Source organism: Kitasatospora sp. NPDC002551, from assembly GCF_040296005.1.
In the GTDB taxonomy this organism is placed as follows: Bacteria; Actinomycetota; Actinomycetes; order Streptomycetales; family Streptomycetaceae; genus Kitasatospora.
The window spans coordinates 1-115343 of record NZ_JBEOWI010000012.1; the positions used below are offsets into that span (position 1 = coordinate 1).

Here is a 115343-nt window from a genome sequence, read left to right on the forward strand (position 1 = left end):
CTCGTTGTTTCGTCTGCCGCCCCGGCGGGGGGCCCGGCCGCGGAGCCGGGTGGGGGGGTGCTCGCCGGCGTGGCCGCCCCCCACCCCCCCCCCCACGCCACTCCCCGTGGCCCGGTCGGGGACCCCTGGAGGTGAATCACCCGTATCGGGATCCAAGCACATGAATCCCCTGAAATCCCCGACGCGCCGCCGACATGCGCGGCGCGTCCCGGCCCAGGCCCTAAACAGGAGTCCCGACCCGCTTTTCGACTCCTGGGAGACCGGATGACCATCGCCCCCGCCAAACTCTCCGACCCCACCGTGCGCGCCGCCGTCACCGCGATCAACGCGGGCAACCGGCAGGCCTTCGTCGACCTGCTCGCCCCGGACGCGACCATGGCCGACGACGGCTCCGAGCGCGACCTCCAGGACTGGATCGACCGGGAGATCTTCACCGTCCGCGGGCACATCGAGGTCCGCTCCGAGTCCGACGGCGGGCGGGCGCTGGTCGCCGACTACCGCAACGAGACCTGGGGCGAGATGCGCACCGCCTGGCGCTTCACCGTCGAGGACGGCCTGATCAGCCACTTCGAGACCGGCCAGGCCTGACCCGGGCCCCGCCCCTCAGGACACCCCGAGGCACTCCCGCACCGCCCGGATCAGCGTGCGGGAGCGGATGTCCCCGGTCACCCCGGGCTGCATGCCGTTGGTCACGTACCCGAACCCGATCCCCAGCTCCGGGTCGGCGAAGCCCAGCGAGCCGCCCCGGCCCGGGTGGCCGAAGCTCGCCGGCGAGGCCATCGGCGCGGTCGGGCTGTGCCGGAAGAAGCCCAGTCCGAACGTCGAGTTGACGATCAGCACCCGGTCCGGGCCGCTGACCGCCGGCCCGACCGCCCGGGCCAGCACCTCGGGCCCGAGCAGCGGCGGCAGCGTCCCGCCGCCGCTGCCGTGCCGGTCGGCCGCGCCGATCAGCGCCGCGTAGAACCGGGCCACCGAACGCGCCGTGCCGATCCCGCCCGCGCCGGGGATCTCGGCGGCCCGCACCGCCGGGTCGTTCAGGTCCACCCCGGGGCGCACCGAGGCGAACGCCCGGGCGGTCAGCGAGTCCGGGTTCTGGTAGGCGTCCCGCACCGACTGCTTGGCCCGCAGCCGCAGCCCGCTCGGGCCGGTCCGGGCGGCCACCGGGGCCGGCAGGTCGACCAGCCGGCCCACCCGGGGCGCGGCGCCGGCCGGCAGGCCGATCCACAGGTCCAGGCCGAGCGGCCGGGCGATCTCCTCGGCGAAGTACTGGCCCACGGTGCGCCCGCTCACCCGGCGCACCACCTCGCCGACCAGCCAGCCGAAGGTGTACGGGTGGTAGCCGTGCGCCGTGCCGGGCTCCCAGGCGGGCGCCTGCGCGGCCACCGCGGCCGCCGCCCGCTCCCAGGTGAGCACGTCCTCCAGCCGCAGCGGCACGTCCAGGGCGGGCACCCCGGCCTGGTGGGACAGCAGCCAGCGCACCGGCACCCCGCCCTTGCCGGCGGCCCCGAACTCCGGCCAGTAGGAGACCACCGGGGCGTCCAGGTCGAGCTGTCCGCGCTCGGCGAGCAGCAGCGCGGTGGTCGCGGTCAGGCCCTTGGTGACCGAGCGCAGCACCTGCGCGGTGTCCGCCGTCCAGGGCACGGCCGGCGCGGGCCGCCCGCCCACCTCGGGCCGGGCGTCACCGCCCCACAGGTCGACCACCTTGCGGCCGCGGACGTACAGCGCGAACGCCGCGCCGAGCTCCCCGTACTCCCGGAAGTTGCGCGCGAACGCCTCCCGCACCGGCTCGAAGCCCCCGGCCGTCTCGCCCCAGATCTCCGCCACCGCGTGCCGTCCTCGCCGTTCGCATGTCCATGAATCGCCCGGAAACCCTAACCTGTCGGTCATGACCGAGCCTGCGCAGACCGATCCCGCCGACGAACTGCTGGACGTCGTCGACGAGCACGACCGGGTGACCGGAACCGCCCCGCGCGGGGAGGTGTACCGGCGCGGGCTGCTGCACCGGTGCGTCTTCGTCCTGGTCCGCGACCCGGCCGGGCGGATCTTCGTCCACCGGCGCACCGACACCAAGCTCTTCGCCCCGGGCGCCCACGACATGTTCGTCGGCGGCGTGGTGGGCGCCGGCGAGACCTACGAGCAGGCCGCCGTCCGCGAGGCCGAGGAGGAACTGGGCGTCACCGGCATCACCCCCCGCCCGCTGTTCCGCTTCCTCTTCCGCGGCGACGGCCTCGCCTGGTGGTCCGACGTCCACGAGGCCGAGTGGGACGGCCCGGTGTCCCCCCAGAAGTCCGAGGTCGCCTGGCACGCCTGGCTCACCCCCGCCGAACTGGCCGAACGCCTCGACCACGACGAGTTCGTCCCCGACGGCCGCGAGGCCTACCGCCGCTACCTGGCCCACCACCCCGCCTGACCGGCGGATAGGGTGGCGCGCATGGCATCCCGCACGCCGTCGGCCCCCTCCTCCGCGTCCGCGCCGGTGCGCGGCGACCGTCCGGAGTCCGCCGGGCGGCAGCGCCGCCGGCTCAGTGTGGACGAGCGGCGCGAGCAGCTGATCGCCGTGGCGCTGGAGCTGTTCAGCCACCGGCCGCCGGAGGAGGTGTCGATCGACGACATCGCCGCCGCCGCGGGTGCCTCCCGGCCGCTGGTCTACCACTACTTCCCTGGCAAGCAGGCGATCTACGAGGAGTCGCTGCGCCGGGCCGGCCGGGAGCTGTCGGCCCGGTTCGAGGAACCGGCCGAGGGGCCGCTCTCCGAGCGCCTGTACCGGGTGATGGGCCGCTACCTGGACTTCGTGCAGAGCCACGGCCCCGGCTTCGCGGCGCTGCTGCGCGGCGGGTCGGTGACGGCCAGCACCAACACCTCGGCGGTGATCGACGAGGTCCGGCAGGCCGCGCACGACCAGATCCTCGGCCATCTGGCGCTGTCCTCGCCCAGCCCGGGGCTGCGGCTGGCCGTCCGGGCCTGGATCGCCAACGCCGAGATCACCTCGCTGGAGTGGCTGGCCGACCGCTCGGTGCCGCTGGCGGACCTGCAGCTGCACCTGGTGCAGGAGTTCGTGGCGGCGCTCACCCTGACCGCCGCCCGGGAGCCCGCGCTGGCCGCCGAGCTGGCCGGCTTCTTCGCCGACGAACGCCCGGACGGCCCGACCGGGCGGCTGGTGCGCGACCTCGCGGGCCTGCTGGCCGTCCCGGGCCTGGCCGGCGCGCTCACCACGCTGGCCGCCGGCCCCGGCCCCGCCGGGCAGGCCGCCGGCTGACGCCGGACGGCCGGTTCTGCCGCGTCGGCGGCCTCTGATAGGAATGTGCACGGATCCGACGGCCCGCCGGTCACCCCCGGGGCCGGGGTCCACGGACCACCGAACGCACAGCGAGCAGAGCGGGGGGCTCAACAGTTGACCCAGGACGGCCAGTTCAGCGCGGAGGCCAACCCCTTCGCGGCCGCGGAGCGGGTCTCCGCGACCCTCGGCAGCCTCACCGACGCCCTCCTCGGCGCCCGGACCTCGCGCCACCCCGCGGCCGCGCTGACCGGCCTGCGGGCCGCCGCGCACCCGGCCGCCGACGCCCTGTTCCACCTGCCGATGGCGCCCAACGGCCCGGTGCACACCGCCGTCGACCGGCTCGGCACCGTGGTCACCGCCGGCACCGCCCGCCCGGGCAGCGGCGCGGCGCTCGCGCCGCTGGTGACCGGTGCGCTGCTGTCCCGCTACGGCGCCGCCGGCCCGGTCCGCGGCGCGGCGGGCGGCTCCGCCGAGGCGCTCACCGCCGAGCGGTTCGAGCTGCCGGTGACCGGCGAGCCCGCCGACCCCAAGCTCCGCCCCGCGTTCGCCGCGCCGCTGGCCGCGCTGGCCGCCGGTCAGCAGACCCGTCAGCCGGTCGAACTGCCCACCGGCGCGGGCGCCGAGGTCCGCCTGGTCGTCCCGCCGGGCTTCCACACGCTCACCTCGCCGGACGGCCCGCCCGGCGTCTCCGCCCGGACGGTGCGCACCGGCCCGGTGGACGGCATCCCGGCCGGCCACGGGGCGGCCCCGGCCACCGTCGCGGCCGCCGCCGGACTGACCGCGCACCTGGCCGAGACCGCCGAGGAGCTGTTCAGCGGCGCCGGCCCGGCCGAGCGCCGCGACTTCGCGCTGATCGCCGCCGCCCTGGCGGACGCCGTCACCGCCTCCGGCACCGTCTACGCGGGCGTCGGCGCCTTCCACCTGGACGGCCGCCCGACCGAGGCGACCCTGGTCGTCTCGCTGGCCCGCCACCCGCTGCCGATCACCGGTCTCGCCACCGAACTGGCCACCGTGCGCCGGCACGCCGAGGTCTGGACGGTGCTGCTGCCCGCCGGACCGGCCGCCGTCCTGGTCGAGGGCCGCAGCGTCCCGGTGCCGGGCCCGCTGACCGCCGACGGGGCCCGCCGCTGGGCGGTCACCTCGGTGGTGCAGGCGTTCGTCCCGCTGCCGGACGGCGTCTCGGTGCTCTGCGTGCAGCTGAGCACCGCCCAGCCGCAGGACTGGGAGCTGTACACGGACGTCCTCGCCGAGCTGCTGAAGAGCGTGCAGTTCGGCTGGGACGGCGTGCTCGCCACCCCGGTCGCCCCGCCCGTGCCCGCCGCCGCGCCCGCCCCGCCCGCCCCGCCCACCGCTCCCCCGGCCCCGCCCGCGCCCGAGGCGGACGCCACGCCGGTGCGCGTCCCGCCGGCCGACTTCAACCCCTTCGCCCCGGTCGCCGACCCGACCCCGGCCCAGCCGATCCTGGTGCCGGACGACGCCGCGCAGGCGCCCACCCCGCCCAAGGGCACGCCGGTGACGGTCCCGCCGCCGGACTTCGACCCCTTCGGCATCATGGGCGGCGTCCCGGCCCCCGAACCGCAGACCCCCGAGAGCGACGAGCCGCCCAAGGGCACGCCCGTGATGGTGCCCCCGCCGGACTTCGACCCCTTCGGCATCATGGGCGGCGTCCCGGCCCCCGAACCCCTGCCCGCCGCCCCGCAGCCCGCGGCCGCCCCGGCCACCGACCCGTTCGGCACCGTGACCGCCGCGGACCGGGCCGGCGACCCGTTCGGCACCACCGTCCCGGCCCCCCGGCCCGCGGTCGTCCCCCCGCCGCCCAGCACCCCGCCGGCCGTCCCCGGGGACGCCCCCGCCGCGGCCCCCGGCCCCGGCAAGGGCACTCCGGTGATGGTCCCGCCGCCGGACTTCAACCCCTTCGCCCCGCAGCCCGACGCCGAACCGGCCGCCCCGGCCGAGGCCGCGCCCGAGGCGGCCCCGGCCCGGGACCCCTTCGCCTGAGCCGAAGCCCGCGCCACCACCCCGGCCACACCACCGCACCGCGAACGCCCTGACGGCCCCGCTCGTCAGGGCGTTCGCCGTCCCCCGGCCGCCATGTCCACGATCGGCAACTGGTACAGACCTATTGCCAGTTGACCGGTCCGCTCCCTACCCTCGGCACAGGATCCTCCGTGGCACCCCGACGGCCCGAGGATCCGTTCCGTGCCACCCCCATGGCCGGAGCACGCCGCTCCACGCACCTGACACCTCCCCACGGGTAACGGGGCGTCCGGTCCTGCCCGGGCCCCCAGGACAGGAGCCACATCCATGCGCAGACGTCGGATCAGCCTGCCGCTGCTCGCGGCCGGGACCCTGCTCGTCCCCCTGCTCGGCGCCGCCCTTCCGGCCACCCTGGCCCACGCCGCCGCGGGCGCCGCCGCCGAGGCCGCCGCGCAGGCCGCCGCCGGATCCGTGACCGCGACCCTGACCAAGGGCAGCGACTGGGGCAGCGGCTACGAGGGCAGCTACACCATCACCAACGGCTCCAGCGCCGCGGTCAACGGATGGACGCTGGAGTTCGACCTGCCCACCGGCAACACCGTCGCGGGCCTGTGGAACGCCTCCTACACCACCTCGGCCTCCCACGTCACGGTGAAGAACCCCGGCTGGGCCTCGACCCTGCCGGCCGGCGGCACCTACAACGTCGGCTTCAACATCGCCTACTCGGGCGCCTACCAGCCGCTGGCGAACTGCAAACTGAACGGCAAGCCGTGCGACGGCAGCGGCGACGACCTGACCCCGCCGAGCGTCCCGGGCGCCCTGAAGTCCGGCACCGTCACCCAGACCACGGCGGCCCTCTCCTGGACGGCCAGCACCGACAACGTCGGCGTCACCGGCTACGACGTGTTCCGGGACGGCACCAAGGTGGCCACCACCGACGGTGCCACCACCTCGGTCACCGTACAGGGCCTGACCGGCGGCACCACCTACCAGTTCACCGTCCAGGCCTTCGACGCGGCGGGCAACCGCTCGGCGGCGGCCGGCCCGGTGAGCGTCACCACCCCGCCGCCGATCGAGGACAAGGAGGCGCCGACCACGCCCGGCACCCCGGTCGTCACCGGCTCGGACTCCAGCTCGGTCTCGCTGAGCTGGGCGGCCAGCACCGACAACATCGGCGTCACCGCCTACGACATCACCGCGAGCAACGGCGTCGTGACCACGGTCACCAGCCCCTCCGGCACCGTCGGCGGCCTGGCCCCGGACACCGAGTACACCTTCACCGTCAAGGCCCGCGACGCGGCCGGCAACGTCTCCCCGGTCTCCGGCCCGGTGACCGGCCGCACCAAGAAGGGCGGCACCGGCGGCGCGCTGAAGATCGGCTACTTCACCCAGTGGAGCATCTACGCCCGCGGCTACAGCGTGAAGCAACTCGACACCTCCGGCTCGGCCGGCCGGCTCTCGGTGATCAACTACGCCTTCGCCAACATCCACCCGAGCACCAAGCAGTGCTTCATCACCAACAAGGCGGCCGGGCCGGACAACGACCCGAACGCGGGCGACGGCGCCGGTGACGCCTGGGCCGACTTCGGCCGGGGCTGGGACGCCGGTACCTCGGTGGCCGGCACCACCGACACCTGGGACCAGAAGCTGGCCGGCAACTTCAACCAGCTGAAGCAGCTCAAGGCCAAGTACCCCAACCTCAAGGTCCAGATCTCGCTGGGCGGCTGGTCGTACAGCAAGTGGTTCTCCGACGCGGCGGCCACCGACGCCTCCCGCAAGGCGCTGGTCAGCTCCTGCATCGACATGTACATCAAGGGCAACCTGCCGGTGATCGACGGCCGCGGCGGCGCGGGCAGCGCGGCCGGCATCTTCGACGGCATCGACCTCGACTGGGAGTGGCCGAACTCCGACGGGCACACCGGGAACATCTTCCGGCCCGCCGACAAGGCCAACTACACCCTGCTGGCCCAGGAGTTCCGCCGCCAGCTGGACGCCCTCGGCGCCACCACCGGCAAGCACTACACGCTGAGCGCCTTCCTCCCGGCCGACCCGGCCAAGGTCACCGCGGGCATCGACATCCCGGGCCTGTTCGGCGCCTTCGACTTCGCCACCATCCAGGGCTACGACTACCACGGCGGCTGGGAGATGGTCACCAACCAGCAGTCCGGCATCAAGGTCGCCGCCGGCGACCCGAACCCGCCGGCCCGCCAGTTCAGCTCCGAGGTCGCGATCGCCGCGTACGTGGACGGCGGCGCGCCGAAGAGCAAGCTCACCCTGGGCATCCCGTTCTACGGACGCGGCTGGACGGGCGTGCCGCGCGGCACCACCAACGGCCTCTTCCAGACCGCGACGGGCCCCGGCCCGGGCACCTACGAGGCGGGCTTCGAGGACTACAAGCGGCTCAAGGAGATGGCCACCAGCGGCGGTTACACCATCTACCGCGACCCGGTGGCCGGCCACTCCTACATCTACAACGGGAACGTCTTCTACACCTACGACGACCCGACCGAGATCGCCCGCAAGACCGCCTGGATCAAGTCCCAGGGGCTGGCCGGCGCGATGATCTGGGCCTTCGACGGCGACACGCCGAACGGTGAGCTGATGGCCGCGGTGGACAACGGCCTGAAGTAGCCCCGCCGGAAGGAACCCCCTCCACCACCTGGCCCGTCACGCGCTCACCGCGCGCGGCGGGCCAGGTGCACGGCGTCCGGCACGCCCCGGGCCACCGCGACCTCCCGCGTCGTCACATCCGTGAACCCGCCCGCCCGCAGCGCCTCCTCGAAGGCCGCGGAGGGCTGCGCGCTCCACACCGCCAGCACCCCGCCCGGCTCCAGCCGGTCCCGGAGCACCGCCAGCCCCTCCGGACCGTACAGCCCGGCGTTGCCGTCGGTGACCGTCCAGTCCGGGCCGTTGTCGATGTCCAGGCAGAGCGCGTGGTAGCGGGCGCCGTCGGCGCCGGCCAGGTACTCCAGCAGGTCGGTGTGCAGCACCTCGACGCGGGGGTCGTCCAGCGCGCCCGCCGAGAAGGCGGCCAGCGGGCCGCCGCGGTGCCAGTCGATGACCGCGCCCTCCCGCTCCACGACGGCGATCCGGCCCCAGCGCGGCTCGGCCGCCGCGTGCGCCAGCGAGAAGCCGACGCCGAGCCCGCCGATCAGCACCGAGGGGTGTGCCAGCGGCCCGGTCCGCTCCAGTTCGTCCAGCGCCGCCCCGACGAGCAGCCGTTCGGAGCGCCCGTCGGCGGTGTCCATCAGGAAGCAGCCGTTGGCGATGATCTCGTAGTGGCCCCCGCGCCGTCGCAGTGCCACCTCCCCGTAGGGGCCCTCGCGCCGGTCGAGCGTGACGACGGCCGCGGAGCCGTCCCGTCCGGGCAGTGCGGTGGACATGCGGTGGGTTCCTCTGCGGCACTCGGGGACACGGATGCGCAGGCCGGCCGAGGCGGCCGGCCCCACCGGCCGGCGGACCGGACCACCCGCCCGACAATAGCCCGAACCCGCGCAGGACGCCCGGTGTTTACGTGGTGGCCAACACCCCGGCGTAGGAGACCCCGGCGACCACCACCCAGGAGCCGAGCCCGAGCAGCGCGATCCGCCCGCCGGTGCGCACCATGGTGGGCAGGTGGACGGCGCTGCCGAGCCCGAACAGCGCGGCGGCGAGCAGCAGTTCCTGGGCGTCCCCGGCGAGGGTCAGGGCCCGCTCGGGCAGCACCCCGGTGGTGCGCAGCGCGATCATGGCCAGGAACCCGGCGACGAACAGCGGCACCAGCGGCGGCCGCTTGCCGCCCGCGGGCGCGGTGCCGGCGCGCCGGTGCGAGCGCCGGGCGGCCACCGCGACCCCGGCGACCAGCGGCGCGAGCAGGACCACCCGCATCAGCTTGACCAGCACCGCCTCGCGCAGCGCGCCCGCCCCGCCGCTCTGCGCGGTGGCGACCACCTGCCCGACGTCGTGCACGCCGGCGCCGACCCAGCGGCCGAAGCCGCTCGCGTCCAGGCCGAGCGGGTGCTGGAGCAGCGGCAGGACGGCGATGGCCAGGGTGCCGCAGAGGGTGACCAGGGCGACGGAGGCGGCGACGTCCTCCTCCTCGCTGCCGGCGGCCTGGCTGACCGCGCCGATCGCCGAGGCGCCGCAGATCGAGTAGCCGGTGGCGATCAGCAGCGGCTGGTCGCCGGGCAGGCCGAGCCGACGCCCGAGCCAGAGGGTGCCGGCGAAGGTGGCGGTGACCACCGCGAGCACCATGGCGACGGTGGCCCAGCCGAGGCCCAGCACGTCGTCGAGGCTCAGTTTGAGGCCGAGCAGCACGATGCCCAGGCGCATCAGCCGCTTGCCGGCGGTGGAGAGCCCGGGCCGGGCGACGCCGCGGACCACCGGCCGCAGACCGGGCAGGTGGGCGGCGGCGACGCCGAGCACCACGGCGGCGGTGAGCTCGGGCACGGCGGGGACGGCCTGGTGGACGGCGAGCGCGGCGGCGACGCCGAGCGCGGCGAGCAGCAGGCCGGGGGCGTCCCCGCCGAGCGGGGGCAGGGCGCGGGTGCGCGGACGGGCCGCGCGGTCCCGGAGGGTCAGTGCCATCCGGGGCTCACCGCTGGTCGCCGGCGGGCAGCCGGTAGACCCGCCGGATGCTGGTGCCGAGCCGGGAGACGTCGGCGCCGTAGACGTGGATGGAGATGGCGGTGGCGCCGCAGGCGTTGCGCACCAGGTGGATGTCGCCGGGCGGGGCGAAGGCGGCGACGGTGCCGGCCGGGCCGACCACGTGCTCGGTCTCGACCAGGCGTGCGGTGCGCCCGTCGGAGACCAGCCGGTAGCGGGTCTCGCTCTCCTGACCCTGGTGGACCCCGGCCACGCACCAGGAGACGTGGTCGTGGATCGGGGTGTGCTGGCCGGGCAGCCAGACCAGGGCGACGACGGAGAAGGAGCCGTCGCTCTCGGCGTGCAGGACGTGCTGGCGGTAGCGCTCGGGGTCGCCCTCGCGCTGGTCCGCGGTGAGCAGTTCGGCCTCGCCCAGGTGCGGGGCGAGCCGTTCGCCGACCAGGTAGGCGGTGAGCTCGGGGGGCAGGCCGCGGTCCACGACCGCGCGGATCTCGCCGACGAAGGCGGTCATGCGCTCGGTGAGCCGGCCGCTGCCGACCGTGGCTGACGTTGTCATGCCAGCAGGGTCGCCGTCGCCGACCCATCACGTCCAAGGAGGGTTCTTTCGCTCTCCCCCAACCACCGCTTATCGGTGTGCGGTGCTCAGCACCCCACCCGCGCCGCGGCGGCCTGCCGCAGGTGGTCCAGGACCAGCGCGGTCGCCGGGATCCGCCGGTGCTCGCGGAGCACGTACGCGCTGACCTGGCGGCGCAGGTGCGGCTCGACCGCCCGGCCGGTGACCTTGCGGTGGCACATGAAGGAGAGCACCAGGGCGGGCATCAGCGCGATCCCGACCCCGGCGGCGACCAGGCTCTGCACGGCGAGGTTGTCGTCGGTGGAGAACACGATGTCCGGGGCGAAGCCCTGCTCGGCGCAGACCTGCAGCAGGTTGGCCCGGCAGCGCGGGCAGCCGGCGATCCAGCGCTCGCCGTCGAGGTCGGCCAGCCGGACGGCGTGCCGGCGCCCGAGCGGGTGGCCGACCGGCAGCAGCACCGTCAGCAGGTCCTCCATCAGCGGGATCTCGTCGAGCCCGTCCGGCACCTCGGCGGGCGCACCCGGATAGCGGAAGGCCAGCGCGATGTCGCACTCCCCGCGCAGCAGGCGCTGCACCGAGTCCGGCGGCTCGGCCTCCAGGAGTTCGACCCGGACGCCGGGGTGCTCGGCGAGCAGCCGGGCCATCGCCTCCGGTATCAGGGTGGCGTTGGCGCTGGGGAAGGCGCAGACCCGCACGCGCCCGGCGCGCAGCCGGCCGAGGGCGGCGAGCTGCTGCTGGGCGGCGGAGAGGCTGCCGAGGATCTGCTCGGCGTGCCGGGCGAGCGCCTCGCCGGCCTCGGTGAGCCGCAGCCCGCGCCCGGCGCGGGTGAACAGCGGCAGGCCGACGGTGCGCTCCAGGGCCTTCATCTGCTGGGTGATGGCGGGCTGGGTGTAGCCGAGCTCGCGGGCGGCCGCCGAGTAGGAGCCCGCCCGGACGACCTCGTGGAAGGTCCTGATGTGCCGAGAGTCGAACACCGGCTCCACTGTCCCTCCGCCCGGCCGTCGTGCCACTGGTCCGGCAATCATAAGCAGAGTTTGGAGGTAACGATCCAGACCCCGGCCGCACCTATGGTTTACCCGGGAACCGTCCGTCCCTGCCGGGCGGGCCGGTCACTGCTGGGCGGACGGCGGCAGGCCCATCGACACCTCGGCCGGCGCCACCGGGGCCCCGCCGCGGGTGCTCGGACTGCGCCGGCTGCGCCGCTCCACCCAGTGGGCGAACCAGGAGAGCAGCAGACACATGCCGATGTAGATCGGCGCGATCACCATCACCACCGGGATGAACGGCAGGTCGTAGTCCAGGTTGGTGGCGATCAGCTTGCCGGCGTGCAGGAACTCCTCATAGGTGATCAGGAAGCCCAGCGAGGTGTCCTTGAGCGCCACCACCAGCTGGCTGATGATGGCCGGCAGCATCGCCCGGGCGGCCTGCGGCACCAGGACGTACGACATCACCTGGTACTTGCGCATGCCGAGCGCGAAGGCCGCCTCCCGCTGGCCCTTGGGCACCGCCAGCACGCCGGCCCGGAACACCTCGGCGAGCACCGAGCCGTTGTAGAGCACCAGTCCGGTCACCAGCGCCCAGAGCGGGGCCACCTTGAGGGCGACGAAGACGAAGAAGATCATCACCAGCACCGGCATGGCCCGGAAGAACTCCACCACCAGGGTGGACAGCCAGCGCACCACCCGGTGGTCGGAGAGCCGCCCCACGGCGAACAGCGCGCCGAACGGCACCGCGAAGAGCACCGTCCAGCCGAACGCCTTGAGGGTGTTGGCGAGCCCGCGCAGCAGCAGGTCCTGGACGCCCTCGTACTGGAAGGCCGTCCACTTGGCCGCCGTGAACTGCTCGGTGTGGAAGAGCATGTAGACGATCCAGCCGATCAGCCCGGCGATCGCCAGCAGCGCGATCCCGCCGTACAGCCGGTGCCGGGCGAGCGCCTTCGGGCCGGGGACGTCGTAGAGCGCCGAGGATTCCGCCGTCATCGCGACACCGCCGTCCGTCGTTCCAGCAGGTTGAACACGGCGCTGATGGCCAGGGTGATGATCAGATAGCCCACGGCGATCCAGACGAAGGTCCAGATGATGCTGTAGCCCAGCTCGTTGATGGTGCGGTAGGTGCCGAGCAGTTCGGTGACGCTGAACGACCCGGCGATCGCCGTGTTCTTCGCCAGGGCGATCATCACACTGCCGATCGGGGCGACCACCGAGCGGTACGCCTGCGGCAGCACCACCACACCCATCGTCTGGCCGAAGGTCATGCCCAGGCTGCGCGCCGCCTCGCCCTGGCCGACCGGCACGGTGTTGACGCCCGAGCGCATCGCCTCGCAGACGAACGCGGAGGTGTAGCAACCGAGCGCGAGCACCGCGAAGGTGAAGAACGGCAGGGTGATGTCGAACCGCGGCAGGCCCAGCACCACGATGAAGAACAGCAGGGTCAGCGGGGTGTTGCGCAGCAGGGTCACCCAGGCGGTGCCGAACACCCTCAGCGGCCGCACCGGCGAGACCCGGAAGCTCGCCATCAGCACCCCGATCACCAGCGACAGCACGGCGCTCACCGCGAACAGCGAGAGGGTGCCGAGGAAGCCTTCCCAGTAGGTCGACCAGTTGTCGGTCAGCGTCTTCACAGCCCGGCCTTCCTCAGTACCGGTCGATCGGCGGCGGAACGGGTGCGGGCTCCCCGGACAGGCCGAGGGTCGCTTCGAACGCCTTCTTCCAGTCGCCGTTCTCCTCGTGGTGTGCCAGCGCGTCGTTGAGCGCGCCGCGCAGCACGGTGTCGTTCTTCGGCGTGCCGATCCCGTACGGCTCCTGGGAGAACAGCGGCCCGACCACCTTGAGCTCGTCCGGCACCTTGGCCGCGTAGCCCAGCAGGATGGTGTTGTCCGTGGTGACGGCGTCCACCTGGGAGGTGATCAGGTTGTCCACGCAGGCCGAGTAGGTGTCGTAGCCGATCAGATGCGCCTTCGGGTACTGCTTCTGGATCCGCTGGTACGGGGTGGAGCCGGCCGCCGAGCAGACCTTCTTGCCGTCCAGGTCCTCCGGGCCGTTGATGTCCTTGTTGTTCTTGCGCACCAGCAGGGACTGCCCCGCCATGAAGTACGGCCCGGCGAAGCCGACCAGCTTCTTGCGGTTGTCGTTGATGGTGTAGGTGCCGACGTAGTAGTCGACCTGGCCGTTCTGCAGCGCGGTCTCGCGGTTGGCGGAGGCGATGGTCTTGAACTCGATCCGGTCCGGGCCGAACCCGAGATCGGCGGCGACCATCTTGGCGATCTCGATGTCGAACCCGGAGTACTCCCCGGTCGCCGGGTTCTTCTGGCCCAGGTAGGGCTGGTCCTCCTTGGCGCCGACCACCAGGTGCCCGCGGTCGCGGGCGGCGTCCAGGGTCGGCGATCCGCTCACCGGAGTGCCGGCCGCCACCTGGTAGCTGGGCAGCGCGCTGGGCTGCGGCCCCTTGGGCGGCGGGGTGCCGGGCTTGCCGCAGCCGGCCAGCAGCAGGGCCGCGGCCGCGAGGGCGAGGGTCTTCTTCACGGGCCCGGCCTCAGTGCTTCAGGATCTTGGAGAGGAAGTCCCGGGCGCGTTCGCTCTCCGGGGCGCTGAAGAACTCCTCCGGGGCGCGGTCCTCGACGATCCGCCCGTCGGCCATGAAGACCACCCGGTTGGCGGAGGCGCGGGCGAAGCCCATCTCGTGGGTCACCACCACCATCGTCATGCCCTCGTGCGCCAGCCGGCGCATCACGTCCAGCACCTCGTTGATCATCTCGGGGTCGAGCGCCGAGGTCGGCTCGTCGAACAGCAGCGCCTTGGGGTCCATCGCCAGCGCCCGGGCGATCGCCACCCGCTGCTGCTGGCCGCCGGAGAGCTGGGCCGGGTACTTGTCCGCCTGGTCGGCCAGCCCGACCCGCTCCAGCAGCGCCCGGGACTTGGCGTCGGCCTCCGACCTGGACCGCCCGCGCACCTTCACCTGCGCCAGCGAGACGTTCTGCAGCACGGTCTTGTGCGCGAACAGGTTGAAGGACTGGAACACCATCCCGACCTCGGCGCGCAGCCGGGCCAGCCCCTTGCCCTCCTCGGGAAGGGGCCGGCCGTCGATCACGATGGAGCCCGACTCGACCGGCTCCAGCCGGTTGATGGCCCGGCAGAGCGTGGACTTCCCGGAGCCGGAGGGGCCGATCACCACCACGACCTCGCCCCGGCCGACGGTCAGCTCGATGTCCTGGAGGACGTGCAGCGCTCCGAAGTGCTTGTTGACGCCACGCAGCTCGATCAGTGGGGTGAAGCCGCCGGGGCCCGGCGCCGACGGCGGCTCGGCGGCGCCGCTCACCTGCCGCGCCGCCCCTTCAGCAGCCACCCGAGCGCCATCCCGGCGATCAGGGTGGCCAGCAGGGCGATCCAGAGCGGAGCGGTCACGGTGAACACCCAGAACTGGATCTTCACCTTGTCGAGGTTGGCGAAGAGGAACCACACCGCGAGGACGACGATGACGCCGATCCCGATGTAGCGGGTGGGGATCCCGCCGATCTCGCCGCGCTTGGTACCGGAGGAGTCCGAAATCTTGGTCACCAGAGCATTCTGATGCTCATTGGGAGCTTTTGCCCGGTTACGCGCCGGGAGTAACCCGTGCGGGCTGAACTCGCACCCGCGCGGATCGCTCCCCGTCGCCCCAGGTCAGCGCCGGTCGGCGCCGCCCACCCCGGGCAGGCGGCGCCCGTCCCGGTGCGGCCCGGGTCAGCGCTCGTCGCGCCAGGAGCGCCAGAGCGCCGCGTACGGGCCGCCGGCCGCCACCAGCTCGGGGTGGCTGCCGTACTCGCTGATCCGGCCGTCCTCCACCACCGCGATCACGTCCGCGTCGTGCGCGGTGTGCAGCCGGTGCGCGATGGCGATCACCGTCCGGCCCTCCAGCACCCGGGAGAGCGAACGCTCCAGGTGCCGGGCCGCCCGCGGGTCCAGCAGCGAGGTGGCCTCGTCCAGCACCAGGGTGTGCGGATCGGCCAGCACCAGCCGGGCCAGCGCCAGCTGCTGGGCCTGCGGCGGCGTCAGCGCCGTGCCGCCGGAGCCGACCTCGGTGTCCAGCCCGGCCGGCAGCGCGTCCACCCACGGCCCGGCGTCCACCGCGTCCAGCGCCCGGCGCAGCTCGGCGTCGTCCGCGCCCGGCGCTGCCAGCCGCAGGTTGTCGCGCAGCGTCCCCACGAAGACGTGGTGCTCCTGGTTGACCAGCGCCACCTCGGCGCGGACCCGCTCGGCCGGCATCCGCGACAGCGCCGCCCCGCCGAGCGTCACACTGCCCCGCCCGGGCGCGTAGATCCCGGCGAGCAGCCGGCCCAGGGTGGACTTGCCGGCCCCGGACGGACCGACCAGCGCCACCCGGCTGCCGGGGGTGACGTCCAGGCTGATGCCGTGCAGCACGTCGGCGCCCTCCCGGTAGCCGAAGCGCACGTCCCGCGCCTCGACCCGCCGCCCGCTCGGCCGGACCTCGTCGTCCCCCGGCACCTGCGGCACCTCGTGGACGCCGACCAGCCGGGCCAGCGAGGTCTGGCCGATCTGCAGCTCGTCGTACCAGCGCAGGATCAGGTCGACCGGGCCCAGCAGCGCCTGGGCGTACAGCACCCCGGTGGTCAGCTCGCCCACGGTGATCCAGCCGCGCAGCGCGAACAGCCCGCCCAGCACCAGCGGACCGAGCACGGCCAGCGTGTACGTCGCGTCGATGGCCGGGAACCACGCCGAGCGCAGCCAGAGCGTGTACCGCTCCCAGGCGATCCACTCCGCCAGCTTGCGGTCGGTCAGCCGGACCCGCTGCTCGCCCAGCCGCAGCGCCTCGACCGTCCGTCCGGCGTCCACCGTCTCGGCGAGCACGGAGTTCGCCGCCGCGTACCCCGCCGACTCGTTGCGGTAGGACTGCGGGGCACGCCGGAAGTACCAGCGCGAGGCGGGCAGCAGCACCGGCAGGCCGATCAGCGTGGTGAGCGCGAGCAGCGGCGAGGTGACCACCAGCGCGCCGAGCACCACCAGCAGCGAGACGATCGCCACGGCCAGCTCCGGCACCGCCTGGCGCACCGACTTGTCCAGCCGGTCGATGTCGGTGGTGCCCCGGGAGACCAGGTCGCCCGTGCCGGCCCGCTCCAGCACGCCGGTCGGCAGCGCCACCGAACGGACCAGGAAGTCCTCCCGCAGGTCGGCCAGCACCCGCTCGCCGAGCACCGCGCCGCGCAGCCGCGACCACCAGGTGAACGCGGACTGCACCGCCAGCGCGAGCAGGTACCAGGCCACCGCGACCGTGAGGGTGGACTCCGTGGTGCCGGTGGCCAGTGACTCGACGAGCCTGCCGAGCACCCACGGGCCGACCAGCCCGGCCAGGGTGGCCACCGCGTGCAGCCCGACCACCGCCGAGAAGGCGCCCCGGTGACGCCGGGCCAGCAGCCGCAGGTAGTCGCGCACGGCGGCCGGGGAGCCGACCGGCAGGGTGGTGGCCGGCCGCTGCTCCTGTTGGACGGGGGGCTTCATGTCTCACTCCTCGACTCGCTCCGGTGGTGGCCCGTCCGGGCGGGGACGGCCCTCACGGCTGCTCCCCCGCCCGCACCGGCTCCCCCACCGGCGCCGGTTCCTGCGCCGGCACCGGCTGCTCCGCGCGGGTGACCACCGCCCGGTAGGCCGGCTCGCCGCGCATCAGCTCACGGTGGGTGCCGGCCGCCGCCACCGCGCCGTCACGGATCAGCACCACCCGGTCGGCCCGGTCGAGCAGCAGCGGACTGGTGGCGAAGACCACCGTGGTGCGCCCCTCGCGGTTGCCGCGCAACCCGGCGGCGATCCGGGACTCGGTGTGCGCGTCGACCGCGCTGGTCGGCTCGTCCAGCACGAGCACCGGCGGGTCGGCCAGCAGCGAACGGGCCAGCGCCAGCCGCTGGCGCTGACCGCCGGACAGCGACCGCCCCCGCTCGGTGATCTCCGCCGCCATCACCGCCGCCCCTCCCGCTCCGTCCGGCGCGCCCTGCGCGCCGTCCAGCAGCGCGTCCAGCACGTCCTGCGCGCGGGCCGCGGCGAGCGCCTCCCACGGATCGACCCGGCCGGAGGAGGGGACGTCGAACAGTGCCGCCAGGGTGCCGGAGAGCAGCACCGGCTCCTTGTCGTGCACCAGCACGGCGGCCCTGGCCTCGGCCAGCGGGACGGCGTCCAGCTCGATGCCGCCGAGCCGGGCGGACGGCTCCGGCCGCCCGTCCCCGCCCACCGGGACGTGCCCGCCGAGCCGTTCGGCGAGCGCGCCGGCGACGTCCGGGTCGCCGCAGACCACGGCGGTCAGCTCGCCGGCCCGGGCGGTCAGCCCGGTGGCCGGGTCGAACAGGTCGGAGCGCGCCGGGTCGCCGAGCACGGCGTCCCCGGTGCCCTCCGTGCGGGCCAGCGCGAGCACCCGCACGGCCCGCCCGGCGGAGACCCGGGCCACGCTCCAGGCGTGCGCCGCCTCGCCGAGGATGCGCAGCGGCGCGGCGAGGAACGCGATGGAGCCGTAGACCGCGACCAGGGCGCCCACCGAGATCCGCCCGTCGGCCGCCAGCCGGGCGCCGTACCAGGTGACGCCGACCACGAAGAGACCGGGCAGCAGCACCTGCTGAGCCTGCATCAGGGAGCGGATCCGGGCCGAGCGGACGGCCGCGGCGCGGACCTTCTGGGAGGCGGCCCGGTAGCGGTCGAGGAAGAGCTCCTCGCCGCCGATGCCGCGCAGCACCCGCAGCCCGGCCACCGTGTCGGCGGCCAGTTCGGTGGCCTTGCCGCCGAGGGCGCGCTGCTCGCTGTAGCGGCGCTCGATCGGGCCGAGCAGCGGCCAGACCGAGGCCGCGAGCACGGGCACCCCGAGCAGCACGGCCAGTCCGAGCACCGGCTCGACGGCCAGCACCCCGGCACTGACCGCCAGCCAGACGGCGATCGCCCCGCGCAGCCGGGCGACGAGTTCGACGTACCAGCCGATCTTCTCGACGTCCCCGCTGCCGACCGCGACGACCTCGCCGGTGGCGATCCGCCGGGACAATCCGGCGCCGAGGTCGGACGCCTGACGGGCCACCAGCTGGCGGACCTGGCACACGGCGTGGATCCAGTTCCAGACCGACTGGCGGTGCAGCAGCACCGTCCCGAGCCCGGTGAGCACGGCCAGCACCAGGGCGAGCGCGCCGGCCCGCCACAGCGCGCCGGAGTCCTCGTCGACGACGGCCTGGACGCCGAGGCCGACCGGCACCGGCAGGGCCGCCTGACAGCCCGTCTCCAGCAGCGACCAGCAGGTGGCGAGCACCTGCCCGCGCCGCTGGTCGCGCTGGAGCCATCGCAGGAAGGCGAGCGGGGAGGAGAGGTCGGGTCGGCCGGGATCGGCCAGGGGGAGGGTTTTGAGCAGCATGACGCTCCGTTGCGGGGCGGTGCGGGCGGAGGGTGCGGAGGACGGCCGGTAGGGTCACGGCCGTGGGTTCGTCAGGAGGTCATGGCAGGGAGCCTGCCAACTCGGATGTGATCTGCGCAACAGGTTTTCCGGGTACCCGGTCGGCGTCGTAGGGTTGTGCACGCGCCGTTAGCGCGCGTCGGAAAATTTCCCGGACGGGGAACATTTCCGGCCACCGCGCCGGTTGCCCCATCGGAACCACATGGACGACCAGGAGAGGGCACTCCTTCCGTGAGCAACATTCCCAGCGTCACGCTCAACGACGGCACCCGGATCCCCCAGCTCGGCTTCGGGGTCTGGCAGGTGCCGGACGCGGAGGCCACCGCCGCCGTCCGCACCGCGATCGAGGCCGGCTACCGCTCGATCGACACCGCCGCGATCTACGAGAACGAGGCCGGCACCGGCAAGGCGATCGCCGAGGCCCTGGCCGGCGGCGTCGCCCGCGAGGACCTCTACATCACCACCAAGCTGTGGAACTCCGGCACCCGCGACTGGTCGGGCGAGCAGGGCCGCGACGCGGTGCTGCGCGAGTTCGACGCCTCGCTGGACCGGCTCGGCCTGGACTACCTCGACCTCTACCTCATCCACTGGCCGCGCCCGATGCACGGCAGCTTCCCGAACGTCTGGAAGGCGCTGGAGCAGCTGAAGGCCGACGGCCGGGTCCGCTCGGTCGGCGTCTCCAACTTCGGCGCCGAGCAGCTCACCCGGCTCGCCGAGGAGTCCTCGCTCGTCCCGGCGCTGAACCAGGTCGAGCTGCACCCGTACTTCCCGCAGGACGAGCTGCGCGCCTTCCACGCGCGGCACGGCATCGCCACCGAGGCCTGGAGCCCGCTCGGCCAGGGCAAGGAGCTGCTCTCCGAGCCCGAGCTGACCCGGATCGCCGACAAGCACGGCCGCACCGTCGCCCAGGTGGTGCTCCGCTGGCACCTGCAGAGCGGCATCATCGCGATCCCGAAGTCGGTGACCCCCTCGCGGATCAAGGAGAACCTGGACGTCGCCGGCTTCGAGCTGGACGCCGAGGACCTCGCCGCGATCGCCGGCATCGCCACCGGCACCCGGATCGGCCCGGACCCGCAGGGCTTCGACTGGAACTGACCGGCCCCGGCGGCCCCGGCCGCCCGAGCGCGGGTCACATGCCGAAGGCCGCCCTCCCGCTGGGGAGGGCGGCCTTCGGCATGTGACCCGCGGAAGACCCGCGGAAGCCGTCACCGGGCCCGGGACCGGCGGGCCGGGGTCGACCCGCGGACGGCTGGCGGCCGACCGGCGGGCGACTGGCGAATCGTTTTGGCTGACAACCTCGGCGTTCCGGCTAGAGCCGGGCCGCCTTGGCGATCAGCGCGAGCGCGGCCTCGTGCTCCTCCTCCTCCTCCAGCGGCGCCAGCAGCAGCTGCTGGACCTGCGCCACGCCGGCGGCCGAGCGGTGCAGCAGGTCCTGTCCCGCCGGTGAGAGCGAGAGCAGGTTGCGCCGTCCGTCCGAGGGGTCGCGGCGCCGCTGGACCAGGCCGCGCCGGACCAGCCGGCTGACCATCTCGGCCATCGTGGCCTTGTCCAGCGAGGCCAGCTCTCCCACCGTGCGCTGGTCGGCGCCCGGTTCCAGTTCGAGGGCGTCCAGCACCGCGTACTGCGGCGCCGTCAGCTCCGAACCGACGTGCTCCGACCAGAGCTTGGTGTGCACCTGCTGGCTCACCCGGATCAGGTAGCCGATCGCCCGCTGGGCGTCCAGCATCGGCCGCGCGTCCGTGAGGACGGCGACCTGGGCCGGCTCCAGTCTGGCTATCTTGGCCATCACGCGGACGATCTCCAGCTGCTCCTCCGGAGTGAGCGGCTCGAAGAGCGTGCGCTGCACGCGAACCACTCCGCCGGTGGCCTCGCGAACAGCCTGGGCGCCGCTCTGCGAGAGAGCGAGCAACTTGCGCCGGCCGTCGGCCGGGTCTCGGCGCCGCAGCACCAGGCCGCGCCGGACCAGCCGGGCGACCATCTCGGCCATCGTGGCCTTGTCGAGCGAGGCACGCTCGCCCACCGTGCGCTGGTCCGCGCCCGGTTCGAGGGCGAGGACCAGCAGGACCGCGAACTGCGGAGCCGTGAGATCGGCTCCGACGTGTTCGGACCACAGGCGGGTGTGGACCTGCTGTGCAACGCGGATCAGGTGTCCGGGCGACTGCTGCAGTCGCGCGGACACGCGGGTCGTCGGGATCTCCCCCAGCACCATGTATCCGTCCCGATGTCACACCCGGTGTGTGTGGGACACCCGGGTGGGGCAGTAACGGCGAGTGGGCGTCCCGCTGTGAGGGAGAACGCTCCAGCCGTGCAGCCGGTGGCTGCTGGCGGACACTATACAAACGGCGGGCCCTCGCTGGCAGGCAGGGGCGGATAGTAGACGCAGGTTCGGCAACATTGGCATATTTACGCGCCGCGCCGACCCGTCGGTAACCCGTTCACAGGAGAAAGCCGACCGGTCGGTCCTTACCCACGGTCACCTGCGCCTTCACCCTGGCCGCACCCCCTACTCGCCGGTAGGGTGTGGCCACCGGGGCGGATCCGACCTCCGGAGCGGCCCGGGGATCCCGAGTGCCGCCCGAGCGGTTCCTGGGAGTTCCCTGGGTCCCCGGGCCGCCGCCGGCCGGCCGACGCGCCGACTCCGGAGCGCGACCGGCGCCGCGCCGGCGGGTTGCGACACCCCGCCACCTGCAACTGACCTGCAACAACGCCCGATCACTCCGAGAGAGACGAGACCGAGCATGACCGAGCAGACCACCACCCCCCGGGTCGCCGTCGTCACCGGCGCCGCGCGCGGACTGGGTGCCGCCACCGCCGAGCGGCTGGCCGCCGACGGCTACGCCGTGGCCGTCCTCGACCTGGAGGAGTCGGCCGGCCGGGAGACCGTCGAGCGGATCACCGCCGCCGGCGGGCGCGCCCTCGCCGTCGGCGCCGACGTCTCGGACGCCGCTCAGGTCCAGGCCGCCGTCGAGCGGATCGCCGCCGAACTCGGCGCGCCGGTCGTGCTCGTGAACAACGCGGGCGTCCTCCGCGACAACCTGATCTTCAAGATGACCGAATCGGACTGGGACACGGTCATGAACGTGCACCTGCGGGGCGCGTTCCTGATGACCCGGGCGGTCCAGAAGTACATGGTGGACGCCGGCTTCGGACGCATCGTCAACCTGTCGTCCTCCTCCGCCCAGGGCAACCGGGGCCAGGCCAACTACTCCGCCGCCAAGGCCGGCCTGCAGGGCTTCACCAAGACCCTGGCCGTCGAGCTCGGCAAGTTCGGCATCACCGCCAACGCGGTCGCCCCCGGCTTCATCGCCACCGACATGACCGCCGCCACCGCCGCCCGGGTCGGCATGGACTTCGAGGACTTCAAGGCCGCCGCGGCCACCCAGATCCCGGTCCAGCGGGTCGGCGAGCCGCAGGACGTGGCCCACGCCATCTCGTTCTTCGCCTCCGAGGGCGCCGGCTTCGTCTCCGGGCAGGTGGTCTACGTGGCCGGCGGTCCCCTCGACTGAGCCACCGAACCTACACAGGGTTACCACGGGGTGGGAACCGGCGCCGCCGGTCTCCCGCCCCGTTCCTTTTGCCCGGACTTGGGAAAAAGCACACGAACCCCTTACGGACATTCGATCCGAAAACGCCGTTGGATCGTCCTGAAACAGACCTCCAGCGATCGGAGAACAGCTTTGCCGGGGAATTCCGAATGAGACGGAGAATCACACTGCGTTGCTGGGTAGGGTCACCGCCGTGCAAGCGCCGAGTGAACTGCCGGACCGCCCGGAGCACCTGACCACCCGCCGCGAGCGCCCGCGCGCCACCCGCCGCGAGCCCGACTGGCCACCCCTCGGCCGCCGGCAGGCCGCCCTGCTGGGCCTGGCCGCGCTCGGCTACCTGCTCGTGGTCGCCGCCGTCCTGCTCGACACCTCGCTGGTCGACCTCGACTGGAAGATACGCCTGTACCGGCCCTCCGAGCACTGGCCCGGTCTGCAGCCGCTCCTCGACAACTGGGTGGTGGCCGGGCAGCGCGGCCCCTCCGCGTTCGCCGCCTTCACCTGGCTCGGCTGGCGCGCCCGCCGGCTCGGCCGGATCCGGCCACTGCTGGTGATGGGCACCGCCCTGCTGCTGCTCAACCTCACGGTCGGCGGGGTCAAGATCGTCACCGGTCGGCTCGGCCCGCACTACGCCCACTACGTGGGCTCGCCCGAACTCTTCTCCGGCGGCACCATCTTCCCGTCCGGTCACACCGCGAACGCCGTGGTCACCTGGGGCGCGCTGGCCTACCTGTCGGTCCGCTGGCGGCGCACCGGCGCGCTGCTGGCCGCGGCCACCGCCTGGTCGGTCGGCCTCACCACGGTCTACCTGGGCACCCACTGGGTCACCGACGTGCTGGCCGGCTGGGCCGCCGGCCTGCTGGTGCTGCTCTCGCTCCCGCTGCTGGAACCGCTGGTGCTCGCCACCGAACGCCGCCTCACCCGGCGTGATCCGAGAGAGCGTGCCTAGCCCTCCCAGCTGCGCACCACCACCCCGTCGCGCACCGCGAGGTTGAGCCGCCCCTCCCGGTGGTCCATGGTCATCGCCGCCCCCTGCGGCAGCACCCGCACCGAGGCCCAGCCGTGCCTCCGGGCCAGCTCCTCGGCCCGCTCGACCCGCAGCCCCGCATAACCCTCCGCGTCCGGCTCCGTCATCGCCCCTCCCCGGCTCGCCCTACGGACGTACGCTGGAATGGTAGACGGCCCGTACGGATCCGGCCGCACGGGCGGGGACGAACCGGACCTCGGGAAGTGAGCGCGGATGCCCGCCACCACCCCGCGGCGGTGGCGCAGCGGCTCCGAGCCCGCCACCGCCCGCAGCGACCTCAAGCTGCGCTACCTGCTCTCGCTGACCTTCACCCCGCTGTTCGCGCTGGCCACCGCGGGCTTCGCGTTCTGGGCCGCGAACGCCCCGGCGTTCGGCGCGCCGAGCCGGGGCACCCTGACCGGGTTCGCCGTGGCCTGCGGGATCCTCACCCTGTTCGCCGTCGTCGATCTCGTGATCGTGATCCGGCGCCGCCGGACCGAGCTCTGACGCGGTGTCTCCCGAGGGGTGGGAAGCCGTCCCCGGCCTCCCCCCCTCGAACGCGTCCGGCACGCCGCGGCCTCAGCGGTTGCTGACCGCCTGCTTGACCAGCGTCCGCCCGAAGTCCCACATCAGGCCGCTCCCCCGGTGCGCGTCCTCCATCACCTCGGTGAAGGCCGTCATGAACCGGTCCACGTCCTGCTCGGTGATGATCAGCGGCGGGATCAGCTTGATCACCTCCAGGTGGTCCCCGGACACCTGGGTGAGGATCCGGTGCCGCTGGAGCAGCGGGACGACCACCATCTGGGCGAACAGGCCCTTGCGGGCGGCCTGGAGGGCCGTCCATCCGGTCCGCAGCTTCAGCGACCTGGGCCGGCCGAACTCGATGCCGATCATCAGCCCGCGCCCGCGCACCTCGGCGAGCAGCTCGTACCGGTCGACCAGCGCGGTCAGCCGCTCGCGGAAGTGGTCGCCCACCTTGCGGGCGTTCTCCACCACCCGCTCGTCCCGCACGACCTCCAGGGTCGCCAGGCCGGCCGCCATCGCCTGGGCGTTGGAGCCGAAGCTGGCCGAGTGCACCAGCACCCGGTCCATCGAGGAGTACACCTTCTCGAAGATCCAGCCCTTGCCGAGGGTCGCCCCGACCGGGACGTAGCCGCCGGACAGCGCCTTGGCCGCGCAGACCAGGTCCGGCAGTACGCCGTCCTCGTGCTGGTAGGCGAAGAAGTCGCCGGTGCGCCCGATGCCGGTCTGCACCTCGTCGCAGATCAGCAGCGCCTTGTGGTCGTGCAGCAGCTCCTGCGCGGCCCGCAGCCAGCCGGGCGGGGTCGCCTGCACGCCCTTGCCCTGGATCGGCTCGACGATCAGTGCCGCGACGTCGCCGCGCTTCAGCTCCCTGGCCAGCGCCGCGAGGTCGCCGAGCGGGATCGCGGTGTCCGGCAGCAGCGGGTCGAAGCCCTTGCGGAAGCCGCTCTCGCCGTTCACCGAGAGCGAGCCGGTGGTCAGCCCGTGGAAGGCGTGGTCCGCGTAGAGGATCCGCCGGCGGCCGGTGGCGTACCGGGCGAACTTGAGCGCGGTCTCCACCGCCTCGGTGCCGCTGTTGCCGAAGAAGACCCGGTCCAGCCCGGGCGCGTACGACAGCAGGCGCTCGGCGAGCAGGCCGGGCAGCGGCGAGGCGTCGAAGCGGACCAGGTCCGGCAGGTCGAGGTCCATCACCTGCTGGACGGCCGAGCGGACCACCGGGTGGTGGCGGCCCAGCGCGAAGATGCCGAAGCCGGCCAGCATGTCGAGGTACTCGTTGCCCTCGGCGTCGTAGAAGTACTGCCCCCGGGCGCGCTCGTAGTACCGGTCGAAACCGATGGTGTGCAGCATCCGCGCCAGCTGCGGGTTCAGGTAGCGGCTCTGCAGCTCGTAGCGTTCGCCGCCGCGCTCGGCGAGCAGGGCGGCCAGGTCGAAGCGCGAGCCGGGGCGCGCGGAGGCGTCGACCCGCTGCTGGAAGCCGGTGCGGTCGAGGCGGTCGGTGCTGTCGGGGTCAGCCGGCATGGTGCTGGTTCGCTCCTCGGTTCGGAAGTCCCCGGTCCGGTAGTCCTCGGGCCGGAAGCAGGTGCTTGGCGAAGGCGGCGGTCTGGGCGGCGACCCCGGTGCCGGTCAGCCCGGCCTCCTCCAGGATCTCGCCGCGCGCGGCGTGCCCGAGGAACTCCTGCGGCAGGCCGAGCACCCGCACCGGCACGTCCACCTCCGCGTCCCGCAGCGCCTGGGCGACCGCCGCGCCGACCCCTCCGGTGCGCCCGTTGTCCTCGACGGTGACCACCAGCCGGTGCCCGGCGGCGAGGGCCGCCAGCGCCGGGTCGACCGGCTTGACCCAGCGCGGGTCGACGACCGTCGCGGTGAACCCCTCCGCGAGCAGCAGCCGGGCCGCGTCCAGCGCGGCGCCCGCCATGGTGCCGACGGCGACCAGCAGGATCTCCGGCGGCTCCCCGGTGCGCAGCAGGACGTCCACGCCGCCGACCCGCTCGACGGCGGGCACGGCCGGGCCGACGGTGCCCTTGGGGAAGCGCACCACGGTCGGGGCGTCCTCGACCGCGAGGGCCTCGCGCAGCTGGGCGCGCAGCTGCTCGGCGTCGCGCGGGGCGGCGAGCCGCAGGCCGGGGACGACCTGCAGGATCGACAGGTCCCACATGCCGTTGTGCGAGGCGCCGTCGTTGCCGGTGACGCCGGAGCGGTCCAGCACGAAGGTGACGCCCAGCTTGTGCAGCGCGACGTCCATCAGCACCTGGTCGAAGGCCCGGTTGAGGAAGGTCGCGTACACCGCCACCACCGGGTGCAGGCCGCCGGTGGCCAGGCCGGCCGCGCTGGTGACGGCGTGCTGCTCGGCGATGCCCACGTCGAAGGTCCGCTCGGGGTAGGCCTTGGCGAACCCGGCCAGCCCGACCGGCTGGAGCATCGCGGCGGTGATCGCCACCACGTCCGGCCGCTCGGCGCCGACGGCGAGCAGCTCCTCTCCGAACACGGAGGTCCAGGAGACGCCGGCGCTGGGCGCGACCGGCAGGCAGGTGTAGGGGTCGATCGGGTTGACGGCGTGGAAGCGGTCGGCCTCGTCCTGCTCGGCGGGCCGGTAGCCGCGGCCCTTGACGGTCAGGCAGTGCACGATCACCGGGCCGCCGAAGCCGCGCGCCTTGGTGAGCGCGGACTCCAGGGCGGCCAGGTCGTGGCCGTCGATCGGACCGAGGTACTTCAGGCCGAGGTCCTCGAACATGCCCTGCGGGGCGAAGGCGTCCTTGAAGCCCTTCTTGGCGCCGTGCAGCGCGTCGAAGATCGGCTGGCCGACCACCGGGGTGCGCTGCAGCGCGTCCTTGCCCCAGGACAGGAAGCGCTCGTAGCCCTGGGTGGTGCGCAGCGCGGCGAGGTGGTTGGCCAGGCCGCCGATGGTCCGCGCGTAGGAGCGCTCGTTGTCGTTGACGACGACGACCAGCGGCCGGTCCCTGGCGGCGGCGATGTTGTTGAGCGCCTCCCAGGCCAGGCCGCCGGTGAGCGCGCCGTCGCCGATCACGGCCACCACGGGGTCGTCCCTGCCCAGCAGCTGGTTGGCCTTGGCCAGGCCGTCGGCGTAGGAGAGCGCGGTGGAGGCGTGCGAGTTCTCGACGAGGTCGTGCTCGGACTCGGCGCGCGAGGGGTAGCCGGACAGGCCGCCCCGGGTACGCAGCCGGGAGAAGTCCTGGCGGCCGGTGAGCAGCTTGTGGACGTAGCTCTGGTGGCCGGTGTCCCAGACGATCCGGTCGCGCGGGGAGTCGAAGACCCGGTGCAGCGCGATGGTCAGTTCGACGACGCCGAGGTTGGGCCCCAGGTGGCCGCCGGTGCGGGTGACGGCGTCGATCAGGAAGTCGCGGATCTCGTCGGCGAGCCGGGGCAGCTCGGCGGCCGGGAGGGCTCGGAGGTCCGCCGGGGACGTGATGCCGGAGAGCAGTGACATGGCTTTCACCTCACGACTCGGAGCGGTGCGGTGGGTGCCCCGCCGTGGCCGCGCCGCGCGGGGTGGTCCGGCCGGGGTCGGCGGCCCGGGCCGGACGGGGCGGCCGGCGGGGTGCGCCGGCCGCCGGGGAGTGCGCTCAGTGGCTCCGGCTGGAGCCGACGGTCTCGGTGATCGCCCGCAGGGACTCCTTGAGGGAGCCCATGGTGGCGAGGACGGCGGTCGGCTCGTAGCCGCAGTGCGCCATGCAGTTGGCGCAGCGGGCGTCCTTGCCGCGTCCGTACTTGTCCCAGTCGGTCTTCTCGATCAGCTCGCGGTAGGTCGGCACGTAGCCGTCGGCCATCAGGTAGCAGGGCCGCTGCCAGCCGAACAGCGAGTAGTTGGGGATGCCCCAGGCGGTGCACTCGAAGTCGACCCGGCCCTCCAGGAAGTCCAGGAAGAGCGGGCTGTGGTTGAGCCGCCAGCGCCGCCGGTTGCCGCCGGCGAAGGTCTTGCGGAAGAGCTCGCGGGTCTGCTCGACGCCGAGGAAGTGCTCCTGGTCGGGGGCCTTCTCGTAGGCGAACGCCGGGGAGATCATCATCTCGTCGACCTTGAGCTCGTCGTTGAGGTAGTCGAGCACGTCGATGATGGTCTGCGGGGTGTCGGTGTTGAAGAAGGTGGAGTTGGTGGTCACCCGGAAGCCGCGCCGCTTGGCCTCCTTGATCGCCTCCACCGCCTCGTCGAAGGTGCCCTCCTTGGCCACCGAGGCGTCGTGCCGCTCGCGCAGCCCGTCGATGTGCACGGTGAAGGTGAAGTACGGCGAGGGCTTGAACTTGTCCAGCTTCTTGCGCAGCAGCAGCGCGTTGGTGCAGAGGAACACGTACTTGCGGCGCTCCACCAGCTGCCGGACGATCTCGTCGATCTGCGGGTGCATCAGCGGCTCGCCGCCGGCGATCGAGACCATCGGGGCGCCCGACTCCAGGACCGCGCCGACCGCCTGGGCGACCGGCATCCGCTGCTTCAGCACGCCCGCCGGGTGCTGGATCTTGCCGCACCCCTCGCAGGCCAGGTTGCAGGCGAAGAGCGGTTCCAGTTCGACGATCAGCGGGAATTTGTCGCGTCGCTTCAGCTTCTGCTGCATGAGATAGGTGCCGACCCGCACGGTCTGGCGCAGCGGCATGGCCATGGCTAGCTCGCCTCCTGGGGGAGCGTCGAGGATGTCGGGTGGTTGAGGGCGGCGGGCGCGGGGCGGCCGCGGGGCGGCCGGTCGTCGCGCAGGTGCCAGTCGACCAGGGCGGGCACCGTGGAGCGCAGGGTGCGCCAGGCGCGGACGCCGGCCGGCAGGGTGCCCGGGCGCAGCAGCTCGCGCTCGGGCGTGTCGACCACGACCCGCAGGACGGCCGCGGGCAGGCCCGGGCGCAGCTCGCACAGGGCCGCCAGCACGGCGGCGGCCTCCATGTCGACGGCGAGCGCGCCCTGGAGGTGCAGGGCGCGCCGTTCCAGGCCGCGCACCACGTGGTCGGCGGTGTGGTGCACGCCGGTGTGCGCGGTCAGGCCGCGCACGGTCAGGGCCCGGGTGAGCGCCGGGCCGGAGTCGACGGCGAAGTGGTTGCCCTCGGCATCGCGCACCCCGTCGGCAACGATCACGTCACCGGGCGTTATTCCCGGCGCGACGGCGGCGCCGAAGCCGGCCACCACGACGGCCCCGTAGCCGCCCGGGGCCGCGGTGAGCAGCCTCCTGACGGTATGTGAGGCGCGCCGCCGGCCGACGCCGGTGCGCACCACGACGGGCGGGCCGCCCGCCGCGCCGCGCCAGTCCCCGCCGCGCAGGGCCCACACCTCGGGGCCGAGCGCGCAGAGGACCAGCAGCGGGGAAGCGGTCACCGGGACGCCCCGATCGCCGCCGGGCCGCCGGCCGGGCGGCCGACGGCGGGGTTGCCGTGCAGATAGCGGCCGAGCGCGGTGACCGGGAACACCAGCCGGTACAGGTGGTAGTTGATGGAGAAGTCCCACGGGAAGCCGGTGCCGGTGAACTGGGGCTCGTCCCAGGTGCCCTCGGGCAGCTGGGTGCGCACCAGCCAGTCCACGCCGCGCTCCACCGCCGGGTTGGCCCGGCCGTCCGGCCCCTCGCCGGCCGCGAGCAGCGCCATCAGCGCCCACGCGGTCTGCGAGGCGGTGGAGTCGCCCCGCCCGGCCCAGCGCGCCGGGTCGTCGTAGGAGCGCATGTCCTCGCCCCAGCCGCCGTCGGCGTTCTGACGGTCCTCCAGCCAGCGCACCGACCGGCGGATCGCCGGGTGCTCGGCCGGGACGCCGGCCGCGACCAGCGCGGGCAGCACCGAGCCGGTGCCGTAGATGTAGTTGGTGCCCCAGCGGCCGAACCAGGAGCCGTCCGCCTCCTGGTTGCGCAGCAGCCACTCCACGCCGCGCCGGGTGCGCGGGTCGTGCGCCCGGCCGACCTCGGCGAGCATCTCCACGACGTGCGCGGTGACGTCCGCCGACGGCGGGTCGACGACCTCGCCGAAGTCGCAGAACGGCAGCTTGTTCGGCAGGGTGCTGGTGTTGTCGACGTCGAAGGCGCCCCAGGCCCCGTTCTTGGACTGCATGCCGAGGTTCCAGCGCACGCCCCGGTCGACGGAGGCGGCCACCTTGGCGGGGTCGGGGTGGGCGACCCGGCGCAGCGCGAGCACCACCTCGGCGGTGTCGTCGATGTCCGGGTAGGTGTCGTTCTCGAACTCGAAGGCCCAGCCGCCGGGGGCGAGCGAGGGCCGCTTGACCGACCAGTCGCCGTGCTTGGTGATCTCCTCGCCGAGCATCCAGTCGACGGCGGAGACCAGCGCCGGGTGGTCGGCCGGCACGCCGGCGTCGACCAGGGCGATGGTGGCCAGGCAGGTGTCCCAGACCGGGGACTGGCAGGCCTCCAGCCAGCGCCGGCCGTCGGGGGTGTGCACGGTGAAGCGGTCGAAGGACGCCAGCCCGGCGCGCATCACCGGGTGGTCGAGCTCGTAGCCCTCCAGGTGCAGGGCGATCAGCGAGTAGACGGCGGGCGGCTGGATGCCGCCCCAGCAGCCGTCGGCCTCCTGGCGCTCGACGATCCAGCGGCAGGCCTGGGAGAGCGCGAGCCGGCGCAGCGGGCGCAGGGCGCGCCGGTGGTAGGCGTGCAGGACCTTGTCGAGGCGTTCGAACAGGCCGTCCCAGCTGGTGGCCGGGGCGAGCGGCCGGGCGGGGTAGGGGTCGTCCGGGTCGGTGTGCAGCTCGGTGAGCGGGAAGGGCGCCGGGCGCACCGGGCGGTGCGCGGAGACGATGGTCAGCGGGACGATGGTCTGCCGGGCCCAGCAGCCGAAGGCGTAGATGTTCAGCGGCAGCCACTTGGGCAGGAACATGATCTCGGGCGGCATCTCGGGCAGCCGCTCCCAGGGCCACCAGCCGAAGAGCGCGAGCCAGATCCGGGTGAACACCCGGGAGGCCGCGATGCCTCCGGCGGAGCGGATCCAGCGGGCGGCGGCCTGCATGTGCGGGGCGCCGGGGTCGTCGCCGGCGAGCTTCAGCGCGACGTACGCCTCGACGGTGGTGGAGAGTTCGGCCGGCCCGCCGTGGAAGGTGGACCAGGTGCCGTCCTCGCGCTGCTGGGAGCGGATCCACTCGGCGGTGGCCTTGGTCTGCTCCTCGGTGAGGATTCCGAGGAACTGCCGGAGCAGTAAGTCCTCGGCGTCCATCGTGACGTTGGTCTCCAGGTCGCCCTTCCACCACCCCTCGGAACTCTGCAGGGAGAGCAGGTGGGTGGTGGCACGGGCCAGCGCCTCCTCGGCGGAGGCGGCCCCGTCCGGCTGCTGATCGGTCCGGCCGGCCGGGGCGTCCGGGGCGGATCCCTCGGGCTGCCACCGCCCGGCGCTCAGCAGCGCCGGGGGGAGGCCTCCCACCGCGACCGGCTCGGAATCGTACTCAGGGTCGAGCCGGCCGTCCGCGGTTGCTGTCAACGTAACGTCACCTCTCTCGTACCACCACGAATTCGGCGAGTGCGACGAAGTGCTCGCGCACCACGTCGGGCATGGGCACCTCGTCCAGGGCGGCGAGGGCAGTCGTGTGCTGGCGGCGGGCCTCCTCCTGGGTCCAGGCCCGCCCGCCGGCCTGCTCGATCAGCAGGGCCCGGGCGGCCAGCTCGGTCTCGCTCTCCTCGCCGCGCCCCTTGGGGTCGGCGAGCTGTTCGGCAAGTTCGCGGGAGGCCTTGCCGCCCTCGGCGAGGGCGGCGGCGACCGGCAGGGACTTCTTGCGCTGGCGCAGGTCGCCCCAGTGCGGCTTGCCGGTGACCTCGGTGGCCCCCCAGATGCCGAGCAGGTCGTCGACCGCCTGGAAGGCCAGACCCAGGTGCTCGCCGAAGCGCTGGAGGGAGTCCGCGGACCGGTCGTCGGCGCCGGCCAGGACGGCGCCGAGCGCCGAGGCGGCGGAGAGCAGGGCGGCGGTCTTGCCGCCCTCCATCTCCAGGCACTCGGCGACGGTGACGGTGTCCCGCTGCTCGAAGGCGACGTCCATCGCCTGGCCGTCGATCAGCCGGCGGCTGGCGGTGTTGAGCAGCCGGACGGCACGCGCGGCGTCGGTGGCGCTCGCGCCGCCCGCGGTGGCGGCGTCCAGCAGCACCTCCGTACCGAGCGTCGCCAGGGCGTCACCGACCAGGATCGCCTGGGCCGGTCCGAAGACCGTCCAGGCGGTGGCCCGGTGGCGCCGGGTCTCGTCACCGTCCATCAGATCATCATGGAGCAGGGAGAAGTTGTGCACCAGTTCAACAGCGACCCCACCGGGCACACCGGCTTCCGCCGGGGCGCCGGCGGCCTGGGCCGAGAGCAGGGCCAGGGCCGGGCGGACGGCCTTGCCACCGTCCCCCGCGACCGGCGCGCCGTCCCGGTCGATCCAGCCGAAGTGGTACGCCGCGACGGTGTCCATGGGTGCCGCCAGACGGGCGACGGCGGCCCTCAGCGGCGGGGTGCAGAGCGCGCGGGTGCGGTTGAGCAGCTCCGGCACCGAGACCGGTTCGGCATGTGCCGTGCCTCCGACGGCCCTGCCGATGCGTGACTCCACGTACGTTCCCTCTCCCTGGTGGTGCCTGGCCGCGTGGGACGGCCGGACGCTGGCGGTGGTGGTGCGGCCGGTGGGGCCACGGCCGGCGAGGGCGGTCGCGCCGCCGGGACCGAACGGGTGAACGCCCGCTCTGACGGGCTCGCCGCGGTCCCCGGCGTGCGGGGCGCCGGTCACCGCGGCCACCTCCCGTCGCCGCGGTCGACGGGCCGGCGCCGGCCCTCGGCGGCGAGGGCCGCGTCGGCGGCGGCGTGGCCGCTGCGCACGGCTCCCTCCATCGTGGCGGGCCAGCCGGTGGCCGTCCACGCGCCGGCCAGCAGCAGGCCGGGGACGGCGGTGCGCGGGCCGGGCCGCACTGCCGCCGTGCCCGGGGCCGGGTCGAAGGTGGCGGTGCGCTCGCGGGTGACGAAGAAGTCCAGCACCTCGGCCCCGCCGGCGGCGGGCAGCAGCCGGGCCAGCTCCGGCAGGTAGCGGCGGCGCAGCTCGGCCACCGGCAGGTCGATCTCGTCCTGCACCGCGGACTGCGACAGCGCCAGGTACTGGGCCCCGGGGTGGGCGGCGCCGAGCGCGGTACCGGCCAGGCCGGAGTGCGCGCTGCGGTCGAAGACCCACTGGATCGGCGAGCCGAGGGCGGCGAAGAACGGCCTGCGCAGCACCCGGCGGTCGTAGATCACGTGCACGTTGAGGATCGGCGCGGTGCCGAAACCGGCGAGCCGCTCCTGTCCGGCGACGGCGTCCGGCGGCAGCAGGGCCGCCGCGGTGTCCTGGGCGCCGGCCAGCACCACGGTGTCGGCGGCGAGCGGCTCGTCGACGCCCTCCAGCCGGACGGCGTGCTGCGGGACGGCCGGCTTGAGCTCCGCCACCCGGGCGCGCAGCAGCACCTTCACCCCGGCGCGCTCCAGCTCGGCGAGCGCCCGGTCGTGATGGATCACGCCGAGCGGGACGGCGGCCGTGCCGATGTCGGAGGCCCCGGGATCGGAGAGCAGCCCGGTCTTGAACACCATGGCCGCGAGCGCCAGCGACACCTGGTCGGCCCGGGCGTTCAGGGTGGCCACGCCGACGAGGTCCCACAGCGCGGCGAGGGTGCGCTCGTTCTGGCCCTGGCGGCGCAGCCAGTCGCCGAAGGAGACCGCGTCCAGCGCCGGGTCGGCGAGGTCCAGGCGGCGCAGCGCGAGGGCGCCGCGGACCACCCGGGCCCGGTCGGCCGGGCTCAGGTGCGGGTAGCGGGCCAGGCTGCCGGCCAGGTGCAGCGGCACCGGCAGCGCGGCGCGCTCCAGCCGCCCGAGGGTGCGCACGGGCGCGTCGGCGGGCCCGGAGACCCCCAGCACGGGCACCTCCAGCCGGTCCTGGAGGTGCACCAGCCGGTTGGCGCCCAGCCGCTCCAGCAGGCCCCGGTAGGCGGTGCAGCAGCGCAGGTAGACGTGCTGGCCGTTGTCGACGGTCAGCTCGCCTCGCTGGAAGGAGAAGGCCAGCCCGCCCAGCCGGGGGCGGCCCTCGGCGAGGGTGACCCGGTGGCCGGCCTCGGCCAGCCGCAGGGCTGCGGTGATGCCCGCCAGACCGCCGCCGACCACGACAGCGGCCGGGCGCGCGGCGTCGGCTCGCCCGGTCATCGGCTCTCCCCCTCGCGTCCCGCGCCCGGGCCGGTCGTGGCCGGAGCGCCCGTGGTCATTGCGGTCGGACCCGGGAACAGCTCGGTCGGATCCGGCACAGCCGTCAACAGGGCTCTACCCAGAAGTGATTCCCCGCTGACACAGCGTGACAGAACTGTGGCAAGAATCAAGAACGCCCCCCGGCGAGCCCGGAAAGCGCCACATACGCCTTCTCCCAGCCCGGCAGCGACACCCGGCCGCGCAGCACCGACTCCGGGTCGGCGGCGATCCGGCCGAGCAGCCGGTGGTAGATGCCCGCCATCGCGGCGGTGCAGGCCCGGCTGCGGCGGTCGAGCATCGGCAGCAGCCGCAGGCCCTCCTCGAAGGCCTGCTGGGCGCGGGCCGCCTCGAAGGAGATCAGGCCCGTGAAATCGGCGCCGACCGGCGGCCGGGGCTGGGCGAAGCCCTCCTGGCAGCCGAACCGCACGAGGTCCTCGGTCGGCAGGTAGGTGCGGCCGTTCAGGGCGTCCTCGCGCAGGTCGCGCAGGATGTTGGTGAGCTGGAGCGCCAGGCCCAGGGTGTCCGCGTACCGGGCACCGCGCTCGGGGTCGTCGCAGCCGTAGACGCCGAGCGACAGCCGCCCGATCGCCCCGGCCACGCACCGGCAGTAGACCTTCAGCTCCTCGAACGTCTGGTACTCGGCGCCCTTGAGGTCCATCTCGACCCCGTCGATCAGCTCGTCGAAGCCGCCGAGCGGGATCGGGAAGCGCCGGGCCGCGTCCGCCAGCGCGACCTTGATCGGGTCGGTGTCGTCCTCCGCGACCGAACCGGCCCGGATCTCGTCGAGCAGCTCGCGGGTGCGCAGCAGGGCCTCGGCCTTGCGGTCGTCCGGGAGGTCGCCGTCGCCGATGTCGTCCACCCGGCGCGCGAGGGCGTACAGGGCCGACATGGCCAGCCGCTTCGGCTCCGGCAGCAGCCTGATGCCGTAGCTGAAGTTGCGGGCCTGCAGCCCGGTCACTGCCTCGCAGTACCGGTACGCCGCCATGACGGGCGCGGACGCCAGTGGTGATGCCGCCACTCGGGCGTTCACCTTCCCTTCGCGAAAATGGCCGCCGCCCTCGCTGCGAGACGGCGCTTGTCCGGCTTCGGCTGCTGGGCGAGCACGTCGTACCCGGCGTCCTCGACGGCCGCCAGGGCCGCGTAGCCACCCGCGGTGAATCCCGCCAGGAGCAGTCGAAGCCTCCCCCGAACCGTACCTACCAACGGCGCACCTCGGTCGAGCAGGGTGCGGGCACGGTCCACCTGGAAGGCGATCAGGCGGCGCACGGCGGGGCCCGCGCCCGGCGCGGCGAGGTCCTCCTCGGTGACGCCGAACCGCTCCAGGTCCTCGGCGGGCAGGTAGATCCGGCCGCGGGCGAGGTCCTCGGCGACGTCCTGGAGGTGCTCGACGATCTGCAGGGCGGTGCAGACGGCGTCGGACATCGCGACCCGCTCGGGGGTGGAGACGCCGGCGATGGACAGCACCAGGCGCCCGACCGGGTCGGCGGAGAGCGTGCAGTAGCCGAGCAGGTCGTCGTAGGTGGCGTAGCGGTCGGTGGTCTGGTCGACCCGGTTGGCCTCGATCAGCCGGCGGAACGGCTCCGGGCTGAGCCCGTGCCGGTCGACCAGTGGGACCAGCGGGCGCAGCAGCGGGTGGCGGGGGGCCTCGGCGGCCGTGGAAGGGGCGAGGGCGGTCTCGAAGACCCGGTCGAGGTCGCGCTCCAGGCCGTCCAGCAGGGCGAGCCGGAAGGCGGTCTCCTGCGCGCCGGGCCGGTGCGGGCCGGCGGGCCCGGCCGCGGGGGGCGGGGCGGGCGTGCCGAGCAGGGCGGCGGTGCCGACCGGGTCGGCGAGGTCGCCGTCGCCGGCGTCGTCCACCAGCCGGGCGAAGCCGTAGACCGTCATGAGGTCGTCGCGCCACGCGGCGGGCAGGAAGAACGGGGCGACCGGGAAGTTCTCCGCGCTCGCCTTGGCGAGGGTCGCCGCTCCCGCGGCGCCCTCGGCCGGGGACTCACTGTTGGGCTGGGCCGAAGCCGACACTGCTGTCACTCCCCCGTTCTACACCGCTCCGGTGATCGGCCCGAGTCGGACACGCGTCCGATCACGGGAGTCACGTCCGGCACACCACCCCCGCGCCTACAGCCTGACACCAACGCCCGCGCCGGAGAAGAGCGCCTCACCCGGCGCACGGGGCGCTCACCCGGGCGGCGGCGGGCCACCCGGGGCACGGCGGGGCGGGCCGGGGGCGCACGAACGACGGCGGGGCCGGGCCCGGATTCTGCTCCGGGCCCGGCCCCGCCGCTCGGTCCTGTGGCGCCCCGCGCCCGTCCTGCGCGGAGCCGGGCCGTCCTGTGCGCCGCTACGGGCGCTCGCCGCGCTCGTAGCGGCGGACGACCTCCTCGGTCGGCCCGTCCATGACGAGCTCGCCGGCCTCGATCCAGATGGTCCGCTCGCAGGTCTCGCGGATCGACGCGTTGTCGTGGCTGACCAGGAAGACCGTACCGGCCTCCTCGCGCAGCTCCGTGATCCGCTTCTTGCTGCGCTTCTGGAAGGCCTGGTCACCGGTGGCCAGCGCCTCGTCGATGAGCAGCACGTCGTGGGTCTTGGCCGCCGCGATCGCGAAGCGCAGGCGGGCGCCCATGCCGGAGGAGTAGGTGCGCATCGGCAGCGAGATGAAGTCGCCCTTCTCGTTGATGCCCGAGAAGTCGACGATGTCCTGGTAGCGGCGCCTCACGTCGGCCGGCGACATGCCCATGGCCAGGCAGCCGAGGACGACGTTGCGCTCACCGGTCAGCTCGTTCATCAGCGCGGCGTTGACGCCGAGCAGCGAGGGCTGGCCGTTGGTGTAGATGCCGCCCTTCTCGGTCGGCAGCAGGCCGGCGATGGCCGCCAGCATGGTGGACTTGCCGGAGCCGTTGGAGCCGATCAGGCCGATCGCCTCGCCCTTGTACGCGGTGAAGCTGACGCCCTTCACCGCGTGCACCTCGCGTACGCCGGACCCGCGCTTGCGGCTGATGATCCGGCTGAGCGCCGAGGTGGCGCTGCCCTTGCCGGAGCCGGCGCCGTGCACCCGGTAGACGATGTGCACGTCGTCGACGACGACGGTGGGCTCGCGGGCCACGTCCGCGTCGAACACCTTGCGGCGCGGGGCGGCGTCCTTCAGGTCCTTGGTCAGATCGGTCCCTCGCACGTCGGTGTCAGCCACGGCCGTACTCCTCCTCAGCCTTCCAGAAGAAGACGTATCCGATGACCAGCATGCCCACACCCCAGGCGATGCCGTACTTCCACTGGTGCGGCGGGAACTCCAGGAACTGCTGCTGGTGCTTGTTGTAGATGACGGGTGCGAGCGCGTGGCGGACCAGGTCGATGTAGACGGAGGCCGGGTTGAGCTCCATCACCTTCTGCCAGAACTCCGGCCACTCCTTGATCTTGTCGGTGATGCTGTACATGACGCCGGAGAGGAACAGCCAGGCGCGCATCGCGAACGGGATCAGCTGGGAGATGTCGCTGGTCTTGGCGCCGACCCGGGCGAAGATCAGGGCGACACCGGTGTTGAACATCGACTGCAGCACCAGCGCGGGGACCACCAGGATCCAGGTCCGGCCGGGCTCGACGCCGTTCAGCAGGACCACGGCGAACAGCACGACCATCGAGATCAGCAGCTGCTGGAGCTGGATCACGGTGAACGCGATCGGCAGCGAGGCGCGCGGGAAGTGCAGCGCGCGGATCAGCCCGAGGTTGTCCGCGATCGCCCGGGTGCCGGACTGCACGGCGTTCTGGGTGAACTGGAAGATGAAGACGCCGATGCAGAGCCAGGCGACGTAGTACGGGTTGTCGTCCTTGTTGCTCAGGATCTCGCCGAAGACCAGGTAGAACACCGCGCAGTTCAGCAGCGGCGTCACGACCTGCCAGATCTGACCGAGCTTGGCGTCGGTGTACTGGGCCACCAGGCGCGCGGTGGCGAAGGCCCAGATGAAGTGACGGCGGGCCCAGAGCTGCTTGCTGTAGGCGAACAGGCCGGGCCGTCTGCCGCTCACGGTGAGACCGTACTTGTCCGCAAGCTGCTTGGGGGTCAGGCCCGCGTCCGCCCCCCTCGGGGCTGAGAGGCTGACGGGTTCACTCACTGTCGACACATTCGTCCTTCGGGCGGGATCGTCGGGGCGGGCCGGTCGGCGGGGGTCCGCCGGCCTTGCGCCGATGGGGATCCACTCGGATCTCGGGGGGAGTGTGGCCGGTGTGTGGTCACCGGCCATGACGACCGTCCTACCGTACGGTCGTCGGACGGATCAGATGACCGGCGGTCGGCCCAGCCTGGTCAGGCGCCACACGGTACGCCATCGCATGGGCCGCCGCGCACCGCAGGGTTCGCGCCAGCCCGCCTTGAACCCGCCCAGCCAGGCCTTGAACGCCTCCGGGGAGGGCCGCCGGGCCAGCGTGAGCAGGAACCAGGTTCCCAGGTATAGAGGCACCAACAGGGCCGGAAGGTTCCGCCTGGCGAGCCAAACCCTGTTCCGGGCCACGTTGTGGAAGTACGTGGCGTGCCGGGCGGGCGAGGTCGTGGGGTGGTGGAGCACCACGTCGGCGCGGTAGTCGATGGCCCAGCCGGCGTCCAGCGCGCGCCAGGCGAGGTCGGTCTCCTCGTGCGCGTAGAAGAACTCGCCGGGCAGCTGGCCGGCGTTCTCGAACACGGCGCAGCGCACCGCGCTCGCACCGCCGAGGAAGGTGGTCACCCGGGAGGAACGCAGGGGGTCGCTGGCGCGCAGCCGGGGCACGTGCCGGCGCTGGGTGACGCCGGTGTCCGGGTCGGCGATCCGGAAGCTCACGATGCCGAGCTCCGGGTCGGCGGTGAAGGCCTCGCGCAGCAGTCGGGCCGAGTCGGTGCCGGGCAGCCGGCCGTCGTCGTCCAGGAACAGCACCGCGTCGACGTCCCGGCCGTCGGGGCCGAACAGCTCGATGCCGACGTTGCGCCCGCCGGGGATGCCGACGTTCTCGGGCAGCTCGACCGAGCGCACGCCCTCCGGGAGCGGGGGCATCGGGACGCCCTGGGCGACCACGGCCAGCTCGACGGGCGGGCCCTGCTGGGCGCGGACCGACTCGATCAGCGCGGTCAGCTCGGCGGGGCGGTTGCCCATGGTGATGATGACCGCGCCGAGCCGGAAGGCGTCGGCGCCGGTGGCGCTGGTGGGCACGGTGCTCCCCGTCGTCTCGGTCCCCGTTGTCGTCGCTGCCGTCGCTGCCGTCGCTGCCGTCGGCCCGGTCGCGGCCCCGGCCGGTCCGGCCCCCGTCGCGCCGCTCACCGGAGCCTGCTCGACAGGACGATGCTCAGCAGGTGCAGCACGGTCTGCAGCATGGCGATCGCGGCCAGCACGACCACCGCGATCCGGGTGAAGAACAGGCCCCCGTGGACGACGTCGGCGACGCCCGCGGCCAGGATGAACAGCGAGGCCTCGACCGCGCCGACCAGCCGGTGGAACTTGAGGAGCGAGGCGGCCCGGCGGGCCCTGGCGACCCCGGCCGAGCGCGGCACCGAGGCGCTGTCCTCCACCGCCGTCATGCCGCTGCGGGCCCGGGCGACGTCGACCAGGTCGGTCTCCGACTTGATCAGGATCGCGCCGAGCGCGGCCAGGGTGCCGAGGAACGCCCACTCCCAGTGCGCGGCGGAGCCCTCGCGGTGGAACAGGTCGGTGGCGCGCAGGCCCAGGCCGGTCAGCAGCGCCGCCTCGGACATGTAGTGGCCGACCCGGTCCAGGTAGACGCCGGTGAGCGAGGTCTGCCGGCGCCAGCGGGCCACCTCGCCGTCCACGCAGTCCAGCAGCAGGTACAGCTGGATCAGCAGGGCCGCCAGCACGGCGCCCGCGATCCCCGGCACGACCAGCGCGGCACCGGCCAGGATGCCGGTGACCATCATCAGGTAGGTCAGGCCGTTGGGCGTGATCGCCGTCACGGTGGACAGCACCCGGGTGATCCGCAGCGAGATCCGCCGCATGTAGAGCCGGCCGGCCCAGTGCTCGGCGCTGCGGCGCTGGAGCATGCCCTCCGGGTGGATCACCGCGCGCAGTTCCTCGATCGAGGGCCGGCGGGTCAGGTCCACCGGCGGCGGCGTGGCCCCCGGGGCGGAGCGGTCAGCTGTTGACGGCTTGGACATAGTCGGCGTACGCGTCCCTGATTGCGGAAGGGGAGAGGTCGAGGTGCTCGAGGATGGTGAAGCGGCCCGGCCTGGTGTTCGGAGCGTAGTGCACCGCCTCGGTGAACTCCGCCTCGGTGAAGCCGATCTGAGCGGCGGTCACCGGCAGTCCGTGGTGCGCCAGGCGCTCCGCGATCAGGCCGGACAGCTCACGCTCGCCCCGCAGGAAGCTGGCGAAGGCGGCACCGAGGCCGACCTGCTCGCCGTGCTGGGCGGACCGCTTGGGATACAGCACGTCCAGGGCATGCGAGATCTCGTGGCAGGCGCCCGACGAGGGCCGGGTGCTGCCCGCGATGTTCATCGCGATGCCGGACAGTACCAGTGCCTCCGCGAGGGCCGTGAGGAAGCCCCTGTCCTGGAGGTTTCCCGGGTGGCGCAGCAGGTTCTCGCCGGCCGAGCGGGCCATCGCGACGGCCAGCCCGTCGACCGGCTCGCCGGTCTCGGCGTGCGACAGCTCCCAGTCGGCGCAGGCCGAGATGTTGGAGACGATGTCGCCGATGCCGGCCGCGACGAAGCGCGGCGGGGCGCCCGTGATCACGTCCAGGTCGATCACGATGCCGATCGGGCTGGGCACCCCGTAGGAGCCGCGCCCGGCGTCGTTGTCGAGGGTGGAGACGGGCGAGCAGATGCCGTCGTGGGCGAGGTTGGTCGGGACGGAGACCAGCGGCAGGCCGATCCGCGCGGCGGCGTACTTGGCGACGTCGATGATCTTGCCGCCGCCCAGCGCCACCACGGTGTCGTAGTGGCCGCCGCGCACGCCGCCGCGGATCTCGTCCGCGAGCCGGACCGCGCTGTCGAGGCTGCCGTCCTCGACGCTGTACCAGTCGGCGCCGGGGAGCGCCGGCTCCAGCCGGGCGCGCAGCACCGAGCCCGAGCCGTTGCTGATCGCCACCGCGATCCGGCCCGAGGCGGACAGCCGCTGGTCGGCGAGGATGCCGCCGAGCGCGTCCAGCGCGCCCGGGCGGATCTCCACGAAGACCGGTGACGGCACCAGCCGGGTCAGTACTGGCACGCGATCTCCCGCGCCTTCGCCAGGTCGTCGTGGTTGTCGACCTCGACCCAGGAGACCTCGCCGATCGGCTGGACGTCGATGCGCAGGCCCCGGTCGACCATCTCCTGGTAGCCGTCCTCGTAGTACAGCTGCGGGTCGCGCTCGTAGGTGGTGCGCAGGGCGTCGGCGAGGTCCGCGGCGGCGGACGGGTTGATCACGGTGACGCCGATGTACTCGCCGGTGGCCTCGGCCGGGTCCATCAGCTTGGTGATGCGGCGCATGCCGGCGGTGGGGTGGACGACGACCTTCATCTCCTCGTCGGCGAGCCGCTTCACCGTGTCGAGGGCCAGCAGGATGCCGGGCGCGCGGCCCTCGGCGGTCAGCCGGGCGTTGCCGTCGAGCACGGTGCGCTGGACGGAGGCCGGGTGGACGGTGTCGCCGTTGGCGAGCAGCAGGCCCTCGGTGAAGAGGTCGCGGGCGCACCAGAGCGAGTAGGCGTTGTTCCACTCCTCCGCCTTGTCGTTCTCGACCAGGGTGAGCTTGACGCCGTACTTCCGCTCCAGGGCGTCCTTGCGCTCCTCCACCGCCTCCTTGCGGTAGCCGACCACGATCGCCGCCTCGCGCAGGCCGACCTCGGCGAAGTTGCCGAGGGTGAGGTCCAGGACCGTCCGCTCCCCGTCGACCGGCACCAGTGCCTTGGGCAGGGTGTCGGTGTACGGGCGCAGTCGGCGGCCGGCGCCGGCTGCCAGAACGAGGCCGATCATGCGGGGTCTCCTGATCCGTCGTGCGGTGCGCGGCCGCGCGCGGCTACCGGGAGTCTCCGGGTGACCGGCGATGGCGCGCCGGGGCCGCCGAGATGCGGCCGCGGTGTCCTATGTGATGGTAGGCGACCACGACGACCAGCCCGTACGCGGCCGGAGCGTCGAACACAGATCGAACACATTCCGAACAGTTCTGCGAGTGGGACGGTCCTCCCCGGCCCCGGGCACCCCCCGTCCCACCGGGATGTGCGTGGGACCTCTGCACGGTGCCACCCGTACGGCAGACTGGGGCGCGACGCCACCGGTGCGAGCCGTGGTCGCTCCCCGTGCTCCCGAAGTGCTCCCGAAGCTGCCGAAAGAGGCCTCATGCCCCAGAGTCTGCCGACCGACCGACCCACCCACCTCGCCCCGGAGACCGGAGCGGACGCCCCCACCGGGGCCGCCCCGTCGCTGGACACCGGCCTCGACACCGGCCTCGACGTGGAGACGGACGTGGACACCGCGGCACCCGCCGGCGGCGTGCCGGAGGAGATCCTGCTGGAGCTGGTCGACGACGAGGGCGTGACGATCGGCACCGGCGAGAAGCTCTGGGCCCACCAGCAGCCCGGCCGGCTGCACCGGGCGTTCTCGGTCTTCCTCTTCGACCGCCAGGGCCGGCTGCTGCTCCAGCGCCGGGCGCTCGGCAAGTACCACTCCCCCGGCGTCTGGTCGAACACCTGCTGCGGCCACCCCTACCCCGACGAGCAGCCGTTCGTGGCCGCCGCCCGGCGGACCGCGGAGGAGCTGGGCGTCGCCCCGGCGCTGCTCTGCGAGGCCGGCACGGTCCGCTACGACCTGCCGGACGAGGCGTCCGGGCTGATCGAGCGGGAGTGGAACCACCTGTTCGTGGGCCTGGTCACCGGGCCGGTGCGGCCGGACCCGGAGGAGGTGGACGACTACGCCTTCGTGACCGCCGAGGAGCTGCGCGCGCTGGAGGCGGAGCGGCCGTTCTCGGTGTGGTTCCGGACCGTCTTCGAGGCCGCCCTGCCGGGGATCCGCGAGGTCGCCGGCAACTCCTGGTAGGCCGCCCGCCCGCCGCCGGGCCGCTCCGGCCGCCGCCCGGGCCGTTCCGGCTTCCGCCCGGGCCGTTCCGGCTTCCCGCCCCGGCCGGGCAGGGCAGGGCCGTTCGGGGTGGGTCAGGGCCGTTCGGGGCAGGTCCGGTCGGGGCCGGCCCCCCGGGGGAGCGGCAGCGAGGCCCAGATGACCTTGCCGCCCTCCCCCGCCTTCTCCACGTCGCACACCCCGCCGGCCTGCAGCGTGACGCTCTTCACCAGCAGCAGTCCGCGCCCGCCGGTCCGCCCGGTGTCGGCCACCAGCGCCTTCGGCCGGTACGGGTCGCCGTCCTGGACGGCGACCCGTACCCATCCGCCGCGCACCGTCAGCTCGGTGGTCACCTCCGGCGACAGCTCGGCGGCGTGCGTCACCGCGTTGCCGACCAGCTCCGAGACGATCAGCAGCAGGTCGTCCACCAGCTCCTGGTAGCGGATCTCCGCCAGACCCTGGGCCAGCAGCCGGTCGCGCACCGCGTGCCGGGTGCGCGGCACCGAGGCCTGCTCGGCGGGCACGGTGAAGCGCCACACCCCTTCGGCGGGGCCGCCCCGTGCCGCCGCCCCTTCCTCGCTGATCCGCTCCACGTCCAGCCGCCCTTCGTCCGCGACCCCGGGAATGAGGCGTTCCGCTCATGGCGTCCTCGGTGCACAGAGGCTAGGAGAGCCGCCCCCGCGGCCGGGGCACCGTCGACAAGTTGCCCGTGTCGGACCGCCCCTGCCCGTTCCCGACCGTTCACCGTCCGCAACCCGACCGTCTACCGCCGTCGAACCACCGCTTCGCGCACACCGGCGATCCATCCCGCTGCCCCGCACCATCCCCACCGGGGAAACGAAGGTGAGAAGCACGCCGAAACCCTGGTAATGTTCTCTCTGTCGCCGAGGGGGCGAGCAAAAATCCCCCGGAGCACACACCCCGTCCGGGTGGCGGAATGGCAGACGCGCTAGCTTGAGGTGCTAGTGCCCTTTATCGGGCGTGGGGGTTCAAGTCCCCCCTCGGACACCATGAATTCCCCGTGGGAACTCGCAAGAGTTCCCACGGGGAATTTCTTTTTTCCGGAGCCCTTTCCGGGCGGTTCCTCGACCTTTCCCCGGCTCCGCCGTCCGGGCGAGATGGTTCGGACACGAGATGACAACGATCGGATGCTTTGGGGAGCATTTGAGGGTCATCTGAGGTTTCGCCCGATTTGGCCGTCTAGGCTGTCTCCGTTTGTCCGGAGAGCCACGTGAGCCATGAGACAGAGGACCGATACGGTGAGTGAACCCGAGTCGACGACGGCATCCCATCAGCACTACCGCCGCTCGCTCGGCACGATCAGCCTCACCGCCGTGGGTCTGGGGTCGATCATCGGGTCCGGCTGGCTCTTCGGGGCCGAGCGGGCGGCACGACTGGCCGGGCCGGCGTCGATCGTCGCCTGGGTCATCGGGGCGGCCGTCGCCCTGACCATCGCGCTCACCTACAGCGAGCTGGGGTCGATGTTCCCCAAGGCCGGCGGCATGGTCCGGTACGGGCAGTACTCGCACGGCTCGCTGGCCGGCTACCTGGCCGCCTGGGCCAACTGGATCGCCATCGTCTCGGTCATCCCCGGCGAGGCGACCGCCTCGGTGCAGTACATGAGCTCCTGGGACTTCGAGTGGGCCAAGGGCCTGTACGACGGACGGGAGCTGTCCGTCAGCGGCGTGGCGCTGGCCAGCGTGCTGCTGCTGGTGTACTTCGCGTTGAACTGGTTCGCGATCACGCTGTTCGCCAAGACCAACACCGCGATCACCGTGTTCAAGATCGTCGTGCCCACGCTCACCGCCGGCGCGCTGCTGTTCGCGCACTTCGACACCGAGCACTTCACCGACCACGGCGGCTTCGCCCCGAACGGCTGGAGCGCGGTGTTCACGGCGGTGGCCGTCTCCGGCATCGTCTGGGCGTTCAACGGCTTCCAGTCCCCGCTCAACCTGGCCGGTGAGGCCCGCAACCCCGGCAAGTCGCTGCCCAAGGCCGTGATCGGCTCGATCCTGATCGCCCTGGTGATCTACGTCGCGCTGCAGATCGCCTTCCTCGGCGCCGTCCCGACCGCCGACCTGGCCAACGGCTGGGGCGGCCTCGGCTACACCTCACCGCTCGCCGACCTCGCCGTCGCCTGGGGCCTGAACTGGCTGGCGCTGCTGCTCTACGCGGACGCCTTCGTCTCCCCCAGCGGCACCGGCATGATCTACGCCGCCACCACCTCCCGGATGATCCACGGAGTCCAGGAGAACGGCCACCTGCCGTCCGTCTTCGGCAAGGTCGACCGCCGCACCGGCATCCCGCGCCCCGCGCTGGTGCTCAACCTGGTCGTCGCCTTCGGCTTCCTCGCGGTCTTCCGCGGCTGGGGCTCGCTCGCCGAGATCGTCTCGGTGGCCACCGTGATCTCCTACATCACCGGCCCGGTCGCCGTGATGGCGCTGCGCCGCCTGGCGCCCGAGCTGCCGCGCCCGGTCCGGCTGCGCGCGATGCCGGTGATCGCCCCGGTCGCCATGATCTTCGGCTCGCTGGTGCTCTACTGGGCCCGCTGGCCGCTCACCGGCAAGGTCATCCTGCTGATGGCCGCCGGCCTGCCGATCTGGGCCTGGTACGAGCTGCGCAAGCCGTTCGCCGAGCTGAAGCCGCACCTCAAGGCGGGCGCCTGGATGATCGCCTACCTCTTCGTGATGGCCGGCGTCTCCTGGGCCGGCTCCGCCGACTTCGGCGGCCACGGCTACCTGCCGGAGGGCTGGGACCTCCTCGTCGTCGCCGTGATCGGCCTGGCCTTCTACGCCTGGGGCGTCCGCAGCGCCTGGGCCAACCCCTCCCTCGCCGCCGTCAAGCGCGAGATGCTGGAGACCGACACCGCGCCGGCGCCCACCCGGGAGAGCGCCGCGGTTCCCCAGGCCTGACCACCACGCCACATGCGAAAGCGCCGGCCGGACCCCCTCCGGCCGGCGCTTTCGCATGGGCGATCCGGGGGGGGGAGGCGTACGGATTTCGTTGGTCAGGGGGCAATAGATTCATCATCTTCCATTCAGCTGGGGACGGCTGCCAGCATCGGCGGACCGTCACCCGAGGGAGATGCCGATGAACCGCCCCCGTCCTCTGCGCTGTCTGGCCGCGCTGGCGCTGGTGGCCCTGGCCGCCACCGCCTGCGGGCGTTCCGATCAGGGCTCCGCCGCCGCGCCGGGTGCGGCCGCCGGCGACACCGCCGGGAAGAGCTCCGCCGAGCTGCTGCCCGGCAAGTACAAGCAGGCCGGCGTGCTGAGAGTCGCGACGGCCGTCGGGTACCCGCCGATGGAGATGTACAAGACGGGCACCACCGAGCTGACCGGTGTCGACCCGGACCTCGCCGCGGCGATCGCGGCCAAGCTCGGGCTGAAGCTGGAGATGACCAACGCCTCGTTCGACGGGCTGATCCCGGGCCTCCAGGCCGGCCGGTTCGACCTGGTGATGTCCTCGATGACCGACAGCGAGCAGCGCCGCCAGGCCGTCGACTTCGTCGACTACTTCCGCACCGGCGGGGTCGTCATGACCACCAAGGACAACCCCCAGGGCATCAAGTCCCTGGAGGACCTCTGCGGCAAGCAGGTGGTGCTGGCCAAGGGCAGCTCCAACCTGGAGATCGGCGAGCAGCAGAACGCCAAGTGCGCCGAGAAGATGACCATCTCGCAGAGCGAGGACGCCCCCACCGGACTGCTGCAGCTGGACAGCGGGCGGGCCGTCGCGACCATCGTGGACTACCCGGTGGCGCAGATGTTCGCCCAGAAGAGCGCCGCCTACCAGGTGATACCCGAGCAGTACGGGACGGCGCCGTGGGGCATCGCGGTGGCAAAGAAGGAGAGCGGGCTGCGCGACGCGGTGCAGCGGGCGCTCCAGGAGCTGATCGACTCGGGTGAGTACCGCACGGTGCTCGACAAGTACGAGGTCGGCGGCAGCGCCGTGGCCAAGGCCACCGTCAACACGGTCGGGCAGTGAGTGCGGTGGCGGGCGACGGCATGAGAGTCGAGGGTTCGGGCGTCGCGACCAAGGCCGCACCGGCTTCCGGGCCGGCTTCCGGGCCGGCCGAGGACGACCTCGCGCTGCGGGTCACCGGGCGGCCCCGGCCCGGGCGGTGGGTGGCGGTGCTGGCGGCGGCGTTCGCTGCGGTCTGGCTGGCGTACACCATCATCGTCAACCCCAACCTGCACTGGGACGTCATCGCGAAGTACCAGTTCGACGGGGTGATCCTGGAGGGCCTGTGGGTCACCGTCCAGCTGACCCTCATCTCGCAGGTGGCCGGCATCGTGATCGGTGTGATGGCGGCGGTGATGCAGCTGTCGGACAGCCCGGTGCTGCGGACCACGGCCGGCGCGTACACCTGGTTCTTCCGGGGGACGCCGCTGCTGGTGCAGCTGATCTTCTGGTTCAACCTCGCGCTGCTGTTCCCCGAGATCAGCATCGGCATCCCGTTCGACGGACCGAAGCTGGTCAGCTGGCAGACCAACGCGCTGATCACCGGCTTCGTCGCGGCGCTGCTGGGCCTGTCGATCAACGAGGGCGCCTACATGTCGGAGATCGTCCGGGCCGGCATCCAGAGCGTCGACCCCGGGCAGCGGGAGGCCGCGGCGGCCCTGGGCATGTCCAACCGGCAGATCCTGATCCGGGTGGTGCTGCCGCAGGCGATGCGGGTGATCATCCCGCCGTTCGGGAACCAGTTCATCTCCATGCTGAAGACCACCTCGCTGGTCTCGGTCATCGCGGGCGCCGACCTGATGACGGTCTCGCAGCACCTGTACCTGGCGAACTTCGAGGTCATCGCGCTGCTGGTGGTGGCGTCGATCTGGTACCTGGTGCTGACCACCATCGCGAGCGTCGCGCAGCACGCCGTGGAGCGGAAGTTCAGTCCCGGGGCGCAGACGGCGCGCCCGGCGCTCGGGCGGCGGGTGCTGCGCAACCTGCGGCCGGGCGGGGCGAGGAAGACGGACATGAGGAAGAAGGGGGCGGGCAAGTGACGGTGGCGACGGACGAGGTGATCCTCTCGGCGCGCGGCGTGCGGAAACGATTCGGCGACCTGGAGGTGCTGCGCGGGATCGACCTGGAGGTGCGGTGCGGGGAGGTGCTCTGCGTGATCGGGCCCTCCGGCTCCGGCAAGTCCACCCTGCTGCGCTGCTTCAACCACCTGGAGAAGATCGACGCCGGGCGGATCGCCGTCAACGGCGAGCTGATCGGCTACGAGCCGGTCGGCACCGGCACCACGCTGCGCGAGCGGCGGCCCAAGGACATCCAGCGCCAGCGCGAGCGGATCGGCATGGTGTTCCAGCGGTTCCACCTGTTCCCGCACCGCACGGCGGTGCAGAACGTGATGGAGGGACCGGTCGCCGTCCAGGGCCGGGGCCGGGCGCAGGCCGAGCGGCAGGCCCGCGAGCTGCTGCACAAGGTCGGCCTCGCCGACCGCGCCGACCACTACCCCGGCCAGCTCTCCGGCGGCCAGCAGCAGCGGGTCGCGATCGCCCGGGCGCTGGCCATGGAGCCGACCCTGATGCTGTTCGACGAGCCGACCTCCGCGCTCGACCCCGAACTCGTCGGCGAGGTGCTGGGCGTGATGCGCGACCTGGCGCGCAGCGGGATGACGATGATCGTCGTCACGCACGAGATGGGCTTCGCCCGCGAGGTCGCCGACCGGGTCGTCTTCATGGACCAGGGCGCGGTCGTCGAGGCCGGGCGCCCGGACGAGGTGTTCACCGCCCCGCGCCACGAGCGCACCCGGGCCTTCCTGGCGACGGTGCTGTGATGGCGGGCGTGGAACTCCTGGTGCGCGGCGGGCTGCTGGTGGACGGCACCGGGGCGCCGGCGCGGCCCGCCGACCTCGCGGTCGCGGGCGGGCGGGTCACCGTGCTGCCGCCCGGGGCACGCGTGGACGGGGCCGGTGGCGGGGACGGGCGGGAGGTGCCGACGATCGACGCCACCGGGCGGGTCGTCACCCCCGGGTTCATCGACGTGCACACGCACTCCGACGCCCTGGCCGCCGTCGGGGGGCCGTCCGCGGCGGGCGGCGCCGTGCCCGGGGACACCGCGTGGGACGCCCTGGAGGAGCTGCGGCTCGCCCCGCTCCTCCAGGGCGTGACCACCGAGATCAGCGGCAACTGCGGCAGCAGCCTCTTCCCCTGCCTGCCCGAGCGGCTGCCGGAGCTGGCCGAGCACCTGCGGGTCACCTTCGGCATCGGCCCGGTGCGCCCCGCCGAGGACTTCGCCGCCTTCGCCGCCGCCCAGCGGCCCGAGCTGCGCCGCAACCACCTCGCCTCGCTGGTCGGCCACGGCACGCTGCGGGCCGGGGTGATGGGCTTCGCCGACCGGCCGCCCCGGCCCGAGGAGCTGGCCGCGATGTGCGAACTGCTCGACCGTGCCCTCGCCCAGGGCGCGGCCGGGTTCTCCACCGGCCTGATCTACCCGCCCGGCACGTACGCCGACACGGCGGAGATCGTCGCGCTCGCCACCGTCGCGGCCCGGCACGGCAAGCCGTACGTCACCCATCTGCGGGACGAGATGTCCCAGGTGGAGAAGGCCCTGGAGGAGGCGCTGGAGATCGCCGAGCGCTCGGGCGCACCGCTCCAGGTCTCCCACCACAAGACCGCCGGCCGGCACGCCTGGGGCGCCACCCTGCGCACCCTTCCCCGGCTCGAACAGGCCCGCGCCGACGGCCTCGACGTGCTGTGCGACGTGTACCCCTACACCGCGGGCAGTACGGTGCTGCACGCGATGCTGCCGCCGTGGACCAGCGAGGGCGGGGTCGGCGCGCTGCTGGAGCGGCTGCGCCGGCCCGAGGTGCGCGAGCGGATCCGGGCGGACATCGCGGGCGGCGTCGACGGCTGGGAGAACACCGTCGGCAACGGCGGCTGGGACCTCATCGCGGTCGCCGCCGCCCCGGCCCGCCGCTCGGCGGAGGGCCACCGGATCGCCGACCTGGCGTCCGCGGGCGGCGCCGACCCGGTCGACTACGTCTGCGACCTGCTGCTCGACTCGCAGGGAGAGGTGACCATCATCAGCCACTCGATGCGCGAGGACGACGTCCGCCGGGTGCTGGCGAGCCCGCTGTCGATGATCGGCTCGGACGGTGTGCCCAAGCCCGGGCGGCCGCATCCGCGCTGGGCGGGCAGCTTCTCCCGGGTACTCGGCCACTACGGCCGGGACGAGGGGCTGCTGTCGCTGGAGAGCGCGGTGCACAAGATGACCGGGCTGCCGGCGGCGCGGTTCCGGCTCGCCGGGCGCGGGGTGGTCCGTGACGGCGCGGTGGCGGACCTGGTGGTGCTGGACCCGGACGCCGTCCGGGACGCGGCCACCTTCGAGCGGCCGTTGCTGCCGCCGGAGGGGGTGGCGGCCGTGGTGGTCGCCGGGCGGGTCGCGGTGTGCGAGGGGCGGGCGACGGACGCCCGGGCCGGAGAGGTGGTACGGGTCCGATGATCCTGGCGCAGGTGGCGGCCGCCGCGAGGTCGGCGGCCGCGCTGCCGTTGACCCTGGCGGTCGCGGCGGTGGACGTGGACGCGGAGGCGGGCGCGGAGGCAGGGCCGGGGGCGGGCGCGGGGGCAGGCGCGGGGCTGACGGTCGGGAGCGGCTCGGTCGGGGTGGACGACACGGTGGTGCTGCCGGTCGCCAGCGCGTCCAAGCTGCTGCTGCTCGCCGAGGTCGCGCGCCGGCTCGACTCCGGGGAGCTGCGCGCGGACGCGGTGGTGCCGATCGAGGACGAGGACGTGGCCGGGGGCACCGGGCTGCTGCGGCGGCTGGCCCACCGGGGTGCCGGGGGGAACGCGTGCGGGTGGACGGTCGAGGACCTGGCCTGGCTGACCGCCTCGGTCAGCGACAACACGGCCACCAACGCCCTGCTGCGGACGGTCGGCCTGCCCGCCACCGAGCGGCTGGCCCGGGGCCTCGGGCTGGAGCGGCTCACCCTGCACGACCGGGTGCGGGACGTCCGGGGTCCCGGCGTGCCGCCGGTGTTCGCCACGGGGACGGCCCGGGACCTCGCGCGGCTGGTCGCACTGGCCGTCCGGGGCGACCTGGTCTCGCCCGGCGCGTCGGCGCGGCTGCTGGCGTGGATGCGCTCCAACACGGACCACGGGCTGGTGCCGGCGCTCGTCCAGCACGACCCGTACGCGGAGTGCTTCCCCGATCCGCTGCCCGGCGGGTTGCTGGTCGCCAACAAGACCGGGACGGACACCGGGGTGCGGGCCGACGCCGGGGTGCTGATCGGCACCCGGCGGGTGGCGTACGCGGTGATCGCGCACTGGGACGTGGCGCTCGGGCCCAGCACGGAGCGGGCCGCGGTGCACGCCATCCGCGAGGTCGGGCGGGCGCTCGCGGCCGGCGCGCAGCGCGGCGAGCCGGCGCCCTGCGCGCTGCTGCGCCAGCCGACCGGCTGAGCGGGGAGCGGGGTGGCGGGGAGCGGCCCGTTGAGGAGCTGTCCGGCGGATCACGGTAGGGCCGCCTGTGTGCCCGGCCCACCTCAGCGGCAAGCTCTCGCGCGCCGGACTCGCCCAGCCGGTCCGGTCCTCGGGCCTCGACACTCTGGCGCACCGGCTCCGGACACCGGAAAACCGCTGCCCGGAGCCGGTGCGGACGGCTACGCTCACCCCTTCCGACCGGCACACATGTGGGGAACGCATGACGCGGCAGTTCACCGACCGCCAGGGCCGGACCGTGGTGCTCGAGGAGATCACGGAGGACAACTGGCGCGATGTCGCCGACGTGGCGCCCGCCGACGAGCAGCGCCGGGCGTGGCCGCGCTCGCGGCGCGCTACCTCCTGCTCTCCCGGCAGGGCGAGGTGTGGACGTCCCTCGGCGTCCGCGCAGGTGACGACGTCGTGGGCCACGTCATGTGGGCATACGACGACGAGGAGGCCGCCCACTGGATCGGCGGCATGGTGGTGAGCGCGGCCGAACAGGGCAAGGGCGTGGGCCGCGCCGCCCTGGGCGCCGTGATCGAGCGCCTGTCGGCGCTGCCGGAGTGCCGGGAGGTCCGTCTCTCGTACCACCCGGACAACGCTTCCGCCGGCCGCCTCTACACCTCCTTCGGCTTCCGGCCGACCGGGGACTTCGAGGACGAGGAGATCGTGGTGGCGCTTCCGGTCGGCCGGTAGCGCTGTCAGGTGGTGTCGTAGGTCTGAGCGGCCCGGCGCCGGGCCGAGCGGTCAGCGGCCGCCGAGGTCGGTCAGGCCCACTGCAGTTCGAGCAGTGACCGGACCTCCCCGGCGGCCGCTCGCAGTTCGCCGAGGAAGGCGCGGACGGCCGGGTTGCGGTTGGTGGCCCGGGTGGCCACGCCGATCCGGCGGTGCAGCTGCGGGTGGTCCAGGCGGCAGACGTGCACGCCGGCGCTGTCGGCCAGGCCGAGGGCCGGGATCAGCGCGACGCCCATGCCGGCCCGGGCGAGGTTGATCGTCACCTGGTAGTGGTCGCTGCGGCAGCGCACCCGGGGGCGGAACCCCTCAGCGGCGCAGGCACGTTCCAGCACCGGCTCGCCGGTCGAACCGCCGTGGGTGCCGATCCAGCTCTCGCCGTCGAGTTCGGCGAGCCGGACCAGGGTGCGCCGTCCGAGCCGGTGGCGCAGCGGCACGATCACCAACTGCGGCTCGTCGAAGTAGAGTTCGACCTCGACCGTGCCCTGCCGGCTCGCCTGGCGGATCCACGGGTCGAGCGGGTGCTCGAAGACCACCGCGGCGTCCAGGCGGCCGGCCTCCAGGTCGGGGAGCAGTTCGTGCGGCTGGCCCATGATGAGTTCGAGTTCGACCTGCGGGTGCCGGGCCGAGAAGGCGGTGAGCGCGCGGGGCAGCAGGTCGAGGCCGGCCGAGGCGAAGAAGCCGAGGCGCAGCACGCCCGCGGTGCCCCCGGAGTGGGCGCGCAGGTCGTCCTGGGCGACGGCCATGAGATCGGCGATCGCCTGGGCGTGCTCGGCCAGCCGGACGCCGGCCGGGGTCAGCCGCAGGGACTGCGGCTGACGCTCGACCAGCGCGACGCCCAGCTCCTGTTCGAGGCGGGCGAGCTGGTGGGAGACGGCGGAGGGGCTCAGGTGCAGCGCCTGCGCCGCGGCCACGATGGTGCCGCGGCGGGCGATCTCCAGGAGGACGAGCAGACGGGCGCTGTTCAGCATCGGGCCAGGGTAGGTCATCGCGGCTGGTCAGGGGCGGAGGGCGACTCTGTAGGCCGGTCTGCCGATTCTTCAAGAATCAGTAGACCGATCTGCATATTGCCATGAGAGGAAGAGGAAGTAGACCGGTCTACCTATTCCGTCATGGGGGTGCGGAATAAGTAGACCGGTCGATATATTCCGCCTGTTTCAGGCACCGGCGGTCTGGCGCCAGGCGACGGGGGCGGGGCCGAGGCCGTCGGCGGGGCGCTCCGCCGGGCCGTCGACGTCGAGGCGGAGCAGGTCCTCCTCGGTCTCCCGGCGCACCACCAGCCGGGCCTCACCGTCCCGGACGAACACCACGGCCGGGCGCGGCAGCTTGTTGTAGTTGGACGCCATCGCGTACCCGTACGCGCCGGTGACCGGGGTGGCGAGCACGTCGCCGATCCGCAGGTCGGCCGGGAGGGCGGCGTCGTCGATGATGACGTCCCCGCTCTCGCAGTGCTTCCCGACCAGCCGGGCCCGCAGCGGCCGGGGCTCCTGCGGGCAGCGCGGCAGGAACGCCTCGTAGCGCGCGCCGTACAGGGCGGGGCGGAGGTTGTCGCTCATCCCGCCGTCGACGCTCACGTACGTCCGGACGCCGGCGATCCGCTTGACCGTCCCCACCCGGTAGAGGGTGAGCCCGGCCCGGGCGGAGATCGAACGCCCCGGTTCGACACCGATCTCCCCCGTCCAGCCGGCCCCGCGGACGGCCGCCCGCACCCGGTCCGCCCACACCGCGAAGGACGGCGCGCTCTGGCCCGCCAGGTACGCCACGCCGAGCCCGCCGCCCACCGTCAGCCGCGCCACCCGGCTGTCCACCGCGAACCGGGCCACGGCGGCGGCCCCGTCGGCGAGTTCGGCCGGGTCCAGGACCTGCGAGCCGACGTGCGCGTGGACGCCCTCCAGCCGCACGGCCGGCGAGGCGGCGGCCCGCCGGACGGCGGCCTCGGCGGCGCCGTCGGCCAGGCCGAAGCCGAACTTGGAGTCGTGCCCGCCGGTGCGGATCGCCTCGTGGGCGCCCGCCGCGACCCCCGGCGCCACCCGCAACTGCACGTGCGCCGGCGGCAGGCCCTCCTCGACCACCAGACGCTCGATGCGGTCGAGCTCGTCGAAGCTGTCGACGACGACGTGCCGCAGGCCGGCCGTGAGGGCGGTGCGCAGCTCGTCCTCGCTCTTGTTGTTGCCGTGCAGCACGATCCGCTCCGGGGGGACGCCCGCGTGCAGGGCGGTACGCAGTTCGCCGCCGGAGGCGACGTCGAGCAGCAGGCCCTCCTCGGCGGCGAGCCGGGCCATCGCGGTGCAGAGGAAGGCCTTCGAGGCGTAGGCGACGTTGCCCGGGCCGAAGGCGGCGACGGCCTCCCGGCAGCGGCGGCGCAGGTGCTCCTCGTCGTAGACGAAGAGCGGAGTGCCGAACCGGCGGGCGAGCTCCGTCAGCGGCACACCGCCGACGGAGAGCCCGGCGGGACCCTCCTCGGCGGTGAGCGGCAGCAGCCCGGCGTCGACGGGCGGCTTGGCGGCGGGCGGCTCGGGTACGGCCGACCGGGCGTCGGCGGGCGACTGGGTGGCAGGCGAGACAGGCGACACGGATTCCTCCCGGCGGGCTGGTTCGCCTGCCATCCTCGGCCGGGCGGGAGCGGTCGGAAAAGCGCATTCTTCCGGCCCTGAGCAGTACGGGTTTCGATGCTCCCGGGGCGCCGGGGCGCTACGGCGCTCACGGTGGCAGCCCCGGCACAAGCGCACCGGAAGCGCCACCGGTGGCCCGAGGTGCGCGCCCGGGCGGGCACCGGGGCCCGCCGGCAACGGCAGCACGAGCAGAACAGCGGCACACACCAGCCGCGCACCCCCGCCCTCGGAGGCACGCGGCAGGGTGGGCGACCAGGGGCAGGTCAGCTGCGGCAGATCATGGAGGGGGCCATGAACCGCGGCAAAGCAGAGCGCCCCAGAGCTGCCGCGTTAGCCGACCTGTCCGTGTGCAGCCTCACGGTCCCGGTACGACCGAGACCGATGCCCTTGCTCTTGTCTCGGCCTGGCGGGGTTTCAGCGCCTGGCTGGCCGCTCACTCTCCGGCCGATCACGCAGCCCTGCAACCGGCGGCCGACGCCGGGCAGATCGCGGGCCTGGAGGACGGACTCGGCTTCGCCCTGCACCCCCAGTTGCGCACACTGCTCGAACTGCACGACGGCGTCGCGCCGCGACCCGCCGGGGACACCTTCCCCGCAGGGTCCTTCCTGCCGCTGGGACACCGACTGCTCCCCACAGAGCACATCCTCACGCGCCACCGAACGTACGTCGAGTTGTTCCCAGTGGACACCTGCGATCCCGGGGACTGGGGCACCTTGGTCGGCCACGCCCGCTGGTGGGTACCCATCGCACTCCCCAACGACGGGGGCGTGCTCTTCGTGGACCACCTGCCGGGACCCACCCACGGGCACGTATACGAGATGGGTATCGGCTCGGGCGACATCGAGGGCAGTCTGTGGGCCACCAGCCTGGCGGACATGTTCACCGCCCTGACCGGCAGCCTGACCACCGGTCGGCCCGCGTTCCATCACTTCGTCCCGGAAACCCAGCGGCACGCCTCCGGAAGGCATCGCATCGACTGGCGAGTGGCACCGTAGCCCTCCCCCGAAACGAACCGGCCCCGACGGCGGGGCGCCAGTCCTCGAATACCGCCAGCTCCATCGGCCAAGACCACGTGACAAACGGTCGAGATCACCTGTCACGGGACAGCCAGCCGTGCCTGGCCGCGCGGTCATAGCGCTCCACGGAGGTCGCGCGGCGCAGAGCCTCACCCGCGCCCCGCACCCGCCCACGGCGCTCGGCCTCGGCGGTCAGCACGGCGAGCCCGACGGCAACCGCCGCACCGGCCGCGCACCCCCACGGTTGGGCGCGCGCAGCGCGTCGTCGGGCTCGCGCTCCATGGCGCGCGGGGCCTCCTCGGTGATCAGCCCTGCGAGGCCGACCGCGGGGGCAGCACGAGCGCACGGGAGGTGCCGGCAGCACGCCGGCCGCGCGCCCCCGGCGTCGGGGGTGCGCGGCCGGGGGGCGCGGGTCAGCCGCGGCGGGCGCGGCGGATCGCGGAGGTGACCACGGGCGGGAGGAGGTCGCCCACCGCCCGCTTGGCGACGTTGGCCGGGCGGCGGCGTTCGGCGGCGCGGGCGCGGCGCTCGGCGAGGTCGCGCAGCGCGTCGTCGCGCTCGCGCTCCACGGAGCGCAGGGCCTCCTCGGTGGCCCTGGCCTGCTCGCGGCGCTCGGCGTCGGCGGTCAGCCGGGCGTGGTGGCGGGAGACCGGGAACGGCTCGGCGCCGTCGGAGTTGCCCCCGATCCGGACCACCCGGTGCTCGGCGATCACCTCGTGGGTGATGTCGCACTGCGGCAGGGTGCCGCGCCGGGCGAGCAGGTCGAGCTGGGCGGGCTCCGGGTCGCCCCAGGTGCCGTAGAACTTGGTGTCGGTCAGCACGATCGGCCGCAGGCCGTGGTTGAGCACCGCCTCCCAGGTCGCGGCGGCGACGCCGGGGGTGTGCGCGGAGCGGTAGTCGTCCAGCACCACGACGCCGTCCGGGGAGAGCGCCGTCCGGGCCACCTGGAGGTCCCCGGCGACGTGCTCGTAGAGGTGCGAGGCGTCGATGTGGATGAACCGGAACGCGCCGGTCGCGACGCGGCCGCCGGCCAGCGCCGAGGTGGGCGCCTGGATGATCTCCGGCAGCCGGTCGTGGAAGGAGAGGTAGTTGGCCTCGAAAGCGGTGCGGGTCAGCGTCTTGCGGTAGGACATGTCCATCTCGGCGGCGTTCTCGTCGTCCGGCGCGTCCGAGTCGAAGAGGTCGCAGACCGTGAAGGTCTCGTCCGCCTGGATGTGGGCCCCGATCACGATCGCGCTGCGGCCCAGGTAGGCGCCCATCTCCATGAGGTCCCCGGAGAGGCCAGCCTTCTCCTGGCGCCCGAGGAACCAGTCGAAGAGGTGACGGTCGTGGTCCCAGAACCATCCGGGCACGTCGTCGAGCACCGCCGGCTCCACCGGCTGCTGCTGGTCGGCACTGAGTGCGGCGTCGGTCACGAGGCGACTCCTAAGACGGTACGAACGACCACGGGGCTGGGGCTCCGGACCCGGGAGGACGCGTCCCCGGTGGCCGACGGCGGTCCTCGCCGGTCCCGGCCCGGGCAGGGTGGCACCGCGGGCGCGTGGACAGGACCCGACCTGCCGCCAACCGTAGTCCGGCGCGCGCGAGTTCGCTGCAATCTACTCGCCGTCGAGCGGACTTGGGCGAACTCTCGAGGAAGAATTTCGCCGCCCGGCCATTTGTGGGCGTACTTGACTGCGGTCGCGAACCTCAAGGCGGACCGGTTCGTCCATAGTGCCGTCGTACCACCCGATTTGTCACCAGCGGGGACACGATCCCCCCGGCCCTCCCCCCGGCCACCGGCCCGCCCGGAGCGGGGCGAGTCCGGATCGACCGCGGGCCGGCCGACTGCCGGACGGCCGGACGGGCGGCACCCGGCCGCCGCGGGCGGACGGTCAACTCGGCGCCCGCCGAAGGACGGTGGCTCCGCGGGCGGCGATGACGGCGAGCACCGCGGTGAACCCCCGGGCGATCGTTCCTTGCGCCGCCGGTGCGCACACCGTTGACTGGTCCGGGACCGGCCGCACGGCGACCGGGCCGCACGGAGGACCGGCCATTCGGACGACAGGCCGGAAAGCGCCGCGGGGGACGCACGCGCACCCGCGGCATCGGCACGAAGGGGTACCACATGGCGGACGGGACGGAGCGGGCCGAGGGGTACGCCGAGCACACCGACCAGTACATCGACGGCGCCTGGCGGCCCGCCCTGGACCAGGGCTCGGTCCCGGTCCTCGACCCGGCCACCGAGCGCCTGCTCGCCACCGTCCCGGCCGGCGGCGCGGCGGACGTCGACGCCGCCGTCGCGGCGGCCCGCCGGGCGGCCCGCGCCTGGGGCGCGACCACCGCCGCCGAGCGGCTGGTGCCGCTGACCCGGCTGCGGGACGGCCTGGCCGCGCACCAGGAGGAGATCGCCGCCACCGTGACGGCCGAGCTGGGCGCGCCGATCGGCTTCGCCACCGCCGTGCACGCCGCGCTGCCGCTGAAGGTCACCGAGTCGTACCTGGAACTGCTGGCCGGGTACCCGTTCGAGGAGCGGGTCGGCAACTCGGTGGTGCACGCGGAGCCCGCCGGGGTGGTCGCGGCGATCACCCCGTGGAACTACCCCCTGCACCAGATCACCGCCAAGGTGGTGCCCGCGCTGGCGGCCGGCTGCCCGGTGGTCCTCAAGCCGGCCGAGGACACCCCGCTGGTGGCCCGGCTGTTCGCCCGGCTGGTGGACGCGGCGGGCTTCCCCACCGGGGTGTTCAACCTGGTGACCGGCACCGGCGCGGTGGCGGGCGCCGCGCTGGCCGGCCACCCGGGCGTGGACGTGGTGTCGTTCACCGGCTCGACGGCGGTCGGGCGGACGATCGCCGAGACGGCCGGGCGCGGCATCAAGCGGGTGGCCCTGGAGCTGGGCGGCAAGTCCGCCAACGTGGTGCTGCCGGGCGCCGACCTGGCCCGCGCGGTGAAGGTCAACGTCGCCAACGTGTTCGCCAACTCCGGTCAGACCTGCAGCGCGTGGACCAGGCTGCTGGTCCACCGCGACCAGTACGAGGAGGCGGTGGCGCTGGCCGCGAAGGCGGCCGGCACGTACGTCCCGGGCGATCCGGCGGACCCGGCGACCCGGATCGGGCCGGTGGTCAGCGCGCGCCAGCGCGAGCGGGTGCGCGGCTACATCACCGGCGCGCTCGCCGAGGGCGCGCGCCTGGTGGCCGGCGGCGCCGAGGCCCCGGACGGCCTGGCGACCGGCTTCTACGTCCGCCCGACCGTGCTCGCCGACGTCACCGCCGACATGACGGTGGCCCGGGAGGAGGTGTTCGGCCCGGTGCTGGCGATCCTGGCGTACCGGGACGAGGACCACGCCGCGGAGCTGGCCAACGCCACCGAGTACGGCCTGGCCGGTGGCGTCTGGGCGGTCGACCCGCAGACCGCCGCCCGCTTCGCCCGCCGGCTGGACGCCGGGCAGATCGACCTCAACGGCGGGCGCTTCAACCCCCGGGCGCCGTTCGGCGGTTACAAGAACTCGGGCCTCGGCCGCGAGCTGGGCCGGCACGGCCTGGAGGAGTTCCTGCAGTACAAGTCGCTCCAGTACTAGCCGGTACCGGGGAGGACCCGGCCGGCGCCAGGAGAGCAGCGGGAGGCGCCGCCGCCCGGACGGACGGCCCGGACGGTCCGAGCGGTCGAACGGCCCGGACGGCCCGAGCGGGCCCGGCCGAACGGTCCGGGCGGCGGCAGCGGGGTCAGACCAGGTCGACGCCCGGGTAGAGGGGGAAGCCGGCGAGCAGGTCGGCGGCGCGCTTGGCGACGCCCTCGGCGACCGCCGGGTCCAGGGTGTACTGGGCCTTGGACGGGGCGCCGGAGGCGGTGGCGGCCGGGGCGGTGGCGCGCAGCACGGTGTCGATGAGGGCCGCGATCTCGTCCATCTCGGCGGTGCCGAGGCCGCGGGTGGTGAGCGCCGGGGTGCCGATCCGTACGCCGGAGGTGTACCAGGCGCCGTTCGGGTCCTGCGGGACGGAGTTGCGGTTGGTGACGATCCCGGAGTCGAGCAGCGCGGCCTCGGCCTGGCGGCCGGTCAGGCCGTGGCCGGAGACGTCGGCGAGCACGAGGTGGTTGTCGGTGCCGCCGGTGACGAGCGTGCCGCCGCGGCGCAGCAGGCCCTCGGCGAGCGCCCGCGCGTTGTCCACGACCTGCTGGGCGTAGACGCGGAACTCGGGGCGGCGGGCCTCGGCGAAGGCGACCGCCTTGGCGGCCATGACGTGCGAGAGCGGGCCGCCGAGCACCAGCGGACAGCCCCGGTCGACGTGCTCGGCGAGTTCGGTGGTGCACAGCACCAGGCCGCCGCGCGGGCCGCGCAGCGACTTGTGGGTGGTGGAGGTGACGATGTCGGCGTGCGGCACCGGGTCGAAGTCGCCGGTGAGCACCTTGCCGGCGACCAGGCCGGCGAAGTGCGCCATGTCGACCATCAGGGTGGCGCCGACCTCGTCGGCGATCTCGCGCATCTTGCGGAAGTTCACCAGCCGCGGGTAGGCGGAGTAGCCGGCCACCAGGATCAGCGGGCGGAACTCGCGGGCGGTGGCGCGCAGCGCGTCGTAGTCGATCAGGCCGGTGGCCGGGTCGGTGCCGTAGCTGCGCTGGTCGAACATCTTGCCGGAGATGTTGGGGCGGAAGCCGTGGGTGAGGTGGCCGCCGGTGTCCAGGGACATGCCGAGCATGCGCTGGTTGCCGAGCTCCTGGCGCAGTTCGGCCCAGTCCTGCTCGGTGAGGTCGTTGACGTTGCGGACCCGGGCGCGCTCCAGGGCGGGGCTCTCGACCCGCTGGGAGAGGACGGCCCAGAAGGCGGTGAGGTTGGCGTCGATGCCGGAGTGCGGCTGGACGTAGGCGTGGTCGGCGCCGAACAGGGCGCGGGCGTGCTCGGCGGCGATGGTCTCGACGGTGTCGACGTTGCGGCAGCCGGCGTAGAAGCGGCGGCCGGCGGTGCCCTCGGCGTACTTGTCGCTGAGCCAGTTGCCCATGGCGAGCAGGACGGCCGGGGAGGCGTAGTTCTCGCTGGCGATGAGCTTGAGCGAGGCGCGCTGGTCGTCGATCTCCTGACCGATGGCGGCGGCGATCCGCGGCTCGGCCTCGCGGACCACGTCGAGGGCGGAGCGGAAGGCGGTGTTGGCGGCGGGGGTGGCGGCCGTGTGGGGCTGCGGGGCCATGGCGGTCTCCTGCTGGGGAGTCGGGGGGCCCAGGCGCTCGGCAACTGCTGCGTGATCCGGCACGGGGCCGCTTCCCGATGGTCGATTCCATCCGTGCGCGCCAGTCGCGGCCCGCCGGAATCGTACCAATGCCGGGCGGCCTGTGGCGGAGATCTCACCATGCGGGACAACGGCGGACATGACATGCGCTATGCCCCGCTATGTCCGTTCTTCTGCAACGGCAGTATTGCAGCGGAATGAAGCCGTCACATTTCTCGAAACAAAGCGGCGGAACCACTTGTCCGGCGCCCCGGAATGATTTGCGGAAACTCCACCGCATCCGATCTGATGACGCCCGGCGGAGCTTCCCGGGAAACCCTCGGAGCGCCGCCCGGAAATGCACGTCGAAGCACCCCCACCCATGGGGCGGCACGGAATTCGGGGAGTACGGCTCTCATGGCAGTGGTCGAACAAGTCGCAGCAGCGGACGCTCCGGCGCCGCCCCCGGCGCCCGCCCCGAAGAGCCTGCTGCGCCGCGTCTGCCGCGACCGCACGGGAGCCGTCGCGCTCGGCGTGGTGGTGCTGTTCCTGGTGCTCGCCCTGGCGGCCCCGCTGATCGCCGCGCTGTACGGCAAGAACCCCACCGAGCACTACGGCCAGAACACTCCGGGCCTGCTCAGCGACGGTGGCCTGCCGGTCGCGCCGAACGGCGGCATCTCCGCGGAGTTCTGGTTCGGCCTGGAGCCGGGCCTGGGCCGCGACGTCTTCACCCAGTTGCTGTACGGGATCCGCACCTCGCTGCTGATCGCCTTCCTCTCGGCCGCCGTGACCACCACCCTCGGGGTGCTGGCGGGCGTCGCGGTCGGCTACCTCGGCGGGATCACCGACCGGCTCTTCGGCTTCCTCTCGAACGTCCTGCTGGCTTTCCCCACCCTGCTCCTGCTGCTCGCGCTGAGCCCGGTGATCCAGTCCCGGCTGGTCGATCCGGGGACCGCGGAACCGGCCTGGATGCAGTTCCTGGTGCTCGTCCTGGTCTTCTCCGCGTTCGGCTGGATTCCGCTCGCGCTTTCCCTGCGGGCCACCGTCCGGTCGCTCCGGGAAAGGGATTTCGTGCAGTCCGCCCGGGCGATGGGCGCGAGCGGATTCCACATCGTCTTCCGTGAACTCCTGCCGAACGTCCGGGCGCAGCTGCTGGTGCACGCCACGATGGCGGTGCCCACCTTCGTCGCCTCCGAGGCGGTGCTGTCCTTCCTCGGCGTGGGCGTCACCGAGCCGGTCCCGGACTGGGGGCGGATGATCTCCCGCGGCTCCGAGGTCTTCCAGGCCGACCCGACGTACATGGTCTTCCCCGGCGTGGCGCTGCTGCTCTTCGTGCTCGCCTTCAACCTGCTCGGCGACGCCGTCCGGGACGCCCTGGACCCGCGCGCCGCCCGCTGAGGCCCTTCCCGCTCACCCCTTCACCGCTTCATCCTTCACCGCTTCACCGTTCACCTTCACCCGACCGCCCCGGAGCCCCCGGGGCAAGGAGAGATTCGCCATGCGCTGGATCAGACCGTCCCTCGCCGTCCTCGCGACCGCCCTGCTGGCGACGTCCTGCTCGGCCGGCGCGGGCACCGGTTCCTCCTCCACCGCCGGCCCCGGCGCGGCGAGCAAGGACACCTCGCCGCTGACCGCCGCGCTCGGCACCGAGCAGGAGAGCGCCGGCCCGGCCCCCGCCGTCGCCGGCGCCCGCCAGGGCGGCACGGTGAACGTGTACAACGCCACCGACTTCCGCCACCTGGACCCGCAGAAGGTGTACGCGGGCGCCACCTACAACACCTCGCTGCTCTGGGGCCGCCAGCTGACCCAGTACCAGGTGGTGGACGGCAAGGCGAAGCTGGTCGGCGACCTCGCCACCGACACCGGCACCGCCGCCGACGGCGGCCGCACCTGGACGTACAAGCTGAAGGCGGGCGTGGCCTGGGAGGACGGCCAGCCGATCACCTCCCAGCAGGTCAAGTACGGCATCGAGCGCTCCTTCGGCAAGGGCTACGAGGTCGGCCCGCCGTACTGGCCGCAGTGGCTCACCGGCGAGGCCAGCTACGACGACGCCCGCAAGAAGTACGGCGGCCCGCAGGACGGCGACCTCGCCGCGATCGAGACGCCGGACGAGCGCACCATCGTCTTCCACTTCCCGCAGCCGCAGGCCGACGTGCCGTACATGGCCGCGCAGTCCTCCTCCTCGCCGGTGCGCCAGGACAAGGACACCGGCACCGACTACGACCGCCAGCCGTTCGCCACCGGCCCGTACCGGATCGTCGAGCACGTCCAGAACACCCGCATGGTGCTGGAGCGCAACCCGCACTGGAAGGCGGAGACCGACCCGATCCGCAGCCAGTACCCGGAGAAGTTCGTCTTCACCTTCGGGAAGGAGGCGCTCAACATCAACCAGGAGATCCTCGCCGGGCGCGACGGCGGCGAGAACGCCACCACGGCGGCCACCGTGCTCTCCCCCGAGCTGTACCAGACGGTGGACACCGACCCGAAGGCCAAGGAGCAGGTGGTCTCCGGCCGGCAGGGCGCCTTCGTCACCTACCTCATGATCAACAACGAGCGGGTGAACGACGTCGAGGTCCGCAGGGCCCTCAACCTGGCCTACCCGCGCCAGCAGGCCCGCCAGGTCCAGGGCGGCACCCGGGCCGGCGACCTCGCCACCACGCTCAGCTCGCCCGCGCTGGTCGACTGGCAGAAGTACGACCTCAACCCGGCCAGGCCGGAGGGCGACCCGGAGGCCGCCAAGGCCGCGCTCGCCAAGGCCAAGCAGCCGCCCGCTCCGCTCACCTACGCGTACGCCAACACGCCCAACGGGCAGCGGGTCGCCCAGGTGCTGGTGGACGGCTTCGCCAAGGCCGGCATCACCGTCGTGCCCAAGCCGGTCGACCCCAAGGCCCTGCTGGACGAGGCGCACCGCGCCGACTCCCCGTACGACCTCTGGGAGGAGACCAGCTCGGTCGACTGGCCGACGCCCTCCACGCTGATCCCGTTCTCCTTCGACGGCCGCGCCAACAGCGACCTCAACTCCGCCCGGTACCACAACGCCGAGGTGGACAAGGAGATCGACCGGATCAACCAGATCGGCGAGCCGCACGCCAAGGCCAAGGAGCTGTACGCGCTGGAGCAGACGGTGATGAAGGACCTGCCGGTGCTGCCGTTCAGCTACCCGACGGTGAACCAGCTGCGCGGCTCCAACGTCGGCGGCGCGTTCATCCACCCGATCTACGGGACGGTCAGCCTCGCCTGGCTGTACCTCAAGTCCTGATCCGAAGTCCCCGGTGGACCCGCCGCGCGCGCCGCCCGGTGCGCGCGGCGGGCCCGCCAGCCCGACGCCCCCCGAACCCGGACCGGCCACCATGCTCTCCTTCGCCCTGCGGCGGATCCTCCAGGCGCTCGCCGTCCTGGCCGCGGTCTCCGCCGCCGCCTTCGCCCTCTTCTACGCCGGCCCGGCCGACCCCGCCCGCGCCGCCTGCGGTCCGCGCTGCGACAGCGGCCAGGTCGCGGCGGTCCGCACGAGCATGGGCCTGGACCAGCCGCTGCTCGCCCAGTACACCGACTACCTCTCCGGGATCGTCGCCGGCCGGGACATCCTGGACGTCGACGGCTCCACGATCCGCTGCGACGCGCCCTGCCTCGGCTACTCCTACCGGCTGCACCAGCCGGTCACCGAGGCGCTGGTCGACCACCTGCCGGTCACCGTCTCGCTGGCGGCGGGCGCGCTGGCCGTCCTGGTCCTGTTCGGGCTCGGCACCGGCTTCGTCGCCGCGCTGCGGCACGGCACCCGGACGGACAAGCTGCTCTCCGGCTTCACCCTGGTCGGCGCCAGCGTGCAGATCTACTTCCTCGGCTACGTCGCCCAGTGGGGTCTGGTCTACACCACCGGACTGCTGCCGCTGCCCTCCTACACCCCGCCGGCCACCGACCCCGCCGCCTGGGCGGGCGGCATGCTGCTGCCCTGGATCGTCCTCGGCTTCGTCAACTCCGCGGTGTTCGCCCGGCTGTCGCGCTCGCAGCTGCTGGAGACGATGAACGAGGAGTACGTCCGCACGGCCCGCGGCAAGGGCCTCGGGCGGCTGCGCGCGCACCTCAAGTACACCTCGCGCGGCGCCGCCGGGCCGCTGGTGCAGTTGCTCGGCCTGGAGGCGGGCGCGCTGCTCGGCGGCGCGGTGATCACCGAGACGGTGTTCGGGCTGAACGGCGTCGGCCGGTTCGCCATCGAGGCCGTCGAGGGGCAGGACCTGCCGGCCGTGGTCGGCGCCGTCCTGCTGGCCGCCTGCTTCGTCGTGCTGTTCGTCGCGCTGGCCGACCTCGCGGTGGCCTGGCTCGACCCGCGCATCCGCCTCAGCTGACCGCCCCGCCCCGCCCGTCTGGAGCCCGCCGCCATGACCCCCGAACCCGCACCCGCGCACCGCCTCCCGCAGGACGCCGCGCAGACCGCCGCACAGACCGCCGAGCCCGGCGCCGGGCCGGCCGCCTGGCCGGACGCCGAGCAGCCGGTGCTCAGCGTCCGGGACCTCTCCGTCACCTTCGCCGACCCGCGCGGCGGGGCGCCCGTCGGCGCCGTGCGCGGCCTCTCCTTCGACCTCGCCCGCGGCGAGGTGCTCGGCCTGGTCGGCGAGTCCGGCTCCGGCAAGTCCGCCACCGGCCTCGCCGTGCTCGGCCTGCACGACCCGCGCACCACCACCGTCACCGGCTCGATCCGGCTGGCCGGGCAGGAGCTGGTGGGCGCCGGGGAGTCCGTGCTGCGGCGGGTGCGCGGCGGCCGGGTGGCCCTGGTCTTCCAGGACGCGCTCACCTCGCTCAGCCCCTTCCACGGCGTCGGCGCCCAGCTCGCCGAGATGTACCGGCTGCACCACCCCGACGCGGGCCGCGCCGAGGCCCGCCGGCGGGCGGCGGCGATGCTCGACCGGGTCGGCATCCCGGCCGCCCGGGTGCGCGACTACCCGCACCAGTTCTCCGGCGGCATGCGCCAGCGGGTGATGATCGCGATGGCGCTGATGAACGACCCGGACGTGCTGATCGCCGACGAGCCGACCACCGCGCTCGACGCCCGGGTCCAGCGCCAGGTGCTGGACCTGCTGGGCGAGTTGCAGCGCGAGCACGGCACCGCGGTGCTGCTGGTCAGCCATGACCTCGGGGTGGTCGCCGGCACCACGGACCGCACCCTGGTGATGCGCGGCGGCCGGCCGGTGGAGAGCGCGCCGACCGCCGCCCTGCTGGCCGCGCCCCGGGAGCCGTACACCCGGGCCCTGGTGGGCGCCGCGCTCACCCTCGACTCCGTCCCGGGCACGCCGCTGCCGACCGTCGACGACCCCTCGCCCGCGCCCCGGCCCCGGCCCACGGCCGCGGCGACCGCGGCGACCGCGGCGACCGGCGGGAGCACCCCGGCCGCGCCCGGGCCCTGGCTGGCCGAGGTCGAGGACCTCGCCGTGCACTTCCCCGGCCGCCGCGGCCCGCGCCTGCCGGGACGCGAGCGGCCCGGACCGGTCCGGGCGGTCGAGGGCGTCAGCCTGCGCATCGCGCCCGGCGAGACGCTCGGCCTGGTCGGCGAGTCCGGCTCCGGCAAGTCCACCACCTCCCGGGTGCTGGCCGGCCTGCAGCCCGCCACCGCCGGCGCCGTCCGCTACGACGGCCTGGACGCCACCAGGCCCGACCGGGCGCTGCGGCGGCGGATCGCCAAGGAGGTCCAGCTGGTCTTCCAGGACCCGTACGCCTCGCTCAACCCGCGCCGCACCGTCGCCCAGACCCTGGACACCCCGCTGCGCCTGCACACCGCGCTGGACGCCGGGCAGCGGCGCGAGCGCTCGGCCGAACTGCTGGAGCAGGTCGGCCTGCCGGCCGCCCACCTCGACCGCTACCCGCACGAGTTCTCCGGCGGCCAGCGCCAGCGGATCGGCATCGCCCGGGCGCTCGCCCCCGAGCCGCGGCTGATCATCGCCGACGAGCCGGTCTCCGCCCTGGACGTCTCGGTCCAGGCCCAGGTGCTCAACCTGCTGATGGAGCTGCGCGAACGCCTGGGCGTCGCCTTCCTGTTCGTCTCCCACGACCTCGCGGTGGTCCGCCACTTCTGCGACCGCGTCGCGGTGATGCACCGCGGCCGGCTGGTCGAATCCACCGACCGCGACCGGCTCTTCGCCGCCCCGCACACCGCGTACACCCGCGAACTGCTCGCCGCCGCCCATTGAGCGGCGGCGGCCGGTGGTGTCGGTCCCCCTTCTCCGCGGCCGCTCCGCCTACGATCGGTCACCGGTCGTGAGCGCACGGCCACACCCGTCCCCCCGGAGAAGGGGTTACCCGATGACCACGCTCGTCCACCGATCCGTCTCCCTGGTCACGCTCGTGGGCCGCCTCAACCCCGCGGCCCTGGACGGACTGATCCCGCACGGCTTCGCCCTCGGGGTCGTCGCGGGCGCCCGCCTCGCCGCCCACGCCGACGGCGCCGCCGACGTGGCCCGGCTGAACCCGCAGCCCCTCCCGCCCGCCGCCGCCGAACTGCGGCTCGCCGTCGCCGGCACCGTGGGCGCGGTCGCCAACGCCGCCATCACCGCCCGCGTCTCGGGCGGCGACGCCCGGCAGATCCTCGCCGAGGTGGGCGACGACTGGTGCGGCACCCCGCACGGCCGGATCCCGTGGCCCCGGCACTGGCCGCTGCCCTGGCCGCCCACCGGCCCCCTCCCGATCGATCCCGGCTACGCCACCCCGGCCGTCCAGGCCCAGGCCGCGCTCGCCTTCCAGGGCTACGCCAACGGCATCGGCGACGAGCAACTGCGGACGGCGTTCGGCGACTTGGCCGAGCGATTGGCGGACGCGGCGCTCCAGCAGGCGGACTGACCGGCGGGGCCGCCAACCCGCCGGACGCCGCGTCTCCACTTCGCCGCTTCGGCTGCGCACCCGGCGCCCGGCGGGTTAGCGTGCTGCGTCCGACCGTTGTGACTGATGCCTGTTGTGACTACCGGGACCGACCAGCCGGGGGAGACGTGTCCGAGGAACTGCTGCTCGCGAGAATCAACCACGGGTTCGACCATCTCGACGCGGACGGGGACGGTCTGCTGACCGAGCACGACCACGTACTGATGGGCCGCGCGGTGGCCCGGTCGCTGGGACACGCGGAGGGGTCGGGCGCCGAGCGGCGGATCGTCGCCGCCTACCTCGCCATCTGGCGGGACCTGCACGTCTCCCACCTGCCGATCGGGACCACCGCGATCAGCCGCCGGCAGTTCGTCGCCTCGACCCGCGCGCTCGCCGACGACCCGGTGGCCGCGCGGACCGTGTTCGGGGCGCTCGCCGAGGCGTTCCTGGCCGTCGCCGACGTGGACTCCAGCGGGACGGTGGACGCGGGCGAGTTCTTCGTCTTCCAGCGCGGCCACTTCTCCGCGCTCTCCCGCGACGACGCGGACGAGGCGTTCCACCGGCTCGACCTGGACGGCGACGGCACCCTGTCCGCCGAGGAGTTCGTCTCCGGCCTCATCGAGTTCTGGACCAGCCGCGAGGCCGACGCGCCCGGCCACTGGTGGGCCGGGCGGCCCCCCTACCTCGCCTGACGCACCGTCACGCTCCGCTCTCGTCCGGGAATCCGGCGAGGGTCCGGACCTCCCGGGTGAGCAGCAGCGGCAGCACGGAGAGCAGCGCCACCCCGGTCACCACCCAGATCGCCGGGCGCAGGCCCGCCACCGAGCCGAGCAGGCCGCCGGCGGCCGCGCCGAGCGGCAGGGTGCCCCAGACGACGAAGCGGACCGAGGCGTTCATCCGGGCCTGCAGCGCCGCCGGGGTCACCGCCTGCCGGAGGCTGACCTGGGCGATGTTGTAGGCGGTGACGCCGCAGGCGATGAGCCCGGCCGCCGCCGCCAGGGTGGGAACGGCGCGCCCGGGCTCGGCCGTGGCGAGCAGCAGCAGGCCGAGCCCGGGCAGGCACCGGGCGGCCAGCAGCAGCCGGCCCAGGCCCAGCGCCCGGACCAGCCGGGCGGTGAACACCGCGCCGAGCAGGGCGCAGCCGTTGCCGACCATCAGCGCGAGGCCGAACTTCCCCGGCGAGAGGCCGAGGTCGCGCAGGGCGAAGGCGGGCAGCAGGACGCCGAGCGCGCCGCCGAGCCCGGCCAGGTTGGCGACGGCGGTGGCCAGGGCGAGCGAGCGCAGCACCCGGTGGCGCAGGACGAACCGCAGGCCCTCGGCGATCCGGGTGCGCATCCGCTCCCGGGCCGCGGGCGGGCCCGGTTCGGCCCCGGCGGGCGGCGCCGGGGGTCGGATCACGCCGAGGAGCAGCGCCGAGACGAGGTAGCTGAGCGCGTCGGCGAGCAGGATCAGCGGCGCGGTCGCCCACTGCAGCAGCAGGCCGGACAGGCCGGGTCCGGTGAGTTCGGCGGCCGAACGGGAGAACTCCAGGCGGCTGTTGGCGGCCGCGACCTCGCGGCGGCCGACGACCCCGGGCAGGAAGGCCTGGTCGGCGATGTCGAAGAAGACGGTGAACAGGCCGGTGACGAAGGCGACCGCGCAGAGCAGCGGCACGCTCAGCAGGTCGAGCGCGTAGCCGAGCGGGACGACGCCGAGCGCGACCGCGCGTCCGGCGTCCGCGACGACCATCACCCGCCGCCGGTCCCACTGGTCGAGCAGGGCGCCGGCGGGCAGGCCGACCAGCAGGAACGGCAGGGTCTCGGCGGCGGAGACCAGACCGAGCTGGCCGGGCGTCGCGCCGACGACGGTGAGCGCGAGGACCGGCAGGACGAAGAAGCTCAGCTGGGTGCCGAACTGGCTGACGGTGTGGGCGGACCAGAGGGCGGCGAAGTTCCGCCGCCGCCACAGGGCGCGCGGCGGGTCGGGTAACGGGGCCGCCGTGGCCGCCGAGTCCGTGTGCGCGTCCGCCGTCGCCGTCCGCCCGTCGGTACCCGCCATGAAGCCCACTCCCCCGGCCCGCCCGGGTCCCCCCGCCGGGCCGGGCACCTGACGGATGGTACTCGAATGATCCGCTCCGGCGCGGGCGCTTCGGGGAACCGGCCGGGGGCCGGCGGGTACCGGCCGGTAGCGTGACCGGGCCGTGCCCGGCCGGGCACGGCGCGCACCGCCCGCAAGGAACCATCCGCATGCCCAGCACCACCCCCACTCCCCCCGCTCCCCCCACCGCCCACGTCAGCCGCCCCGCGCTCGCCCTCGGCCCGTACACCGTGACGGCCGAGCGGATCCGCGAGGACATCCTCGCCGGCAACCCGGACTACCCGCCGCGCCAGGCCCAGACCGTCCGGCTGGCCCTCGGCAACCTGCCCGGCACCCGCCGCTACTTCCGCCCCTACGAGATGGTCGCCTCCCCCGGGCGCACCGCCGCCGAGCGCAAGACCACCACCTTCGCCGACCTGCTGGCCGCCGCCGAACGCGCCGCCGGCGAGGCGCTGGCGGACGCCGGCCTACGGCCCGACCGGGTCGACTGCGTGATCGTCTCCAGCGCGACCGGCGACGCCGTCCCCGGGCTGGACGTCCACCTCCAGCAGAACCTCGGCCTGCGCCCGGACGTCAGCCGCCTGCCGATGAGCCAGCTGGCCTGCGCGGGCGGCGCCCATGTGCTGATCGCCGCCCGGCGGTTCCTGGCCTGGAACCCGGCCGGCGTGGTGCTGGTGGTCGCCGCCGAGTCGCTCTCCTCGATGTACCAGCACAGCCGCACCGCGGTGGAGGACCAGATCTACAAGGGCCTGTGGGGTGACGCCGCGGCCGCCGCCGTGGTCACCGCCGAGCCGCGCACGCCCGGGCTGCGGCTGGAGCACTGCTTCGAGTACACCATCCCGCGCACCACCGATCGCTACCGCAAACTGACCGACCACCGCGGCGACCACTTCGCCTCGACCCGGACCTCACTGCGTTCGGTCACCGACCTGGGCCCGGCCCTGCTGGACTGGCTGGACCGGCACGGCGGCCGGGCGCTGGACTTCGGGGTGCTGCACCCCGGCGGTCCGGCGATCCTGGAGCGGCTCGGGGCGCTGCTCGACGTGGACGGCGCCTTTCTGCGGCACTCCCGGGACGTGCTCGCCGAGGAGGGCAACCTGGGCGGCGCGACGGTCTTCTCGGTGCTCGCCCGCACCCACCGCACGCCCCCGCCGCCGGGCTCGCGCGGCCTGGTCCTGGGCCTGGGCCCGGGCGTCACGCTGAGCACCCTCCTCGCCACCTGGTCCGACCCGGCGGGGTGAGGGCCGAGCGGTGCGGGGCGCCGCGGCGTAGGGTGCTGGGCATGCTCCTGTGGATCAACGGCCCGTTCGGCGGCGGCAAGACGCAGGTCTCGCACGAGGTGGCGCGACGGCTGCCCGGCAGCGTCGTCTGCGACCCGGAGGAGGTCGGCTTCGGCCTCCACCGGATGACCCCGAGGCCGCTGCGCGGCGACTTCCGGGACCTGCCGGCCTGGCGCCAGGGCGTGTTCGAGGTCCTGGACCGCACCCTCGCCGCCCACCGGGGCACGGTGATCGTCCCGATGACGGTCACCGAGCCCGGCCACCTCGCCGAGACCGTCGGCCGGCTGCGTGAACGCGGCCACGACGTCCGGCACTTCGCGCTGCTCGCGGAGCGCGAGGAGGTGCTGCGCCGGCTGCGCGAGCGCGGCTTCGGCCGGGCGGTGCAGCTGGTCGCGGGCAAGGAGGCGCCGCTGCGCCGGGAGAGCTTCGCGGTCTCCCGGCTGGACCACTGCCTGGAGCGGCTGAGCGGCGCGGAGTTCGGCGAGCACGTACACACCCACCACCTGAGCGTCTCCCAGGTCGCCGACCACCTCGCCGCCCGCACCGGCCTGACCCTCGCCCCCGACACCGACGGCCCGCTGCGCGCCCGGCTGCGCCGCGCCGCCGTCGGCGCCCGCCACATCCGCTTCGTCTGAGAGGACGGCGGCACACCGTGCGACGATTCGTCCTCACCGGCGCCCCGGGCTCCGGAAAGACCACACTCCTGGAGGAGTTGGCGCGGCGCGGCTTCGAGGTCGTGCGGGAGGCCGCGACCGAGGTGATCGGCCGACGGCAGGCCACCGGGGAGGCGGCGCCGTGGGAGCGGGGCGGCTTCGTGGACGAGGTGGCGGCTCTGCAGCGGGCCCTCGCCCCGGCCGTGGCGGGGCCGTCGGCGGGCGCGCTCCGGTTCCACGACCGCTCCCCGGTGTGCACCGAGGCGCTCAGGATCTTCCTCGGCCTCCCCGCCTCCCCGGCGCTCACCGCGGAACTGGACCGCGTCGAGGCCGAGGCCACCTACCGGCGCGAGGTGTTCTTCGTCCGCGGACTCGGCTTCGTCGAGCGGACGGCCGCACGCCGGATCTCCCTCGCGGACGCGCTCGCCTTCGAGCGGCTGCACGAGGAGGTGTACCGGGCCCGCGGCTACCGGCTGATCGAGGTTCCGGCGGCCACGGTGCCCGAGCGGGCGGACCGGGTCGAGGAGGCGGTCCGGCGGATCGCGGCGGAGGGCTGATCAGGCCTCCGGGACGGTGCGGGCGACCAGGGTGTCGACGAGGGCGGGGAGGGTGTCGGGGCCGAGGACGTCGGGGAGGGTGAGGTGCTCGACGAGCAGGCCGGTCATCGCCAGGTAGAGGGTGACGACGGTCTCGCGGTCGCCGGGGAAGCCCTCGCCCAGGTGGTAGGCGATGTTGGCCTCCAGCTGCTCGCGGATGGTGGTGGTGAGCTGGGTGCGCAGGTCGGGTCGGCGGGTGGCCTCCAGGCGCAGTTCGAGCATCGCGAGGTAGCCGGAGCGCTCGGCGTCGATGCGGCGCAGCAGGTCGTGCATCAGGGCGGTGACCAGGGCCCGGTCGCGGGGCGCGCGCAGCAGGTCGGCGATGACGGCCGGATCGGGGGTGAGCCGGTGGTGGATGTGCCGGGCGGTCTGGTGGAGCAGGTCGTCCCGGCTGGCGAAGTAGTTGGACGCGGTGCCGGCCGGGACGCCGGCCCGGACGTCCACGGCGCGGAAGGTGAGTCCGCGCGCGCCCTGGTCGGCGAGGACGTCGATGGCCGCGTCGGTGAGCGCGACGCGGCGGGCGGGGTTCTGGGCCATCGCTGAAGCTCCCTCAGGAAAACTCTTGCAACCACTACAGTCAAAGTACTATAACTGTCGTAGTTCGCCGGGCGGGACAGCCCGGCGGACCTCGACGACCAACACGTTCCAAGGATGTGGATGCGAAAGCTCACGTACTACGTCGGCGCCACCATCGACGGTTTCATCGCCGCCCCGGACGGCGACTACCAGTTCCTCATGTCGTACGTCGGCGGGGACTACCTCTCCCACATGTGCGCGGAGTACCCGGAGACCCTGCCGACCCCCGGGCGAGCCGCGATGGGAATCGCCGAGGCGCCCAACAAGCGCTTCGACACCGTGGTCATGGGCCGCGGCACCTACGACCCGGGGCTGGCGATCGGCCTCACCAGCCCCTACGCCCACCTGCGGCAGATCGTCTTCTCGCGCAGCCTCACCGAGAGCCCGGACCCCGCGGTGGAGGTCACCCCGGCCGACCCGCTGGAGGTGGTCCGGGAGCTCAAGCGGCAGGACGGCCTCGGCATCTGGCTCTGCGGCGGCGGCGAGCTGGCCGGTGCGCTGCTACCGGAGATCGACGAGCTGGTGATCAAGCAGTACCCGGTGGCGATCGGCGCCGGCGTGCCGCTGTTCCGCGCGGGCTTCGCCCCGCACACCTTCGCGCTCGCCGACTCCCACGCCTTCCCCAACGGGGTCACCGTGCGGACCTACGAGCGGGCGAGCGCCCCGGCGACCGGCTGACGCTCACCACCAGGCAGACGCCCGCGACCACGACCGCCCCGCCCAGCAGGGTGGGGCCGGTCAGCGGCTCGGCCAGCACCACCCAGCCCAGCAGCACGGCCACCACCGGGTTCACGTAGGCGTAGGTGGCGACCAGGGTCAGCGGGGCGGAGCGCAGCAGCCAGGCGTACGCGGTGAAGGCGACCACCGAGCCGAACACCACCAGGCCGCCCAGGGCCAGCCAGGAGCGGACGGAGATGTCGCCGGGACGCAGGCCGTACTGCTCCCCGCGGGCCAGTCCGATCAGCAGATTGCCGAGCCCGCCGGCGAGCATCTGGTAGGCGCTGGAGGCGAACACGCTTCCGGGCATCCGGATCCGCTTGGAGGCGTAGGAGCCGAACGCCCAGCTGACGGTGGCGACGAGGACCGCGATCACCCCGACCGGCGCGATGTCGCCGCCGATCGCCGGGGCGGACAGCACCCCCAGGCCGACCAGTCCGAGCAGCACCCCGGCCAGCTCGGCCGGCCTCGGGCGGTCGCCGCCGGCCGCCGTCAGCAGCACCATCCACAGCGGCACGGCGGCGACCAGCAGGGCGGCCAGGCCCGACGGGATCGAGTTCTCCCCGAGCACCACCAGCCCGTTGCCGCCGGTCAGCAGCAGGCCGCCGACCAGGGCGGCGGAGCCCAGCTGCCGCAGGTCCACCCGCAGGGCGGAGCGCCCGTGGCGGACGGCCACGAACGCCACGAGCAGCAGTCCGGCGGTCAGGAAGCGGGCGGCGGCGGAGAAGAAGGTCGGCATGGTCTCCAGCGCGATGCGGATCGCCAGGTACGTCGAGCCCCACACCACGTAGACCACGGCGAGCGCCACCCACACCGCCATCCCGAGCCGCCCCGCGGCCGGCACGGCGGCGGTCGGCACGGCGTCGACCGGCGCGGCGTCGGCCGGCACGGCGTCGGCCTGCGCGGGCTCCGTCGGCGCGGGCTCCGCGGACGCGGCCGGTATGCGCTCGGCTGGAGCTGTCATGGGTGTCCCCCTCGGACGGTACTGGCAGGTGCACCCGCCATGACAGCGCATCGGACACCCCGCGCGCCACTGGGTATCACCAGACGGGCACCATCGACCGTCGACCAGGCCCCGATCCAGGAGGACCCCACGTGCCCGCGCTGCCCTTCTTCGTCTACGGCACCCTGCTCACCGGGGAGCGCAACCACGCGCGCTTCCTCGCCGGCCGGTGCGCCGGGGTGCGGGCGGCGGCCCTGGAGGGCGCGGCGCTGCACGACGGTCCCGGCTTCCCGTACGCCGTGCCGGACCCCGCGCCGGGGCGGCGGATCACCGGCGAGCTGGTCACCGTCCGCCCGGCCGCCTACCCGGCGGCGCTCGCCGCACTGGACCGGCTGGAGGACTGCCGGCCGGACGGCCTCGGCACCTACGTGCGCGAGCGGCTCGCCGTCCGCACCGAGGACGGCGCGGCGGCGGACGCCTGGGTGTACCTGGCCGGGCCGGCCGTCGCGGCCCGGCTGCGCGCGCACCCGGCGCTCATCGCCTCGGGCGACTGGCGCCGGCGCGGCTGAGGCGCGGGCCCTGCTGGACCCGCGCCCCTGGTACCCGCTGCCGCCCCCGGCGCCGCCACTGCCGCCGGCCGGTCAGCCCTTGCCGACGCCCTTGGCGACCCGGTCGCCCAGCGTCTTGTCGACATTGCGCCAGTACTGCACCGCCCGCTCCAGCACCGGGTCGCTCACCCCGCCCTTGAGGTGCCCGACGATGTTGGAGACCAGCCGGTCGCGCGCCGCGTCGTCCAGCACCTGCCGGACCATGGTGCCCGCCTGTCCCCAGTCGTCGTCCTCGGCGTGCAGCGAGTACGCCTCGCGCACCATGTCGCCCGAGCTGTGCCAGCCGGCCGCCGGGTCGTCGTACGCCTTCGGGTCCGCGGCCGGGCCGCCGTAGGAGTTCGGCGCGTAGGGCGCGCCCGTCCGCGCCGGGTCGAAGCGCATCGGCCCGTCCTTGGCGTAGGAGTGCACCGGCACGTGCGGCCGGTTCGGCGGCAGCTGGGCGTAGTTGGGCCCGATCCGGTACCGGTGGGTGTCCGGGTAGGAGAAGATCCGGCCGAGCAGCATCTTGTCCGGCGAGACGCTGATGCCCGGCACCAGGTTGGCCGGCTCGAAGGCCGCCTGCTCGATGTGGACGAAGTAGTCCTCCGGATTGCGGTTCAGCGTCATCGTCCCGACCCGGATCAGCGGGTAGTCGCCGTGCGGCCAGACCTTGGTCAGGTCGAAGGGGTTGAACCGGTAGCCGGGCGCGTCGTCGAACGGCATGACCTGCACGTGCAGCGTCCAGGACGGCGGGTTGCCGCCGTCGATGGCCTGCCAGAGGTCCTCGCGGTGCAGGTCCGGGTCCGAGCCGGCCAGCCGGTCGGCGTCCTCCTGGGTGAGGAAGTCGACGCCCTGGTCGGTCTTGAAGTGGTACTTCACCCAGAACCGCTCGCCGCTCGCGTTGATCCACAGATAGGTGTGCGAGCTGTACCCGTTCATGTGACGGTAGGACTTCGGGATGCCGCGGTCGCCCATCAGCCAGGTGACCTGGTGGGCGGACTCCGGGGAGAGCGTCCAGAAGTCCCACTGCATGTCGTGGTCGCGCAGACCGTTGTCGGGGCGGCGCTTCTGCGAGCGGATGAAGTCCTGGAACTTGATCGTGTCGCGGACGAAGAAGACCGGCGTGTTGTTGCCGACCAGGTCGTAGTTGCCGTCCTCGGTGTAGAACTTCAGCGCGAAGCCGCGCGGGTCGCGCCAGGTGTCCGGGCTGCCCTGCTCACCGGCCACGGTCGAGAAGCGGGCCAGCATCTCGGTGCGCTTGCCCGGCTGGAACAGGGTCGCCCTGGTGTACCGGCTGACGTCCTCCGTCGTCTCGAAGACGCCGTACGCCCCGGCCCCCTTGGCGTGCACCACCCGCTCCGGCACCCGCTCCCGGTTGAACTGCGCCATCTTCTCGATCAGGTAGTGGTCGTGGAGCAGGATCGGGCCGTCCCTGCCCACCGTGAGCGAGTTGTCGTCGCTCGGCACCGGGATACCGGAGTTGTTGGTGGTGTACGGGACCGCTGACTCGGACATGCTGTCCTCCGTTGCGTGCTCAGGTCCCCCCGGAGGTGTCCCCCGCACGACGCTAACCCCGCGCGACCGGGCACGCACCCTGGCTGATCGCCGGGCGGATACCGCCAGGTAGGCTGCCCGGGCCCCCCGCGTCCACGACCTGCCCCGAGGAGCCCACCGGTGCCCCAGCAGCCACCGCCGATCACCGTCGTCGGGATCGGGGCCGACGGCTGGCCCGGCCTCGCGGGCACCGCCCGCGCCGCGCTGCGCGCCGCCGGAGCCGTCCTCGGCGGCCCCCGCCAGCTCGACCTGCTGCCCGCCGGCGAGGTCACCGCCGAACGGGTGCCCTGGCCCTCCCCGCTGCGCCCGGCCGTCGCCGGACTGCTCGACCGCTACGCCGGCCGCCCGCTCGCCGTGCTGGCCAGCGGCGACCCGATGTTCTACGGCATCGGCCGCACCCTCGCCGAGACCGCGGGCCCCGAACGGCTGCGCGTCCTGCCGCACCCCTCCTCCGTCGCGTACGCCTGCGCCCGGCTCGGCTGGCCGCTGGAGGCCACCGAGGTGGTCAGCCTGGTCGGCCGCCCGCTGGACACCCTGCGGCTCGCCCTCAACCCCGGGCGCCGGCTGCTCGTGCTCAGCGCCGGCGCCGCCACCCCCGCCACCGTCGCCGCGCTGCTCACCGCGGGCGGCCACGGCGCCGCCCGGCTGCGGGTCCTGGAGCAGCTCGGCGGCCCCGGCGAGCGGCAGCTGGACGGGCCCGCCGACGGCTGGCCACACCCGCCCGGCGACCCGCTCAACGTCATCGCCGTCGAGCTGCCCGCCGACGGCCCGCGCACCCCGGTCGTCCCCGGCCTGCCCGACGGCGCCTACGAGAGCGACGGCCAGCTGACCAAGCGGCACGTGCGCGCCGCCACGCTGGCCACCCTGGCGCCGGTCCCCGGCGAACTGCTCTGGGACGTCGGCGGCGGCTCCGGCTCGATCGCGATCGAGTGGCTGCGCGCCCACCGCGACAACCGGGCCGTCACCGTCGAACGCGACCCGGTGCGCGCCGAACGGATCGCCCGCAACGCCGCCGCGCTCGGCGTGCCCCGGCTGCGGGTGGTCACCGGCGCCGCGCCGCAGTCCCTCGCCGGGCTGCCCGCGCCGGACGCGGTGTTCGTCGGCGGCGGGCTCACCGCGCCCGGCCTGCTGGACGCCTGCTGGGCCGCGCTGCCGGCCGGCGGCCGGCTGGTCGCCAACACGGTGACCCTGGAGTCGGAGGCGCTGCTCACCACGTGGTACCGGCGGCACGGCGGCGAGCTGCTGCGGCTCGCGGTGGCGCACGCCGTCCCGGTCGGCGGCTTCACCGGCTGGCGCCAGGCGATGCCGGTCACCCAGTGGTCCGCCGTCAAGCCCGCCGCCGGGCCCGCCGTCTCCCCCGCGCCCCTCACCCCTCAGGAGAACGCCTCGTGACCGTCCACTTCATCGGGGCCGGCCCCGGCGCCGCCGACCTCATCACCCTGCGCGGCCAGCGGATCCTCGCCCGCGCCGAGGTCTGCCTGTACGCCGGCAGCCTGGTGCCGCGCGAGCTGCTGGCCGAGTGCCCGCCCGGCGCCCGGCTGGTCGACACCGCCAACCTCACCCTCGACGAGATCACCGCCGAGCTGGTCCGCGCGCACGCCGCCGGGCAGGAGGTCGCCCGGCTGCACTCCGGAGACCCGTCCGTGTTCAGCGCCGTCGCCGAGCAGATGCGCCGGCTCGACGCGGCCGGGGTGCCGTACGAGGTGGTGCCCGGGGTGCCGGCCTTCGCCGCCGCGGCGGCCGCGCTCAAGCGCGAGCTGACCGTGCCGACCGTCGGCCAGACCGTCATCCTCACCCGGATCGCCAAGCGCGCCACCCCGATGCCGCCGGGCGAGGACCTCGCCACCCTCGGCCGCAGCGGCGCCCTGCTCGTCCTGCACCTGGCCGCCGGGTACGTGGACGACGTGGTCGAGCAGTTGCTGCCGCACTACGGGGCCGACTGCCCGGCGGCCGTGGTCGCGATGGCCAGCCGGCCGGACGAGCTGGTGCTGCGCGGCACCGTCGGGGACATCGCCGGTCAGCTGAAGGCGGCGGGCGTGGTCCGCACCGCGGTGATCATCGTCGGGCGGACGCTGGGCGCCGAGCAGTTCCGCGACAGCCACCTCTACTCCGCGGACCGCGAGCGCCCGCACGGGCCCTGCGGCGCGTGATGGCGCACGTCCTGCTGCTCGGCGGCACCACCGAGGCCCGCGCCCTCGCCGCAGCCCTGGCCGCCGACCGCCCCGCGCTGCGGGTCACCAGCTCGCTCGCCGGGCGGGTCGCCGAGCCCCGGCTGCCCGCCGGCGAGGTGCGGATCGGCGGCTTCGGCGGCCCCGGGGGCCTCGCCGCCTGGCTGCGCGCCGAACGGGTGGACGCGGTGGTGGACGCCACCCACCCGTTCGCCGCCGTGATGTCCCGCAACGCGGCCGAGGCCGCCGCGGCGACCGGCGTGCCGCTGCTCGCCCTGCGCCGCCCCGGCTGGGCGCCGGTGCCCGGCGACCGCTGGCACCGCGTGCCCTCCCTCGACTCGGCGGCGCGGCTGCTGCCGTCCCTCGGCCGGCGGGTGCTGCTCACCAGCGGCCGGCAGGGCATCGGCGCCTTCGCCCACCTGGACGGCCTGCACTTCGTCGCCCGCTCGGTCGACCCGCCGCAGCCGCCGCTGCCGGCCTCGCTCGACGTCCTGCTCGACCGCGGCCCGTTCACCCTGGACGGCGAGCGCGCGCTGCTGCGCGAGCACCGGATCGACGTCGTGGTCACCAAGGACAGCGGCGGCGCGGCCACCGCCCCCAAGCTCACCGCGGCGCGCGAACTCGGCCTGCCCGTGGTGGTCGTGGACCGCCCGCGGCCGCCGGCCGGAGTCCCCGTCGCGGAGAGCGTCGGGGCCGCCCTGGACTGGCTCGCCCCCTTCTAATTCCCGTGCCGGTGGGACCCGTTCCTGTCACCATGGCCGGATGACCGACGCCTACGACCTCGCCGATGCCGCCCGCACCGAGACCCCCCGCTTCGGCGACGAACGCGCCACCCTGACCGCCTTCCTGGACTTCCAGCGCGACACCTTCGCGATGAAGTGCGCCGGGCTGACCACCGACCAGCTCCGCGCCCGCCCCCTGCTCCCCTCCCCGCTCTCCCTGCTCGGCCTGACCCGGCACATCGCCGAGGTCGAGCGCGGCTGGTTCCGCAACGTCCTCAACAACGAGGCCCACCCCGGCTTCTGGAAGCACCCCGACGGCGGCTTCGCCGAGTTCGACGTCGACGACGCCGACCCGGACGAGGCCTTCACCGTCTGGCGCCGCGAGTGCGCCCACGCCCGGGAACTCGTCGCCACCGCCCCGTCGTTGGACGTCCCCGGACACTACCGCGGCCCCGCCGGCGACCAGAGCTGGTCGCTGCGCTGGATCCTCACCCACATGATCGAGGAGTACGCCCGCCACAACGGCCACGCCGACCTCCTCCGCGAACACCTCGACGGCCGCACCGGCGAGTGACCCGGAGCGCGGGCGGATCGGCGAATTCCCCGACAATCGCGGAGGGTCCTGCTCCGGGTACTCATTGTCGACAGGAATCGTTCCCGTCCGAAGCGGATCAACGTGCGACCGCCTTTCCCGCCCGCCCGGGTCTGGAAATCACTCCCGGGCCGGGTGTCCAATAGGAGGAGGAGCGATCCGGCTCCGCCCGAGCCTGCCGCAAGAAGATGATCCCCGTGAGGCAGAAGCACATCGTCGTCACCGGCGATCTGACGATCGATTGGGCACTCAGAGAGAACAGCATGCCGCCGATCAGTGACGCCGAGGACCGGTTACGGACACTGGTCAACGTACGGTGGCTCACCGGCGGCGCGTTCCTGCTCGCCGACATGATCGAGGCGGCCGCCCACGGACCCGTCACCACACATCGGCCCGATAGGCCGCAAGAAGGCGCCCTGAGAGCATTCGACAATCCCTACAACCACTCGTTCGCGATCATCTCCAGATATCCGGTGGAGCCGGTCGAGAACGAGGACCAGCACTGGCGCGTCAAGGAATACCTCGGCTTCGGATCGGACGCCGTCGACATCAACCCGCTGCTTCCCGAACGGTTCTACCAGGGAATCGATGTCCGGGCTGCGCCCGACATCATCGTGCTCGACGACTCCGCCCTGGGCTATCGGGACACTTGGAAGGACGGTCCACCCGGCGACGACCTCCTCCCGGGCCTGAGGAGCAAGGACCGCGGGCCGTGGCTCCTGCTCAAGATGAGCCACCGCATCGCCGAAGGTGAGATCTGGTCGTACTTCAACAAGCGCCTGCGCGACCAGAACGACACCTTGGCCAGCCGCTTCATCGCGGTCACCTCGGCGTCGCGGCTGCGGGACGCCGGGGCCGGCATCAGCCGAGACATCTCATGGGAGCGGTCCGTCCGGGACACCGCCTTGGAACTCCAACTCCACAAACGGCTCCAAGCGCTGTCGAACTGCCGTCTGCTCATCGTCTCCTTCGGGCCGTCCGGCGCGCTGCTGATCGACCGGACCGAGGCTTCCGGCCCGAGCTACACCCTCGTGTTCGACCGGGAACGGACGGAGCGTTCCTGGCGGCGGAAGAACGGCCAGGGAACCATGTTCGGCTACGGGAGCGCGCTCTGCGGCGCGGTGGCAGCCGAACTCGCCAGGTCGGCCGACCGGCCGAAGCTCGTCCGGGCCATGCGCTCGGGGCTCTCCGCGATGCAGTCGATGTACGACCAGGGATTCGACCTCGGGGACGACCACCGGGATGGGAGCAACGAATTCCACTGCCCCACCTCGAAGATATTCGAACCAGCGTCCGCCAAGGCCAAGGACGGCCCGCGACTCGCCACGGCGAAGAACATTTCCATCACCCGGAGCCCGAGCGACTCGCTGTCGTTCCTCCGCCTGGACAGCAGAAGGCTGAAGGATCCCAAATCCGCCGACCTGCCCAAACGTGTCGCCACGATGGGGGACCAGGTTCTGGAGAATGTTCCGGTAGGGCGGTTCGGGAAGCTCACGGTGGTCGACCGCCGAGAGATCGAGGGCCTGCACGCGATCCGCAACATCATCGCCAGGTATCGCGACGGGCTCAGGTTCGGCCAGCAGCCACTGGCCCTGGCGGTCTTCGGCGCCCCCGGCTCCGGGAAGTCGTTCGCCGTCAAGCAGCTGGTGGAGAGTGAGATATCCGGACACGACAAGGCGTCGATCAAGTTCCTCGAATTCAACCTGTCACAGTTCGGAGGGCCGTCGGACCTCGTGGGCGCGTTGCACCGGGTTCGCGACACCGCCCTGGCCGGAGACCTCCCGGTCGCCTTCTGGGACGAGTTCGACACGAAGCTCGACGGAAGCCGTCTCGGCTGGCTGAGGCACTTCCTCTCCCCCATCCAGGACGGCAGTTTCCGGCAGAAGGGAACCGTCCACCGGGTCGGCCCCTGCATCTTCGTGTTCGGTGGCGGCACCTTCCACAGCTTCGCCGACTTCAGCAGAGCCGCCCCGGAGGCCGAACGGGAGCTCAAGGTTCCCGACTTCCTCAGTCGCCTGCGCGGCTACATCGACATCGCGGGGGTCAATCCGGAGCCGGAGGACTCCTCCTACCTGATCCGGCGCGCCCTGGTCCTCCATGCGCTCTTCACCGCGCAGGCGATCGCGCGGAAGGAGAACAGCTGCAAGGAATTCGACGTCGACCCCGGAATCCTGGAGGCCCTGCTCAAGGTTCCGACGTACCGCCACGGAGTCCGGTCCATAAGGAGCATCGTGGAGATGAGCACGACCAGCCCCGGGCGCCCCTTCCTCCCGGCCGACCTGCCGCCGAAGTCCATCCTCAACCTGCACGTCGACGGCGACCTGTTCCTGAAGCTGGCCCGGGGCGACCGCTGAGCGTGCCCGGCCCTGGAAGTCCGGGGCCGGGCACGGTGCGGATCCGGGCTCAGATGTCGCGGAAGGTCTCGATCTGGGCGCCGATGGAGTTGAGGCGCTCGGCGAGGTCCTCGTAGCCGCGGTTGATGACGTAGACGTTGCGCAGCACCGAGGTGCCCTTGGCGGCGAGCATCGCGAGGAGGATGACGACGGCGGGGCGCAGGGCGGGCGGGCAGACCATCTCGGCGGCGCGCCAGCGGGTGGGGCCCTGGACGAGGACGCGGTGCGGGTCGAGGAGCTTGATGTCCGCGCCGAGCCGGGTGAGTTCGGTGAGGTAGATGGCGCGGTTGTCGTAGACCCAGTCGTGGATCATCGTGGTGCCGTGGGCGGCCGCGGCGATGGCGGCGAAGAACGGCACGTTGTCGATGTTGATGCCGGGGAAGGGCATCGGGTGGATGGTGTCGATCGGCGCGCTGAGCTTGGAGGGGCGCACGGTGAGGTCGACCAGCCGGGTGCGGCCGTTGTGGGCGCGGTACTCGGGGGTGCGGTCGTAGTCGAGGCCCATGCCCTCCAGCACGGCGAGCTCGATCTCCAGGAACTCGATCGGCACCCGGCGCACGGTCAGCTCGGAGGAGGTGACGACGGCGGCGGCGAGCAGGCTCATCGCCTCGACCGGGTCCTCGGCCGGGGTGTAGTCGACGTCGCAGGTGATCTCGGCGACGCCGTGCACGGTGAGGGTGGTGGTGCCGATGCCCTCGATCCTGACGCCCAGCTTCTCCAGGAAGAAGCAGAGGTCCTGGACCATGTAGTTGGGCGAGGCGTTGCGGATGACGCTGACGCCGTCGTGGCGGGCGGCGGCGAGCAGGGCGTTCTCGGTGACGGTGTCCCCGCGCTCGGTCAGCACGATCGGGCGGTCCATCGGGACGCCGGGCTGGACGGAGGCGTGGTAGGCGCCGCCGGTGGTGGCGACCTCCAGGCCGAACCGGCGCAGCGCGGTGAGGTGCGGCTGGACGGTGCGGGTGCCGAGGTCGCAGCCGCCGGCGTAGGGGATGGCGAAGCTGTCGGCGCGGTGCATCAGCGGGCCGAGGAACATCAGGACGCTGCGGGTGCGGCGGGCGGCCTCGACGTCCATGCCGGCGAGGTCGAGCTCGGCGGGCGGGGTGAGTTCGAGGTCGCGGCCGTCGTTGGTCCAGCGGCTCTTGACGCCGATGCTGGTGAGCACTTCGAGGATGCGGTAGACCTCCTCGATGCGGGCGACGCTGCGCAGGGTGGTGCGGCCGGTGGTCAGCAGCGAGGCGCAGAGGATGGCGACGCACGCGTTCTTGCTGCTGCGGACGTCGATCGCGCCGGCGAGGGTGGTGCCACCGGCGACCCGAAGGTGCATCGGGCCGGCGTAGCCGAGGGAGACGATCTCGCTGTCGAGCGCTTCGCCGATGCGGGCGATCATCTCAAGGCTGACGTTCTGCTTGCCCTGTTCGATGCGGTTGACCGCGCTCTGGCTGGTGCCGAGGGCCTCGCCGAGCTGGGCCTGGGACCAGCCGCGGTGCTGACGCGCGGTACGGATGAGGGTGCCGATACGGGTGAGGTAGTCGCCTGTCACTCGCCAGACCATATCTCATGACTGAGATAGCGACAGAACCGCCCCCCGGCGTGGCGTAACTTTTGTCCGTTTCTCACCCCGTATGAGCGTCAGATCTTCACATCATGGCGAAGGTCCTGGGACACGTCTGAGACGGAACGCGGCCCGTTTCAGGGCCCGAGCGGCTCCGCCCGGCCGACGATCGTCCCGGCCCGGTCGATGCAGATGACGTCCACCGCGACCGGCGAACCGACCAGCACCCCGAGCGCGGTGGCCCGCGCCGCCTCGGCCACCAGGTCGCCCAGCGGCACCCCGGCCGCCCGGCAGAGCTGGATCGCCTCCAGCGCGGTGTTGGCCGCCGCGACCGCCGCCGTCAGCTCCTCGTCCGCGCCGCCCTCGCGGGCGAGCCGGGCCAGGTAACCCTTGTCCACCTGGGAGCGCGCCGAGTGCAGGTCGAGGTGGCCGGCGGCGAGCTTGGAGAGCTTGGCGAAGCCGCCGGCGATGGTCAGACGCGGCACCGGGTGGCGCTTGAGGTACTTGAGCACCGCCCCCGCGAAGTCGCCCATGTCGAGCAGCGCGTCCTCGGGCAGGCCGTGCACGGCGACGGCCACCTTCTCCGAGGTCGAGCCGGTGCAGCCGGCCACATGGGTGCGGCCGGCGGCCCGCGCCACGTCCACCCCGCGCCGGATCGAGTCGATCCACGCGGAGCAGGAGTAGGGGACGACCACGCCGGTGGTGCCGAGGATGGAGAGCCCGCCGAGGATGCCGAGCCGGGGGTTCCAGGTCGAGCGGGCGATCTCCTCGCCGTGGTCGACGGAGATCTCCACCACCACGTCCCCGCTGCCGCCGCACTCGGCGGCCACCTCGGCGACCGCGTCCCGGATCAGCTGCCGGGGCACCGGGTTGACGGCCGGCTCGCCGACCGCCAGCGGCAGCCCGGCCTTGGTGACCGTGCCCACCCCGGGCCCGGCCCGGAACACCACGCCCGCGCCCGGCTCCCCCGCCCACACCGTGGAGCGCACCAGCGCGCCGTGCGTCACGTCGGGGTCGTCCCCGGCGTCCTTCACCACCCCGGCCATCGCCCGCGGCCCGCCGGGCCCCTCGCCGAACCCCTCCACCGCGAGCGCGAACGCCGGCCGCTGCCCCTTCGGCAGCACGATCTCCACCGGATCCGGGAACTCCCCCGTCAGCAGCGCCCGGTACGCCGCCTTGGTCGCCGCCGTGGCGCACGCCCCGGTCGTCCAGCCGTGCCGCAGCCCACTGCTCCGCAGCTGCCCGGCCCGCCCACCGACCTCACCCATGCCGCACCATTCTCCCAGTCCCTACCACGTCGGATCTCTTCAGACCTCATGTTCGCCTGCGGGGCCGGGTCGCCACCACGCGGGTCGGCTCCAGAGCCCGGCGGCGCGCCCCGGCCGGTCCGGGGAGCGGCACGCCCCGGCAGCCCGCCGTCTCCCGCCGTCTCCCGCCGTCTGCTCGATTCACCCGTGTCGGGATGCGTCGATAACCTGTTGATCACCACAACGACACATCACGCGCCACCGCGACCGGGGAGAGACGCACGTGCACGCCCAGGAGATCACGTTCCTCAAGCTCGTCCAAGGGCAGATCCAGTTCCAGGTCCCGCTCTACCAGCGGACCTACAGCTGGACCCGCGCCGAGCTCCAACAGCTCTGGGACGACGTGGCGGATCTCGCGGAGCAGCAGCTCGCCGGTGTCACCCCGCCCTCCCACTTCCTCGGTTCGGTCGTTCTCGCGCCCAACGGCAACCAGGCCGGCGGACTCCAGCGGTGGCTGGTCGTCGACGGCCAGCAGCGGCTCACCACGATCATGCTGGCCCTGGCGGCGCTCCGTGACCACGTACGGCTGGAGGGCGGTGACGCGGCGGAGCGGACCGCCGACCGCATCCACCGGCAGTTCCTGGTGAACGAGTTCCACGACGGCGACGCCTACTACCGGCTCCTGCCCACGCAAGCCGACCGGGCGGCCTTCGTCGCCTGCCTGTCCGGAACCCCGCAGGCGGGCGGGGCCGACAACATCGGCTCCGCCTACCGCTTCTTCCTGGAGATGCTCGAAACCGGCCAGAAGCAGCACGGGGCACCGTGGGCCGGGGTGGTGGAAACCGCGCTGCGCGATCTGCTGTCGATCGTCGAGATCGCCGCCGAACGGGGCGACAACGTCTACCGGATCTTCGAGTCCATCAACAACACCGGCGTCCGGCTCACCCAGAGCGACCTCCTGCGCAACTACGTGTTCATGCTGCTGCCGCACCGCGGGGAGCGCGTGTACGAGCAGCTCTGGCTGCCGATGCAACAGGCGCTCGGCCCGAAGAACCTCGAACTGCTCGTCTGGCTCGACCTCGTCCTGCGTGGCGACGACAAGGCCAAGCAGACCGAGATCTACCGCTCCCAGCAGCAGCGCCTGGACCTGCTCGCCGGCGACGAGGCGGCGGTCGAGGACGCCGTCGCCGAGCTGTCCCGCACGGCCGGACTGTTCGGCCGGATCCTCGACCCGGGGCTCGAACCCCATCCCGGTCTGCGGGAGCAGCTGCGCCGGCTCGGCAACTGGGGCGGACGCACCCACTATCCCGTGGCGCTGCACCTGTTGAAGCTGGTGAGCGCGGGCACCGCCACCGAGGACGAAGCGGCCGAGGCCTTGGGCTTCGTCGAGAGCTACATGGTGCGACGCCTGTTCTGCGAGTCCAGGAGCAACAACTACAACCGGGTCTTCAACTCGCTTCCTCGCGACATGGACCGGAGCCTCCCCGTCGCCCAGGCGGTGCGGTCCTACCTCTCCGGACGCCGCCGGGGCTGGCCCACGGATTCGGAGCTCACGGCCGCCATCCGCACCAAGCCGTTCTACTGGGCCGGCCAGTCCCACCAGCGCATGTTCGTCCTCAAGCGGCTGGAGGAGAGCTACCGGGCGGCCGAACCGGTGGACTTCGACCGGTCCCGGCTGACCATCGAGCACATCCTCCCCCAGCGCCCGGCCGAATCCTGGTTCGACCTGTTGGCGGATGACGCCGAACACGACGAGACGCCCGAGGAACTCCACGAGATCCTGCTCCACACCCTCGGCAACCTCACGCTCTCGGCCGAGAACGGCCGGCTGTCGAACCACCCGTTCCAGCGCAAGCAGCAGATCCTGCAGGGCAGCGCCCTTCGCATGAACCAGGAGATCGCCGCGACCTCCCGCTGGGGGCGGCCCGAGATCCAGAACCGCGCCCATCGCCTGGCCGCCCGCGCGATCTCGCTGTGGCCGGGTCCGGAGAACTCCCGGTCCAGGGACGACGACGAGTGGCCGGGCTGGAGCGAACTGCGCTCCGCCCTGATCGCGATGCCGTCCGGCACCTGGACGACCTACGGGGATCTCGCCCAGCTGATCGGCGGCCACCCCAAGAACGTCGGGCAGTACCTGGGTGCCACCAGCGGCGTCAAGGGCGCCCACCGCGTGCTCACCGCCAACGGCCAGGTGTCACCGACGCTGCGCTGGCCGGCCGGCGGGCCCCGCGACAACCCGGTGGAGCTGCTGATGGCCGAGGGCGTCCCCTTCGACTCCGCCGGCCGCGCCAAGCGCTCGTTCCGGCTGACCGCCGAGGATCTCGCCACCCTGTTGAACAAGGCGCCCGAGACGGCCGACGCCGTCGCCCGGGACGCCGGCACGGACCGTTCCGCGCGCTTCGCCACCCAGCTCCGGACCAACCAGCCCGAGACGGCCGAGGAGGTCCTGAATCTGCTCCAGGCCTGGTCACAGCTGGGCCCGGACTGCCGCCTCGAATACGGGAAGGCCGTCGAGACCAGCTGCTTCCTGATGGTCGACAAGGGGGCGCAGAGCCGGCTCAACGGCATCTGGCCGTTCGCCCTCTACCCCGTCCTGGGCACGGTCGAGGTCGTCTTCCAGCATCTGCGACCGCGGCCTCCGTTCGACGACGTCGCACTGCGCCGGGAGTTCATGCTGCGGCTCAACAAGATCGACGGGATCGAACTGGCCGAGGCCAAGCTCGACCTCCGGCCGTCGTTCCCGCTGGAGGTCCTCGCCCTTCGCTCCGGCCCCGTCCTGGCCGCCCTGGAGTGGTTCGTCGACGTCGTGCGGCAGCATCTCGCCGAAGGATGACGGTCGCCGCGCGGGACCGCGCACCCGTGCCGCGGGCCCGGACTCCTGGGAGTCCGGGCCCGCGGCCCCGGACTCAGGCCTCCGGGTAGCGGCGGGGGGTCCAGGTGACGTCCGGGTGCGGGGGGCGGGGGACGTGCCGGGTCTGGGAGGAGCCGATGAGGAGGATGGTGCGCATGTCGACCTCGGCCGGGTCGAGGTCGGCGAGGCGGACGGTGCGCACGCGCTCGGTGGGGCCGCCGACGTCGCGGGCCATCACCACCGGGGTCTCCGGGGCCCGGTACTCCAGGAGGAGGTCACGGGCGCGGCCGACCTGGGTGGTGCGGGACTGCGAGCCGGGGTTGTAGAGGGCGAGCACCAGGTCGGCCGCGGCCGCGGCGCGCAGCCGGGCGGCGACGACGTCCCAGGGCTTGAGGCGGTCGGAGAGCGAGACCACCGCGTAGTCGTGGCCGAGCGGGGCACCGGCCCGGGAGGCGGCCGCGTGGGCGGCGGTCATGCCGGGGACGATCCGCACCGGAACCTCCCGGTAGGCCTCCTCGCAGGCGACCTCCAGCACGGCGGTGGCCATCGCGAAAACGCCCGGATCGCCGGAGGAGACCACCACGACCCGGTGGCCGCGGCGGGCCAGGTCGAGGGCGAACTCGGCGCGCTCGGACTCCACCTTGTTGTCGGAGCCGTGCCGGGTCTGGCCGGGACGCACCGGCACCCGGTCCAGGTAGGTGGTGTAGCCGACCAGGTCGGTGGCGGCGGCCAGGGCGCCGCGCGCCTCCGGGGTCAGCCAGAGCGGGCCGGCCGGGCCGGTGCCGACGACGGTGACGCTGCCCGGGCCGCTCAGGTCGGGCGCCGGGGGCTCCAGCGGGGCGACCTTGCTGGGCAGCACGGCCACCGAGAAGTAGGGCACGTCCTCGGCGTCGACCGAGGCCAGCGGCGCCGTGCGCTCGCCCGCCATGAAGGCGCGCTCGACGTACTGGGCGTCGGCCAGCCGGCCGGCCCGCTCCAGGGCGCGGCGCACGGTCGGGAAGGTGCGGCCGAGCTTCATCACCACGGCGGAGTCGGCGGCGGCCAGCCGCGCGGTCAGCTCCTCCTCCGGCAGCGTGCCGGGGATGACGGTGAGCGTCTCCTCGGCCTCGGTGAGCGGCTGGCCGAGCCGGGCGGCGGCGGCGCTGACCGAGGTCACGCCGGGCACCACCTCGGTCGGGTAGCGGTGCGCCAGGCGCTTGTGCATGTGCTGGTAGGAGCCGTAGAAGAACGGGTCCCCCTCGGCGAGCACCACGACGTCGCGGCCGGCGTCCAGGTGGGCGGCCAGCCGGGCGGCGGCCTCCTCGTAGAAGTCGTCCAGCGCGCCCCGGTAGCCACCGGGGTGGTCGGTGGTCTCGACGGTGATCGGGTAGACGAGCTTCTCCTCGATCTGACCACCCGGCAGATAACGCTCGGCGATGGACCGCGCGATGGACCGGCCGTGCCGGGCGCTGTGGTACGCCACCACGTCGGCCTTGCCGATGAGTTCGGCGGCGCGGACGGTCACCAGCGAGGGGTCCCCGGGGCCGAGGCCGACCCCGTAGAGCCGGCCGGTCTTCTGCTGGTCCGTCACTCTTCCTCGCTCGCAATCGCGTTGATGGCCGCGGCGGCGATCGCGCTGCCGCCGCGCCGGCCCCGGACCACCAGGTGCTCCAGGCCGGCCGGGTGCGCGGCCAGCGCCTCCTTGGACTCGGCCGCGCCGATGAAGCCGACCGGCACGCCGATCACCGCGGCCGGGCGCGGGGCGCCGGCCTCGATCAGCTCCAGCAGCCGGAACAGCGAGGTCGGCGCGTTGCCGACGGCGACCACGGCGCCCTCCAGGCGGGGCAGCCACAGCTCCATCGCGGCGGCGCTGCGGGTGTTGCCCATCGCCCGGGCCAGCCCGGGCACGGCCGGGTCGGTGAGGGTGCAGATCACCTCGTTGTCGGCGGGCAGCCGCTTGCGGGTGACGCCGCTGGCGACCATGTTGACGTCGCACAGGATCGGCGCACCGGCGCGCAGGGCGGCGCGCGCCGAGGCGACCACGCCGGGCGAGTACACCAGGTCCTCGACCAGGTCGACCATGCCGCAGGCGTGGATCATCCGCACCGCGACCTGGGAGACGTCCGCGGGCAGCGCGGCGAGGTCGGCCTCGGCCCGGATGGTGGCAAAGGACTGGCGGTAGATGGACGCGCCGTCCTTCTCGTACTCGATCACGTGGTGGTCCTCCGGGCCGCGGCGACCGCCGCGGCCATCTCCTCGTTCGTCACTTCCACGGCGGTCTCCCGCCCCTGCGGCGCGCCTTCCACCGCCACCCGGTACCCCTGCCCGGTCGCCAGCACGTCCACCCGGCGTCCGGCGGGGTGGCCGCAGCGGCGCTCGCAGCCCGACCAGTGCACCGGCAGTCCGCCGGCGCCCTGCGGCGCGCCGTCCAGCGCCCGGGCGGCGTCGGCCCGGACGTCGGCCAGCGACTTCGCGCAGGCCGGCAGCCCGGTGCAGGCGCTCGCGCCGTCCCAGGCCGTCCCGGCCGCGGTCCGCAGCCCGGCCGCCGCGAGCGCGGCGAGCCGTTCGGCGGGCGCGCCGGGCAGCACCGCGCCGCGCCACGGGGTGAGCCGCAGCTCGCCCTCGGCGGCGTCCACCAGGGCCCGCCACTGCCCGGCGGTGGCCAGGCCGAACCGCAGGCCGACGTGCAGCCCGCCCCCGGGCAGGGCGCCCAGCGGCGGGCGGGTGCCGGGCAGTACGGGCATCGGCAGCGGACCGGGGTCCAGCAGGCCGGGCACCTCGCGCAGGTGCCAGGCCTTCACCCCGGCGGCGCGCTGGGCGTCCAGGAACTCGCGGGCGGCCTCCAGGGCCGCGCAGACGGCCCGGTCGGCGCGGACCGGGCGCACGGTGGCGGCCCGGCCCAGGCGCAGCAGGGCGGTGCCGTCCGGGCCTGCGATCAATGTCACATCGGCGTCCAGCGCGGCGACGTCGCCGCTGCCGTCGTCCAGGGCGAACAGGAACTTGCCGGACAGGCCGGTCGCCCAGGGGGCGGCGCACAGCGCGAGGTCGAGTCCGCGCGCCCAGGCGCGCACGTCGGCGAGGCCGCCGGCGGGGCCGGGCGAGGCGACGATGTTGCGCACCCGCTCATGGGTGTCGGAGGGCAGCAGGCCGGCAGCGCGCAGCCGCCCGCCGAGCTCGCCGCCGCAGTCCGAAGCGAGGCCCCGCAGCTGGACGTTGCCGCGCGAGGTGATCTCCAGCCGGCCGTCGCCGAGTTCCCGCGCCGCGTCGGCCAGCGCCAGCGCCTGACGAACCGTCAGGACTCCGCCGGGCAGCCGCACCCGGGCCAGGGCGCCGTCGTCGGCGGTGTGCAGACGAAGGGCCCCTGGGCAGGCGTCCGGACGCGCCCGGTCGGGTACGGCGGCGCCCGGCGCGGCGGCGTCGGGTTCGGGAGGCATGGCGGCGAGCATACAGATGATCCGATGGGTTGCCGCCGTACCGTCGCTCACACCCCCGGCCCGGCCCGGCGCCCCCGAACCTGCACTCCCCCGGGTCGGCCGTACCCCGTACGATGCTCGCGGACGGTCCCCGCGGACCGTCCGCACGCCAGCGACGGCGCAGGGGAGGAAACCGGTGCGAACCCGGTGCGGTCCCGCCACTGTGACCGCGGTTCACCGGACCTCCGGAGGACCGCGGGAGCCAGGAACTCCTGCCGTCCTCCACCGGCCCGGGGCGCGGACCCCGAGGAAGGCTTGAAGCCATGCGCCGCCGCATGCCTGTGCCCGCACCCGCCGACGAGGCCGGGAGGGCCTTCGCATGATCCTGCTGCTGTCGACGTCCGACACCGACCTGCTGAGCGCCCGTGCCTCCGAGGGGCCGGTCCGCTACCGGCTCGGCAACCCGGCCCGGCTGACGCCCGAGGACCTGCCCGCCCTGCTGGAGGGCACCGACCTGGTCGTGGTCCGCCTGCTCGGCGGTCGCCGCGCCTGGCAGGAGGGCCTGGACGCACTGCTCGCCGGCCCCCGCCCGGTGGTCGTGCTGACCGGCGAACAGGCCCCCGACGCCCAGCTGATGGAGCTGTCCACCGTCCCGGCCGGCATCGCCGCCGAGGCGCACGCCTACCTGGCCCACGGCGGCGCCGCCAACCTCGCCGAGCTCGGCTCGTTCCTCTCCGACACCGTGCTGCTCACCGGCCACGGCTTCGCCCCGCCCGCCTCCGCCCCGGCCTGGGGCCCGCTGGAGCGCGAGGCCCGGACGACCGGGGGCCCGACCGTCGCGGTGCTCTACTACCGCGCCCACCACATGAGCGGCAACACCGCCTTCGTGGAGACCCTCTGCCGGGCGATCGAGGACCAGGGCGCCCGGGCCCGCGCGTACTACTGCGCCTCGCTGCGCGGCGCCGAGGCGGAGCTGCTGGCCGCGCTCGGCGAGGCCGACGCCATCGTCACCACCGTGCTCGCCGCGGGCGGCACCCGCCCGGCCGACGCGCAGGCCGGCGGCGACGAGGAGGCCTGGGACGCGGGCGCGCTGGCCGCGCTGGACCGCCCGATCCTCCAGGCGCTCTGCCTGACCTGGTCGCGCGCCCAGTGGGAGGCCAGCGACGACGGCCTGTCCCCGCTGGACACCGCCACCCAGATCGCGGTGCCCGAGTTCGACGGCCGGCTGATCACCGTCCCGTTCTCCTTCAAGGAGCTGGACGAGGACGGCCTGACCGTCTACGCCGCCGACGAGGAGCGCGCCGCCCGGGTCGCCGGCGTGGCCGTCGCGCACGCCCGGCTGCGGCACGTCCCGGCCGCCGAGCGCCGGCTCGCGCTGGTGCTCTCCGCGTACCCGACCAAGCACGCCCGGGTCGGCAACGCCGTCGGCCTGGACACCCCCGCGAGCGCGGTGCGGCTGCTGACCGCGCTGCGCGAGGAGGGCATGGACCTCGGGCAGGACCTGCCGGGTCTGGACGGCGACGGCGGGCAGGAGCACGAGGGCGACGCGCTGATCCACGCGCTGATCGCCGCCGGCGGCTACGACCAGGACTGGCTCACCGAGGACCAGCTGGCCCGCAACCCCGTGCGCATCCCGGCCGCCGACTACCGCCGCTGGTACGCCACCCTCCCCGAGGGCCTGCGCGCCCGGGTCGAGGAGCACTGGGGCCCGGCCCCCGGCGAGCTGTACGTCGACCGCTCGCAGAACCCGGACGGCGACATCGTGCTCGCCGCGATCCGCTCCGGGAACCTCCTGGTGCTCATCCAGCCGCCGCGCGGCTTCGGCGAGAACCCGGTCGCGATCTACCACGACCCGGACCTCCCGCCGTCCCACCACTACCTGGCCGCCTACCGCTGGATCGCCGCCCCGCAGTCCGACGGCGGCTTCGGCGCGCACGCCGTGGTCCACCTCGGCAAGCACGGCAACCTGGAGTGGCTGCCCGGCAAGACCGCCGCGCTGTCCGCCGAGTGCGGCCCGGACGCCGTGCTCGGCGACCTGCCGCTGGTCTACCCCTTCCTGGTCAACGACCCGGGCGAGGGCACCCAGGCCAAGCGCCGCGCCCACGCCACCCTGGTCGACCACCTGGTGCCGCCGATGGCCCGCGCCGACTCCTACGGCGACATCGCCCGCCTGGAGCAGCTGCTCGACGAGCACTCCAACATCGCCGCGATGGACCCGGCCAAGCTGCCCGCGATCCGCGCCCAGATCTGGACGCTGATCCAGGCCGCCAGGCTCGACCACGACCTCGGCCTGGAGGAGCGCCCCGAGGACGACGGCTTCGACGACTTCCTGCTGCACGTCGACGGCTGGCTCTGCGAGGTCAAGGACGCCCAGATCCGCGACGGCCTGCACGTCCTGGGCCAGGCCCCGGCCGGCACCGACCGGGTCAACATCGTGCTCGCCATCCTGCGCGCCCGGCAGATCTGGGGCGGCGTCAGCGCGCTGCCCGGTCTGCGCGAGGCGCTCGGCCTGGACGAGGCCGCGCTCACCCTCGGCGCCACCGACGCGGCCGAGGCGAAGGCCCGCGAGCTGGTCGAGGCGATGGAGGCGGCCGACTGGGCGCCGGAGGCGGTCGAGAAGGTCGCCGCCGGGCTGCCGGAGGCGGTGCGCGAGGTGCTGGACTTCGCCGCCGTCCAGGTCGTGCCCCGGCTGGCCGCGACCACCGGCGAGCTGGACGCCGTGCTGCACGCGCTGCGCGGCGGCTTCGTCCCGGCCGGCCCGTCCGGCTCGCCGCTGCGCGGGCTGGTCAACGTGCTGCCGACCGGCCGCAACTTCTACTCCGTCGACCCCAAGGCGGTGCCCAGCAAGCTCGCCTGGGAGACCGGGCAGGCGCTCGCCGCCTCGCTGGTCGAGCGCTACCGGGCCGACAACGACGGCGCCTACCCGCCGTCGGTGGGCCTGTCGCTGTGGGGCACCAGCGCGATGCGCACCGCCGGCGACGACATCGCCGAGGCCTTCGCCCTGCTCGGCGTGCGCCCGGTGTGGGACGACGCCTCGCGCCGGGTCACCGGCCTGGAGGCCGTCCCCCTGGAGGAGCTGGGCCGCCCGCGCATCGACGTCACGCTGCGTATCTCCGGCTTCTTCCGGGACGCCTTCCCGCACGTGGTCGCCCTGCTGGACGACGCGGTGCGCCTGGCCGCCGCCCAGGAGGAGCCCGCGGCGGACAACCACGTGCGCGCCCACGTCCAGGCCGACCTCGCCGTGCACGGCGACGAGCGCAAGGCCACCGTGCGCGTCTTCGGCTCCCGCCCCGGCACCTACGGCGCCGGCCTGCTCCAGCTGATCGACAGCCGCGACTGGCGCACCGACGCCGACCTCGCCGAGGTGTACACGGTCTGGGGCGGCTACGCCTACGGACGCGGGCTGGACGGGCGCCCGGCCCGCGAGGAGATGGAGACCGCCTACAAGCGGATCACCGTCGCCGCGAAGAACACCGACACCCGCGAGCACGACATCGCCGACTCGGACGACTACTTCCAGTACCACGGCGGCATGGTGGCCACCGTACGGGCGCTCACCGGCAAGGCGCCGACCGCGTACATCGGCGACTCGACCCGCCCGGAGACGGTCCGCACCCGCACCCTGACCGAGGAGGCGGCCCGGGTCTTCCGCGCCCGGGTGGTCAACCCGCGCTGGATCGAGGCGATGCGCCGGCACGGCTACAAGGGCGCGTTCGAGATGGCCGCGACCGTCGACTACCTCTTCGGGTACGACGCCACCACCGGCGTGGTCGCCGACTGGATGTACGAGAAGCTCACCCAGGAGTACGTGCTGGACCCGGTCAACCGGGAGTTCCTGGCCGGCGCCAACCCGTGGGCGCTGCACGGGATCAGCGAGCGGCTGCTGGAGGCGGCGAGCCGGGGGCTGTGGGAGCAGCCGGACCCGGAGCTGATCGAGCAGCTGCGGGCGGCGTTCCTGGAGACCGAGGGCGACCTGGAGGGCGGCGAGGGCTGACCGGCCCTCCGCCCCGCGGTCGACCCGTACTCCATTCAGGTGATCAAGGGGCTGGTGACGGGGCGGCGCCGAGCGGACAATACGGGTCATGCCGCGCCCTTCCCTGCTCACCGGCCCCGCCGGCCCCGTCCCGTCGACGGACGCCGCCGCCCGCCCCGGCCGGGCCCTCGCCCGGTACCGGCCCCGGCTGGCGGCGCTCGCCGCCGGGGCCCTGCCGGTGCTCGCCTTCCCCGCCCCCGGGGTGGCGGCGCTCGCCTGGGTCGCGCTCGTCCCCGGCCTGCTGCTGATGCAGCGGGCCCCGGGGGCGCGCGAGGCCGCGGTGCGCGGCTGGTGGTTCGGCGCCGGGTTCATCCTGACCGGGATGTCCTGGCTGCTGTCCTCGGTCGGGCCGGCCCTGCCGCTGATCGCCGTGGTGTTCGGGTCGCTGCAGGCCGGGGTGGGCCTCGCGGTGTGGCGGCTGCTGCACCCGCCGCTGACCGTCCGCCGGGCGCTGCTGGCGCCGCCGGTGGTCGCGGCGGTCTGGCTGACCACCGAGTACGCGCGCTCCTGGCCCGCGCTGGGTGGGCCGTGGGCGCTGCTCGGCGCCACCCAGTGGCAGCACCCGGCCGTCCTGGCGCTGGCCTCGGCCGGCGGGATCTGGCTGGTCAGCGCCGCCGTGGTGGCGGTCAACACCGCCGTGCTGGTGGTGCTCACCGCCGTCGACCCGCGCCCGCGGGCGGCGGCGGCGCTGGTCGCGGCGGCGGCGCTGGCGGCCGGGCCGCTGCTGTTCGCGCTGCGGCCGGCGCCCCAGGCCGCCGCCGAGGGACCGGCCGGGCCCGCGGAACTGCGGCTCGCGCTGGTCCAGCCCGGGATCGTCGACGAGCCGCAGGCCCGGTTCGAGGCCAGTGCCCGCGCCACCGCCGCGCTGGTCGGGCAGCCCCCGGTGGACCTGGTGGTCTGGGGCGAGTCCAGCACCACGGCCGACCTCGACCGCGATCCGGCGGCGCTCGACCGGCTGCGCGCGCTGTCCGCCGCGACCGGGGCCGGGCTGCTGGCGGGCGAGGACGCGCGCAAGGCGGACGGGCGGATCTCCAAGGACGCGGTGCTGGTCTCCCCGGACGGCGTGGTCGACCGCTACCGGAAGATCCGCCTGGTGCCGTTCGGCGAGTACATCCCGCTGCGGCCGGTGCTCGGCTGGGTCGCCGGGGTCAGCCGGGCGGCGGGCGAGAACCGGGCACCCGGCAGCGGCCAGGAGCCGCTGCCGGTGGTGGACCGCTCGGGGCGGGCGCTGCCGGTCGGGGCGCTGATCTGCTTCGAGTCGGCCTTCCCGGACATGGCCCGCACGGCCGCCCGGGACGGCGCCCGGGTGCTGGTCTACCAGGCCTCGACCTCGACCTTCCAGCGCAGCTGGGCGCCCGAGCAGCACGTCTCGCTGGCCGCGATCCGGGCCGCCGAGACCGGCCGGCCGGCCGTGCAGGCCTCGCTCACCGGGGTGTCGGCCGCCTTCGACGCCCAGGGGCGCGAGCTGGCCCGGCTGGGCACGGAGGACACCGGCGCGCTGGTGGTCCGGCTGCCGCTGACCGCGCCGGGCACCGCCACCTGGTACACCCGGGTGGGTGACGTGGTGCCGATGACGGCCGTGCTGGTGACGGCGGCCGCGTCGGCGCTCGCCGTCCGCCGGCGTCAGCCCCTGGTCTCCGAGCGGTAGTAGAGGCCGAACGCCGCGCCCACCGGATCGCGCAGCACCGCGATCCGCAGGCCGCCGCCCGGCAGGTCGACGGGTGCCATCAGCACGGTCGCGCCGAGGTTGCCCGCGCGGAACGCCGAGACGTCGACGTCGGCGACCGAGAAGTACGGCAGCCAGTGCGGCGGCACCTGCGGCGGGAAGTCCTCGCCCATGGTCAGCATGCCGCCGAAGTCCCCGTCGGCCAGGCCCCACTGGGTGTACCGCGGGGACGGGGAGACCTTCCAGCCGAACACCGCCGGGTAGAAGGCGCGGGCGCCGTCCGGGTCCCGGGTGAGCAGCTCCACCCAGCCGAGCGCGCCGGGCACGCCCCGCACCTCGGCGCCGCGCAGCCGGCCCGCCTGCCAGAGCCCGAACACCGCGCCGTCCGGGTCGGCCGCGATGGCGAACCGGCCGTAGTCCAGCGCGTCCGTCGGCTCCACGACCAGGCTCCCGCCCGCGGCGGCGACCGCGCGGGCGGCGGCGTCGGCCTCCTCGACCAGGAAGGAGACGCTCCAAGCGGTCGGCTGGCCCTCGCCGTAGAGCGGGGTCACCGACGCGGCCACCGCGCCGTCCAGCCGCATGAACGTGTAGCCGCCCGCCTCCGGGCGCTCGTCGGGCTCGGCCTGCCAGCCGAACAGCTCGCCGTAGAACCGCTGCGCGGCCGCCGGGTCGGCGCTGCCGTGCTCGACCCAGCACGGGCCGCCGGTGGTGACCGTCTGCTGCTTCATCGCGGGCCTCCTCCCTCAGCCGATGTCCAGGACGACCTTGCCGCGCGCGTGCCCCGACTCGACGAGGGCGATCGCCTCGGCGGCGCGGGACAGCGGGTAGCGGGCGGCGATGTGCGGGTCCAGCTCGCCGGAGGCGACCAGGTCGGCCAGCGCGGCGAGCGTCCCGGGGCTGGTGGAGCGGGTGATGTAGCGGCCGCCGAGTTCCTCGGCGGTGCCCGGGTCGGAGGTGGACACCAGCCGGGTGCGGTCGTCCAGGGTCACCGCGGCCGCCCGGGCGTCGTCCCCGCCGACCAGGTCGAGGATGCCGTCCACGCCGTCCGGCGCGGCCGCCCGGATCCGGTCGGCGACGCCGTCGCCGTAGCGGACCTGCACCGCGCCCAGGGACTCGACGTACCCGCGGTTGGCGTCGCCCGCCGTGCCGATGACGCGGATGCCGCGGCTGCGGGCGATCTGGGCGGCCGCGCTGCCGACGCCGCCGGCGACGCCGAGGATCAGCAGGGTCTGCCCGGCGCCCACGCCGACGTCGCGGACCGCGTCGTCGGCGGTCGCGGCCGCCACCGGCAGGGTGGCGGCCTGGTCGAAGCCGACCTTGGCCGGCTTCAGCGCGCTCGACGCGGCGGCCAGCAGCGTCTGCTCGGCGAACGCGCCGGCCGCCGCGATCCCGAACACCTCGTCGCCCGGGGTGAACCCGGTGACGCCGGGCCCGACCCGCTCGACCACGCCGGCCGCCTCGGAGCCCATCACGGCGGGCAGTTCGCGCACCTGGCCGATCCAGCCCCGGCGGACCTTCCAGTCGACCGGGTTCACCCCGGCCGCCCGGACGGTGACCGCGATCTGCCCCAGACCCGGCTCCAGCACCGGCCGGTCCAGGAACTCCTGCTTCTCCGGTCCGCCGTAGTCGACGAACCCGAACGCCTTGGCCATCCCCGCTCCACTCTCCGCTCGACGGCCCCCGCCCCAGCATGCGGGCGGGGGCACGGGGCGGCGCGGTCGTGCTGGGCCGAACGGGCGGAGAGCGTTCAGCGCGTGGTGGCGCGACCGACCGGTATCCAGAGTTGCGCCTCGGCCTCCTCGCCGCCCGGCAGGACCTCGACCCGCAGGATCTCCGGGCCGGGCCGGAACTCGTACGGGTTGGACGGGAACCACTGGGTGAAGACGTCCCGCCACATCTCCTGCAGCGCCCGCGGGTACGCCCCGCGGTTGGCGAACACCGCCCAGGTCCCGGCCGGGACCTCGCGCACGTCCAGGTCCTCCGGCACCTCGGCGCCCGCCCCCATGACCACCGCGTGGTAGTAGTCCAGCGGGACGCCCTCCTCCCGGCTGTCCGAGAAGAACTCGGTGACGGCGACGATCCCGGCCGGCTCCTGCTCCGAGAGGGCCGCGATCCGGTCGATCGTCTCCCGGCCGAGGCCCCTGATGAACTCGGCCATCGCCGGGTTGACCCCCTCGTGGACCAGGGGGACCCGCGCCCGCCGGCCCACGACCCGGAACGCCTGCCTCTCGACGATGCGGTACTCCATGCTGCTGCTCCCTTCGACGACGAGCCGGAAGGACATCCGGGGCTGGGAGACCAGCACCGCGCCCGAGCGCCGGGCCTCGCCGGGGCCGACCCCGTGCATCGCCCGGAACGCCCGGGCGAAGGCCTCGCCCGAGCCGTAGCCGTGGCGGACCGCGACGTCGAGCAGCGTCCGCTCCCCGGCCAGCACCTCCGCCCCGGCGAGGGTGAGCCGGCGCCGGCGCAGGTACTCCGACAGCGGCATCCCGGCGAGCGCCGAGAACAGCCGCCGGAAGTGGTACTCCGAGGTGGTCGCGATCCGCGCCAGTTCGGCCGGGTCGACCGCTCCGTCGAGGTGCTCCTCGATGTACTCCATGGCCTGGTTCAGCCGGTCCAGCATCGCTTCCCGCCCCCGTCCTTCCTTCTGACGCTCCTCACCGTAGGCGGCGGCCACCCGCCCGGACCCGACATCCCGTGCCCGCTCCGGTCGGGTGGCCCGCGCGGCGTCCCCGCGGCTCAGGAGCCGTCGGCGCGCACCGCGTAGACGTACCGGCGGCCGGCGTACTCGCTGAGGTTCCAGATCACCGACTCGGTGAACCTCCAGTCGGTGGTCGCCGAGCCGTGGAAGCTGAGGTCCTCGCAGCCGACCGCCAGCCGGGCCACCGTGGACGGGGTGTCGGCGCCCGAGGCCACCGCGCGCAGCGAGCCGTTGCCGGAGCCGTTGCTGGTGGACAGGTAGTGCCGGGACTGCTGGGAGACCACGCCCTGGATCTTGCCCTGCTTGACGGTGACCGCCTCGGAGGCGGTGGCCGAGGCGAGCCTGCGGTCGGTGTAGTCGAGGTTCCAGCGGACCACCTTGGGCGTGGTGATCTTCGTGCCGTTGCCGTTCCAGCCGGTGCCGGAGTAGTCGACCACCGGGGCGGCGAGGTCCTCGGCGTACTCGCCGACGGTGAGGCTGTCGGGGGTGCTGGCGCGGTCCAGGGCGAGGCAGGAGTAGCGCAGCAGCGTCCCGGTGTTGTCGTACGCGGCGCTCTGCGGCAGCACGTAGCGGTAGTCGTAGGCGTAGTACCTGCCGTCGGAGGCGTCCAGCCCGCAGACGTCGGACTTGCCGGTGGCCACCTCGAAGACCGTGTTCAGGTCGAACACCCGCAGGCCCTTGGTGGTGTCCACCATGTAGAGCAGGTTGCCGTACCAGAGGATGCCGCCCGCGTGCCGCTGCACCGGGGCGTAGGAGGGCGCGCCGGTCGCCGCCTTCACCGGCTCGACGAGCAGCACGTGGCGGTACCTGGGCGCGAGGCGGTCGGTGTAGTCGACGAAGGAGACCCGCACGCCCTTGTTGACCTCGGCGTTCGGCGTGCCGGGGTCGTTGTCCGGGTCGGTGTCGAAGTACCACGAGACCAGCACCACCCGCTTGCCGCCCCAGACGCCCGAGCCGAGCGCGTCGGCGCTGGTGGTGACGCCCTGCGGGACCCATTCGGCGACCCCCTGGTCACCGGGGTTCCAGCCGAAGCCCTCCTGGAAGGCGCCGACCCCGCTCGGGGCCGCGGCCAGGTGCACGGCGTCCCGGTTGGCGCTGGCGAGCACGTCGGCGACGGTGGCCTTCGGCAGCAGGCCCGCCAGTCCGGCGGCCAGCGCCGCGTACGTGCCGTGGCTGTTGCCGAGGCGTTCGGCGAGGGTGAACTGGCGGGGCGACAGGGTCGCGGCCTCGGCCGCCGCCGGGGCGAGGGCGGCGCCGCCGAAGGCCACGAGCGGGCCGGCCGCCATTCCCTTGATGATCGTCCTGCGTGACATGGTCATGGCGTCAGAACGTAGGGCGATCACCGGGCCCCTGACAAGCTGCCACCTCCCCGACCGGCCCAAACGGCGCCGGCCGGGGAGATGTCGTGACGGCCCGGTGTCGGTTCAGACCCGGATCGATTCACACCCGGATCGGGTCAGGCCCGGATCAGATCAGGCCCTGCGCCAGCATCGCGTCCGCCACCAGCTCGAAGCCGGCGATGTTGGCGCCCAGCACGTAGTCCCCGGGGCGGCCGTACTTCTCCGCCGTGGTGTGGCAGGCGGTGTGGATGTTCCGCATGATCTCCGCCAGCCGCTCCTCGGTCCGCTCGAAGGACCAGGCGTCGCGCGAGGCGTTCTGCTGCATCTCCAGCGCGCTGGTGGCGACGCCGCCCGCGTTGGCCGCCTTGCCCGGGCCGAAGGCCACCCCGGCCTCCAGGAAGACCCGGACCGCCTCCGGCGTGGTCGGCATGTTGGCGCCCTCGGCGACGGCGCGCACGCCGCCGCGGACCAGCGCCAGCGCGTCCGCCTCGTCCAGCTCGTTCTGGGTCGCGCAGGGCAGCGCCACGTCGACCGGCACGCTCCAGACGCCGGTGCCCTCCTGGTAGCGGACGTGGGCGCCGCGCAGCTCGGCGTACTCGGAGAGCCGGCCGCGCCGGACCTCCTTGACCTCCTTCAGCAGGTCGAGGTCGATGCCCTTCTCGTCCACCACGAAGCCGGTGGAGTCGGAGGCCGTCACCACGGTCGCGCCGAGCTGCTGGGCCTTCTCGATCGCGTACACCGCGACGTTGCCGGAGCCGGAGACGGAGACCCGCAGGCCGTCCAGCTCCTCGCCGCGGGCGCGCAGCATCTCCTGGGTGAACAGCACACAGCCGTAGCCGGTGGCCTCGGTGCGGGCCTGCGAGCCGCCCCAGCCGATGCCCTTGCCGGTCAGTACGCCGGACTCGTAGCGGTTGGTGATCCGCTTGTACTGGCCGAACAGGTAGCCGATCTCCCGGCCGCCGACGCCGATGTCACCGGCGGGGACGTCGGTGTGCTCGCCGAGGTGGCGGTGCAGCTCGGTCATGAAGGACTGGCAGAAGCGCATGATCTCGGCGTCCGAGCGGCCCTTGGGGTCGAAGTCGGAGCCGCCCTTGCCGCCGCCGATGGCGAGGCCGGTCAGCGCGTTCTTGAAGATCTGCTCGAAGCCCAGGAACTTCACGATCCCGAGGTTCACCGAGGGGTGGAAGCGCAGGCCGCCCTTGTAGGGGCCGAGCGCGCTGTTGAACTCCACCCGGAAGCCGCGGTTGACGTGGATCCGGCCCCGGTCGTCGGTCCACGGCACCCGGAAGATCACCTGCCGCTCGGGCTCCACGACGCGCTCGACGATCCGCGCGTCGATCAGCTCGGGGCGCCGCTCCAGCACCGGGCCGAGGGTCTCCACGACCTCGTGCACGGCCTGGTGGAACTCGGGCTCGCCGGGGTTGCGGCGCAGCACCTCGGCATACAGCGACTCAATGGCGGGGTTTCCGGCGTCGTGGGACGCAGCGGACACGGGGGTAGCCGACATCTTCTGAGGACCTTCCATGGTCTGAAGCGACAGACAGGGCGCCTCCCCCGTCGTCCTGGGGGGAGAACACCGGCGGTCCCCTCGCCATTGAGGGCGTCACGGCGCAATGAACACCAGCGCGGCAACTCCTGGACCGCTCGCGCGGGCACAGTCTCTCACTGCCACCCCCCGTTTGTCCGCCCCTGGTCCACCGGCCTCCGTCCGGCAACCCGTTCGTGAGCTGCACCGACCCTTCGTCCGCCCCCCGCCCGATGTTGTTCAAATTGGAACTACCTAGTACCGTCGACAGCCGAGTACCACCCGAACCGCCCGTCACGAAAGGCCCGCCATGCCCCAGGTGCAGCCGCCGCAGCAGCAGAACCACTCCCCGCAGGCCGGGGCCGCCCGGGTGCGGGCGCGGGTGCGGATTCCGCTGGTGTTCCCGGACGGCTACCGGGCGGAGGCGGAGGTGTTCACCTTCCACGGGCTGGCCGACGGGGCGGAGCACCTGGCGCTGGCGCTCGGCACGGTGCCCGAGAACGCGACGCCGCTGGTGCGGCTGCACTCGGAGTGCCTGACCGGGGACGTCTTCGGCTCCGCCCGGTGCGACTGCGGGCCGCAGCTGCGCGAGGCCGTCGAGCGGATCGCGACCGCCGGCGGCTACCTGCTCTACCTGCGCCAGGAGGGCCGCGGCATCGGCCTGTACAACAAGCTGGACGCCTACGCCCTGCAGGACTCCGGGCTCGACACCTACGACGCCAACACCGCGCTCGGGCTGCCCGAGGACGGGCGCGACTACACCGCCGCCGCGCAGATGCTCGGCGCGCTCGGTGTGCTCGACGCGCTCGGCACCGAGGGGACCGAGGGGGTCGAGGGGACCGAGGGGGTCGAGGGGACCGAGGGGGTCGAGGGGACCGAGGGGGTCGAGGGGACCGAGGGGATCAGGGGGATCGACCTGCTGAGCAACAACCCCGACAAGGCCGCCCAGCTGGCCGCCCTCGGCGTCCCGGTGCGCCGGCGGGTGCCCACCGGCGTGCACGTGTCGGAGAGCAACGTCCACTACCTGCGGGCCAAGGCGGAGCGCACCGGGCACTCGATCGAGCTGTCCCGGCTGGTGGGCTGAGCGGACGGGCGCTCAGTCGGCGACCGGGCGGCCGCGCGGCTCCTCGGCGATCCGGCGGGCGATCTCGGACGGGCGAACCGGGCGGCCGAAGTGCCAGCCCTGCGCCCAGTCGCAGCCGATGACGCGCAGCCGCTCGGCGTCCCGGCCGGTCTCCACGCCCTCGGCGGTGACGGTCAGCCCGAGGGCGTGCGCCATCGAGACCAGTCCGCTGACGATCCGCCAGCCGGTCTCCTCGTCCTTGGCCGGGTCGTGCAGGTCGCCGACGAAGGAGCCGGCGATCTTCAGACCGGAGACCGGCAGGTCGCGCAGGTAGGCGAGGTTGGACCAGCCGGTGCCGAAGTCGTCCACGGCGAGCGAGACACCGAGGCCGACCAGGCCGTGCAGGGTGCGCAGCGCCTCGTCCTCCGGACCGACCACGGTCGACTCGGTGATCTCCAGCTGGAGCCGGGCCGGGTCGAGGCCGGTGGTGTCGAGGATCCGGCCGAGGTCGCCGACCAGGGCGGCGCTGCGGGCCTGGCGCACCGCCAGGTTGACGTTGAGCTGGGGCAGCGCTTGATCCAGTCGGCGGCCTGGCCGCAGGCCTGCTCCAGCACCCAGCGGCCGAGCGGCATGATCAGCCCGGTCTCCTCGGCGGTGGTGACGAACTCGTCCGGGCCGAGCACGCCCATCTGTGGGTGGCGCCAGCGCACCAGCGCCTCGACGGCGGCCAGCCGGCCGTCGGCGAGCGCGTAGAGCGGCTGGTAGTCGATGAAGAACTCGCCCCGGTCGAGGGCGGCGGGCATCCGCACCGAGACGGCGTAGCGGGAGACGGCGCGGGCGTTCTCCTTGGGGTCGAAGAGAATCCAGCGGCCCCGGCCGGCCTCCTTGGCGCGGTAGAGCGTGAGGTCGGCGGCGCGCACGGCGGCGCCGGGGGTGGTGGTGGAGACCCGGCGCTCCAGGACGCCGACGCTGGCTCCGACGGCCAGCTTGTGGTCGCCGATCAGCACCGGCCCGGCGAGTGCCTTGAGCACGGTCTTGGCGGCGGCGACCGCCTCCTGCTCACCGCGGCTCTTCTCCAGCAGGACGACGAACTCGTCCCCGCCGAGCCGGGCCACCAGGTGCCCGAGCGGGGTGAGCGCGGCCTTCAGCCGGGCGGCGACGGCGCACAGCAGCTCGTCGCCGGTGTCGTGGCCGAGGCTGTCGTTGACCACCTTGAAGCCGTCGAGGTCGACGTAGCACAGACCGAACCGGGCGCCCGGGTCCGGGTCCTCGAAGAGCTTCTCCAGCCGTTCGAAGAACGCGGCCCGGTTGGGCAGCCCGGTCAGCGGGTCGTGGGTGGCCTGGTGGCGCAGCCGCTCCTGGAGCCGGTAGCGGTCGGTGACGTCCTCCAGCATGGCGACCTGGTACTGCGGGAGGCCGTCGTCGTCGCGGATCAGCGAGACCGTCAGGTGGGTCCAGACGATCTCGCCGTCCTGGCGGTAGTAGGGCTTGTCGAACTGGAAGTAGTCGCGCTTGCCGCTGATCAGGTCCTCGTAGGCCTCCCAGACGCCGTCGGCGTCCTCGGGGTGGACGAGGTCGCCGACCCGGCGGCCGATCATGTCGTCGGGGCCGGCGCCGAAGAGTTCCTGGAGGGCCTTGTTGACGGCCAGGATGTTGCCGTTGGTGTCGCCGATGCCGATGCCGATCGCGGCGCTCTCGAACAGGGCGCGGAACCGGGCCTCGGAGGCGCGCAGCGCCCGCTCGGCCTCCTTGCGGGCGACGTCGGCGGCGGTGCGGATGGCCTCCTGCTCGCGCAGGGTGCGCTCGCGCAGCGCGGCCGCCCAGCCGGCCGCGAAGGCGCCGCTCACGGCGGGGCCGCGGCCGTCGGCGGCGCGCTGGCGCTGGAGGAGTTCGACGGCCCGGGCCAGCACCACCGGGTCGGTGAAGTGGGCGTCGACCAGCTCGGCCCCGGCCTCGGCCGCCAGCTGCGGTTCGAACGGGTGGTCCAGCTGGGCGCGGTGGAGCAGCCCGGCGGTCCGGGAGACCAGCCGGCCGAGCAGGCCGGGGTGGACGGCCGTGCCGTGGTCACCGGAGAGCAGCCGCGCCCAGTCCTCGTGGAACCGCTCGGCGCCGCTGCTCGGTTCCGGTGCCTCCGTCACGGACGGAGCCCCACGCCCGCCACCCCGGTCATCCGCTCGGGGTGCTCGCCGACCGTCTCCGGCTGGTCCGGGCGCCACTGCGGCAGGTAGACGACGCCGGGCTCGACCAGCTCGAAGCCCTCGAACATCGCGGTGATCTGCTCGTGGGTGCGCATGGTCAGCGGGGTGGGCGTCATCCGGTACAGCCGCTGGTGGTCCTCGGCCTGGTCGGGGCGGCCCTCCAGGGAGGCGTGCGAGAGGACGAGGGCGCTGCCCGGCGGGAGGGCGTCGCGGATCACCGCGATCAGCTTCCACGGGTCCTCGGCGTCCTGGACGAAGTGCATGACGGCGACCAGCAGGACGGCCACCGGCTCGCCGGCGGCGAGCAGCTCGGTCACCTCGGGGCGGGACATGAGGTCCTCGACGTCCCGCACGTCGGCCTGGACGACGGAGCTGCCCGGGTCCTCCTCCAGCAGCAGGCGGCTGTGCGCGACGGCGACCGGGTCGCGGTCCACGTAGACGACCCGCGCCTCGGGGCGGATGGCGCGGGCGATCTCGTGGACGGCGCCGAAGGTGGGGATGCCGGAGCCGATGTCGAGGAAGCGGCCGATGCCGCGCTCGGCGGCGAACTGGACGGCGCGGCGCAGGAAGGCCCGGTTGGAGCGCATGATCTGGGGCAGCTCCGGCCACAGGGCGATGGCCTTGCGGGCCATCTCCCGGTCGACCTCGAAGTTGTGCGAGCCCCCGAGGTAATAGTCGTAGACCCGCGCGGCGTTCGGTTTGTCCAGGTCCGTGCCCTCCGGTACCCAGTTCGGTCGCCGCATCCTCGGGACTCCTTCGTTCCGGTTCCGGTGTACCAGCCGCCGAATGTGGCTGCTGTGACTGATGAGACTACAAGCACAAAAGATCCTCCTCTGCACGTCGGACGGGTGCAAGCGGAGTCCGGGCCTCCTTCCGGCGCCGCCCCGGCCGCCCGCACCCGGCCGCTACAGTGCCCCCGTGGACCCCAACCACTACCGGTTCCACGGGATGTGGCGGCTGCCCGCCCCGCCTGCGGCCGTGTACCGGGCGCTCGCCGACGTCGCCGGGTACCCGCGCTGGTGGCCGGAGATCCGCGACGTCCGGAAGACCGGGCCGGACCGCGGCGAGGTGCTGGTCCGCGCGCTGCTCCCCTACCGGCTGGTCATCGGGCTCACCGCCGTCCGGCAGGACCCGGCCGCCGGAGTGCTGGAGGCGGCGATGCACGGGGACCTCACCGGCTGGTCGCGCTGGACGGTCACCGGGGACGGCGCGGGCGGCGCCCTGGCCCTGTTCGAGGAGGACACCCGCCCGGCCAAGCCACTGCTGCGCCGCCTCGCGCTGCCCGCCCGGCCTCTGTTCCGGGCCAACCACGCGGTGATGATGCGGCGCGGCCGGCGCGGCCTCGCGGCGCACCTGTCCGGGCGCCCGGACGGGGGCGCCTGACCCCACCGGACTCCCGGCCGGCCCCGAACGGCACACCCCGTCCACCCGGACGGGTACGCAAGGTCCGCCCCGTCGCGGCGGCCGGATCCATGCGCCCGGCGGCCGGATCCATGCGCCCCGGAGCCCGCTTCACCCGTCCGCACCGCCGCCGGCCTGCGGCGACCGGCCTTGACCCGATGTTTGCGCGGCGCCTTCGCATGGTCCGGGGCAGACTGGGCAGGGTAGTCCGGGCCGCACCCGTGTCCCGAGGATGGTGAGTCCGGTGATACCCCTTCGACCGCCCAACCAGACCGACCGGCGGAGCACCGCGCCGCGCACCGACGCCGCGACCCCGCGCACCGACGCGGTGACCCCGCTCACCGAGTCGGCCGCCCGCAGCCACGTGGCGGGCGTCTGCTTCAAGATCGGGCCGCCCCGGCTGGTGGGCGTCGAGGTCGAGTGGTTCGTCCACGACGACCGATGTCCCGACCGGCCGGTCCCCCCTGAACGGCTGCACGCCGCACTGGACGCACTGCCACTCGGCGGACCCGACGGGACCTCGCTCCCGTCCGGCTCCCGCCTCACTCTCGAACCCGGCGGTCAGGTCGAGCTCAGCTCCCCGCCCGCCGACAGCCTCACCGGATGCGTCGCCGACACCAGGCGCGACCTCGGAGCCCTGCGGGCCGCCTTCGCCGCCCAGGGCCTGCGGCTCACCGGCACCGGCACCGACCCGCTGGGCCGCCCCCGCACGATGGTGCTGGACCATCCGCGCTACCTCGCGATGCAGCGCCACTTCGACGCCGCGGGCCCCTGGGGCCGGATCATGATGACCGGCACCGCCTCGCTCCAGGTCTGCCTGGACGCCGGGGCGGAGGACGGCCCGCACGCCCTGGAGCGCCGCTGGCTGCTCGCCCACCGGCTCGGCCCGGTGCTGGTCGCCGCCTTCGCCAACTCCCCGCTGCTGGACGGCCGCCCCACCGGGCACCGCTCCACCCGGCAGACCGTCTGGTCCCGGATGGACCCCACCCGCACCCTCGCCCCCGCGCCCGGGGACGGCGACCCGCGCGAGTCCTGGGCCGGGTACGTCCTGGACGCCGAGGTGCTCTGCGTGCGCCGCCACGACGGCCTGCCGTGGACCGCCCCGGCCGGGCTGACCTTCCGCGACTGGCTGCGCGGCGCCGGCGAGCGCCCGCCCACCCTGGCCGACCTCGACTACCACCGCACCACGCTCTTCCCGCCGGTGCGCCCGCGCGGCCACCTGGAACTGCGGATGATCGACGCCCAGCCGGGCGACGGCTGGATCGTGCCGACAGCCCTGGTCACCGCGCTGCTGGACGACCCCCTCGCCGCGGACGCCGCGCTCGCCGCCCTGGAACCGCTGCAGCCGCCCCCGGGCGAGGACGGCCCGCCCGCGCCGCGCAGCGACGTCTGGCGCCGGGCCGCCGCCCTGGCCACCGCCGACCCCGAGCTGCGCCACGCCTCGCTCGCCTGCTTCGCCGCCGCGGACGCCGCGCTGGGCCGGATGCCCGGCGCCGAGCGGCTGCGCGCCACCCTCGCCGCCTACGCCGAGCGCTACCCCGCGCGCGGCCGCTGCCCGGCCGACGACCAGCTGGACGCCCTGCGCACCGGCACCCGACGCACTCCCCCGGAGGAGGCCGCACCATGATCGACGACGCCCGCGAGGCCGGGACCACTCCCCCGTCGGAGACCCTGGCGCCGGAGGCTCCCGCCCCGGACGCGATCGCCCCGGAGGCGCTGCGCGAGACGATCGCCGCCGAGCTGCTGGCCGCCCGCGCCCGCACCGCCGCGCTCACCGACTGCGTCGAGGACCACGACCTCACCGCCCAGCACTCCCCGCTGATGTCCCCGCTGGTCTGGGACCTCGCGCACATCGGCAACCAGGAGGAGCTCTGGCTGCTGCGCAACGTCGGCGGCCGGGACCCGATGCACCCCGAGATCGACCCGCTCTACGACGCCTTCGAGCACCCGCGCGCCGAGCGCCCGAGCCTGCCGCTGCTGCCGCCCGCCGAGGCCCGGGCGTACGCGGGCGAGGTCCGCGGCCGGGTGCTCGACCTGCTCGCCGCCAGCCCCCTGGAGGGCGCGCCGCTGCTGGCCGCCGGGTTCGCCTTCGGCATGATCGCCCAGCACGAGCAGCAGCACGACGAGACCATGCTGATCACCCACCAGCTCCGCACGGGCGAGCCCGCGCTGGCCGCTCCCCCGCCGCCGCCCGCCCCGGCGGACGCCGCCGCGCTGCCCGCCGAGGTGCTGATCCCGGCCGGCCCGTTCACCATGGGCACCGACACCGAGCCGTGGGCGCTGGACAACGAGCGCCCCGCCCACCGCGTCGACCTGCCCGCCTACCGGCTGGACACCACACCGGTCACCAACGCCGCCTACCTGCGCTTCATCGAGGACGGCGGCTACGACGAGCCGCACTGGTGGACGCCCGAGGGCTGGGCGCACCGGCGCAGCGCCGGCCTGAGCGCACCGCTGTTCTGGCGCCGCGAGGACGGCCAGTGGCTGCGCCGCCGGTTCGGCGTGCTGGAGCCGGTGCCGCTCGACGAGCCGGTGCTGCACGTCAGCTGGTACGAGGCGGACGCCTACGCCCGCTGGGCCGGGCGCCGGCTGCCGACCGAGGCCGAGTGGGAGAAGGCCGCCCGGCACGACCCGGCCACCGGCCGCTCCCGGCGCTACCCGTGGGGCGACGGCGCGCCCGGCCCCGAGCACGCCAACCTCGGCCAGCGCCACCTGCGCCCGGCCCCGGCCGGCAGCTACCCGGACGGCCGCTCCCCCTACGGGGTGCGGCAGCTGATGGGCGACGTGTGGGAGTGGACGGCCAGCGACTTCCACCCCTACCCGGGCTTCCGGGCCTGGCCCTACCGGGAGTACTCGGAGGTGTTCTTCGGGCCGGAGTACAAGGTGCTGCGCGGCGGCTGCTTCGCGGTGGCGCCGGTCGCCTGCCGGGGCACCTTCCGCAACTGGGACTACCCGGTCCGCCGGCAGATCTTCGCCGGGTTCCGCACCGCCGCCGACGTCGACGACGGCTCCGGCCCCGGGGTCGTCGCGGAGGCCGGCTGATGTGCCGCCACCTCGCCTACCTGGGCGAGCCGGTGGCACCCGGGACGCTGCTGGTGGAGCCGCCCTTCGGGCTCTACCGGCAGTCCTGGGCGCCGCGCCTGCAGCAGTACGGCACGGTCAACGCGGACGGCTTCGGCCTCGGCTGGTACGCGGACGGCGACGAGGTGCCGGCCCGCTACCGCCGGGCCGGGCCGGTCTGGGCGGACGCCTCGTTCGCCGACCTCGCCCGCGTCCTGCGCACCCGGGCGCTGCTGGCGGCGGTCCGCTCGGCCACCGAGGGCTGCGCGGCGGGCGAGGAGGCGGCCGCGCCGTTCGCCGCCGGGCGCTGGCTGTTCAGCCACAACGGGGCGCTGGTCGGCTGGCCGGAGCGGACCGGCGCGCTCGCCGCGCTGCTGCCCCCGCAGGAGTTGCTCGGCCTGGTGGCGCGCACCGACTCGGCGCTGCTCTGGGCGCTCACGCTGCACCGGCTGCGGGCGGGCGCCGGGCTCGGCGAGGCGCTGGCCGGCACCGTCGCCGAGACGGCCGCGCACACCACCGGGCGGATCAATCTGCTGCTCACCGACGGCCGGGAGATCGCCGCCACCGCCTGGGGCGACACCCTGCACCACCGCACGGTGCCCGGGCTCGGCGTGCTGGTCGCCTCCGAGCCCTCCGACGACCTTCCCGGCTGGACGGTCGTGCCGGACCGCTCGCTGCTGCTGGCCGGTCCGGACGGGGTGACCGTCAAGCCGCTCTGAACGCGGCTGCCCCGGTCCGGCCGGCCGCCTGGCCGCGACTGGCCGGTCGACCGGCGGACCGGCCGACCGGCCGACTCAAGGTCCACATCTCTTCACTTCCTGAACAGAGGATCCACCTGTCATGAGCACCTTTGATCTCACCCGGCTGCTGCCCTCCGACCACTTCAGCACCGCGCTGCGGCACGACGCGCGGACCGGCCTGACCGCCGAACCCAAGTGGCTGCCGCCCAAGTGGTTCTACGACGCGCAGGGCAGCGAGCTGTTCGAGGAGATCACCCGACTGCCGGAGTACTACCCGACCCGGGCCGAGCGGGCGATCCTCACCGCCCGGGCCGGCGAGATCGCCGCCGCCACCCGGGCCCGCACCCTGGTGGAGCTGGGCTCCGGCTCCTCCGAGAAGACCCGGCTGCTGCTGGACGCGCTGCGCGACCTCGGCACGCTGGAGACGTACGTACCGGTGGACGTCAGCGAGAGCGCGCTGACCTCGGCCGGCGAGACGCTCGCCGCCGACTACCCGGGCCTCGCGGTGCACGGCGTGCTGGCCGACTTCACCGCCCGCCTCGACCTGCCGCCGGCCGGCGGCCCGCGGCTGGTCGCCTTCCTCGGCGGCACCCTCGGCAACCTGCTGCCGCCCGAGCGGGCCGCCTTCCTGCGCGGGCTGGGCTCCGCGCTCGGCCCGGACGACTCGCTGCTGCTCGGCACCGACCTGGTCAAGGACCCGGCGGTGCTGGTCGCCGCCTACGACGACGCGGCCGGGGTGACCGCGGAGTTCAACCGCAACGTGCTCAACGTGCTGAACCGCGAGCTGTCCGCCGACTTCGAGCCGGAGGCGTTCGCCCACGTGGCGCGCTGGGACGCGGAGCAGGAGTGGATCGAGATGCGGCTGCGCTCGCTGGTCACGCAGACCGTGAAGATCCCGGCGCTGGACCTGCCGGTGCACTTCACCGAGGGCGAGGAGCTGCGCACCGAGGTCTCGGCGAAGTTCCGCCGCGAGCGGGTCGCCGAGGAGCTGGCGGCGGCCGGCCTGCGACTGGCGGCCTGGTGGACGGACGAGGAGGGGCGGTTCGGGCTCTCGCTGGCCCAGCCGGCCGGGGAGGGCGGCCTGATCGGTATTTGATCGTTCACCTTACTAATGGCTTAAGGGATTTGGGCAGGATCCCACGTACAACACTTGAACATTGAGGGGTTACGATCTCGGCTACCGAACTCAGCGTGGAGTACCAGGAGTCAAGATCGTGAGCGTCACCCAGCAGTCCGCGGGCCCCTCGGGGGCGACGACCGGGCCGGCACCGTCCGGCCGGCTCGGCTTCGTCGTCTTCATCACCGCCGCCGCGGCCCTCGGCGGGTTCCTGTTCGGCTACGACAGCTCCGTGATCAACGGCGCGGTCTCCGGCATCCAGGAGAAGTTCGGTGTCGGCGACGGTGTGACCGGTCTGATCGTCTCCTCCGCGCTGCTGGGCTCGGCGGTCGGCGCCGCGCTGGCCGGCCGGTTCGCCGACCGCTACGGCCGGACCACCGTGATGAAGGCCGGGGCGCTGCTCTTCGCGGTCAGCGCGATCGGCTCGATGCTGCCGTTCTCCGCCTGGGACCTCGCCCTGTGGCGCGTCCTCGGCGGAGCCGCCATCGGCATCGCCTCGGTGATCGCCCCGACCTACATCGCCGAGGTGGCACCGGCGAAGTACCGCGGCCGGCTGGCCTCCTTCCAGCAGGCCGCCATCGTGCTCGGCATCGCGATCTCGCAGCTGGTCAACTGGCTGCTGGCGAACGCCGCCGGCGGCGACACCCGCGGCCACCTGCTCGGCCTGGAGGCCTGGCAGTGGATGCTCGGCATCTGCGTGGTGCCGGCCGCCGTCTACTTCGTGCTCGCCTCGACCATCCCCGAGTCCCCGCGCTTCCTCATCTCGGCCGGCCGGCTGGACGAGGCCCGCACCGTCCTGATCGGGATCGAGGGCGAGGGCGGCGACACCGACGCCCGGATCGCGGAGATCCGGGGCCTGATCGCCTCCGACCACCGCCCGCGCTTCCGCGACCTGCTCGGCGGGCGCTTCGGCCTGCTGCCGATCGTCTGGGCGGGCATCGGGCTGTCCGTGTTCCAGCAGCTGGTCGGCATCAACGTGATCTTCTACTACTCGTCGATCCTCTGGCAGTCGGTGGGCATCGACCAGTCCAACTCGCTGCTGATCAGCTTCATCGGCTCGGTCATCAACATCCTCGGCACCGTGATCGCGATCCTGCTGGTCGACCGGATCGGCCGCAAGCCGCTCGCGCTGATCGGCTCGGCCGGCATGGCCGTCGCGCTGGGCGCCTGCGCCTGGGCGTTCTCCTCCGCCACCGGCAGCGGCGAGGACGTCACCCTGCCCGACCTGCAGGGCACCGTGGCGCTCATCGCCGCCAACGCCTTCGTGCTGTTCTTCGCGCTCTCCTGGGGCGTGGTGGTCTGGGTGATGCTCGGCGAGATGTTCCCCAACCGGATCCGCGCCGCCGCGCTCTCGCTGGCCGCCTCCGCGCAGTGGATCGCCAACTGGGCGATCACCGTCTCGTTCCCGGCCCTCTCGCGCTGGAACCTCTCGGCCACCTACCTCGCGTACGCGGTGTTCGCGGCGCTGTCGCTGGTGTTCGTGGCGCGCTTCCTCAAGGAGACCAAGGGCGTGCGCCTGGAGGACATGGGGTAGCCCCCGCGTGGGACAAGCCCCCGCGCGGCCTCCGGCCCCCGCACCCTAGCGTGAAGACGCCGGGGGCGGGGGCCGAATCGTTCACTCGCTGCGGCGGCGCGGACACCTCCGGTATCCCTGTGCGGCAGGAGGGATGTCCTTGATCTTCGACCGGCTTCGCACCCGCAGCACGCGCCGATCCGCCGCCACCGCCCGCGCCTGCCCCTACTCGCACGCCCACGTCCACGGCCACCTGGTGCCGGAGGAGTCCGCCGGAGCGTCCGCGCCTTCGCCTTCGCAGGCACCCGACCGACCCTTCACCGACCCCCGGCAGGCCGCCGAGTTCATCCGGCGGTTCCACGCCGAGCAGCCCGCCGCCGGCGACCCGGACGCGCGGATACGCGCCGTCCTCGACGAGATCGACCGCACCGGCAGCTACCAGCACACCCCCGCCGAACTCGCCCACGGCGCCAGGCTCGCCTGGCGCAACGCCGCCCGCTGCATCGGCCGGCTCTACTGGCGCAGCCTGGTGGTGCGCGACCTGCGCCACCTCTCCTCCGCCGACGACATCGCCACCGAGTGCTTCGAGCACCTGCGCACCGCCACCAACGGCGGGCGGATCCGCCCGGTGATCTCCGTGTTCGCCCCCGACCGGCCCGGCCGCCCCGCCGCCCGGATCCTCAACCAGCAGCTGGTCCGCTACGCCGGCCACCCCGGCCCGGACGGCCGGTGGATCGGCGACCCGGCCGGCGCGCAGCTGGCCGCCCGGGCCCGCGACCTCGGCTGGAAGGGTGGCGAGGAGCGGTTCGAGGTGCTGCCGCTGCTCGTCCAGGAACGGGCCGGCGAGCGGCCCAGCTGGTACGAGCTGCCCGAGGACACCACCCTGGAGGTCCGGCTCTCGCACCCCGGGCACCAGTGGTTCGCCGATCTCGGCCTGCGCTGGTACGCGGTGCCGGCGATCAGCGACCTCACGCTGGAGATCGGCGGCGTGCGCTACCCCACCGCGCCGTTCAACGGCTGGTACATGGGCACCGAGATCGGCGCCCGCAACCTCGCCGACGCCGACCGCTACGACATGCTGGCGACCGTCGCCGACCGGCTCGGCCTGGACACCTCCAGCGACCGCACGCTCTGGCGGGACCGCGCCCTGGTGGAGCTGAACATCGCGGTGCTGCACTCCTTCGAGGAGGCCGGGGTGACCATGGCCGACCACCACACCGAGTCCGAGCGGTTCCTGCGGCACGTGGCGCGGGAGAAGCGCGCCGGCCGG

Annotated in this window: 96 protein-coding genes, 1 tRNA gene, 1 pseudogene and 2 riboswitches (1 of these 100 running past the window's edge); of the genes and pseudogenes, 47 read left to right on the forward strand and 51 right to left on the reverse strand. The window is 74.0% G+C overall.

Annotated features, from left to right (window positions below):
• Positions 1-264: 264 nt before the first annotated feature.
• Positions 265-588, forward strand: coding sequence for a nuclear transport factor 2-like protein (locus tag ABT093_RS13685; RefSeq protein WP_350563789.1), 324 nt, complete (start codon positions 265-267; stop codon positions 586-588).
• Between the two features lie 15 nt (positions 589-603).
• Here ABT093_RS13685 and ABT093_RS13690 read toward each other — a convergent pair whose 3' ends face one another.
• Positions 604-1824, reverse strand: coding sequence for a serine hydrolase domain-containing protein (locus ABT093_RS13690; protein ID WP_350563791.1), 1221 nt, complete (start codon positions 1822-1824; stop codon positions 604-606).
• 61 nt (positions 1825-1885) lie between these two features.
• On the opposite strand from ABT093_RS13690, the gene ABT093_RS13695 reads away from it, so the two are divergent.
• The 4 genes from ABT093_RS13695 (at position 1886) to ABT093_RS13710 (ending at position 7885) form a co-directional block, all read left to right on the forward strand.
• Positions 1886-2410, forward strand: coding sequence for an NUDIX hydrolase (locus ABT093_RS13695; protein ID WP_350563794.1), 525 nt, complete (start codon positions 1886-1888; stop codon positions 2408-2410).
• Between the two features lie 21 nt (positions 2411-2431).
• Complete coding sequence (locus ABT093_RS13700; protein WP_350563796.1) at positions 2432-3256, forward strand: TetR/AcrR family transcriptional regulator; 825 nt, start codon at positions 2432-2434, stop codon at positions 3254-3256.
• A 135-nt stretch (positions 3257-3391) separates the two neighbouring features.
• Positions 3392-5275, forward strand: coding sequence for a hypothetical protein (locus ABT093_RS13705; protein WP_350563798.1), 1884 nt, complete (start codon positions 3392-3394; stop codon positions 5273-5275).
• Between the two features lie 306 nt (positions 5276-5581).
• Positions 5582-7885: a glycosyl hydrolase family 18 protein gene (locus ABT093_RS13710; RefSeq protein WP_350563800.1), complete on the forward strand. Its 2304-nt coding sequence runs from the start codon at positions 5582-5584 to the stop codon at positions 7883-7885.
• Between the two features lie 44 nt (positions 7886-7929).
• On the opposite strand, the gene ABT093_RS13715 is transcribed toward ABT093_RS13710, so the two are convergent.
• The 11 genes from ABT093_RS13715 to ABT093_RS13765 all read right to left on the reverse strand — a co-directional run bounded on the left by ABT093_RS13715 (position 7930) and on the right by ABT093_RS13765 (position 18779).
• Positions 7930-8637 carry a spermidine synthase family protein gene (locus ABT093_RS13715; RefSeq protein ID WP_350563803.1) on the reverse strand — a complete coding sequence of 236 codons (708 nt, stop codon included), beginning with the start codon at positions 8635-8637 and terminating at the stop codon, positions 7930-7932.
• Between the two features lie 127 nt (positions 8638-8764).
• Positions 8765-9820, reverse strand: a complete 1056-nt coding sequence (locus tag ABT093_RS13720) for a YeiH family protein (RefSeq protein WP_350563805.1) — start codon at positions 9818-9820, stop codon at positions 8765-8767.
• Positions 9821-9827: 7 nt separating this feature from the next.
• Positions 9828-10394, reverse strand: coding sequence for a cysteine dioxygenase family protein (locus tag ABT093_RS13725; protein ID WP_350563808.1), 567 nt, complete (start codon positions 10392-10394; stop codon positions 9828-9830).
• Between the two features lie 86 nt (positions 10395-10480).
• Complete coding sequence (locus tag ABT093_RS13730) at positions 10481-11386, reverse strand: LysR family transcriptional regulator (protein ID WP_350563810.1); 906 nt, start codon at positions 11384-11386, stop codon at positions 10481-10483.
• A 135-nt stretch (positions 11387-11521) separates the two neighbouring features.
• Positions 11522-12391 carry an amino acid ABC transporter permease gene (locus ABT093_RS13735; protein WP_350563813.1) on the reverse strand — a complete coding sequence of 290 codons (870 nt, stop codon included), beginning with the start codon at positions 12389-12391 and terminating at the stop codon, positions 11522-11524.
• Complete coding sequence (locus ABT093_RS13740; protein ID WP_350563816.1) at positions 12388-13032, reverse strand: amino acid ABC transporter permease; 645 nt, start codon at positions 13030-13032, stop codon at positions 12388-12390. Before ABT093_RS13740 ends, ABT093_RS13735 begins: the two co-directional genes overlap by 4 nt.
• 13 nt (positions 13033-13045) lie before the next feature.
• Positions 13046-13933, reverse strand: coding sequence for a glutamate ABC transporter substrate-binding protein (locus ABT093_RS13745; RefSeq protein ID WP_350563819.1), 888 nt, complete (start codon positions 13931-13933; stop codon positions 13046-13048).
• Positions 13934-13943: 10 nt separating this feature from the next.
• Complete coding sequence (locus ABT093_RS13750) at positions 13944-14726, reverse strand: amino acid ABC transporter ATP-binding protein (RefSeq protein ID WP_350563821.1); 783 nt, start codon at positions 14724-14726, stop codon at positions 13944-13946.
• On the reverse strand, positions 14723-14965 hold the full coding sequence (locus ABT093_RS13755; RefSeq protein WP_350563824.1) for a lipopolysaccharide assembly protein LapA domain-containing protein: 243 nt from the start codon (positions 14963-14965) through the stop codon (positions 14723-14725). The genes ABT093_RS13750 and ABT093_RS13755 overlap by 4 nt, the downstream gene beginning before the upstream one ends.
• A gap of 165 nt (positions 14966-15130) precedes the next feature.
• Positions 15131-16903 (reverse strand): ABC transporter ATP-binding protein, encoded by a 1773-nt coding sequence (locus tag ABT093_RS13760; RefSeq protein ID WP_350563827.1) that lies wholly within the window; start codon positions 16901-16903, stop codon positions 15131-15133.
• A 52-nt stretch (positions 16904-16955) separates the two neighbouring features.
• A complete protein-coding gene (locus tag ABT093_RS13765) occupies positions 16956-18779 on the reverse strand; it encodes an ABC transporter ATP-binding protein (protein ID WP_350563831.1) in 1824 nt (607 codons plus the stop codon).
• A gap of 270 nt (positions 18780-19049) precedes the next feature.
• Between ABT093_RS13765 and ABT093_RS13770 the strand changes: the two genes are divergently transcribed.
• A complete protein-coding gene (locus tag ABT093_RS13770; RefSeq protein WP_350563834.1) occupies positions 19050-19913 on the forward strand; it encodes an aldo/keto reductase in 864 nt (287 codons plus the stop codon).
• 214 nt (positions 19914-20127) lie between these two features.
• Here ABT093_RS13770 and ABT093_RS13775 read toward each other — a convergent pair whose 3' ends face one another.
• On the reverse strand, positions 20128-20997 hold the full coding sequence (locus ABT093_RS13775; protein ID WP_350563837.1) for a MarR family winged helix-turn-helix transcriptional regulator: 870 nt from the start codon (positions 20995-20997) through the stop codon (positions 20128-20130).
• 559 nt (positions 20998-21556) lie between these two features.
• Between ABT093_RS13775 and fabG the strand changes: the two genes are divergently transcribed.
• Positions 21557-22324 (forward strand): 3-oxoacyl-ACP reductase FabG, encoded by a 768-nt coding sequence (fabG, locus tag ABT093_RS13780; RefSeq protein ID WP_350563839.1) that lies wholly within the window; start codon positions 21557-21559, stop codon positions 22322-22324.
• Positions 22325-22556: 232 nt separating this feature from the next.
• Positions 22557-23309 (forward strand): phosphatase PAP2 family protein, encoded by a 753-nt coding sequence (locus ABT093_RS13785; RefSeq protein ID WP_350563842.1) that lies wholly within the window; start codon positions 22557-22559, stop codon positions 23307-23309.
• Here ABT093_RS13785 and ABT093_RS13790 read toward each other — a convergent pair.
• Positions 23306-23494, reverse strand: a complete 189-nt coding sequence (locus tag ABT093_RS13790) for an I78 family peptidase inhibitor (protein ID WP_350563844.1) — start codon at positions 23492-23494, stop codon at positions 23306-23308. The genes ABT093_RS13785 and ABT093_RS13790 overlap by 4 nt on opposite strands.
• 106 nt (positions 23495-23600) lie before the next feature.
• Between ABT093_RS13790 and ABT093_RS13795 the strand changes: the two genes are divergently transcribed.
• Positions 23601-23873: a DUF6343 family protein gene (locus ABT093_RS13795; protein WP_350563847.1), complete on the forward strand. Its 273-nt coding sequence runs from the start codon at positions 23601-23603 to the stop codon at positions 23871-23873.
• Between the two features lie 72 nt (positions 23874-23945).
• Here the strand turns inward: ABT093_RS13795 and ABT093_RS13800 are convergent, their stop codons facing one another.
• The 15 genes from ABT093_RS13800 to ABT093_RS13870 form a co-directional block, all read right to left on the reverse strand.
• Entirely contained in the window at positions 23946-25406 is a 1461-nt protein-coding gene (locus tag ABT093_RS13800; protein ID WP_350563849.1) for an aspartate aminotransferase family protein, read from the reverse strand.
• Positions 25396-27333 carry a 1-deoxy-D-xylulose-5-phosphate synthase gene (gene dxs / locus ABT093_RS13805; protein WP_350563852.1) on the reverse strand — a complete coding sequence of 646 codons (1938 nt, stop codon included), beginning with the start codon at positions 27331-27333 and terminating at the stop codon, positions 25396-25398. Before dxs ends, ABT093_RS13800 begins: the two co-directional genes overlap by 11 nt.
• 136 nt (positions 27334-27469) lie before the next feature.
• On the reverse strand, positions 27470-28495 hold the full coding sequence (gene hpnH, locus ABT093_RS13810) for an adenosyl-hopene transferase HpnH (protein ID WP_350563854.1): 1026 nt from the start codon (positions 28493-28495) through the stop codon (positions 27470-27472).
• A gap of 2 nt (positions 28496-28497) precedes the next feature.
• Positions 28498-29193 carry a 5'-methylthioadenosine/S-adenosylhomocysteine nucleosidase family protein gene (locus ABT093_RS13815; protein ID WP_350563857.1) on the reverse strand — a complete coding sequence of 232 codons (696 nt, stop codon included), beginning with the start codon at positions 29191-29193 and terminating at the stop codon, positions 28498-28500.
• On the reverse strand, positions 29190-31283 hold the full coding sequence (gene shc, locus ABT093_RS13820; RefSeq protein ID WP_350563860.1) for a squalene--hopene cyclase: 2094 nt from the start codon (positions 31281-31283) through the stop codon (positions 29190-29192). The genes ABT093_RS13815 and shc overlap by 4 nt, the downstream gene beginning before the upstream one ends.
• A gap of 7 nt (positions 31284-31290) precedes the next feature.
• Entirely contained in the window at positions 31291-32379 is a 1089-nt protein-coding gene (locus ABT093_RS13825) for a polyprenyl synthetase family protein (protein WP_502884221.1), read from the reverse strand.
• A 170-nt stretch (positions 32380-32549) separates the two neighbouring features.
• On the reverse strand, positions 32550-33986 hold the full coding sequence (gene hpnE, locus ABT093_RS13830) for a hydroxysqualene dehydroxylase HpnE (protein WP_350563862.1): 1437 nt from the start codon (positions 33984-33986) through the stop codon (positions 32550-32552).
• A gap of 166 nt (positions 33987-34152) precedes the next feature.
• A complete protein-coding gene (hpnD, locus tag ABT093_RS13835) occupies positions 34153-35010 on the reverse strand; it encodes a presqualene diphosphate synthase HpnD (RefSeq protein ID WP_350564043.1) in 858 nt (285 codons plus the stop codon).
• A 41-nt stretch (positions 35011-35051) separates the two neighbouring features.
• Entirely contained in the window at positions 35052-36041 is a 990-nt protein-coding gene (hpnC, locus tag ABT093_RS13840; protein ID WP_350564044.1) for a squalene synthase HpnC, read from the reverse strand.
• 319 nt (positions 36042-36360) lie between these two features.
• Positions 36361-37164 carry an ABC transporter ATP-binding protein gene (locus ABT093_RS13845; RefSeq protein ID WP_350756332.1) on the reverse strand — a complete coding sequence of 268 codons (804 nt, stop codon included), beginning with the start codon at positions 37162-37164 and terminating at the stop codon, positions 36361-36363.
• A gap of 34 nt (positions 37165-37198) precedes the next feature.
• On the reverse strand, positions 37199-38134 hold the full coding sequence (locus ABT093_RS13850; RefSeq protein WP_350563864.1) for an ABC transporter permease: 936 nt from the start codon (positions 38132-38134) through the stop codon (positions 37199-37201).
• Between the two features lie 153 nt (positions 38135-38287).
• Complete coding sequence (locus ABT093_RS13855; RefSeq protein ID WP_350564047.1) at positions 38288-39133, reverse strand: glycosyltransferase family 2 protein; 846 nt, start codon at positions 39131-39133, stop codon at positions 38288-38290.
• 161 nt (positions 39134-39294) lie between these two features.
• Positions 39295-40032 carry a CDP-alcohol phosphatidyltransferase family protein gene (locus ABT093_RS13860; RefSeq protein ID WP_350564048.1) on the reverse strand — a complete coding sequence of 246 codons (738 nt, stop codon included), beginning with the start codon at positions 40030-40032 and terminating at the stop codon, positions 39295-39297.
• Positions 40033-40123: 91 nt separating this feature from the next.
• The gene (locus ABT093_RS13865; protein ID WP_350563867.1) at positions 40124-41197 is read right to left on the reverse strand and encodes an iron-containing alcohol dehydrogenase family protein; all 1074 of its coding nucleotides are present in this window, start codon (positions 41195-41197) and stop codon (positions 40124-40126) included.
• Positions 41185-41940, reverse strand: a complete 756-nt coding sequence (locus ABT093_RS13870) for a phosphocholine cytidylyltransferase family protein (RefSeq protein ID WP_350563869.1) — start codon at positions 41938-41940, stop codon at positions 41185-41187. Before ABT093_RS13870 ends, ABT093_RS13865 begins: the two co-directional genes overlap by 13 nt.
• 363 nt (positions 41941-42303) lie before the next feature.
• Between ABT093_RS13870 and idi the strand changes: the two genes are divergently transcribed.
• Positions 42304-42999 carry an isopentenyl-diphosphate Delta-isomerase gene (gene idi / locus ABT093_RS13875; RefSeq protein ID WP_350563872.1) on the forward strand — a complete coding sequence of 232 codons (696 nt, stop codon included), beginning with the start codon at positions 42304-42306 and terminating at the stop codon, positions 42997-42999.
• 113 nt (positions 43000-43112) lie between these two features.
• Here the strand turns inward: idi and ABT093_RS13880 are convergent, their stop codons facing one another.
• Positions 43113-43610 (reverse strand): ATP-binding protein, encoded by a 498-nt coding sequence (locus ABT093_RS13880; RefSeq protein ID WP_350563874.1) that lies wholly within the window; start codon positions 43608-43610, stop codon positions 43113-43115.
• A 330-nt stretch (positions 43611-43940) separates the two neighbouring features.
• Between ABT093_RS13880 and ABT093_RS13885 the strand changes: the two genes are divergently transcribed.
• The 8 genes from ABT093_RS13885 to ABT093_RS13920 all read left to right on the forward strand — a co-directional run bounded on the left by ABT093_RS13885 (position 43941) and on the right by ABT093_RS13920 (position 52133).
• Positions 43941-44028: transfer RNA gene (locus tag ABT093_RS13885), tRNA-Leu, on the forward strand.
• A 248-nt stretch (positions 44029-44276) separates the two neighbouring features.
• The gene (locus ABT093_RS13890) at positions 44277-45929 is read left to right on the forward strand and encodes an APC family permease (protein WP_350563876.1); all 1653 of its coding nucleotides are present in this window, start codon (positions 44277-44279) and stop codon (positions 45927-45929) included.
• Between the two features lie 178 nt (positions 45930-46107).
• Positions 46108-46998 carry an ABC transporter substrate-binding protein gene (locus tag ABT093_RS13895; protein ID WP_350563878.1) on the forward strand — a complete coding sequence of 297 codons (891 nt, stop codon included), beginning with the start codon at positions 46108-46110 and terminating at the stop codon, positions 46996-46998.
• Complete coding sequence (locus ABT093_RS13900) at positions 46995-48014, forward strand: amino acid ABC transporter permease (protein ID WP_350563881.1); 1020 nt, start codon at positions 46995-46997, stop codon at positions 48012-48014. Before ABT093_RS13895 ends, ABT093_RS13900 begins: the two co-directional genes overlap by 4 nt.
• A 20-nt stretch (positions 48015-48034) precedes the next feature.
• On the forward strand, positions 48035-48793 hold the full coding sequence (locus ABT093_RS13905; protein WP_350564050.1) for an amino acid ABC transporter ATP-binding protein: 759 nt from the start codon (positions 48035-48037) through the stop codon (positions 48791-48793).
• Positions 48793-50460 carry an N-acyl-D-amino-acid deacylase family protein gene (locus tag ABT093_RS13910; RefSeq protein WP_350563883.1) on the forward strand — a complete coding sequence of 556 codons (1668 nt, stop codon included), beginning with the start codon at positions 48793-48795 and terminating at the stop codon, positions 50458-50460. Before ABT093_RS13905 ends, ABT093_RS13910 begins: the two co-directional genes overlap by 1 nt.
• Entirely contained in the window at positions 50457-51416 is a 960-nt protein-coding gene (locus tag ABT093_RS13915; protein WP_350563885.1) for a serine hydrolase, read from the forward strand. Before ABT093_RS13910 ends, ABT093_RS13915 begins: the two co-directional genes overlap by 4 nt.
• Before the next feature lie 354 nt (positions 51417-51770).
• Positions 51771-52133: a GNAT family N-acetyltransferase gene (locus tag ABT093_RS13920; protein ID WP_502884222.1), complete on the forward strand. Its 363-nt coding sequence runs from the start codon at positions 51771-51773 to the stop codon at positions 52131-52133.
• A gap of 71 nt (positions 52134-52204) precedes the next feature.
• On the opposite strand, the gene ABT093_RS13925 is transcribed toward ABT093_RS13920, so the two are convergent.
• Both ABT093_RS13925 and lysA read right to left on the reverse strand, forming a co-directional pair.
• Positions 52205-53140, reverse strand: a complete 936-nt coding sequence (locus tag ABT093_RS13925) for a LysR family transcriptional regulator (RefSeq protein ID WP_350563888.1) — start codon at positions 53138-53140, stop codon at positions 52205-52207.
• A 186-nt stretch (positions 53141-53326) separates the two neighbouring features.
• A complete protein-coding gene (gene lysA, locus ABT093_RS13930) occupies positions 53327-54742 on the reverse strand; it encodes a diaminopimelate decarboxylase (RefSeq protein ID WP_350563891.1) in 1416 nt (471 codons plus the stop codon).
• A gap of 386 nt (positions 54743-55128) precedes the next feature.
• Between lysA and ABT093_RS13935 the strand changes: the two genes are divergently transcribed.
• The gene (locus tag ABT093_RS13935) at positions 55129-55776 is read left to right on the forward strand and encodes an SMI1/KNR4 family protein (RefSeq protein WP_350563895.1); all 648 of its coding nucleotides are present in this window, start codon (positions 55129-55131) and stop codon (positions 55774-55776) included.
• Positions 55777-56210: 434 nt separating this feature from the next.
• Here ABT093_RS13935 and ABT093_RS13940 read toward each other — a convergent pair whose 3' ends face one another.
• Positions 56211-57212: a class I SAM-dependent methyltransferase gene (locus tag ABT093_RS13940; RefSeq protein ID WP_350563897.1), complete on the reverse strand. Its 1002-nt coding sequence runs from the start codon at positions 57210-57212 to the stop codon at positions 56211-56213.
• Between the two features lie 692 nt (positions 57213-57904).
• Here ABT093_RS13940 and ABT093_RS13945 point away from each other — a divergent pair.
• A complete protein-coding gene (locus tag ABT093_RS13945) occupies positions 57905-59353 on the forward strand; it encodes an aldehyde dehydrogenase family protein (protein WP_350563899.1) in 1449 nt (482 codons plus the stop codon).
• A gap of 145 nt (positions 59354-59498) precedes the next feature.
• Here the strand turns inward: ABT093_RS13945 and ABT093_RS13950 are convergent, their stop codons facing one another.
• Complete coding sequence (locus tag ABT093_RS13950) at positions 59499-60956, reverse strand: glycine hydroxymethyltransferase (RefSeq protein ID WP_350563902.1); 1458 nt, start codon at positions 60954-60956, stop codon at positions 59499-59501.
• 20 nt (positions 60957-60976) lie between these two features.
• A riboswitch (ZMP/ZTP riboswitch) is annotated at positions 60977-61074 on the reverse strand.
• Positions 61075-61391: 317 nt separating this feature from the next.
• On the opposite strand from ABT093_RS13950, the gene ABT093_RS13955 reads away from it, so the two are divergent.
• The 6 genes from ABT093_RS13955 (at position 61392) to ABT093_RS13980 (ending at position 68509) form a co-directional block, all read left to right on the forward strand.
• A complete protein-coding gene (locus ABT093_RS13955) occupies positions 61392-62372 on the forward strand; it encodes an ABC transporter permease (protein WP_350563904.1) in 981 nt (326 codons plus the stop codon).
• 100 nt (positions 62373-62472) lie between these two features.
• Positions 62473-64233 carry an ABC transporter substrate-binding protein gene (locus ABT093_RS13960; RefSeq protein ID WP_350563907.1) on the forward strand — a complete coding sequence of 587 codons (1761 nt, stop codon included), beginning with the start codon at positions 62473-62475 and terminating at the stop codon, positions 64231-64233.
• Positions 64234-64324: 91 nt separating this feature from the next.
• The gene (locus ABT093_RS13965; protein WP_350563910.1) at positions 64325-65317 is read left to right on the forward strand and encodes an ABC transporter permease; all 993 of its coding nucleotides are present in this window, start codon (positions 64325-64327) and stop codon (positions 65315-65317) included.
• 33 nt (positions 65318-65350) lie between these two features.
• Positions 65351-67153: a dipeptide ABC transporter ATP-binding protein gene (locus ABT093_RS13970; protein ID WP_350563914.1), complete on the forward strand. Its 1803-nt coding sequence runs from the start codon at positions 65351-65353 to the stop codon at positions 67151-67153.
• Between the two features lie 112 nt (positions 67154-67265).
• Positions 67266-67799 carry a hypothetical protein gene (locus tag ABT093_RS13975; RefSeq protein ID WP_350563916.1) on the forward strand — a complete coding sequence of 178 codons (534 nt, stop codon included), beginning with the start codon at positions 67266-67268 and terminating at the stop codon, positions 67797-67799.
• Between the two features lie 146 nt (positions 67800-67945).
• Positions 67946-68509 (forward strand): EF-hand domain-containing protein, encoded by a 564-nt coding sequence (locus tag ABT093_RS13980; protein ID WP_350563919.1) that lies wholly within the window; start codon positions 67946-67948, stop codon positions 68507-68509.
• Between the two features lie 7 nt (positions 68510-68516).
• Here ABT093_RS13980 and ABT093_RS13985 read toward each other — a convergent pair whose 3' ends face one another.
• Positions 68517-69854 carry an MFS transporter gene (locus ABT093_RS13985; protein WP_350563922.1) on the reverse strand — a complete coding sequence of 446 codons (1338 nt, stop codon included), beginning with the start codon at positions 69852-69854 and terminating at the stop codon, positions 68517-68519.
• A 188-nt stretch (positions 69855-70042) separates the two neighbouring features.
• On the opposite strand from ABT093_RS13985, the gene ABT093_RS13990 reads away from it, so the two are divergent.
• Genes ABT093_RS13990 through ABT093_RS14000 form a run of 3 tightly spaced genes read left to right on the forward strand, consistent with a single transcriptional unit; the run spans position 70043 to position 72383 of the window.
• On the forward strand, positions 70043-71134 hold the full coding sequence (locus tag ABT093_RS13990) for a PhlD (RefSeq protein ID WP_350563925.1): 1092 nt from the start codon (positions 70043-70045) through the stop codon (positions 71132-71134).
• 41 nt (positions 71135-71175) lie between these two features.
• Positions 71176-71808, forward strand: a complete 633-nt coding sequence (locus ABT093_RS13995) for an AAA family ATPase (RefSeq protein WP_350563928.1) — start codon at positions 71176-71178, stop codon at positions 71806-71808.
• A 17-nt stretch (positions 71809-71825) separates the two neighbouring features.
• A complete protein-coding gene (locus tag ABT093_RS14000) occupies positions 71826-72383 on the forward strand; it encodes an AAA family ATPase (RefSeq protein WP_350563930.1) in 558 nt (185 codons plus the stop codon).
• Here ABT093_RS14000 and ABT093_RS14005 read toward each other — a convergent pair whose 3' ends face one another.
• Entirely contained in the window at positions 72384-72959 is a 576-nt protein-coding gene (locus ABT093_RS14005) for a TetR/AcrR family transcriptional regulator (RefSeq protein ID WP_350563931.1), read from the reverse strand.
• A gap of 120 nt (positions 72960-73079) precedes the next feature.
• Between ABT093_RS14005 and ABT093_RS14010 the strand changes: the two genes are divergently transcribed.
• On the forward strand, positions 73080-73676 hold the full coding sequence (locus tag ABT093_RS14010) for a dihydrofolate reductase family protein (RefSeq protein WP_350563933.1): 597 nt from the start codon (positions 73080-73082) through the stop codon (positions 73674-73676).
• On the opposite strand, the gene ABT093_RS14015 is transcribed toward ABT093_RS14010, so the two are convergent.
• Positions 73630-74679 carry an EamA family transporter gene (locus ABT093_RS14015; protein WP_350563935.1) on the reverse strand — a complete coding sequence of 350 codons (1050 nt, stop codon included), beginning with the start codon at positions 74677-74679 and terminating at the stop codon, positions 73630-73632. The genes ABT093_RS14010 and ABT093_RS14015 overlap by 47 nt on opposite strands.
• 131 nt (positions 74680-74810) lie before the next feature.
• On the opposite strand from ABT093_RS14015, the gene ABT093_RS14020 reads away from it, so the two are divergent.
• Complete coding sequence (locus tag ABT093_RS14020; protein WP_350563936.1) at positions 74811-75227, forward strand: gamma-glutamylcyclotransferase family protein; 417 nt, start codon at positions 74811-74813, stop codon at positions 75225-75227.
• Positions 75228-75299: 72 nt separating this feature from the next.
• Here ABT093_RS14020 and ABT093_RS14025 read toward each other — a convergent pair whose 3' ends face one another.
• Positions 75300-76760 carry a catalase gene (locus ABT093_RS14025; RefSeq protein WP_350563937.1) on the reverse strand — a complete coding sequence of 487 codons (1461 nt, stop codon included), beginning with the start codon at positions 76758-76760 and terminating at the stop codon, positions 75300-75302.
• A gap of 159 nt (positions 76761-76919) precedes the next feature.
• Here ABT093_RS14025 and cbiE point away from each other — a divergent pair, with 159 nt between their 5' ends.
• The 5 genes from cbiE (at position 76920) to ABT093_RS14050 (ending at position 82635) form a co-directional block, all read left to right on the forward strand.
• Positions 76920-78191: a precorrin-6y C5,15-methyltransferase (decarboxylating) subunit CbiE gene (gene cbiE / locus ABT093_RS14030; RefSeq protein WP_350563938.1), complete on the forward strand. Its 1272-nt coding sequence runs from the start codon at positions 76920-76922 to the stop codon at positions 78189-78191.
• The gene (gene cobM / locus ABT093_RS14035) at positions 78188-78949 is read left to right on the forward strand and encodes a precorrin-4 C(11)-methyltransferase (protein ID WP_350563939.1); all 762 of its coding nucleotides are present in this window, start codon (positions 78188-78190) and stop codon (positions 78947-78949) included. The genes cbiE and cobM overlap by 4 nt, the downstream gene beginning before the upstream one ends.
• Entirely contained in the window at positions 78949-79689 is a 741-nt protein-coding gene (locus tag ABT093_RS14040; protein WP_350564052.1) for a cobalt-precorrin-6A reductase, read from the forward strand. The genes cobM and ABT093_RS14040 overlap by 1 nt, the downstream gene beginning before the upstream one ends.
• Before the next feature lie 40 nt (positions 79690-79729).
• Entirely contained in the window at positions 79730-80263 is a 534-nt protein-coding gene (locus ABT093_RS14045; protein WP_350563940.1) for a DinB family protein, read from the forward strand.
• Positions 80264-80478: 215 nt separating this feature from the next.
• Positions 80479-82635, forward strand: coding sequence for a hypothetical protein (locus tag ABT093_RS14050; protein WP_350563942.1), 2157 nt, complete (start codon positions 80479-80481; stop codon positions 82633-82635).
• Positions 82636-82684: 49 nt separating this feature from the next.
• Here the strand turns inward: ABT093_RS14050 and ABT093_RS14055 are convergent, their stop codons facing one another.
• Together ABT093_RS14055 and ABT093_RS14060 are read right to left on the reverse strand one after the other, a co-directional pair.
• Positions 82685-84214, reverse strand: coding sequence for a UDP-N-acetylglucosamine 1-carboxyvinyltransferase (locus ABT093_RS14055; RefSeq protein WP_350563943.1), 1530 nt, complete (start codon positions 84212-84214; stop codon positions 82685-82687).
• 149 nt (positions 84215-84363) lie between these two features.
• Entirely contained in the window at positions 84364-85494 is a 1131-nt protein-coding gene (locus tag ABT093_RS14060; RefSeq protein WP_350563945.1) for a cobalt-precorrin-5B (C(1))-methyltransferase, read from the reverse strand.
• A 262-nt stretch (positions 85495-85756) separates the two neighbouring features.
• On the opposite strand from ABT093_RS14060, the gene ABT093_RS14065 reads away from it, so the two are divergent.
• On the forward strand, positions 85757-88306 hold the full coding sequence (locus tag ABT093_RS14065) for a GmrSD restriction endonuclease domain-containing protein (RefSeq protein WP_350563946.1): 2550 nt from the start codon (positions 85757-85759) through the stop codon (positions 88304-88306).
• Between the two features lie 73 nt (positions 88307-88379).
• On the opposite strand, the gene ABT093_RS14070 is transcribed toward ABT093_RS14065, so the two are convergent.
• The 3 genes from ABT093_RS14070 to ABT093_RS14080 are packed head-to-tail and all read right to left on the reverse strand — an operon-like array spanning position 88380 to position 91737.
• Positions 88380-89894, reverse strand: a complete 1515-nt coding sequence (locus ABT093_RS14070; RefSeq protein WP_350563947.1) for a precorrin-2 C(20)-methyltransferase — start codon at positions 89892-89894, stop codon at positions 88380-88382.
• On the reverse strand, positions 89891-90517 hold the full coding sequence (locus tag ABT093_RS14075; RefSeq protein WP_350563949.1) for a precorrin-8X methylmutase: 627 nt from the start codon (positions 90515-90517) through the stop codon (positions 89891-89893). The genes ABT093_RS14070 and ABT093_RS14075 overlap by 4 nt, the downstream gene beginning before the upstream one ends.
• Positions 90514-91737, reverse strand: a complete 1224-nt coding sequence (locus ABT093_RS14080; RefSeq protein WP_350563950.1) for a ferredoxin-like domain-containing protein — start codon at positions 91735-91737, stop codon at positions 90514-90516. The genes ABT093_RS14075 and ABT093_RS14080 overlap by 4 nt, the downstream gene beginning before the upstream one ends.
• Before the next feature lie 165 nt (positions 91738-91902).
• A riboswitch (cobalamin riboswitch) is annotated at positions 91903-91988 on the forward strand.
• A gap of 107 nt (positions 91989-92095) precedes the next feature.
• Between ABT093_RS14080 and cobN the strand changes: the two genes are divergently transcribed.
• Both cobN and lnt read left to right on the forward strand, forming a co-directional pair.
• Entirely contained in the window at positions 92096-95710 is a 3615-nt protein-coding gene (gene cobN / locus ABT093_RS14085; RefSeq protein WP_350563952.1) for a cobaltochelatase subunit CobN, read from the forward strand.
• 88 nt (positions 95711-95798) lie between these two features.
• Positions 95799-97397 (forward strand): apolipoprotein N-acyltransferase, encoded by a 1599-nt coding sequence (gene lnt / locus ABT093_RS14090; protein ID WP_350563954.1) that lies wholly within the window; start codon positions 95799-95801, stop codon positions 97395-97397.
• Here lnt and ABT093_RS14095 read toward each other — a convergent pair.
• The 5 genes from ABT093_RS14095 to gdhA form a co-directional block, all read right to left on the reverse strand.
• Positions 97373-98143, reverse strand: a complete 771-nt coding sequence (locus ABT093_RS14095) for a VOC family protein (protein ID WP_350563955.1) — start codon at positions 98141-98143, stop codon at positions 97373-97375. The genes lnt and ABT093_RS14095 overlap by 25 nt on opposite strands.
• A gap of 15 nt (positions 98144-98158) precedes the next feature.
• Positions 98159-99067 carry an NADP-dependent oxidoreductase gene (locus ABT093_RS14100; RefSeq protein ID WP_350563956.1) on the reverse strand — a complete coding sequence of 303 codons (909 nt, stop codon included), beginning with the start codon at positions 99065-99067 and terminating at the stop codon, positions 98159-98161.
• 95 nt (positions 99068-99162) lie between these two features.
• Positions 99163-100038, reverse strand: a complete 876-nt coding sequence (locus ABT093_RS14105) for an AraC family transcriptional regulator (protein WP_350563958.1) — start codon at positions 100036-100038, stop codon at positions 99163-99165.
• 116 nt (positions 100039-100154) lie between these two features.
• Complete coding sequence (locus ABT093_RS14110; RefSeq protein ID WP_350563960.1) at positions 100155-101435, reverse strand: hypothetical protein; 1281 nt, start codon at positions 101433-101435, stop codon at positions 100155-100157.
• 148 nt (positions 101436-101583) lie between these two features.
• Positions 101584-102963 (reverse strand): NADP-specific glutamate dehydrogenase, encoded by a 1380-nt coding sequence (gene gdhA, locus ABT093_RS14115; protein ID WP_350563961.1) that lies wholly within the window; start codon positions 102961-102963, stop codon positions 101584-101586.
• 328 nt (positions 102964-103291) lie between these two features.
• On the opposite strand from gdhA, the gene ABT093_RS14120 reads away from it, so the two are divergent.
• Positions 103292-104065 (forward strand): GTP cyclohydrolase II, encoded by a 774-nt coding sequence (locus tag ABT093_RS14120; protein ID WP_350563963.1) that lies wholly within the window; start codon positions 103292-103294, stop codon positions 104063-104065.
• A 12-nt stretch (positions 104066-104077) separates the two neighbouring features.
• Here ABT093_RS14120 and ABT093_RS14125 read toward each other — a convergent pair whose 3' ends face one another.
• From ABT093_RS14125 to ABT093_RS14135, 3 genes and pseudogenes are all read right to left on the reverse strand, one after another.
• Positions 104078-104587, reverse strand: coding sequence for an EAL domain-containing protein (locus ABT093_RS14125; protein WP_350563965.1), 510 nt, complete (start codon positions 104585-104587; stop codon positions 104078-104080).
• A gap of 95 nt (positions 104588-104682) precedes the next feature.
• Positions 104683-106260: pseudogene (locus tag ABT093_RS14130) on the reverse strand (putative bifunctional diguanylate cyclase/phosphodiesterase); the annotation flags it as partial.
• Positions 106179-106985 (reverse strand): SAM-dependent methyltransferase, encoded by an 807-nt coding sequence (locus tag ABT093_RS14135; RefSeq protein ID WP_350563966.1) that lies wholly within the window; start codon positions 106983-106985, stop codon positions 106179-106181. The gene ABT093_RS14135 and the pseudogene ABT093_RS14130, both read right to left, overlap by 82 nt.
• Positions 106986-107160: 175 nt before the next feature.
• Here ABT093_RS14135 and ABT093_RS14140 point away from each other — a divergent pair, with 175 nt between their 5' ends.
• The 7 genes from ABT093_RS14140 to ABT093_RS14170 form a co-directional block, all read left to right on the forward strand.
• A complete protein-coding gene (locus ABT093_RS14140; protein ID WP_350563968.1) occupies positions 107161-107625 on the forward strand; it encodes an SRPBCC family protein in 465 nt (154 codons plus the stop codon).
• A 262-nt stretch (positions 107626-107887) separates the two neighbouring features.
• Positions 107888-109270 (forward strand): ergothioneine biosynthesis glutamate--cysteine ligase EgtA, encoded by a 1383-nt coding sequence (gene egtA, locus ABT093_RS14145; protein WP_502884223.1) that lies wholly within the window; start codon positions 107888-107890, stop codon positions 109268-109270.
• A complete protein-coding gene (gene egtB / locus ABT093_RS14150; protein WP_350563969.1) occupies positions 109267-110685 on the forward strand; it encodes an ergothioneine biosynthesis protein EgtB in 1419 nt (472 codons plus the stop codon). Before egtA ends, egtB begins: the two co-directional genes overlap by 4 nt.
• Positions 110685-111422, forward strand: a complete 738-nt coding sequence (gene egtC / locus ABT093_RS14155; RefSeq protein WP_350563971.1) for an ergothioneine biosynthesis protein EgtC — start codon at positions 110685-110687, stop codon at positions 111420-111422. The genes egtB and egtC overlap by 1 nt, the downstream gene beginning before the upstream one ends.
• Positions 111423-111543: 121 nt before the next feature.
• Complete coding sequence (egtD, locus tag ABT093_RS14160) at positions 111544-112539, forward strand: L-histidine N(alpha)-methyltransferase (RefSeq protein ID WP_350563973.1); 996 nt, start codon at positions 111544-111546, stop codon at positions 112537-112539.
• Positions 112540-112657: 118 nt separating this feature from the next.
• A complete protein-coding gene (locus ABT093_RS14165) occupies positions 112658-114094 on the forward strand; it encodes a sugar porter family MFS transporter (protein ID WP_350563974.1) in 1437 nt (478 codons plus the stop codon).
• Between the two features lie 133 nt (positions 114095-114227).
• On the forward strand, positions 114228-115343 hold the 5' portion of the coding sequence (locus ABT093_RS14170; protein ID WP_350563976.1) for a nitric oxide synthase oxygenase. Its footprint extends 129 nt past the window's final position; the window shows 1116 of its 1245 coding nt (coding positions 1-1116); its start codon is at positions 114228-114230; its stop codon lies off the right edge, out of view.

Bases quoted from the DNA above. Each gene is read 5' to 3' on its own strand.
- ABT093_RS13685 (WP_350563789.1), top strand. From the start codon at position 265: ATGACCATCGCCCCCGCCAAACTCTCCGACCCCACCGTGCGCGCCGCC.
- ABT093_RS13695 (WP_350563794.1), top strand. From the start codon at position 1,886: ATGACCGAGCCTGCGCAGACCGATCCCGCCGACGAACTGCTGGACGTC.
- ABT093_RS13700 (WP_350563796.1), top strand. From the start codon at position 2,432: ATGGCATCCCGCACGCCGTCGGCCCCCTCCTCCGCGTCCGCGCCGGTG.
- ABT093_RS13710 (WP_350563800.1), top strand. From the start codon at position 5,582: ATGCGCAGACGTCGGATCAGCCTGCCGCTGCTCGCGGCCGGGACCCTG.
- ABT093_RS13715 (WP_350563803.1), bottom strand. From the start codon at position 8,637: ATGTCCACCGCACTGCCCGGACGGGACGGCTCCGCGGCCGTCGTCACG.
- ABT093_RS13720 (WP_350563805.1), bottom strand. From the start codon at position 9,820: ATGGCACTGACCCTCCGGGACCGCGCGGCCCGTCCGCGCACCCGCGCC.
- ABT093_RS13725 (WP_350563808.1), bottom strand. From the start codon at position 10,394: ATGACAACGTCAGCCACGGTCGGCAGCGGCCGGCTCACCGAGCGCATG.
- ABT093_RS13735 (WP_350563813.1), bottom strand. From the start codon at position 12,391: ATGACGGCGGAATCCTCGGCGCTCTACGACGTCCCCGGCCCGAAGGCG.
- ABT093_RS13760 (WP_350563827.1), bottom strand. From the start codon at position 16,903: ATGAAGCCCCCCGTCCAACAGGAGCAGCGGCCGGCCACCACCCTGCCG.
- ABT093_RS13765 (WP_350563831.1), bottom strand. From the start codon at position 18,779: ATGCTGCTCAAAACCCTCCCCCTGGCCGATCCCGGCCGACCCGACCTC.
- fabG (WP_350563839.1), top strand. From the start codon at position 21,557: ATGACCGAGCAGACCACCACCCCCCGGGTCGCCGTCGTCACCGGCGCC.
- ABT093_RS13790 (WP_350563844.1), bottom strand. From the start codon at position 23,494: ATGACGGAGCCGGACGCGGAGGGTTATGCGGGGCTGCGGGTCGAGCGG.
- ABT093_RS13795 (WP_350563847.1), top strand. From the start codon at position 23,601: ATGCCCGCCACCACCCCGCGGCGGTGGCGCAGCGGCTCCGAGCCCGCC.
- ABT093_RS13800 (WP_350563849.1), bottom strand. From the start codon at position 25,406: ATGCCGGCTGACCCCGACAGCACCGACCGCCTCGACCGCACCGGCTTC.
- dxs (WP_350563852.1), bottom strand. From the start codon at position 27,333: ATGTCACTGCTCTCCGGCATCACGTCCCCGGCGGACCTCCGAGCCCTC.
- hpnH (WP_350563854.1), bottom strand. From the start codon at position 28,495: ATGGCCATGCCGCTGCGCCAGACCGTGCGGGTCGGCACCTATCTCATG.
- hpnE (WP_350563862.1), bottom strand. From the start codon at position 33,986: ATGACCGGGCGAGCCGACGCCGCGCGCCCGGCCGCTGTCGTGGTCGGC.
- hpnD (WP_350564043.1), bottom strand. From the start codon at position 35,010: ATGGCGGCGTACCGGTACTGCGAGGCAGTGACCGGGCTGCAGGCCCGC.
- ABT093_RS13855 (WP_350564047.1), bottom strand. From the start codon at position 39,133: ATGGGCAACCGCCCCGCCGAGCTGACCGCGCTGATCGAGTCGGTCCGC.
- ABT093_RS13860 (WP_350564048.1), bottom strand. From the start codon at position 40,032: ATGCTCCAGCGCCGCAGCGCCGAGCACTGGGCCGGCCGGCTCTACATG.
- ABT093_RS13870 (WP_350563869.1), bottom strand. From the start codon at position 41,940: ATGATCGGCCTCGTTCTGGCAGCCGGCGCCGGCCGCCGACTGCGCCCG.
- idi (WP_350563872.1), top strand. From the start codon at position 42,304: ATGCCCCAGAGTCTGCCGACCGACCGACCCACCCACCTCGCCCCGGAG.
- ABT093_RS13895 (WP_350563878.1), top strand. From the start codon at position 46,108: ATGAACCGCCCCCGTCCTCTGCGCTGTCTGGCCGCGCTGGCGCTGGTG.
- ABT093_RS13910 (WP_350563883.1), top strand. From the start codon at position 48,793: ATGGCGGGCGTGGAACTCCTGGTGCGCGGCGGGCTGCTGGTGGACGGC.
- ABT093_RS13915 (WP_350563885.1), top strand. From the start codon at position 50,457: ATGATCCTGGCGCAGGTGGCGGCCGCCGCGAGGTCGGCGGCCGCGCTG.
- ABT093_RS13925 (WP_350563888.1), bottom strand. From the start codon at position 53,140: ATGCTGAACAGCGCCCGTCTGCTCGTCCTCCTGGAGATCGCCCGCCGC.
- ABT093_RS13945 (WP_350563899.1), top strand. From the start codon at position 57,905: ATGGCGGACGGGACGGAGCGGGCCGAGGGGTACGCCGAGCACACCGAC.
- ABT093_RS13950 (WP_350563902.1), bottom strand. From the start codon at position 60,956: ATGGCCCCGCAGCCCCACACGGCCGCCACCCCCGCCGCCAACACCGCC.
- ABT093_RS13955 (WP_350563904.1), top strand. From the start codon at position 61,392: ATGGCAGTGGTCGAACAAGTCGCAGCAGCGGACGCTCCGGCGCCGCCC.
- ABT093_RS13960 (WP_350563907.1), top strand. From the start codon at position 62,473: ATGCGCTGGATCAGACCGTCCCTCGCCGTCCTCGCGACCGCCCTGCTG.
- ABT093_RS13965 (WP_350563910.1), top strand. From the start codon at position 64,325: ATGCTCTCCTTCGCCCTGCGGCGGATCCTCCAGGCGCTCGCCGTCCTG.
- ABT093_RS13970 (WP_350563914.1), top strand. From the start codon at position 65,351: ATGACCCCCGAACCCGCACCCGCGCACCGCCTCCCGCAGGACGCCGCG.
- ABT093_RS13975 (WP_350563916.1), top strand. From the start codon at position 67,266: ATGACCACGCTCGTCCACCGATCCGTCTCCCTGGTCACGCTCGTGGGC.
- ABT093_RS13985 (WP_350563922.1), bottom strand. From the start codon at position 69,854: ATGGCGGGTACCGACGGGCGGACGGCGACGGCGGACGCGCACACGGAC.
- ABT093_RS13990 (WP_350563925.1), top strand. From the start codon at position 70,043: ATGCCCAGCACCACCCCCACTCCCCCCGCTCCCCCCACCGCCCACGTC.
- ABT093_RS13995 (WP_350563928.1), top strand. From the start codon at position 71,176: ATGCTCCTGTGGATCAACGGCCCGTTCGGCGGCGGCAAGACGCAGGTC.
- ABT093_RS14005 (WP_350563931.1), bottom strand. From the start codon at position 72,959: ATGGCCCAGAACCCCGCCCGCCGCGTCGCGCTCACCGACGCGGCCATC.
- ABT093_RS14010 (WP_350563933.1), top strand. From the start codon at position 73,080: ATGCGAAAGCTCACGTACTACGTCGGCGCCACCATCGACGGTTTCATC.
- ABT093_RS14015 (WP_350563935.1), bottom strand. From the start codon at position 74,679: ATGACAGCTCCAGCCGAGCGCATACCGGCCGCGTCCGCGGAGCCCGCG.
- ABT093_RS14025 (WP_350563937.1), bottom strand. From the start codon at position 76,760: ATGTCCGAGTCAGCGGTCCCGTACACCACCAACAACTCCGGTATCCCG.
- ABT093_RS14040 (WP_350564052.1), top strand. From the start codon at position 78,949: ATGGCGCACGTCCTGCTGCTCGGCGGCACCACCGAGGCCCGCGCCCTC.
- ABT093_RS14045 (WP_350563940.1), top strand. From the start codon at position 79,730: ATGACCGACGCCTACGACCTCGCCGATGCCGCCCGCACCGAGACCCCC.
- ABT093_RS14060 (WP_350563945.1), bottom strand. From the start codon at position 85,494: ATGGGTGAGGTCGGTGGGCGGGCCGGGCAGCTGCGGAGCAGTGGGCTG.
- ABT093_RS14080 (WP_350563950.1), bottom strand. From the start codon at position 91,737: ATGCCTCCCGAACCCGACGCCGCCGCGCCGGGCGCCGCCGTACCCGAC.
- cobN (WP_350563952.1), top strand. From the start codon at position 92,096: ATGATCCTGCTGCTGTCGACGTCCGACACCGACCTGCTGAGCGCCCGT.
- lnt (WP_350563954.1), top strand. From the start codon at position 95,799: ATGCCGCGCCCTTCCCTGCTCACCGGCCCCGCCGGCCCCGTCCCGTCG.
- ABT093_RS14095 (WP_350563955.1), bottom strand. From the start codon at position 98,143: ATGAAGCAGCAGACGGTCACCACCGGCGGCCCGTGCTGGGTCGAGCAC.
- ABT093_RS14100 (WP_350563956.1), bottom strand. From the start codon at position 99,067: ATGGCCAAGGCGTTCGGGTTCGTCGACTACGGCGGACCGGAGAAGCAG.
- ABT093_RS14105 (WP_350563958.1), bottom strand. From the start codon at position 100,038: ATGCTGGACCGGCTGAACCAGGCCATGGAGTACATCGAGGAGCACCTC.
- ABT093_RS14110 (WP_350563960.1), bottom strand. From the start codon at position 101,435: ATGACCATGTCACGCAGGACGATCATCAAGGGAATGGCGGCCGGCCCG.
- gdhA (WP_350563961.1), bottom strand. From the start codon at position 102,963: ATGTCGGCTACCCCCGTGTCCGCTGCGTCCCACGACGCCGGAAACCCC.
- ABT093_RS14120 (WP_350563963.1), top strand. From the start codon at position 103,292: ATGCCCCAGGTGCAGCCGCCGCAGCAGCAGAACCACTCCCCGCAGGCC.
- ABT093_RS14135 (WP_350563966.1), bottom strand. From the start codon at position 106,985: ATGCGGCGACCGAACTGGGTACCGGAGGGCACGGACCTGGACAAACCG.
- egtB (WP_350563969.1), top strand. From the start codon at position 109,267: ATGATCGACGACGCCCGCGAGGCCGGGACCACTCCCCCGTCGGAGACC.
- egtC (WP_350563971.1), top strand. From the start codon at position 110,685: ATGTGCCGCCACCTCGCCTACCTGGGCGAGCCGGTGGCACCCGGGACG.
- egtD (WP_350563973.1), top strand. From the start codon at position 111,544: ATGAGCACCTTTGATCTCACCCGGCTGCTGCCCTCCGACCACTTCAGC.